This window comes from Carboxydocella thermautotrophica (genome assembly GCA_003054495.1).
GTDB lineage: Bacteria > Bacillota.
Map to the genome: position 1 here is coordinate 2,454,630 of CP028514.1, position 115,343 is coordinate 2,569,972.

Consider the following 115,343-nt stretch of genomic DNA (forward strand, 5'->3'; position numbering starts at 1 on the left):
AGCCCGATGGCTTCTCTCGCCATAGCAATTGGAGATAAACCTTTCACCCCGTCAAAGCCTAAACCCGGAATATGGAATATTTGTTCAGGCTTGTACTCAGTGGTTTTCATACCTTCTGTATGCCTGTAAACCAGCTGCTTGGTTTTCTCATCCCGGATGATCTTCCTCCTGAAAAAAGACATAAAAAAAGCACCGTCTAAGCGATGCTCTTACCAATCAAAATCTTATATTTGATAATCAGTTGTCTTCTTCCTCTTCAACATCCCCAAAAAGGATTCGCATAAAATCTCGTCTGCCTTTGGGCGAGATTTTAAGATTAACCATTCGTTACCCCCAGGGATGCTTCTAGTTCATCAATGGTTAGCCATCCATTTTCCTGCCCTGCCTTTTCACCTTTAGCAAGTTCAGTAAGCAATTTTAATTTTGCCTGCATTTTTTCATATTCCTGCATATCCATAACCACATAGCGGCCACGACCATTTTTTGTTAAAAAGACTGGTGAACCCTCCTCTATGCTGCACAACACTTCATTGTAATTCCTTAAATCGGAAATCGGCTTAATGTTAGGCATAATAAATCTCCTTTCCCTTTTGCTGTTATTATTATAGCAATATTCTTCGTAAAATATAACAGCAACGTTGAAGGGACTTAGAATATTTATACCTGAAGCTCTCAAAACGCAAAAAGACATGCCAAAATCCTGCTCTGCTGAATTTGTAACATCAGCCACTGTTTACAAATATGTTGGAAATGCTACTATGAGAGTTGTTCGAAAAATAGAGGAAATTAACAAATAAAAATTCTATAGCACAAGAATCCCTCTGTTGTCATACACAGACCCTCTTTTCTGATGCCTAACTGCTCTATCGAGAGCCATTATAAGCGCAACAGCACAATAAGCTGCGAAAATTGAGTTGATATTTAATCTGAAATGTATTATTATACAATTGTATAATTAGTTGATGAGTCAACCAAAATCAAAAGGGGACTGAGAACATGGCAGAACACCATGAAACTGTCTGGTCAAAGGATTTTACGCTGCTATGGATAGCAAACTTCCTGATGGCTGCGGGTTTTTATTTTCTACTTCCCACCATGCCTGTATATGCGATGAAAGTTATGGGAGCCAATGAAAGTCAGGTGGGTTTTGTCATTGGAGTATATACTTTGTCTGCTGTGGCGATAAGGCCTTTTGGTGGATATGCCCTGGACTCCGTGGGCCGGAGGAAGGTCTTCCTTTGGGCATTGGCATTATTCGCCCTCTTTATGGGAAGCTATTATTTTGCCACCAATCTGGTTTTTCTCCTCCTGCTACGCCTGCTGCACGGTTTTTGCTGGGGGGTGACTACCGTCGGCGGGAGCACCATCGCGGCTGATATCCTGCCACCGCAGCGTAGGGGCGAAGGGATCGGCTACTTCGGGCTGACCATGACCCTGGCCATGGCCTTAGGCCCGGTTATCGGGCTGCAGTTGATGGGGGAAACAAACCAATACGGCAGGCTGTTTTTTACAGCTATGGGCCTAGTGGTTTTGGCTTTTATTATAGCTAATTTTATCAGGTATCCCCAACTGCCTTTGACAAGACGCTCTATATCCTGGGATGCCTTTATAGAAAAGAAGGTTTTGCCGGTTTCGACGGTGATGTTTTTTTCGGCCCTGGTATACGGCGGGATAGTATCCTTTATCACTCTTTTCAGCAAGGAAATCGGCATCAAAAACGGCGGTACCTTCTTTCTCGCCTACGCCGCCGCTTTAAGTCTGGTCCGGCCTACATCCGGGAAGCTATTGGACCGCCGGGGACCAGCTCCTGTAATAACTGTCGGCTTCTTATGCACGGCTGCCGGGTTTATCCTTCTTTCCTTAAGTAGGGAATTAACCGGTTTTCTGGCAGCCGCTGTAATTATAGGGGCAGGCAACGGGATGGTCTGGCCCAGCATTCAGACTATGGTTATCAACATGGTCAAACCCCAGCGCCGGGGCGTGGCTAATTCGACTTATTTCTCGGCGTTGGACCTGGGTATCGGCTTAGGTTCCATCTTTTTGGGTTGGCTGGCTAACCGGACTTCCATCGGAACCATGTATTTTTTTAGCGCACTCATTCTTTTCGTGCCCCTGGCGTATTTTTCCCTCTATGCATTAAAAGACTATAATGCAAAAGTGGACCGGGGTGAAGTACATGATTGATTTGAATGATAACGTAGGCAAGTATGTATCATTTACCTGGCGCAACATGATTTCCTTTATGGCCAGGAAAATGGAGCCCCTGCACATCGGCGCCGGCCAGTATGCCTACCTTTTTTCTTTATACTTTAAGGACGGCCAGTCCCAGCAGGCTTTAAGCGACCGGTTGCTGGTGGATAAGGCAGCAACTGTCCGGGCTATTAAAAAGCTGGAAGCTGCCGGTTATGTGGAAAGAAGGCCGGATGAGCAGGACAAACGTTCATTCAGGATTTTTCTTACGAAGAAGGGGAAAGCTGTAAGACCAGAGCTGGAGGCTATTGTGAAAGAGGTGCAGGAAATTCTCCTGGAGGGCATGTCCCCGGAAGAAAAGGTGTTAATTAAAAGGCTAATGCAACAGATGGCCCACAATATTATCCAGGCCAACCGCGGCAGCCTATAGAAAGGGGGGAGATTATGAGTGCACTGCCGTTTATTGAAGCCATCAGGGCGAGAGACGAAAAATTTTATAAACTGATGAAGGACCTGCAGGAACTGGTGTACGGGGAAAGCAGCCTGGACGCAAAAACCAAGATGATGATTTCCCTGGCCGTCGACGCCGCTGTCGGAGCTAATGACGGGGTTAAGGCTATTGCCAATGTATTGAGACAAATGGGTGTGACAGATGAGCAAATCAACGAAGTTTTACGGATCACTTACTTCACCAAAGCGAATTCAACACTGGTCACTTCTTTGGCTGCTTTTGAAAAATAGGCCGCTCCATACTCTTCAGCCTCCCCATCTCTCAGGCGGATTTTGATAATGCCCGCCCAAATCGCAAAAGATTTTCAATTGGTGTTTTCTCCCATCGTCCGCGGGAACATACTCAATCCTCCTAAAAGCCCATAAAGCCTTGCTGTGCAAGGCTTTATGGGCTGTGTTTCCTTTTGAGCGATACTACGCACTCGATGTGTGCAGTATGAGGAAACATATCCACTGGTTGGACCCACTTCGGTTCATAACCCAGTTCCTGTAATCGGGCCAAATCCCGGGCCAGGGTAGCCACATCACAGGCTACATAAACAATTCTTTCCGGTTTCATACCCGCCATGGCTTGTAGAGCAGGAAGCTCCACCCCGGCTCGTGGGGGGTCCACCACAATCACCTGGGCCCGGTAACCTTCCCGCTCCCATTCCGGTAAAATCTTCTCTGCCAATCCCACTCTAAAACTGGCATTGGTTATCCTGTTAATGGTCGCATTCACCCGGGCGGCAGCAATGGCTTCAGCCACTACCTCTACTCCGCGAACCTCGGCAGCCTGCCGGGCCATTAGCAGAGCAATAGATCCCACACCGCAATAAGCATCAATAACTTTTTCTCCTCCGCTGAGAGCTGCTGCCCCGGCTGCCTGCTGATAAAGGACCTCTGTCTGCCGTGGGTTTACCTGCAGGAAAGCTGCCAGGGAAACCTGAAATTTTAAACCCAGTATCTCTTCCTCAATAAAGCCAGGTCCTGCCAGTGTTTGGTTTTCTCTGCCTAATATCTCGCGCGTTTTTTGCTGATTAATGTTCCAAACAACAGTAGTGACACCCTCCTCCCCTAGTAATTTGGAGGCCAGTTCCATTAATCTTCGCTTCAAGCTAACCTCAGGAACAGTTACCAGGCCCACCATAACCTGCCCTGTAACTGTTTGCCGTAAAATAATATGTCTCAGCTGCCCGGTATGGTTACGCCAATCATAAGGCAGGATATTAATCTCATTCAGGAGATGCTCTATTTTATTCTTAAGCTGATTTAGTCGGAGTGGTAATAGCAGACAGTAATCAATGGGAATTATTTGCTGGCCCCCGCGCTGGAAAAAACCCAGCCTTAACCTGCGATTTACTTTAGTTACATGCCAGACAACCTTATTGCGATACTGCCAGGGCTCTACCATGCCCAGTACTGACCTGACCTCAACTTTTCCCAGATCTAATTTACCAATCCGTTTCAGGGTATTCTGTACCAGTTCTCTTTTTACTGCCAGCTGAGCTGAATAAGCCAGTTGCTGCAACTGACAACCCCCGCACTGTTCAAAGTAAGGGCAATGGGGCTGGCAGCGTTCAGCCGATGGTACATGAAGATTTATTATGCGAGCCCGGGCCCAGCTCTTTTTTTCTTCTGTTACTTCAATTTCTACTTCCTCTCCTGGCAGGGCTCCTGGTACAAAATAAACCTTGCCTGCCAGGCGTCCTACTCCTTCGCCTTGATGGTTAATATCAGTAATAATCAGTTTCATTTTATCCTCCTGACTTAGACATGCCTTTAAAAATACCTCTATGCTCCCAAATTTTTTCTGCCAGGAAAAAGTCCAGGGCTGTATCAATGTCGATAGACTTCCAATCCTCCATTATGTATGCCCCTATCCGAACCGGACTTTTTCCTCGACGGATAAATTCACTGCGATAAATATAGATTGCTCCATTGGGACGAAAAGCCGGGGCTAAATCCTGACTGCGCAATGAGCCCTGGTAATCAAAAAAAGGCTTTACTTCCCCGGTAACAGCAATGGTTTTGTACCAGTAGGGATGGATATTTGAGGGACAGAGGCTTATTACCAGGTCCCATTGTCCTTTTCGCATTTCCTGTAATGCCAGGCTGATATCCTCTGATTCCCTTAAAGGGGAGGTTGGCTGCAATAAAACTATGTACTCGGGAAAAAAACGTTCCTGCTCAACGAACTCAAGCGCATGTTTAACCACTTCCAAAGAACTGGCTTCATCTGTTGCCAGCTGATGCGGCCTGATAAATGGCACCTCTGCCCCCCAGGCCCTCGCAACAGCAGCTATTTCTTCATCTTCCGTAGAAACAATTAACCGGCTAATTTCCTTACAAGCCAGGCCGGCACAAATAGTATGGGCTATCAATGGTTTATCGCCAAACTTTTTTATATTTTTCCCTGGTAAACGTTTAGAGCCTCCTCGCGCTGGAATTAATCCGAGAACAGTCAATTTTTTCACCTGCTTTTATAAAAAAATTGTTATAATAAAAGTAAAATCTCCCAAGGAGGGGATATGATGAAAAAACGGGTCGTCATTTTAGGTGGTGTAGCCGCTGGTATGAGCGCAGCGGCAAAAGCACGGCGTACCGATTCTGAAGCTATTATTGAAGTATACACCAGCGAAGAATTTATTTCATACGGTGCCTGTGGACTCCCTTACTTTCTCTCAGGGGTTATCCCTTCTTACGAAAAACTGATCGCCCGTACCCCGCCCTTCTTTGCCCAGCAAAATATCCAGGTTTTTTTGAACCATAAGGGCCTGGCGATAAACTCACAGGAACTAACCTTACAGGTTCTCGATCATGAATCTAACCTGGAAAAAAAAGTATCCTTCGATGCTCTCGTCATCGCTACCGGTGCCCGTCCTATTATCCCCCCGCTCCCTGGCATTAAAGCAGCCAATATTTTTACATTGAAAACTATCCCTGATGCTCTGCGCATCAAAGATTATATTCGGCGCTTTCAGCCCAGGAATGCAGTGATCGTCGGGGGAGGCTATATCGGGTTAGAGGTAGCAGAAGCCTTTATTCAGCTGGGGTTGAAAACCACCATCATTGAACTGGCTCCCCAGGTTGCTCCCAATCTGGATGCCGACCTGGCTCAACTAATCGAACAAGAGCTTTTACAACATGGTGTTGAAGTCAAAACCGGCCATAAGGTTCTAGCTTTCGAAGGAGAGGAAAGAGTAACCAGAGTAATTACCGACCAGGGCCCTCTACCCGCTGATTTGGTCCTCCTAGCCATTGGCGTGACCCCTAACTCAGAAATTGCCGAAACGGCCGGAATTAAGCTTGGCCCTAAGCAGGCTATCCTCACTGATAACCAGCAGCGTACTAATTTACCTTATATTTTTGCGGCCGGAGACTGTGCCACTGTTTATCATCGCCTCTATCAAGGACCAGCTTACATACCATTAGGTACTACCGCTAATAAACAGGGCCGGGTAGCTGGCAACAACGCGGCTGGCGGACAACTGCAATTCGACGGTGTACTGGGGACAGGCATTGCCAAAATCCTCAACCTGGAAGTAGCCCGTACCGGTCTTTCCACCCGCGAAGCTACTCAGCTCAACTTAAATTTTAACACAACTGTAATTAAATCGCGAACAAGGGCTGCCTACTACCCGGAATCAACCCCGATTACCATTAAATTGCTCTGGCAAGAGGAAAACAGGCGTCTTATAGGGGGACAAATTGTCGGAGGCCCTGGCTCAGGTAAAAGAATCGATGTTATTGCTACAGCTATCAGTGCCGGTATGTCCGTTGATGAATTCCGGCAGCTGGATTTAGCCTATGCCCCGCCTTTTGCCCCGGTCTGGGACCCCCTTTTAATCGCCGCTAATCAAGCTGATTAAGCGAGAGAGGCGATGAAGTAAACAATAACTTCATCGCCTGTTTTTTACATCAAGGCTTGTCTTAATTTTTTCCACCTTAGCTCATTTTCTGTTCTAATCAGTTCAACCAGAATGAGGTTTAAAACCGCCTCCATAAAAATCCCCCCTCATAGTCATTATACTACTGAACCTGGTTTCCTGTCAGGCTGAGCTAAACCCGATAAATCTTTATGTCTGAGCTTGTTCTCAAGTTTCTCCAGCTTAAGTCCCTGTCTAGCACAGATGCAAAGCAGAGCCCGAAAATTTTCATCCATCTGGATGATACTTTGCTGAACTTCGGTCATTTTATTAATGATATTCTCTTCAACAGTGTCCAGCTGTTCCTGTAAATCCATGCCCCGGTCTTCCAGGTCCATGATTCTTTCATCCAAATAATACAGGCGATCCTCCACATCATCTAGCCGTTCCTCCACCAGATCAAACCGGGTTTCCAACCGTTCCAGTCGTTTTGCCAGCATGGCTTCCAGCTCATTTATCCTGGATACCATCATAGCCTGTTCACTTTTTGGTTCTTCTGTAATTACCATAACCCTTCCCCCTTAGAGAAAATTTGTTTGCATAACCATCTTAACAGAACGTAAGTTCTGAAATCAACCAAAAACTTTCGTCAAATTGTTGTATAAAAAGACACAGACAGGGAAAGATAAAGCAAACTAATGGGAAAGGGTGACACAAATATGGCGAAAAGGGAAAAGAAAAAGCCGGCCAAAGAAAAACCCACTGCCGTAAATCAACGTCAGCGGGTAGAAAAAGCAGAAGCACAAGCTCATCGCCCTGAAATCTAAGTAATTACAATTCTCTTACCCGGGAAACTCCCTGTTGCATTTCCACCAGAAAAGCTTTATCTCCACTCTGAGCCAGATGCTGATTATGGGTGACCAGGATTACCTGCCGCCCAAAGTTCTGGCTCAATTGTTTTAAAAACGTAGCTACTTGCAGGCTATATTCTTCCGAAACATGCTTGCCCGGTTCATCCAGGAGCAAGGGCCCTTCCAGTCCACATGCTTCCAGCAAAGCAATGCGCAGAGCTAAAGATACTACGTCCACCACTCCTCCGCCCCGCGCCTCCTGGGGCCGGGTTTCCACCCGATAACCCCCTTCATAGGTAGAGGTCAGGTAAAATTCAGCGCTGGGCTGCTTGTGTTTTTCCTCGATCTCCACCCGGAACTGGGTATCCCCCCCGAAAATAAATTGCAGGGCATTGGTCACCAGGGATTCAATCTGCTGGCGGGCCTGTTCCCGGGCAAATTCCGCCACCTCCTGCAGCAAAAGGCGGGCTTGCGTGGCATCATCCAGAGCCACCACCGTTTGAGCCAGTTCTTCTTTAACTTCCTGAAGCTGGCGCTCCAGCATCCTGTATTCCGCCTGCCGGCTCTGGCAATAGCTCTCCCACTCCTTTAATCCTTGCCGCCAGTCGGACATTTTAACCCCGCCCTTTCAACAGCTCCCAGGGGATTTTGCTTTCAATTTCCCGGGTCAAAGCCGCAATTTCCTCCTGCAGTTCCGCTAAGCGCGCCGGAGCTGCTTCGGGAGTTAAACCCAGTTCCGCAAAGCGGGTTTTTAGCTCTTCCTGTCTTTTTTCCAGCTCGGCTTTGCGCCCCAGAGCCATTTGTCGTAAACTCTGACATTTATCAATGGCTTCCTTTAGTTTCTTTAAATCCTCCATTTAAATAACCTCCTTCTCCCAACTCAGTTCAGCGGCAATGCTTTCCATAACTGCCTCTGGCAAGGGCTGTAAACAGGTGGGGCAGCTGCCCAGTTTCTTTAGATTCGCAACATATTCTCCCACCAGACTCTGTATTTTTTCCTGTTGCTGTTTCAGCTCAGCCAGCAGGGTTTGTTCCTGTCGAACCAGCTCCTGCCAGTGGGTGAGTAATTCCTCCAGCAATCGGGCCCGCTCCTGTTTTTGTTGCAACTCTGACCATAGAGCCCGGGCCTCCTCTACCTGGCTGAGGGGACGCAATTCCCCTTCCAGGCGGCCCAGAGCTCCCTGCAGGCGTTGCCATTCCTCCCAGACCCGATGCAATTCCTGGTACTGACTTTGCAAGTTAATTCCCTGATCCCAGAGGGATAAGAGCTGACCGGTTTTAGCTGTTGACTGCAGGATCTTTTCCTGTCCGGCCAGTTCCTGCCGCAATCTTTCCCATTCCCGTTGCAAGAGACTTACTCGCTGGTATTCCTCCGCCTTCTTTTCTGCTTCTACCAGCAGAGGCTTAGCATCTATCCCGGCGCTAATCTGCTCAATATAGGTACGCCCGGTAGCCAGGCGCTGTTCTACATCCTGCCATTCTGTTATTAATTGTTCCAGATAGGTTCTGTCTTTTTCCATTTCATCCAAACGGGAAGCCTGAATCTGAGTCTCCTGCAACCGGGCCAGCAGGTCCGGTAAATGGGAGTAACTCTGTAATTGCTCTTCCAGCCGCTCTTTTTCCTCCCCCAGACGCCGTTCCGTTTGCTGCAGGCGGTTGACATCTGAAACCAGACTGCGCTGAGCCGCATCCAGCAAATGTACTCCGGAGAGCCGGCCAATGGCTTTGGCCCGCAACTGCCCTATGCCACTGCCTTCCAGCAGGAAGGGGCCTTCCAATTGCTGGCCCAGATGCAAATACAGGCAGGTATTTTCATCTATTTGCAGGGGCTCAACCCCGGACAATTGCCGCACTTCAACCGGAACCTCCTGCCCGAAGCCTTCCAGAATCACCGGCTCTTCTCCTGTTTTTTCGATAATATAGCGGTTGCGTCTCAGGCTACGTTCCCGGGTGACCCGGCTGCCATCTGACCAGATTAAGGTTACTCTGGCCTCCTGGGTCCCGACCCGGATAAAATCAGTGCCCCTGGGCTCATTAAACAATACCCAGCGGATAGCCCGCATAATAGCAGATTTTCCCTGGTCAGAAGGCCCAACGATAACATTCAGTTCCGGGCTGAGCTCCAGACGGGTATACTGGTGGGACTGAAAATTTTCGATCATCACTTCCCGTAAATATCTCATTCCACCGCCCCCAATCGCTCTTGTGCCTCCGCCAGTTTAGCCAGGGCCAAATGGCGTACTCTTTCCGGTATGCCATCCCGGCGGGCGATTTCCTCAACAATTTCCTGCAAGCCATAGGCCTTGACCTGGCCTGCCTGCCGCACTTCGCTGACAAAAGCGGCCAGTTTGGCTTCCCGTACCGCTTGGGCCTCTGCTTTGCTGCGGTCCAGCACCTCGCTACCGGGTCGGGCAGTCTGCAGGGGAATTTTGCGGTAAGTGGGAGCACCACCACTGAAATCCAGCAAAAGCACCTGAGGCTGGCGCTCCATTTCCCGGGGGTGATTGCTGAGACGGACCAGAGAGCCGGGATTGAGGAACCATTTGCCCTCCGCTTGCATATCCTTTATTCCCAGATGATTATGGCCACAGAGGGTGAAATCCGCTTCTGTGCTGGTGATCTGGTCCACCAGGGTATGGGCCATCCCTTCAATCCAGCGCTTCTCCAGCAACATACCATGGACCAGGTGCACAGCCACATCGCATTCTTCTTTAGTGACACAATAGTCCAGCCGGGGATCCCGCCGGTCCAGGTCCACGTGATAGCCGGTACCGGTCAGCTGTAAACGGATCCCCTTATCCTGCAAATAGACCCGTTCACCAGGGGCCAGCAGTCGCACCAGCCCCAGCCGGGCCGCCAGGCCCAGCATGGTTCGATCCAGGGTGGCCAGGTTGTGACCGAAAAGATCGTGATTGCCGGCAATGCCATAGAACGGGACCCGTAATTGCTGGAATACCGCCAGGAATTCCCCGGCTACCCCTAAGGCCGGACTGGGCAGGTCAAAGAGGTCCCCACCATGGAGGACCGCACTGACTCCCAGGTCATGGGCCAGTTCCACCACTTCCTTTAACTTGGCCAAAAGGGTCTGAGGAAAATTATCCAGGCGGTTAACGGGACTGGTGCCCCGGATATGGGTATCGGTTAAAAACAGCAGTTTCATGGCATCACCTCATATTTTTTGCCAAAAGGTGTTGAGATTTCCCGACAACGTCCCTGACAGGCCAGATCGGCCAGAGCCGCCTTCACTTCCTCGATTGTGACTGCTCTGCCCAGCCTTTGCCCGATTTCCGGCAAATAGGACAACAGGCTGGCTTCATTTAGTGGTAAAAGTCCCAGTAAAATCTCACTCATTTTATCTTCCTCACTGGCAAAGTCCCGGCTGAGCTCAGTAAATGGGTTATGGCTATGGGGACTGCAAGTTTTGGCTGCCCGAATGCGCACCAGCAGGGAGCGCCCGTAAATTGCCGATGAGACAAAACAGGTCCCAGACGGTAAATAGGGTAACCGGCGGGTTTCTTCCCGGGATAGGTCTGATTCCCGCTGAATCAGGTCAATATCCTGGGAGCGGGTAGTCCGGAATATGAATTTGGTATTGAGCTGGGCATTAATGGTTTCATCCAGCAACGCCGGCCGCTGGGTAGCCAGAATCAGAAACACTCCGTATTTCCGTCCCTCCTGGGCGATTTCCTTGAGAATGGAGCGAGCCGGGGCAGGAATCACCGGTGAAACCGGGGCAAAATTATGAGCCTCATCAGCCACGATAACAAAAGGCGGGAAAGGCTCTCCCGACCGCTCTCCCCGTTGCAGGGAATCCCTGTATTGCCGCCGTTTATCATAGAATTTTTTCAGCACATAAGCTGCAAAAATGTTCAGGGTAGTAACGGTGCCGCGGATTATTACCAGTTTGCGTTTGATAAGCTCCTCCTCTACCGGACGGATATCCCGGTGAAAGATACCGGTCTGTTCCAGACGGTTGAGCCGCCATTGAATACCGGCCAGAGTGCCCGGCCCGCTGATTCGGTCCTTGTATTCCTCCAGCAGCTCCTGAGCCTGGCGCACTTTCTCCGGGGTAAAGAGATCAGGGCTTTTCCTGAGTTTGCTCTCATTCTCCAGGGCCCAGCGCAGTTCTTCCAGGCGGGTTTTAAAGGTCTGAAGGCTATCCCGCCTCTGGTGCAAAGTGATGACGGCATTTTCCATAGCCTCACTTAAACTGCCTCCGGCGGCTGCCAGCAGATTGGCTACTTCAGCCCCATTCAATTCACTGAAATTAACCCCTACTTCCTGGCCGATGGCAAAGAGTACAGCACGACGAGTCCATTCCCGCTGTAATCCTGGTGGCCAGCCTGCTACCTGTTGTTCAAAACTCATTTCCCAGTGCGGGTCTAGCACGATGGTGGGAATCCCCTGCTGCATCAGCTCTTCCAGCACCACCCGGGTACCAAAGGACTTACCCGAACCAGAGCCCCCGAAAATCCCTAAATGGGGATACTGGTTCATGGCCTGGTAATTGAAAATAAAGGGCACCCCTTCCTGAGCCTGTAAACCCTCGCCATTCCACAGGGGCGCTATCTCTCGCAAACCCGCTGGCAGCTCCTGTCCCAGTTCCTCCGTTCCAGCGATTACCCCCAGGGTCAGCCCCGTATCCGGGCCGGTTTTTAACAACAGGGGTGCAACTTCCTCAAATCGGGGCAAGCGTACTGGTGCAGCAAAAGCCACCGGCCAGCGAGCCTCGGTAAGCAGCCGTACCCGGGCCAGATGCACTACTTCCCGGCGTGGATCCAGCCCAATGGTCAATAGATTGGACAACAGCTGCCGATCCAGCACCGCCCCTTCTCCTTTGCTTCCCGATAAGAGGGGATGGTGGGACTGGCACTCCACCACCTCACCGGTTAACAGACCCAGCTGTGGGTCCTCAATAATCAACAGCTCATTGGTGCGAAAAGGTCGGGTCTGATCCAGTACCCAGACCTCCTGAGGGGTAGTTGTTCCGATTACCTGCACCCTTTTACCTCCTCTCCCGCATGGAGCGCAAAAATTTTTCCCGAACCTGTAAATCCAGGACATAGTCCAGCAAAGCATCAGTTTGTTGTCGGGTTAATTTCACCTTTTGATCGATTAGATCCAGCAACCAGGGAATGCCCCGGCCACCAGCAGGACAAAGGGAAATTACGAGAGCCGCTGCCAGCTGGGCCTTATTTTTCTGTTCAGCCAGCAAATCCAGGGCAATGGCCTGCGGATAGGTACCCGGGCGCAAAAAAACCGTATAATAGCGGTCTTTTACAGCCAAGGGACGATAGGGCAACAGCAGTTCTCCTTCCTGCAGCAAGTCATAGAGAATCTCCCGGTCATAAGCCCTTTGCCAGAGAGGGGGGGCCTTTTCCCCCAGTTCCTGGGCAATGGCATTGGTCCCTACTTCCTCGATTACACCTATCAGTAAAATATTCTCCTCCAGACAAAAGGAATAGAGCTGCTGCCAGCCTTCTGCCCAGGCTTGCTCCAGCCGTAAAAAACCGCCATCCAGCATGATGGCTCGGGGTTTTTGATGAAAGATGAGTTCCAGCAAGGTTTCCAGCTCCAGTTGGGCCAGATGCCGGTCCCGCAGGCGACTAAATGCCAGTTCCTGGCTCAAACCTTTTTCCCTTACCAGCTGCCTGACTTCTTCTTCCCCCTCAGCCAGGAGGGGGGTTATTACCCGCTGTTTCAGTTGTTCCCCGCCCTGGCTGGCCAGAGCCAGAGCCTGTAATAAAGCCAGCTGGTAAGGATAGTTGGCCCCAATAGTTTGCTGGGAGCCATCTATCCCTACTACCTGCCAGCCCTGCCAGGGTTTGTCCTGGAAAACTGGAATGGGTTTGAATTCACCAAAGCTATCAGCCAGCAGCTGGCGGCCTGCGGCCCGGTCAGGTGTCTTTTGCATACGCCTGAGCAGCTCCTGATTGAGTTCCAGCAAGTCCTCCCACATAAATAAACCTCCAAATGCAAAAACCTCCACCTGTGTATCATTGTAACACAAGCAGAGGTTTTAAGAAATTACCTAATCCTGTTATTTCACCACTTCTCCCGGCCAGGCCATCATGCCTCCTGCCAGGTTTTTGACCCGGGTGAAGCCCTGTTCCACCAGATACTGGGCCACCTGGGCACTGCGGCTGCCAGAAGCGCAAACCACTACGATAGTCTGGTTTTTGTCCAGTTCCCCCAGTTTACCAGGGATTTCCCCCATGGGAATGAGGCGAGCCTCTTTAATATGCCCGGCTTCATACTCAAAGGGTTCCCGCACATCGATAACCGTTACCTTTTCGCCTTTAGCCAGCATGGCCTGCAATTCTTCACCACTGATGTCCTGATAAGTAGCCTGGGCCTGCTGCTGGGTTGCTGTTTCTCCCCCGGATTGGGTAGTTTCCTGTTTAGCACAGCCGGTAACGATCAGAAGACCACTCAGCAGAGTGATTAGCAACCATTTTTTCATCTTCCTTCTCCCCCTTTAGTTAAACCATCCCAGGAACCAGCCCCGTTTGGTGTAGATAAACATCGCCAGCACCAGAACAGTAGATGTCCAGAGTATAACCTGATTGCTTTTTTTGTGATTTTTGGTTCCCATCCAGTGGGCAAAGCCCAGCAGAACTATGGTAATACCGTAAAATATATTGCTATATTTCGATACCGAACCAACAGCGGCAAAGCCCAATCCCCCCAGACCGAGGGCGGCAAAAACTGCCGGACCCAGTCAGGCGATACAGGCCAGAAAGCCGGTGATAACTGCTCCAAGACTGGCCAGTTTCTCCCGCATGTTTTTGCACCTACTTTCTCTTGCATTCGCTACCAATTAGTATAGCATACTGCCCCCGGGTAAGCAACTGTTATTTTGTCGAGTCTTGTTGACGCAGCAGATGGGGACAGTTACAATCTTTATTAGTACAGTTAAAGGAGGCCCCGAGATGTTTAGTATAAAACCAAAAAATGATATTTTCTACCGCTTGTTAGGTGAGCTGGCCCAGTGCCTGGAAGAAGCTGCCCGTCATTTTCGCGCCATCATGCAAGAACAGCAACACTCTGAGCAGCTAATGCGGCAGCTGGATCAAGTTGAAGAAAAAAGCGATCAGATTGCCAAAGAATTAAAGAAAGAAATCAATCGTACTTTTATTACTCCCATCGACCGGGATGAGCTTTTCCGGCTCACCCAGGGGTTAGAGCACGTGGTCGATTACCTGCACGGCACCTGCGTAAAACTGGGACTCTATAAAGTGGAACAGACTACCCGGACCGGTCAGGAGCTGGCCGGGGTTGCCTTTGAAGCCAGTCTGGCTCTAGCCAAAGCCATAAAGCTCTTGCCGGAACTGACTTCCCGGCCGGAAGCAATCCAGAAGCTCTGTCAGACTATCAATGAGCTGGAAAGCCAGGGAGATAATATCTACCGCACCGGCCTGGCCCAGCTTTTTGCCCTGGATTGCAGTCCGTTGGAAATCATCAAGTGGAAAGACCTGTATGAATATATGGAAGAAATGCTGGACTTCTGTGATGATATGGCAGATTTATTAGAGGGAGTAGTGCTAAAATATGCTTAGTCTCACCGCTTTGGTCATTATCGTTGTTATCCTTGCTTTGTTGTTTGACTACTTAAATGGCTTCCATGATACCGCCAATGCTGTTGCCACTTCCATTGCCACCCGGGCCCTCAGCCCCCGGCAGGCAATTCTCCTGGCTGCCGCTTTTGATTTTCTAGGAGCGGTAACCCATACCGCTGTGGCAGCTACCATCGGAAAAGGAATTGTGGACCCAGCAGCCATAACCCAGACGGTTTTAATCGGCGCCCTCTCAGCTGCTATTTTCTGGAACCTGTTTACCTGGTACTATGGCATTCCCAGCAGTTCTTCCCATGCCCTCATCGGCGGCCTGGTAGGAGCTGCCGCTGCCCAGCACGGTTTTGCGCTCATCAAGTGGACAGGCCTGAGTAAAATCATCCTGTCCCTGATCTTATCCCCTATTCTGGGTCTGGTGGTGGGCTATCTGGTAATGGTGGGTTTTTTCTGGCTCTTCCGCTTTTCTCATCCCCATCAGACCAATAATGTTTTTCGTCGCTTACAGATCCTTTCAGCAGCGCTTACTGCCTATTCCCATGGCTCCAATGATGCCCAGAAGTCCATGGGCCTGATCACTATGGCTCTCGTCAGCGCCGGTATGATTGATACTTTTCATGTTCCCTTCTGGGTAGTAGTTGCCTGCGCCAGTGCCCTGGCCCTGGGTACCGCTACAGGGGGGAAAAAAATAATCCGCACCATGGGCGGGCGGATTTTTAAAATTGAACCCATAAATGGTTTTGCCTCGGATATTAGCTCTTCCCTGGTAATATTGCTGGCTTCCCGCTTTGGCCTACCCGTCAGCACTACTCATGTAGTCGCTTCCGCACTCATGGGAGTGGGCACAGCCAAAAACTTTCGCGGGGTAAAATGGGGGGTGGCCCGACAGATTATTACCGCCTGGTTTCTCACTTTGCCAGCTACCAGCCTGATCGGAGCCGGGGTCTATCTAGCCCTGGAATTATTGCTCTGATAGCTCCCTGGCTGCGGCCAGGACAGCTTCGGCATGGCCGGCTACCTTGACTTTGCGCCAGATCTGTCGGATAACACCATCGGCATCGATCAGGAAAGTGGATCTTTCAATCCCCATGCTTTTCTTGCCATACATATTCTTTTCTTTTAATACCTCATACAACTGACATACTTCCCCGTTACTATCACTGAGCAGAGGAAACTTCAGATCCAGTTTGGCCGCAAATTTCTCATGACTGGCTATGGAATCCCGGCTTACTCCGAGAATAACGGTATTGATGGCAGCAAACTGCTCCATCCGGTCATTAAAATCGACCGCTTCATTGGTTCAACCAGGAGTATTGTCTTTAGGATAAAAATAAAGAACAACCTTTTTGCCAGCTAATTGGGATAAAGTGATTTCCTGTCCCCCGGTAGCGGGCAGGGTAAAATCAGGGGCCTTGAAGCCGATCTCTACCATATTCTCAACCTCCTCTGCTACTTATTTTCCCCATTGGAGCAGGATTTCCTGTTTTGTTGTCGAAAAAAATTTTTTAGAAAAACTTCTTAGGTCCCCCCCAAAAATGATTGCCTGTTCGTATAATATAGCGAAAAGGAAAAAGGCAAAACCATCGAAAGGTGGTGACGCAAAGCTAAAGGGGCTACCGCAACTCCGTTGCCAGGCCAGCCAGCTGCCCGAGTGCGAGGCGATTTACCTCCTGCTCTGGCAGGAGGTAAAATTTTGAGCATTAAAAGGAGGTATGTCTTATGACTATCAAACACAAATTCCTGGCCACTTTTGTTGCCGCAATCCTGGCTCTTGGTCCTGTTTCCGCTGTTTTTGCTGAAGGGGAAACCACTACTACCACTGATGCTACAACCCAGACCACTGTTACTTCCGACACCTATGGCAATACCACTACTACTACCCAGGTCAATCCTTTTGAGCAGCAGGTTCTGCAGGTAAAAGCGGTGCTGGTTAAGCTGCTGGACAATCCGACCGATACAGCACTCAAGGCTGAGCTGAACAAGCTGATCACCAGCAAAAAAGATATCCGGGTTCTGGCCCAGGCTATCAATAGTCTGAAAAAAGATGCAGTGGCTGATTTCAAGAAAACTAAAGACAGTAAGACCTATGTGAAACGCATTCACCGGATCAATGAGCTGGCCAGGATGCTGAAAAAGGAAATTGTCAAACGGGAAAATGAAATTAAGAAAGAACAGAAAAAAGACAAGCGGGAACTGGCTCAATTAAAAGCCCAGGAAAAGAAACTGAAACAGGAACTGAAAGCCAAAGCCAAAGCGGAAAAAGCCAAACGTAAAATCGCTGAATTACAAGCTAAAATCAAAAAGTTGGAAGCTGAACTGGCTGCCGCTACCTCAGCTTTGAATCAAACTGCTCAGGCTACTACAACTGTTAATGCCTCCATTACCCAGTAAAAATCCAAGCCGCAGGCAAAGCCTGCGGCTTTGTTATTTAACCTCCACCGGGCAATGCGTTTTACTGTTTCAACCTGGGATCCAGGGCGTCCCGCAAACCGTCTCCCAGCAGATTAAAGCCCAGTACATTCAGCATAATGGCAATCCCGGGGAATATGGCCACCCAGGGCGCTTTAAGCAAGAGATCCCGGGTATCGGCCAGCATCGCCCCCCATTCCGGTGTAGGTGGCTGAGCCCCCAGGCCCAGAAAGCTGAGGCCGGCGGCATCGAGAATAGCTGTACCGATGCCCAGGGTAGCTGTTACAATAATGGGCGCAATGCAGTTGGGCAAAATATGGCGGAAAATAATGCGAGCATCCCTGGCCCCGATAGCTTTGGCCGCCTCGATATATTCAGTGGCTTTCACCGCCAGAACAGTAGACCGTACCACCCGGGCAAAGGTTGGCACATTCACCAGTCCGATGGCCACCATGGCATTTTCCAGACTGGGCCCCAGCACTGCCATGATAGCGATTGCCAGCAGGACACTGGGAAATGCCAGCATTATATCAACAATACGCATCAGGATGGAATCCAGCCAGCCGCCATAATAGCCGCCCAGAGCCCCCATCAGGGTGCCTACTATCAAAGCAATGCCTACAGAAATAACCCCCACTTCAACAGAGATGCGGGCACCATAAACAATCCTGCTAAAAATATCCCGGCCCAGCTTGTCCGTTCCCAGCCAGTGCTTGCTGCTGGGTGGTTGCAAGCGCTCCTTCAAACTCCCATCATGAACGGGGTCATAAGGAGCGATGAGCGGGGCAGCCAGAGCAGTAAACAGCAAGATAGCCACAATCAGCGCACCCAGCAGGGCAACTTTATTCCGCTTTAGCCGACGCCAGGCGTCAGCCCATAGTCCTCCTTTGTTCTGGCTCATGGCGCTCCTCCTTAACTGTAACGAATGCGGGGATCAATATAGGTATAAAGCAGGTCGACCAGAAGATTGATTAACACAAACAGCATGGCTATAAAAACAATACTGCTCTGCACCACCGGAAAATCCCTGGCCATTATGGCAGCATAGATATAGCGGCCAATTCCCGGCCAGGAGAAGATGGTTTCCGTCATTACAGCTCCACCCAGCAAGGAACCAAACTGCAAGCCGATTACCGTTAAAACCGGCAGGAAGGCATTGCGCAGGGCGTGCTTGAGCACAATCAGCCACTCCGCCAACCCTTTGGCCCGGGCGGTGCGAATATAATCCTGCCGCAACACTTCCAGCATGCTGGAGCGGGTCATGCGGGCAATGATAGCCATGGGGATAGTGCCCAGAGCCAGCGCCGGCAAGGCCAGGTGCCAGAGGGCATCCCTAAAAGCAGCCATATCCCCGCTGAGCAAGGCGTCCACAGTAATTAAGCCGGTAATCACTGGAACAGTATATTCAGTGCTCAGGCGTCCGGAAGGAGGGAACCAGCCTAAAGTCTGGGCAAAGAGGTAGATCAGCATCAGACCTAACCAGAAGATGGGCATAGAAACCCCGAACAAAGCTCCTACCATGGAGATATTATCAAAAAAAGAGTATTGTTTCACTGCCGCAATTATACCCGCAGTCAGACCGACGATCACCGCCACCAGCATGGCCGCCAGAGTCAGTTCCAGGGTGGCCGGGAAAAAAGTAGCCAGTTCCTTGCTTACCTGTTCATTGGTAACTATGGAACGGCCCAGATCTCCAGTCAGAATGTGGCTTAAAAAACGGCCGTATTGAATATATAAAGGGTCATTTAAACCCAATTGTTCTCGCAGTTCTTTTAGCGCCTCGGGTGTAGCCCGTTCGCCCAGCATGATCTGGGCCGGGTCCCCGGGAATAAAATGGATTAAGGAAAAAGCCAGCAGGGTTACACCAAAAAAGACGGGAATAATCTGGAGCAAGCGACGAACAATATATTGTGCCATGAATTTTCCTCCCTGAAAGAGAGAGCAAGAGGCCGGCCGCAACCGGCCTCTCCTCTGTCTTTACCAGCTTACTCTTTGTCAATGGTGTTAAAGCATTCACTACCAGTGGGATGAGGTACCCAGCCCTTGATATTTTTCCTGGCCGCAACCGGCGGGGTGGAATGAACCAGCGGTACCCAGGGAGCATCCGCTTTAATCAGCACCTGAGCCTGCTTGTACAGTTCAGCCCGCTTGTTCTGGTCGGATTCCTGCTGGGCTTTAATCAGCAGGTCATGAACCTTGTCATTCTTGTAGAAAGCAACATTTGAAGCAGAACCTTTGGTAGTGTTGTCCTTGTCCAGCAGAACATAGAGGAAGTTGTCGGGGTCACCATTATCCCCGGTCCAGCCCAGGAGATAGAGTTCGTGTTCCCCGTTTTCCCCTTTCTGGAGATAAGTACCCCAGTCAAAGGTTACGATTTCAGCCTGAATGCCCACAGCCGCCAGATCCTTCTGAATGGCTTCAGCAATTTGCTTGGGCTGCGGCATATAGGGCCGGGCGACCGGCATGGCCCAGAGCCTGGTCTTGAAGCCATTGGGGAAACCTGCTTCAGCCAGCAGAGCTTTGGCCTTAGCCGGATCATACTCATAGTCCTTCACTTCATCATTGTAACCCCAGAGAGAAGGCGGCAAGGGGTTCTTGGCCGGCTTGGCCAGACCAGCATAGAAGGCATCGATCAAAGCCTGCTTGTTGATGGCATGGTTAATAGCCTGGCGTACTTTTACGTTATCAAAAGGCTTTTTCTCGGTGTTCATGGCCAGATAGCCTACGTTCATAGAAGGACGCAGCAGTAACTGCAGATTGGGATCATTCTTGATTCCTTCTACATCATCGGGGTTTACCCCGATCATAGCATCAATAGTGCCAGCTTTCAGTTCCATCAGCCGGGCACTGTTATCAGGGATGGTGCGGAAGATAACCTTGTCAACTTTAGCTTTTTCGCCCCAGTATTCTTCATTCTTAACCAGGACTACTTTGTCATCCTTTTTCCATTCCACGAACTTAAAGGGACCGGTGCCCACCGGGTTTTTGAAGTAGTCCTGACCGTATTTCTTGATGGCTTCCGGGCTGGAAATACCGAAAGCAGCCATGGCCAGGTTGGCCAGGAAAGGAGCATTGGGTTTTTCCAGAATGAACTTGACGGTATACTCATCTACAGCTTTAACTTCCTTGATGATGCCGGGGAAACCGCCAAACATAGCGGCATAGTATTCGAAATCTCCCTGGTGATAGGGATTGTTCTTGTCGCGCCAGCGATCGAAATTGAATTTGACAGCTTCGGCATTGAAGGGCGTACCATCATGGAACTTAACTCCCTGACGCAGTTTGAAAGTCCATTCCAGCCCATCCTTGGAAGCTTCCCAGGACTCGGCCAGTGCCGGTTGGATCTCAGTGCTATCCTGCTTGTATTCTACCAGAGTGTCAAAAATTTGCTGGGTAACATAGATGGATTCACCATCGGTAACATTGATGGGGTCCAGACCGACGGGGTCACCGGACTTGGCGAAGATGAAGGTTTTTTCTTTCTTCTCTTCCCCTGCCGGTTTGCCGCCGTTGTCGGCGCTTTTGCCGCCACCGCAGCCGCTGAGCAGAGTACTTAAAGCCAGCACACCAGCCAGGGCCAGGGACCACAGTTTCCGCATTTTCACAACTCTCAACCTCCTCATATTGATATTTGCCTGACCTCAATGACTGCCCACTACTACCGGACAGGCAACCTGATGGCCCTGTCCCACTTCCTGCAAACGTGGTACCTCCTGCCGGCAGCTCTCTCTGGCCAGCGGGCAACGGGTATGGAAATTGCACCCCGCTGGCGGGTTGACCGGACTGGGCACGTCCCCTTGCAGGATAATGCGTTCCGCCTTGCGGCCCGGTTTAGGTAAGGGAATGGCGGAAAGCAGGGCCCGGGTGTAAGGATGCATTGGATTGCGGTATAGCTCCCCGGCTGAAGCTATTTCCACAATCCGGCCCAGATACATTACTGCCACCCGGTGACTGATGTGTTTCACCACACTCAGGTCATGGGCAATGAAGATATAGGTCAGGCCAAACTCTTTTTGCAATTGTTCCAGCAGGTTAACTACTTGAGCCTGCACGGATACATCCAGGGCTGATACCGGCTCATCGCAAACAACCAGTTTGGGCTTAACAGCCAGGGCCCGGGCGATACCGATACGCTGTCTCTGCCCGCCGGAAAACTCATGGGGGAAACGCTCGGCATGGTAATGGGGCAATCCCACGACATCCAGCAGCCTCTTGACTTCCCGGGCCGCCTCTCTACGATCGGCCAGCCCGTGAACCAGCAGGGGCTCAGCGATAATCTCCCCTACCGTCAGGCGCGGGTTCAAGCTTGCATATGGATCCTGGAAGATCAGCTGCATTTCCCGGCGTTTTTGCCGCATTTCTTGCCGGCTCAGTCCCAGCAGGTCCTGACCCTCAAACAACACTTTCCCGCCTGTGGGCTCTAATAACCGCAAAACACAACGCCCGGTAGTGGATTTGCCACAACCCGATTCCCCTACTAAACCCAGGGTTTCCCCTCTGGCCACACTGAAGGAAACACCATCTACCGCCTTCACCGCCCCCACCTGTTTCTGCCGGATAAAACCTTTAGTAATGGGAAAATGTTTTTGCAAATCGATTATTTCCAGTAATGGCTGGGTCATGGCTTAAACCTCCGTTTTTTCCTCGGCATAGAGATGACAGGCTACCAGGTGGCCCGGTGCCAGTTCCCTGTACTGCGGCCTTTTCTTCTCACAGAGGGAGCTTTTGTGCTTACAACGAGGAGCAAAAGCGCATCCTTCTGGCAGATTGCGCAAATCCGGCGGTCCGCCTTCAATGGGCTCCAGCGGCTTTTTCTCCTCGGCCTCCAGGTCTGGCAAAGAGCCCAGCAAGCCCCAGGTATAGGGATGTTTCGGTTCGGCAAACAGAACCTCAGCAGGGGCATATTCTACCGGCCGCCCGGCATACATCACCAGGACATCATCACACATCTCCGCCACCACCCCCAGGTCATGGGTGATAAGCAGGATAGAGGTATGGAAGTCCTCTTTCAGTTTTTGCATCAAGTCCAGAATCTGGGCCTGGATGGTTACATCCAGGGCCGTAGTAGGTTCATCAGCAATCAGCAGTTTAGGATTACAGCTAAGCGCCATGGCGATCATGGCCCGCTGCCGCATCCCGCCACTGAACTGGTGGGGATAACTCTGAGCCCGGCGTTCCGCTTCCGGGATACCCACCAGTTCCAGCATCTTCACTGTTTTCGCCCAGGCCTCCTTGCGACCCAGCCCTTGATGTAAACGAATAGCTTCTGCAATCTGTTCCCCTACCGTCAGCAGGGGATTGAGGCTGGTCATCGGGTCCTGGAAAATGAAAGCAATATCATTACCCCGAATGGCCCTGAGCTCTTTTTCCGATTTGGTGAGCAGGTTTTCGCCATTGAACCAGATCTCCCCGCCCTCGATTTTACCCGGCGGTTTGGGGATTAGCCCCAGGATCGACATAGCGGTAATGGATTTTCCGGAACCTGATTCTCCCACTACCCCCAGGGTCTCGCCCTTGTTGAGCCTGAGATTGACCCCGTCTACCGCCTTGACCACCCCTTCCGGAGTGTAGAAATATGTGCGCAAATCCTTGATTTCCAGCAAAATTTCCTCTGTCTTCATTTTCGCCGCTCCTGTATTCAATCTTTCTGCTCTATTACACCTTTGTTTCTTTGCTGCTATTATGGCATAAATATAAATACTTTGCTATTTTTTCTCATATTTATCTCAGAAAAGAAAAAAGCCTGAACTAATTGCCAGGCTTACTGAAATACTGAATAAAGGCATTAATTTGTTTTTTAGCTTCCTGGTATACTTCCGGTAACTCATTGACCAATGGTTCCATACGACTCCAGACCAGTTGAAAGCCATAAGTATGATGAATAATATGTCGGAAACTACGATATTCCGCCAGTTTCTCACCCAATTCTTTTGATATTAAAGCTGGCCGGGTTTCTGGAATGGCAAGACACATTTGTTCCGCCAGGTCCCTGTGCCAATTTCTGCCCTGAGGAAGGCTTTCATCGATATCTCTGAAAACGCTCATATACTTGATCAAGATTATCCAGTTCATCGGCAATTCTGGCCAAAGCAATGCGGTAACGCCCGGTCATATTTCCACCCCATTTCGCAGGTTTTTCTCCCAGCCGGGAGGCAGTTCCTCCGCTAATAAAAGATCTACACTGAAAGGATCTGCCAGTCTCAGGCAATCATCCAGGACCTTGAAATATCGTTGCTGATCTTTAAATCCACTAATTACCAGATCCAGATCCGAATTGACACCAAATCTCCCCTGAGCCAGTGAGCCGATCAACCAGACTTTTTCTACCTGCCATTGTTGTTTTAAATAATCGGCAATAATTCGTGCTTTCTGCCAGCCCAGTTGCTGCAACTCTTCGATTTTCTTCTGCTCTCTCGCTCTCAATTCATCCCAATTGGGCAAAAATACTCGCTCTGGCATAAAATCATCTCCAGAAGATGGCTGTACTAATATTATGCCATGTTTTAATCCTTTTGCCAAATATACTTGTTTTTGGGCCGTCCTACCCGACCGTAATCACAGCAAATGACCACTTTCCCTTCCTGCACCAGATACATGAGATAGCGATGGACAGTGGGATAGGCCAGCTCCACCCCGGCCTGAATCTCCTCAATGGTCAGAGGTTCGGTTTGCTGGCGCAGAAAAGCAGCAATGGATTCCAGGGTTTTGGCACTCATGCCTTTTGGTAAATCTGAAACCTGTTCCCGCCGCAGTTGACCATACTGCAAGTGAACCCGCAAACGGGCAATCAAGTCCGGGGCTTTAATAGGCTTTAAGGCAAAATCGCTGGCCCCTGCAGCCAGAAAGGCATCACAGATTTCCTGCCGTTCGTCCACTGTAAGGACAATAATCGGTGTATGGCTATCCAGTTCCCGCAAACGCTCAACGGTTTCCAGGCCATCTAAGGCCGGCATGTGGTAATCCACCAGCACCAGATCCGGATGATGGCGGGTGAACAGCTCCAGCCCGCGAGCCCCATTTTCCGCTTCTATCGCTTCCCAGCCGGCAAATTTGCAAATTTCCCCGACAGTATAGCGAATAGCGGCATCATCATCGATAATCAGGATTTTGGCCAAGCAAACTACCTCCTTCCCGCTCTTCCGGTAGCAATATTTTTATCCTTGTCCCCTGACCTCTTGTTGAGCTGATCTCAATTTTCCCCTGATGTTGAGTTATCACCTGTTTGACAAAAAACAACCCTAACCCCGATGGCTGTTTTTTGGTGGAAAACCCCCACTCCCAGATCTTTTCCAGCTGTTCCGGTTCCATGCCCGGACCGTTATCTTCGATAATAAATTCCACCCAACCGTCATGCCCTCTGGTGCTGAACTTAATCCGGGCATCCGGCTGATGGGCAGTGGCTTCAAAGGCATTTTCCAGGATATTGATCAAGGCCCGGGTGATGCGAATATGGTTAATCGCTAATTCCCGCTCTGCTCCCTGGATATCAAAAATCACCGTCTGCCCGGTATAACGGGGCAATACATGGGCCCTGATGTAATTGACCAGATCTCCGACGGAAATCCTGGTTCTTTTAGCCTCTGCCAGGATTTCCGAAACCATGGCACTGGCATTATCCACCGCCTGGGCGATTTTTTCACTGTACTCCCGGATTTGTTCCTGTACCGTTAGAAGACCCACCAGAGAATTCAGGCCAGCAATAGTAGTCAAGGGTGTCTTGAGGTCATGCACAAGAGTGTGCATTTCCTGTAAATTGCGCAATTCCAGCCAGCGTAAGCGTTCTTCCCCTGATTGAACAGCGGCCTTATAACTATGATAGTACATAGCCTGTAACTGGGTGGCCACTATGGTCAGCAATGCAGTCAATATGGCCAGACTCACCAGAATCAGGCTGATGGCTGTGGCATCACCCAGAAAACTGCTTACCTCGGCCAGGGCGTAGGCTAACTGCCCCTGCGGCCAGAGGGGCCAAAAGCGCAGCCATTCCATGGTAGCTAAACTTAACGGCATCAAAAATAATACCGTTAAAGGCGGTTTATAATCTGCCATAGTTATTACCATGACCAGTGCAAAACTCCAGAACCAGATGGCCAGGGTTAAAAACCAGGGTGGAGTCTCACCCCCTAAAAAATAAGCATAGCTTTCCGCCCCTATAAAGGCCAGGAACGCCACTATGGCCGCCACCTTTTTCCCCAGGGGCCAGCTTAATTTCCAGAGGGTAAAGGACAAGAGCATAGGTACCAGGTCCAGCAGAAAGTAATATAAAAAGCCATAAGCCAGCCCCAGTAGCACCATACCCTCTCCGCTTATCCCGGCCTTTTCATAATAGTTCACTGCCAGCTCTGCCAGAGGTTGAAACAGAGGCGGTCCTACCAGGGCAAGCATTAAAAAGCATATCACCAGAATCTTTTTCGCCATCAGTTTGCCTCCTTAGCGAAAAACTGCATTGAGAGGAATTTTGGCCTGTTCAAAACTGGATACCCGGCTTAAAAGTCCTTGATAGGTTTCCAGTTGCCAATCTTGCCCGGGTGTTATTTCAATAACCAGCAAATAATCAAGATAGGGCCAGATGGCGGTTAAATCCGGCCCCGGCTGGCACAAAACTCCAATTATCCTCATCCCCTGCCCTCTGGCCACCGCCACCAGATTCAAAACCCGCTGCCTCTCTTCCTGCCAGTCCGTATAAGCCGCCTTCATGCTGTGAACATTGTAATCAATAACAACGATCAGGGTTTTATAACCGGTTAAATCCCTGTATTCCGCTTTATATCGAAAGGTATGGTCAATATTCAAGACAGATGTAAGGCGGTTGATTATTACTCCGCCTGGCCCCTGTCCCAGGCCGGTTACCAGTACCGGTTCCCTGGCAATGGGCACCGGTAAATGGGGAATTTCTGTTGCTTCAGGCGCAGATATTCCTTTTTCCGACCAGAAAAACAAGCCAGCCAGGACATAAAAGCAAAGTAAAAAGAAAACTACCATCCACTTTTTCCAGTAAGTAACCTTTGCTGACATCTTAAAACCTCTTTCGACATTTTTAATGACATTATTATTCTTCTTTCGCTATCGACTGGTCTCTTCCTGCCCGGTTGTGAATAAAAACCTGTGGATAATGTGGATAAGTCAGTGGATAACTGTTATTTCAAACCTTTTTTCTGTGGAAAACTTTTAGGACAACTTTTTCGCTACAAAAATTCTGTCGAAAGAAAAAACCCGGAGCTAAAACTCCGGGTCGTTCTTCCCTTGTTATCCCGTTTATTGTAACAGCACAGGCGCTACTTACAGAGCAGCCCGCTTGGCAGAGTAGCAGTCACGGCAATAGACAGGACGATCTTCTCTGGGCATGAAGGGAACTTGAGTTTCGGCACCGCACTCAGCGCAAACAGCAGCATAGGTTTCCCGCTGAGGTCTTTCGGTCCGGTTGTTTTTGCGAGCGTTCCGGCAGGAACGGCAGCGCTGGGGTTCGTTTTCGAAACCCTTTTCGGCATAGAATTGTTGTTCACCAGCGGTGAAAACGAATTCCTGCCCACAGTCTTTACACACGAGAGTCTTGTCTTGGTACATGTAGAAATCCCTCTTTCCTGAATAGGTATTATTCCCTTCGCCCAGGTAATATGGCTATTACTCAAGCAAAGGTATAATCTTATTATAGCTGGTAATTGATGAAAGTGCAAGAGGAAAGAGGAATTATTTTTTGCGGTCAAAGAAAATGGCATCGGGAATGAAATTATTATCCGCTTCATAAGTCCAGACAGCTTTTCGGGCCTGTTGCTGAAATTTTATCTGACTGGCCAGTTCCTCTTTTGTCTTTAAAGCCAGCTCCAGCATCGCCTGATCTTTCTCTCTGATTGTGGTCATGAGATCGCTGTAAGCAGAAATATTATTTTCTTGGACATTTCCTAGCCATTGCAATAAATCTCCGCGCTCCGTCAATAAGCCTTCCAGTTTATCTATTTCTTTATTCAACAATAGAGTGATGATCTCTTCTGTTAAATCGAGGAGACGGATCAGCACCCGTTCTATCTCATTTTGCCACATTCAGGCCACCTCGGACCATGCTGTTATTGTTGTTTTTTGCAATCAGGGCAGCCTGGGCAAAAGCCTCTTTCAGTTCTTTGAAAAAACCAATAACCTCATTAATGATAGTTGCATCTTTTTTAATATTGGCTTCAATTAAACGACGATTCATATAATCGTAAAGAGCTGCTAAATTTTCCGCAATGGGATAACTCCTGTCCAGGGTTGCCAGTAGTTCCAGGACTATATTTTGGGCCTTTACCAGGTTGGTATGAGCTTCACTGATATCCTTCTGCTCTATTGCCTGAACAGCTTTTTGACAGAACCTGATCCCACCATCCAGAAGCATTAAAAGGAGTTTTTCCGGGGTTGCCGTGTTTATTTGGTTATCAAGATATTGTTGATACGGATTGGTTACTGTCATTACTTAATCCCCCGCTTTCTATTTTCCGCCACCAAACTGGGAAGCTAACCAGCTGCTTTGTGCGTTCATCATGTTAATAGCCCGCTCTAAAGCTGCAAATTGTCGATAGTAGCGGTCTTCTTTTTCTTTTAAACGATCTTCTGCTGCGCTAATTCTGTTATTAATTTCTTTAAGTTCTTTTCCAAGGGTGCTATTATCAACCAAACTATATGTGTAAATTGACCCCGCTTTAGCTGAAAATTTGTTAATTTGGTTGCTGATCTCATCATATAAACGTATGGCTATCCCTTTTTCCGCTATTACTGTACTATCCTTACGGAAAATGTTCATCACATCATCAGGGTTGGTATTCAGTTTTTCTCTTAATTTCGACTCGTTCAAATAAAGTTTGCCATTTTCCTGATATAAGCCAGTAGTAATACCAATCTGGGATAACTGGTTGAAACTACTGGGTAGGCCCTGGATAATACTGCTTAACACACTCCTCATCCCACCCAGCGCAGAACTTATTAAACTATCTCCTTTCAGCAAGCCGCTTCGGGCTTTTTCTTCCCATTTTTGTTGCATAGTTTCGGAGAGCTGTTGCCGCTGTTCGTCAGTCAAAGGCAGGTAATCCTTATAACGCTCTTCCGAAAACTTTTTGTTAAAAAGCTCAATAGTTTCATTGTATTTGTCAACAAAACTTTTTATTTTGGCTACTACCGAATCCACATCAGCATTAACACTAATATTAACCGGTGTAGCAGATTCGCTTTTTAAATCTAAGGTTATACCAGCGATTGTAACCTGATTGCTGCCAAAGGTTAAATTGGTTGCATCATTAAAATCAATTATCGCATTTTTCCCTATGACTTTCGTTGTATCATTATTTGCAGCATCAAGGGATACATTGAGTTTTAAAGTATTGGTTAAAAAATTGGCACCGTCACTGCCTGCTACTGTACCGGAAAAATCGATTTGTGCTGTCGCTCCAATAGCAGTAGTTACCAAATAAAGTCTGTCTGTTGTAGTGTCATAAGAAGCATTAACCCCTGCTCCCGCAGCATTAATTTTGCTCACAACTTGATTAATATTATCACCGGCATTAATTGTAATATCTTTACCATTTAATCGAAAAGTTAAATTAACCGCTGTCAGACTCTGACTGGGATTAGCCGCAACCCCCAGTGCCGCTGTTGATGATTTGCTTGCTCCCTGGGCCAAACTATGCACAGTCACTTTATAATTACCTACAACTGCTGCTGAACTGGCATAGGCTTGAACGACCTTTTCATCTGCAGATGTAGCTTTTTTGGCCCGAAAAGTCCCTTCCAGTTTCAGGTTAAAAACTTCATTACGTAATGCAGCCAGTGCCGAATTCAAACTGCGATAATCTTCTTTTTTCCATTCGATAATCTGTTTCTGCTGTTTTAATTTATCGACTGGTATTCGTTCTGCTTTCATTAAATCTTTGATGATTTGATCTGTATCCAGGCCTGTAGCCAGACCTCCAATCCGCAAGTTACCACTCATGGTATTCACCCACTTTCAAATCAGGCCTTTTTGTCTACAATAATTCCGGCTAGCTCCCAGAGTTTTGCGATGATGTCCAGTAATTTTTTGGGTGGAATCTCCCGGATAACTTCTTTTGTTTTATCATCAATCACCGAAATGACCACTTGATTAGTCGGTTTGTGTACTTCATATTCAAAATGTCTTTCTGATCCTTCCAAAACTTTATTTGCCTTTTCTATAACCAGTTGCAACATTTGCTCCTGGTTTTCAATCTTCATATCAGTCTGCTGTTGACTTTCTTCCGGCAACTTCGCTTCTTTATTAATCCTGGCTGGCTCAATATTATTAACATTATTAACCAGCACCCGATTATCAATCTTCATGATAATCCCTCCGCACAATTATCCTTAAATTTATTATCGTAAACAACCCAAAAAAAACAAATGCCATCTGGCTTAAATAACTCTTATTCTCATTATTTTTTAGCTGTTCTAATGGCTTTTTTTATAACATTGACTACATAATCGATTTCAGTTTCAGATAAATTATTATGAAAAGGTAGGGCTACAGTTTTGCTGGCTATTTTTTCACATACAGGAAAATCCCCTTTGCGGTATCCAAATGTCTCACAATAAAAAGGTTGTAAATGTATGGGTTCAAAATAAGCCCGGCAGGCAACCCCTTCAGCTTGCAATTCATGCATAAATAACTCCCGGTTAATATTTTCCGCTAATGTAATCACATAAACAAACCAGCTTATTTTATTTTCCGGTTTTACTTCAGGTATCTTGATTTCATCCAGCTCTTTTAATCGCATATTATATTCCTGTGCTACTTTTTCCCTCTTGGCCATAATCTCCTCAATCCGGCTCAACTGAGCTAAACCCAGGGCACAGCTCATCTCATCCATTCTGTAATTATAGCCCAATCGTTCATGTATCAGCCAGCGTCCCTCTTTACCCCGGCCCTGATTGCGCATAGAACGGCAAAGTTCGGCAATATCATCCCTGTCTGTTACGATAATCCCACCCTCACCGGTGGTCATCTGTTTGTTGGGATAGAAAGCAAATACCGCTGCTTCCCCAAAGCTTCCTGCTTTTCTGCCTTTATATTCGGCTCCTATTGCCTCACAGGCATCCTCAATAATCGTGAGATTGTATTTGGCAGCGATCTCTCGGATTCTATCCATTTCACAACACTGTCCAAAAACATGGACCGGTAAAATAGCCCTGGTTTTTTCAGTTATGGCAGCTTCAATCTTGTTTGGGTCCAGATTATATGTCTCAGGTTCAATATCCACAAACACAGGGCGAGCGCGCTCAAATAACAGGCAGTTGGCACTGGCAACAAAACTAAAAGGGGTAGTAATTACCTCATCCCCTTCCTGGATCCCCAATGCTCTAACTGCCAAATGCAAGCCACTAGTACCACTGTTAACAGCGATGGCGTGTTTTACGCCTGTATATTCTGCCATCCGGGTTTCAAATTCAATCATCCTGGGCCCTAAAGCTAATTGCCCTGAGCGTAAAACCTCCACAACCATGTCTATTTCCCTCTCCGTTATATCCGGAGCTGAAAGCGGTATCTTCATCTAGTTTACCTCCGTTTCTCAAGCTGTCTGGCCGGAACCCCCACTACCGTAGATCTGGGCAGAACATCGGAAATCACCACAGCACCAGCTCCTATCACCGCCTCTGCCCCAATTTTTATGTTTTGAATAACGGTAGCACCAATACCAACATGGGCACCCCGGCCAACCTGGACTTTACCAGCCAATCTAGCACCGGGCGAAATATGTACATTATCTTCAATTATATTATCATGTTCAACTATGGCTCCAGTGTTGATTATTACATTGGAACCAATTTGCACATCGGTGTTAACAATACTGCCAGCTGCAATTACATTATTGACCCCCATTCTGACAGTAACACTAATCAGGGCTGATGGGTGAATGGCATTGATGAATTTCAGTCCAGCTTTTTTTGCTTGTTCAGCCATTTGCGCCCGCGCCTGATTGTCTCCGATAGCAATTATACAGTCTGTATAGCCAGCCTCCTTTAATCCCGGCAATTTTTCGATATTACCTATGACAGGTATATTTTTTATTTTTTGCCCGAACAATTGCGGATTCTGGTCTACAAAAACAATATCCTCCCACTGGGATTGTGCTAAAACTATATCCAGCACCACCCGCCCATGCCCACCAGCTCCTACAATAATCAACTTAGCCATTTTAACCCCCACCATTAATAGGCTATCTGTTTATTTAATAAATCCCGATTTATCTCAATCCTGGCCAGTAAATCTGCAACTCTTGGGCCGGTTTTACCATCTCCATATGGATTATCATAAGTTCGACGCCCATCTTTAAGTGCTTTTATAATAGCAGCATAAATCATTTCCTCATTATAATCGACATCAATCACATTCGTTGCTCTCTCTCTACCAGCTTGACGAGATCCAATATTTATAACCGGTAAACCGCAGCTGGGGGCCTCAATAATTCCACTGCTGGAATTTCCTATCAACACAGCAGCAATCTGCATTAAACCCAGAAAATCGGCAGAAGGGATGCTGGGAAAGGTTTGCAGCCAGGCCCTATTTTGGTATTGCCTAATTATTTCCAGCATCCGCAGGTGCCCGGCATCGGAATTGGGATGGATGAGAATAGTTGGCAACTGTAGCCGTTCCAGCGCCCGCATTGTCTGTTCCATTTGCCAGCCTGCCTCAGTATATTCCCAGTTGACCGGATGCTGTAAAACCAGTAGCAAAGGCCTTTTCTCATCGATCCGATATTTTTGTACGAGAATTTCTCTGGCGGTATATTGTTTATTGATAATATAATCCAACCCGGCTGCTCCGACGACATAGATATTTTCCGGTTTTTCCCCCATTTTAATCAGTCTTTCTCTGCTGCTTTCAGTGGCAGGAAAGTGAATATGGGCCAGTTTGGTAATTGCATGACGGACCGACTCATCGATCGTTCCTGAAACTTCTCCACCATGTAAGTGGACAACAGGAATACCCAGGTGAGAAAAAACAATGGCTGCAGCCAGCATTTCCCCCCTGTCCCCCAGTACCAGTCCCAAATCAGGTTCAAGCTGACCTATTGCTTCTGTCAACCCCAGAATCGCCCGACCAATAGCCTTTGCCATCTCGTCTGGACCGTCCGTTTCAGAGAGAATGGGTACTTCCGCTGCTATGGCAAAACCATCTTGCCTGATTTGTTCAATAGTCCGCCCAAAACGGGTGTGCAAATGCATACCTGTTACTATTAACTGCAAACTTAATTCCTGGTGCTGGCTGATAGCTGTCAAAATCGGTTTATAAATACCATAATCGGCTCTGGTGCCGGTAATTACAGCAATTTTCCTCATAATTCACCTCAAAATCATTCGAGCATATCCCAGGTCAATGGCTGATCGGGTGCAATATCCACTTTTGCCTTTCTGCCAATGACCTTGCTATATAACCCTGGTTCAATCCCAGTACCCGGTCTCTTAATAGCAATCATATCTTCTCGAATAGTCACCCCGCTGGGAATAAACTGACTGGAAACGATACTCTTTCGTGCTACAAGTTTATTGGCCGTCTCTATTTCTGTACATTCCTTCCTTTTGTTGCCCAGTGCTTTTTCTACATTTCTGATTTGCCGTACCATTAAAGTTAATTCCTCGGGATTGAGGGAAGCCTGCTGGTCTGGGCCCGGCAGGTTTTTGTCCAGAGTAAAATGCTTTTCGATAACGATCGCTCCCAGGGCAACTGCAGCTACTGCTACTTCCGTCCCCAGTGTATGGTCGGAATATCCTACCATCGGCCCAAACTTTTCTTGTAGTAAGTTGATCGCTCGCAAATTTACTATTTCTACAGGAGTTGGATAAGCAGTTGTGCAATGCAATAAAACAAGAGGGCAGTTGGAAAGTATTTGAACCGCTTCGGTTATTTCTGATAAATTAGCCATCCCCGTAGATAAAATAACGGGTTTGCCAAGGGAGTTGATTTTATGCAAAAAAGGCTGGTTATTCAAATCTCCGGAACTGATCTTAAACAACTCTACCCCTAACGAATGTAGAAATAACAAACTCTCTTCATCAAAAGGTGTAGACATGAAACGGATTCCCTTAGCCTGACAGTAGGCAAACAGCTCATAATGGTCCTGTTCACTTAACTCAAGTTTTTTTAACATAGCAAACTGGGATTCCCTGGTTTCAGTAGATTTCTTCTGGTAATCTGCTTTTGGCGCATTTCTGGTCACCAGTTTCTCTGCTTTAAAAGTTTGAAATTTGATAGCATCAGCCCCTGCTGCAGCTGCCACATCTATCATTTTTTTCGCTAATTGCAGGTCTCCATTGTGATTAACCCCTGCTTCAGCAATGATAAAAACTGGCTGTTCGGGCCCAATTTGCCTATCCTTTAATACAATCATGCGCATTTCCTCCTGACTCTCAGTCAGTCGCCCGTTTGTACAGTAAACCTAATCGATATAACATTTCTTTAATCTCTGTTTTAGTCAGCAAGGGTCCGGCATCGGAACGATAGGCCTGATACTGACCTTCGGTATTATAACTGGCCGGATCGATACTGGGGTAAATAACAAACATACCGGGTAGTTCCACTGCCCGTGTAGCCTCATCAGCTGTCATCAATTCTTCATGGGGTTTTTCTCCAGCTCGCAAACCAATAACCTCGATTCTGATATCCCTGGCTGTATAATTATGTTTTGGCGCAACCTCTTCGATTATCACTTCCGCCAGATCTCCCAGCCTTAAAGCTGGCATTTTCAGAATAAAGGTCTCCCCGCCCCGAGCGATTTCTCCTGCTTTCAGGACCAGTGCCACTGCCTCGGGAATGGACATCATAAACCTGGTCATCTCCGGATCAGTTATAGTTAAAGGTCCACCCCGGGCAACCTGTTGGATAAACAAAGGAATGACTGACCCCCTGGACCCCATAACATTGCCAAAACGCACACAGGCAAAAACAGTTTTCCTGGCTCCTTTATAGTAATTGGCAGCAGCCATGAGTTTCTCTGCTAATAGTTTGGTTGCCCCCATGGTATTGGTAGGATTAGCTACCTTGTCTGTACTGATGGCAATTACCCGTTCCACTTCTTCATCAAGAGCACATTCAATAATATTCTGGGTACCAAGGACATTGGTCTTAACTGCCTCAAAGGGATTATACTCACAGGCAGGAACATGTTTCAGAGCCGCCGCATGAAAAACAACATCAATCCCTTCCATAGCCCGTTTGAGTCTTTCCTTGTCCCTGATATCCCCCAGTAAATAGCGGATATTGGTATGTGAACGAAACTCATGTTGTAGTTCAAACTGTTTCGATTCATCCCGACTATAAAGGCGAATAACTTCAGGCTGAAATTGCAAAAGCTGCCTGACCAGTTCACTGCCAATCGTGCCTGTTCCCCCGGTCACCAGGATGCGTTTTCCTTTATAAATCTCTTCCATCCTCTTGCCGCCTCCTTAAGGCAAAACGCCAGTAACTCGCCAGTGGTTCATGCCGCCAACCAGGAATATATGCTCCGCCTTCCGTACAGTTCCAGAGTAATTCCTTTCCAGGAAACATAAGGGCATAATTCTCAAACCATTTGAGGTAAGAAAACAAATTGAGGGAAGTAGGTACCTTGCCCCGCTGATCATAACCATCTACCCAGAGTAAGCTATGATCCGCGATTATCTGCCGTGCCGCCACCGTATCTGCTGCATGACTGTAACCGTCTGTATAAGCCAGGTCCTGTCCAACCAGGCCAACAGAGGATGCACCCAATTTCACCAGTAGATCCAGCAAACAGGTAGCTACTGAGCCACCGGTTAAAATAAGGGGTTGATTGCGTTTCTCTGCTTCCAGTTCCGCAGGTGCAAACCCTTTTTGCCAGACAATATACCTTGGCCCCTGATAACTGGCCACTACAGAATGATTTGCCGTTGAAAGATAAAACAAAGGTGGAAGTGGTAAATTAATTTCTACATTAAATTGTTCACTAATTTTTTCATTGGGGTCAGAAATCATTACCAGGTCCGGTATTATACCTGCCTTAACCAGGGGCTTCAGGGCTGTACCCACTGTCGCAATTTTAATAGAGCCTTCTGCAGCAATTTCTTTTAAAATCGAGAGTTGTTTGGTTAGAGACGGTCCTGCCGAGACCAGAAGAACAGGGCTGCCGTTGATGAATTTATTGCAAGCTGTAAGACCAGGATCGTTTAAAGTAAGATTGTGAGCAAAATTTTCTTCAAGTAACTTTTTCTGATTTTTATAAGCTCTCTGTTGTAAAAGATAACTTTCCAGGACTTTTTTAACTGGTGACAGAGCCTCAGACATCAGGGCCAGAGAATGATTGTGAATAAAAACCATATTTTCAGGAGCCAGAAGCAAAGGTAATAATATATTCTTTATTTCTTCTATATTTTCACTGCAATAGATTTTAACTCTCTCGGACAGTCTGAGCAGGTGTTGTTCTTTTATCCAATTATAGAAGTGCGGGTTAAATTCCCATACTGTTATAGGAAAATCGGGGTATTGTTCAGCCAGAATATGGACATGATAACCCAGCCCCAGCCCGATTACCACCAGGGCCTGAGGGTGACCGGTCATCATCTCTGTCCAGCCTTTAACCCACTGCTCGGCTTCACGTAAAGGGTCGTATTTACTGTGTAAATAGATTTCCTTATTTCCCTCTCTGATTTTTACCGTCGGCAAACCAGTTCTGCTTATAATTTTCTCCCAGGTAATGCTCATTAATTATCCAACCACTCTTCCAGGACTGGTACAATCTCATATTCCAGCAGATCGCCCAGCAGAATATAATCGCGGTTAGCGAGAGCTGACTCCAGTTCCGAAAAATGCATAGTTAATTTGCTTGGATCAATCTCTGTTAAAAGGCCAAATTTTTGCAATTCACTTACAGCAGTGATAACCCACTCTAATCCTTCAATGGCTGCCGGCAGTAATTGCATGGCACTGGCTTCATCAGCAGTATGAAATTGCTCGGCAATTTTTTGACAACCTGCAATCAATTTGGGCAGATATTCCGCCAAACTGGCCATGGTTTCATTTAGTAAATCTTCTTTATTCATCTGCATTATCCTCTCTTAGTTTTTCAATAATCTCAGTAACATAAATAACAGCCTTATTGATGGAACGGTAAAGAGCCTCTGATTTATCCAGAATTCTCTTAGTCCGTTCCACAGCCGTTTCCCTGGCTGGTTCCAGATAGAGATGATTGATGCGGAAAATTTCCGGCATAATGGCAAAATGTACTAAATTACTCTTTAACAACTTATTCAATTCCTCATCTATTTTATCCAATTTAGTCAGAATTTTGGCATTAACATGTTCAGTTTGCCGGGAAACCCCCTTTAATAAGTCAAGTGCCTTATGACATAATCGCTCTACTTGTTTTAGTTTAACCATTTCCTCCTCGTAACTTTTCTCAATCCTGTCCCTAACCTGTTCCGGTTCAATATCTTGCAAATAGAGACTGGCCAGGTGAGCACGGACATCCCGGTTACAATAGCGTTCGATAAACTCTCTAAAACTAATGTGTTCCATTCCTTCGATGTAAACTCCACCTTCAGTAGCATTATAAACAGGTCGCAGGTCCTCGTAGACTTTCCGCATGGTCAGCAGCTGGTCTTCAAATTGTTTCTTCATGTTGAGAAAAGGATAATCGGTAATAACTTCTTCTCCATAAAAACCTTTAGTACGCAAATATTTTTTCCCATCCACTTTTTCCGGTTCCAGCTGTATTTCTTTAAAATATTTGTTTCCTTCTGCATGGGATTTATTGCCTGTATAGGCCAGGTCCTGGCCAATAAAACAAATCGGCCCCGAACTAATCTGTCTGGCCAGGTCAAAACAAAAATTGGCTACTGAAGGACCGCCTCTGATATAGCCCAGAGGCTCTCCATAAACCTGGTCAGCCCATTCTGCCAGTTGCTGGTTATCGCTATTAAAAACCACTTTTATACCCCTGTGTTTTGCCGGAATCTCTTTATGCACAATCAAAGCATAATATAAGGGAATATCATCAATTTCTATCCCTTCAAAATGTTTCAGGTTAGCTGTGCTGCCATCAATGGTTACTACCAGATGGGGTTTAACTCCCCCGCTTAACAGAGGATTAATGGTTGACCCTGCAGCTATAATTAATGCTTGATCTTTAATTTTCTTTAATAATTCGAGCTGTTTATTTAAAGATGGCCCTGACGCAGCAATTACCACAGGGCAATCCAGTTTTCCTGCCAAACGCCGAAAAGGTATTGATTTCCAGGAAAAATAGAGATTAGACAAAAAATTATCCTGCCAGGTTTGGGCAAAATACTTGATAGTATTCAAATTTACCAGTTCCAGTTTGCTTACTTCCAAAACCAGTTTTTCCAGTTGATTTTTTTCCTCAGGCAAAAGTTTGTCATAATTGGGAGAACATAAAACTTCCACTCGACCTGCATATTGCAGATTAATTATAAAGCGCAAATGACGTTCAATTTCCATGCGTTCAAATCCAACCAAAATAAGTACGCGCTCATGCGCATAAAACTGGTGTAAATCAATAAATTTAGCTGCTTCTAGAAAGAGTTCAGCAACAGGTTCTATGATCAGCAAAAAATCATTTTCATCCAGGTGTCGCAAAAGTTCTTGAGCAAAATACCCTGCACCAAAACCGAATAAAATGTGTAAATGGTTTTTTTGGTAATGAACTTCTGCCCAACGTTGAGCCTCTTTAATTGGATCATAGCGGCTGTGCAAAAACAAGCCATTGACAATTACATAAGGTTGACCTTTTTTACTGTTCAGTATATTGATTTGAAACTCTTTAAATTGACTATTTTCTAGTTTGATTATTTCTCCCATTTCCATTTCTCCTTAAAACTAATACTAAAATAGGCAACCTGTAAAGGCTGCCTATTTTAGTATCAATCATAAACTTATTACCGGAGTAACTGCAGAACCCCTTGCGGCTGCTGGTTGGCCTGCGCCAGCATTGCCTGAGCAGCCTGAGTCAGGATGTTGTTCTTGGTGAATTCCATCATTTCCTTGGCCATATCTACATCACGGATCCGGGATTCAGCAGCTGTCAGGTTCTCAGCACTGGTATCCAGGTTGTTGATGGTGTGTTCCAGCCGGTTCTGATAGGCACCCAGCTTGGAACGTTCGGTAGATACTTTGGTAATGGCGTTATTTACTACTGTTACAAAGGAAGTAAAGTTACCGTAAGTAGACAAACCGCTGATTTTAGCCTGGGTTAAATTAGCATCCAACGCTGATGCATTCATTGCATTAATAACTAGCTTGATATTTTGTCCGGAATTGGCTCCTACCTGGAAGATATAAGAGTCATTCTTCTGGAGCAGTTTTTGGGTGTTAAATTCAGTATTAGCTGCAATACGATCAATTTCCTGCTTCAGTTGCAATAATTCATCCTTGATGGCGCTTCGGTCTGCTGTAACGTTGGTATCATTGGCCCCCTGTACTGCCAGTTCCCGCATCCGTTGCAAGATAGCATGGGTCTCGTTCAGAGCACCTTCAGCAGTCTGGATCAGGGAGATACCATCCTGGGCGTTCCGGGAAGCCTGTTGCAGACCCCGAATCTGACCCCGCATTTTTTCGGAGATGGAAAGACCAGCAGCATCATCCCCGGCTTTGTTAATGCGCAGACCGGAAGAAAGTTTGGCGATCGAGTTGGAAGCTGCAGCAGTATTAGCAGTCAACTGCCGATAGGTGTTTAGAGATGCAATGTTGTGATTAATTCTCATAATTTTTCATCCTCCTTGATATTATTTTTCGGCATCCATGCCGAAATTTTTCCCGCCGTCATCCGGCCGCTATGACGGTGGGTGATTTGCTCAATAATATTATCGTGAGATGATAATTTTTATTTACATCGTATTTCAGAAAATATATGCATTCTAGATTGTTTATAAAAAAATATCTCCTGATTACTCTGATTGACAACTTATTTTAAGATTCTTTGCATCTCCGCCAAACTTTCTAAATTTACCCCCTGAGCTTCCCGGTTGGTAACTACAATCGCTTCATAAACCTCCTTCCGCCAGACCCCAATTTCTCTGGGAGCAGAGATGGCCAGTTTCACTCTATCCCCCTTGATTTCCACCACTTTTACTTCAATCCCTTCCCCCAGAACTAGAGACTCACCTGCTTTCCGACTCAGTACCAACACGGGTTTCACCCCCTTGAACGGCTGGCAGCAAATAATGTCTTACCGAATATCGTTTATCTTCCAGAACGACCTGTTTGGCCAGTCCTTTACGAGCATTTATGAGCACAGGGGCCTTTAAATTAACACTGATATCCTTGATATTCTCCGGAATCCGGACAATCAACAAAATCCGCAAGTCTGCCTGGTCGTCAATTTCCAGCGATTCCAGTTCCTCTTGCGGAAAAACAGGCTGATAGTCTGCTAAAATCGTTCCAGGTTCTACTACCACAAAGGCCGGTTCTGGACTGTTTACCGCCTGCAGCCAGAAGAATGGACCAGGGTTGTTCTGGTCATGCAACACCACATATTGTTTGATATCTTCAAAACCCAGAATAGGGCCAATAAAATTAAGAATATCTTCCTCATTTATTTTAATGACGCCAAAAGCTTTGGTGGTAATTTCCATCCCAATTCCCCCTATTTGCGTATGTCTACAACGCTACCGATAAATTCTATTTGCAACTCTGGTTTCTGGGCCAGGTAGATTTCCACTTTGCCCGGTTGATAATCATGGATTACCTGTCCCGGCCGAAAACTAATTTCCACCTTTCCCGGTTCGATCAAAAGCTTTTTACCTCCACTAACAGTGATTTCCGGTCGTGACTGAGGAATGAAGGCAATGTTGAACTCTGCCGGCGGTGGATTAGCAACAGCCTCAGCCTGCTCGGCCAGGGGATTACCCTTATGTTCAATAGCGGCCAGTTCATCTCCTTCTTCTGCCCGCCTTCCAATGCCCTCTAATACCAGCTGTTTAGCCCGCTCCGCCTCATCTCGCGTAAGATCAAACACATTCTTCAATCCAGTTTCAGCAAAACAGGGATATTGATTGATTTCCACCCGAAAAGGCTCCCCTACCATTTCCGTTTTGGTAGGTTGAGTTGTAATCTCAATCCTAGCCGGTATCTGTTCCAGCCGTTGCTGTGCCGGAATGGCATTTATTTCAATTCGTGGCCATACATGAGTTATGCGGAATTGCATGGCTCACCACTCCTTTAAAAAAAGCCAGTGTTAACCACTGGCCTTAAAATTAGCGCAAAAAGTCCACTAATGTAGGCTGAATAATCCTGGCCCCGGCCGCCAGAGCTGACCGATAAACTTCTTCCTGCATTTTAAGCTCAGTTATTACTTTGGCAGTGTCTATATCCTCAGTCTTGGTTAAAAGCGTGCTGAAGTTTATATAACCATCTTCCAGTCGGCTTTGGGCTAGTTGAAAACGATTGGTCCGCGCTCCTACTTCAGCCCGAATCGACTGATTTTTGTTCAGCCACTGGTCAATAACCCCAATCTGGGCCGACACTCCGGCCGTGTCCCCTGCCAGCAGTTTGCTTTCCAAATCTGATAGCGCCTTAAACACACTGTCGGTATTATCTCCAAACACCTCGGCCCCGCTAACATTCACCGGCACCGTAACTCCCGGACCGATTTCATATTTCATCACCGCTGTATTGCCCTGCCAGGTCCCATTGTCATAGGGCTTAGTAGTAGTTTTGGTGCCGGCGAAGAGATAGCGGCCGGCTACCTCCGTATTGGCCACCGCCTCCAGGTGCTGGCGGATCTGAGCCACCTCCCTGGCAATGGCATCCAGGGACTCCTGGCTATGGGTTCCATTGGCCCCATAGACGGCGAGCTCGCGGGCCCGCTGTAAAGCCTGGCCGGCCTCATTCAAGGCGCTATCTGTATTTTCCAGCCAGGTCAGGCCGTCAGAAACATTCCTCTGATACTGGTCATTTTCCGTCAGATTGGTCCGCAGCCGCAGGGCATAGGTTAAACCTACCGGATCATCAGAAGGGCGGTTGATCTGGCGGCCACTGGACAGCTGTTCCTGCAGGCGGTCCATTTCCCGCATACTGCTGCTGAGATTTCTACGGAAGGTATTGATCATCATCTGGTTAGTTACGCGCACTGCCCTTCACCTCCTATCGGGTTACCCCCATGCCATTAATTATTTTATCCAGCATTTCGTCAATAACCGTCACCAGCCGGGCAGCAGCGTTATAGCCATGCTGGAAACGGATCAGGTTGGTCATCTCTTCATCGATGGACACTCCGACCAGGGACTGGCGCCGGTTTTCCAGCTGATCCACCAGCAATTGCTGGTTTTCCACCATACGGCTGGCTTCCTGGCTGTCTACCCCTATTTTCCCCAGCTGGGAGCGATAGAAATCATCCACAGTGCCAGTTACATTGGCATTGGCCCAGCCAAAGGTAGCAGCCCCCTGGAAATTGCGCTCCTCAATGGTGATTTGTTTATCCAGCCCCTTGCTTCCTGCCTTTACTTCCAGTACATACTGGCCAGAGGCAGGGGGTTTTTCCACCAGAGAAGCTGTCAGATCCATTCCTTGAGCCAGAGCCTCACTGTTGATTTTGGCCAGCAAATCATTGACTGTCACTATTCCAGCCGGAGTCAGGGCGTCTGCCCCGGCGCCGTCGGTGATACTGATAGTAAAGGATTTGTCACCCTGTTTAAAGACCAGGGCTGCATTGGGCTGGAAATCCGCTAAATTAAACAGTCCGCCCAGGATATTAGTTGTGCCGGAATAGGCGACTGTTGTGAGCCCATCGGCTCGGGTGGCGTAAGGCTTTTCTGTCTGCCAGGTGCTGAGCAGCCCGCTCTGACCTTTGGTCAAATCCATTAGCTGTTTATGTTTCAATTGAGCAATCTCCAGAGCATTTTCGCCATCCCCCGCTTCCGGAGTGTTGCCGGCCGCAATGGCATTGAGGCTGCCCAGAATGGCATCATCCACCTGCATAGCCTGGGCCAGGGAAATTCCACTGGGAGGATACACCCCTTCCACATAGGGTTTGAAGAAGTTGTTATTCTGATTTCCGGTCAGGTCATAACCGCCCCGGTGCAGCTTATTGGTCTCTTCCACAATGGTTTTAGCCATCATATCCAGTTCTTTCCGCAACTCGGGAATAATCCCCTTGAACTCACCTGTGGATGGATCGGAATAACCCCGGGCCTCCAGCAAGCCCTGAATTTCCCCGGCACTGAATCTGACCGGTTGCCGGTCATCAGCCCAGACCACATCCACAAAACCATTATTGGCCGGATTGGCTACCGCCTGCAGCAAGGAAACCTGACTGCCGGTTACGATCTCCCGTCCGCCAATAGATACATTTACCTGACCCAGTTTATTTTCACTGATGCGAATATCAGCGATTTTGGCCAGTTTGTCCAGCAGCAGATCCCGCTTGTCCCGCAGGTCATTGGCCCGGTCTCCCTGAGCCTCAATTGGCAAGATTTGAAGGTTAATTTCCGCAATCTGCTGGGCGATGGAGTTGATATCCTGTACCTTGACCTTGATATTATCATTCAGGTCAGACTGCAGCTCCCGGTAGAGCTGGTCCAGATGGTTAAAGGTTTCCGCCACCGCTATCCCCCGCTGGCGGACAACAGAACGCACCGCCAGGCTCTCCGGATTTTTGGACAGCTCCTGCCAGGCTTGCCAGAATTGATCCAGAACATTGCGCAAACTGGCATCAGAAGGTTCATTCAGTATGACCTCGATTTTTTGCAACGCATCCCGTTTAGCTTCCCAGTAGCCCAGGTTTTTATTCTCTGTGCGGATCTGGGCATCAATAAAGCCATCCCGCAAACGCCGGATCTCCTCTACTGCTACCCCGGTTCCTACCTGACCCGGTGAAGTGGGGCGATTCATCCCCGGTACCGTATAGGGCGCTTTCGCCCCCAGTACCGCTTCCTGGCGGGTATAGCCGGGGGAATTGGCATTGGCAATATTATGACCGGTTACATCCAGGGCCCGCTGCTGGGCCTGGATGGCTGAACGGGCTATCTCCAGTCCAAAAAATGTGCTCCGCATCTCCTCACACCTTCTTGTCAAATAATCGCGCCGGGGGCCGCTCTCCCGGGTTATTTCCCTCTTTGCCATGATAGACCGGCAAATCCTCCTGCCCGGCCAGCAGGTTAACGGTAAAGTCCAGGTACTTCAAGGACTGTTGCAACAGTTGTTTGTTTTGTTCATTCACTTTGCCCAGGTCCTCCAGGACATGGGTCAGCTCCGCTGCAATCCCCTGCAGGCGGGAAGTATCCCCAGCCCCCAGTTCCAGCAGTTTGGAAATAGTAAGCTGCCGGTCTTCCAGCCCCAGTTCAGTTGCCAGCGCTTCCACCAGTTGATTGCGGGCTTCCTCCAATTTTCCAACCTGAACCACTAGCTGTTCTTCCTGAGCCACGATTTGCTCAATAACCGGCAAATCCCCTCTCACCAGCGCTTCCTGTTTTTCTCTGGCCAATGACAAAAGCCGGCCGTAGACATCCCTCTGCCCGGCCAGCACCTGTGTCAATTCCTGCAGAACCCCGGCTGCTGTTGCCATGGGGCCACCACCTTTCCTAGACCAACTCGTCTACCAGTAACCGTCCCAGCATTTTATCGGCAATCTCTTGCGCTGACACGTTATAAGTACCGGAACGAACGGCTTCCCTCAATTCCGCCACTTTTTCCTCCCTGACCTCCGGTGCCTCTTTTACTGCCGCCAGGGCAGCTTGCAGCGCTTTCGCCTCCGGAGAAAGCTGGGCCTGGTCCCGCCCCTCCCCGGCTGCCGTTCCGCCAGTTTTAACTGTTCCCGGTTTATTGACAGGTTTTTGACCATAGGCTTTTAAAATATATTGAATTTGCTGGTTGGAGATTATCATATCCTTCACCGACCTTAAATGCAAAAATTGTCCTGTCAATTAATCGAAGAAAAAAGCCAAGACCTTAATTTGCATTCCTGGCCATAAAATTAAAATATTTCTTTCTTCCTCTCGTTTTCTTATTTTTTCTCTCTTCTCATGCTGGCAGTGTGCATTTTGGCTTTATGTCCCTTGATTGTCCTGTTCACATTCTGTTCCAGTTCTTTCGCACAACGCTGGCATATTCGCCCCATGTTGATAGGCGCCCCGCATCTCTGACAGGTTAGGCCTTTGATGGCCAGACGGCCTTCCCGTAAATAAGCCAGCACTTTTTCCGGTTTTACCCCCAGTTCTCTAACTACATCATCCACCGTTACTCCGGGATGTTCCCAAACATAATCCCGGATGCGGGAAAAAATTGCTTCCTCTCTGTCCAAACATTCCGGGCAACGCAAAGCCCCGGCGGACATAAACAGTTTGCCACACTCTTCACAGTTTTTTAGTTCCATTTTCATCCACCTCCCCCTGGCCAGTAGCCCAGGTGATGACATTGACCTCCCTGGCGCCTGCAGCAAGTAAAATACGACTGCATTCCTCTGCTGTCGCTCCCGTGGTTAAGACATCATCCACCAGGATTATCTTTCTCTCCCTTACCACATCAGGGTTGATGAGACTAAAAGCATCTCTCAGGTTATATAAACGGGCTACCCGCCCCAGTTTACTCTGCGGTCTGGTATCCCTGGTCCTCACTAGAACCTCCTCTACCGGTAAATGCAAAAACCAGGCCAGATGCTCCGCCAGAACAGCACTCTGGTTAAACTTGCGCTCCAGGATTTTTTGCGGTCCCACAGGTACCGGTACTACCAGCTGGCTGCCTTTAAAGCCAGGCTCCGCCAGTACCGTTTCTGCCAGCCAGTGGGCCATATGCCAGCCCAGAGAGCGACGGCCCTGGTACTTGAACTCATAGAGGACTTTTTGCCATATCCCCCCATAAGGGCCAGTACCTCTGGCGACCTGAAAATAGCCTTTGCTCTGGCAAGCCGGACACAATCCCTGATAGCCCAGGCGGCCGCAGCGGGGGCAGTGCTGTTGTTGCCGCATCAGTTTATACTGGCGGCGACAGGTAGGACAGGGATGCCATTTCATCCCTACTGTGCCGCAAAAAGGGCAGGGTAATTCCTCGGGAAACAGCCAGCGGCCTATTTCTTTAATAACAGGACGTAAAAGTCTACCCATTTCCTTCACCTTCCCTGCCTATTCGGTTCAAGTATCTAATACTCTCCAGGGCCTCCCGCATTGCCCCCGTTTGCTGTGCTGCCAGCCAGATTACCCGACCGCCGGGGCGGTCGGCAGTACGGCCCACCCGGCCACTGATCTGAATCAAGGCTGCCCGTTCAAAAATCCTTTCCCGGTCAGCTCGCCAGACTATTACATTTACGCCAGGAATGGTTATTCCCCTTTCCAGCAAGGTGGTAGTTACCAGGGCCTGCAATTGCCCTGTCTTCAGGGCGGCTATTTTCTCCTCCCGCGCCGGGTCCGCCGCCCATACCCCACTGGCGGCAATTCCCTGTTCCTTTAACCAGTTGCTTAACTCCCGGGCCTCGCGAACCGAAGCCACGAACACCAGCCAGGGCCCCGCCTGCTTCAGGCAGAGCAACAATTCCTCCCGGCTATCAGGGCGTACTTCCGGTTCCGGCAGCGGCTGCCCGTGATGGCGCAGGGGCAAATAAAAGAGGGTGCGCGCCTGCCGCCTTCTCTCCACGTCTTTAAGGTCAGGAGTAGCTGTCATGGTCAGCATTTTACCACCGGGCGACAAAGAACGCTCTACTCCTAGCGCCAGCCGTTCATCCTGACGGTAGGGAAAGGCATCTACTTCATCGACTATCACCAGGGCAAAGCAATGGCGAAAGCGCAACACCTGATGGGTGGTAGCAACCACCAGAGCCCCCGTTCTGGCCAGTTCCGGTTGTCCCCCATAATGAAAGGTGAGATCAACTGCCGGAAAGGCCTTTTTAATCCGTTCCTGCAGGTCCACCACAATTTCCCGCCGCGGTACTGCCAGTAAGGCCCGCTGACCACGGTTCAAAGTCAGGGCCAGGGCGGGGAATATTACTTCCGTTTTCCCCGCCCCGCAGGCGGCCCATAACAGGGCCTGTTTTTCCGGAGAAAACCGCAACCAGTCCAGGATTCCCGCCGCTGCCCGCTTCTGAAACGGAGTCAGGGTAAAATCCAGCTTTACCTTGAAAGCAGGTTGTGGTGGGGTTAGCTCCCCGGCGGGAAACAACCACAGGTCCGTGCAGGAAGTAATTAATCCCATATTTGCACAGGCCTCACACCAGCCATGGCTTGCCCGACAAAGAGGGCAGGAAGCAGGATCAGTCAACACTGCTCCGCAACGCTGACAGCGGCCCTGCTCATCTTCCCCCTTCAGTCTTACCGCTCCTAAAGCCTGGGCCTGCTGGGGTGTTAAACCGATTTTCTTCAGCTCCTGGGTTGTTAACAATCGTCCCGCCGGCTGGATTTCTCCCTTCATCCCCCTACCCCTTTACAAAAGCAGGCCGCCGCTGCTCCCGGCAGGGACAGCGTCCGGCCTTGCTCTTACTGTAATTTCTCATAAATACGGCTTAAATTTCGTCCATCTTCTTTAGCCCGATAAAGGGCCAGGTCAGCATGACTGATCAATTCCGACTTGTTCAAGCTATCGACCGGGAAACAGGAAATCCCGGCACTGACGGTGATACTGGTCTGCAACCCATCTGCTGTCGGCACCCTTAAAGCCGCGATAGCCTGGCGCAGCTTTTCCGCCACCTGGAAACCTTCTTCACTTCTGGTGGCTGGCAGGAGAACGGCAAATTCCTCCCCGCCATAGCGCACTACGGTGTCTATTTCCCGGACCAGGCTTTTAATGGTCCGGGCCACCTCGGCCAGCATCTTATCACCCATCATGTGCCCGTAGCGGTCATTATAGGTTTTGAAATCATCTATATCCAGCATAATCAAGGTTAAAGAAGAATGACGGTTGCGTTTCAATTCCTTATCCAGTGTCATCTGGAAATAACGATAGTTATATAAACCGGTCAACTCGTCGGTAATGGCCAGTTGCTCCATTTCCCGGTTCATTTTCTCAATAATATTAGTGTAACTCTGTAACTGGTCGTGGGAAGCCATCAGCTGACTATAGGCGATTTCCAGTTCCTCATTCATCTTCTGGTTACGGCGGAATTGTTCCCTTTGTACCTTCAAAAGATAACCAACAATGGCGGCAACCAGGAAAAAGAGCACAATCTGGGCCAGCATCCGCGTATCCTGCCACATAGTCACCTTCCAGCCTGTTGCCTGGCCTTTGGCATAAATAGATAAGCCACCGGCTACCAGTGCTGTTGCCATCGCGCCAAGGAAGTCGGCATACAAAGTAGCTGCTACAATCGGCAACAGGTAAAAGGCAGGATAAAAGATGCTTTCCACCCCACCGGTAAAATTAATCCAGAAATATGAAATCAGCAAATTACCCCCAATGGCCAGAGTGTAGCGCAACCAGTTACCTTCCCCCCGCATTAAGAAGAATGGCACAAATAAGCCGTTGAAAATACCGGCGACTGCCATCAGTATATATAAGTGGGGAAATACCACCTTATCCGGGTTGGCCAGAGCTAGAATAACGAAAGGAAAACTGGTCACCCCGGTAATAATCCACAGGTTGCGCTCAACCTTTCTCTGCATTGATTACTCCTCCTCGGCTTCCATGGGGTCATGTAAACGCAAATAATCCAGCAGGTAGGGGTTTAATACCTTGATGTATGTACCTTTCATACCAAGGGAGCGGGAATCAATAACCCGGGCGCTTTCCAGCTTGCGCAGGGCATTGACGATCACGGAACGGGTTAAATGGTATTTTTCCGCCAGTTTGCTGGCTACCACAAACCCTTCTTCCCCGGCCAGATCACGGAAAATAAAGCGTAATGCCTCAATTTCCGAATAGGACAAAACTTCCATAGCTGTCTGAATAGCCACCCGATCTCTGGTGTCTTTTTCCAGACGCTCATTTTTCAGGCGCATGATTTCAATTCCGGTAATAGTTGCAGCATATTCAGCCAGGATCAAATCATCATCAGTGAATTCCTGACCTTCCTTTTCACAGATCAGGGTCCCCAGTCGGTCACCACCACCGAAAACCGGGACAATTGCTCTAACCCAGCCTTCCTGGCCACCAGCGGTTATTTCGGTCCGGTTATAATTGAGGAATTGTTCATTTAAGGCATCCTGCAGATGGCCATCAGCTTCAATATATGCTTCCAGAGGGTTTACCCCACTCCCGGTAGCATCTGACCACCCCAGCAGCTTACCGCGCCGGCCAATAATCCAGAATCGCGTTTCCGTCAACCGGGCTAGCACGCGGGCCATCTCCCAGAAATCCACCGGCTGACCTGCTGTTTTTTGGATGAGACGATTCATCGCTCTGGTCTTTTGTAACAGACTTCCCACTTTAATCTACCTCCTCTGCTTCCTCAGCAGTACTAACCCTATTTCTCCCTGCCCCTTTGGCATGATAGAGGGCCCGGTCAGCAGCTTCAATCAGCTCCCCTGGTTCGTGGCCATGAACGGGCGCCTGTGCTACCCCAATACTGACAGTGACACTCACCAGCGGGCGGTTGCTGCCGATCTCCACCGGTTCTCCCTTAATTGCCAGTCGAATCCGGTTGGCCAGCCGCACGGCATTGGACAGTTCTGTGTTGGGCAGGAGCACAGCAAATTCTTCGCCCCCATATCGCGCTACCACATCCGACCTTCTGGTTTCCCGGGTCAGTACTTTTGCTACCCGCTGCAACACCTTGTCTCCGGCCTGATGCCCGTAAGTATCATTGAATTTCTTGAAATGATCCACATCCAGCAGCAACAGGGAAAAAGGATGATGATAGCGCTTGGCCCGTTGAAATTCTTCCTCCAGCCGGGTATAAAAATAACGGTGATTATATATGCAGGTTAAGCCATCGGTTATGGCCATATTTTCGATTTTTTCATAAAGCAGGGCCCTCTCCGTGGCCAGGGCTGCCTGCCCTGCCATGATGGTCAGCAATTGTTTCTGGTTTTCTTTAAAGCCAAAGGGCTCTCTCTTACCCAGTACCATCACACCTACCAGTTTATCATCAGCTACCATGGGTAAAATCAGGAGAGAGCGCATAATCTGGTAGATCCCCGGCATGCGCCGGATCAGCTTATCCCGTTTGCAATCATAAACAATTACCGTTTGCCGGGTACGCACAACCTGGCCAATTAGGCCATCCCCGGCTTCAACGGTATTATTTTCCAACCAGGCTTTGTAATTGGGATTATTGCTGATCACTACCTGGGGAACCAGTTGTTCCAGCTCCTCCCGCCAGAGATAAATAATTGCTGTATGATATTTTACCACCTTCAGTGCCTGATGTAAAATTTTATGCAATAGCTCCCCGGTTTTCAGAGTCAGCGAAGCCTGTAAGGCAATTTCATGCAATGCCTTTAACTCACGGTGAGCCAGTCCCAGTTCAAAATAAGTTTTCAACAGGGCATTGACCAGAATAATCAGCCCTAACAGCAAAAAAACACCAGCACTGCCGACTACCCGATAGAGCAATACTGTTAGTGCCCCCAGGCAGATGGAAAGAGCACAGGTAAACAGCTCCAGTTTGAATACATCCCGCCAGTAGGGATAAAGGGCCCGAGCCTGTTCTCTGGCCGCATAGATATTGACCAGCAGATGGTTGGTTACAAAATAGGTTACAACATACGCCGCCAGCGGTAACCAGTTGGAGGCCATCAACTTGTCCGCCTGAGGCGCTATCTGGCCGCCTGCCTGTTCATAGACAATCCCGGCCAGCAAAGCCGAAAGGGCATATTGAGCGCCATTAAACAAAACCGTTTTCATGGAATGGCCGTGATTGACAATCCCCCGGGCGAAAACCGTAGCCAGCGCTGAAATCCAAACTGTAGCGGGAGTGCCAAAGAGGATAAATGTCACAAACACCAGCACAAAACTCAGGGAAAAGTCCCCATTTGGTGTAGAAATCACAAACCACTCCAGAAACATGCCCATGGCCAGCAGAATAACATAGGACTGCCAGTCATCAGCTTTCAGCCCCGGTAGCATCAGCCCCAGAGCTGCTGCTCCCAGCAAAATCACCATCAGGCCGTACACGGCAAACCAGGGGCTCGTATGCCGCTTCATCCGGCCACCTCCCTTAATTCGCTCTAACTTCATTCGACATATAGCCATAAAATTCCTGCTAAATTGTAGATAATTTTAGATAATCCTTCCGAGTAAGCGCAACACATGTCCTTTTCTCAAGCCCAGCTGTTCAATGGTTCCTGCCGGCAACTCCACCACCGCTCTTGCTTCCCTGACTACCGGGCTAAAGCGCCAGGGCGGCATGCCGGTAATCAAATGCACAATCCGATTGGTATCATCCAGAAAAATTACATCAATAGGAAACCGCATGAAACAGGTATGCACACCCTGACAGGGCCTGATAACCAGGGCCTCCCCGGGTGCCATCTTCTCGCGATCCAGAAGGCCAACTAATCGCCTCCAGAAGGTATCAGCTATTTGCACCCGGCTGGCAATCTGGGTTTGATTGGTCACATTGATCAGTTCCATAAAGTCACCCCGCTTGTCAGTTGCCCATGGTCTTCATCATCTGCATTATTGCCGGACCCAGCAATACTACGAAAAGGGTAGGAAAGATAAAGAGAACCATCGGAATTAGCATTTTTACCGGGGCCTTCATTGCTTTTTCCTCCGCTCTTTGCTTGCGTTTCCCCCGCATTTCCGCTGACTGCAAACGCAGGACATTACCGATGGAAACCCCCAGCTGGTCAGCCTGGATAATAGCCCCTACCAGTGTTTGCAAGTCCTCGTTTCCTGACCTTAGCCCTAGATCTCGGAGAGCATCTCGCCGCGGCTTACCCATCTTAATTTCCTGCAGCAAACGGGAAAACTCGTCGGCCAGTACCCCTTTGCTTTTCTCCACCACTTTAACCAGAGCGGCATCAAACCCCAAACCCGCTTCTACACTAACGGTCAACAAATCCAGGATATCCGGCAGGGTATCCTGGATTTGTTCCTGACGCCGGGTAGCCAGTACCCCCAGGTAATAGTTGGGTAACAAATAACCCAGGATTGCGCCAAGCAACAGAGCCAGCACCAGCACCAGCGGGCTTGCCCCCGAGGGCAGGGCCAGGAAAAAGCAAACCAGAGCCAGCCCAATCATCATGGCATACTGCAGGGCCAGGTATTCCCCTGCTGTCAAATCCCAGGGATTCCCCGCCATCAACAATTTTTTCTGCAAATCCAGCTTTTGCTTGCTATCAGCAGCTCTTGTCCCTTTGGGCAGCTTTTCCGCCACCAGGTTTAACAGAGGGCGAATCACCCGCTCAAAAAAGGGCTGGGATAACTTCTCATCCAGGTACTTTTTTCGCCAGCTCAACAGGGAACCCACCTGTTGTAAACGGGACTGAACGGTAATCTTATCCCTGTAAAGGTGAAAAAGAAAAACATAACTCAGGAGGGTAAAGGAAAGACCACTTAATAGAGAAATCAATAACTCCATGCCCAACCCCCCTTACACTTTAATATTAATGATTTTTTTGATAATCAACATGCCAATACTCTGGGAAACCAGCCCGCCTATAATCAGGCTCCAACCTAAAGGACTGGTAAAAAGAGGCATCATGTATTCCGGGTTGATGAGGAAAATAAAACCTCCCACAGCCACCGGCAACAGGGAAATAATCATCCCGGAAATTCGCCCCTGGGCCGTCAGGGTCTTGATTTCGCCCTTGATCCGCACCCGTTCACGAATGGTGTTGGCTATGCTTTCCAGCACTTCCGAGAGATTACCCCCCACCTGGCGTTGAATCAAAACAGCAGTAACTACCAGATCCAGGTCCTCAGACTCAATACGCTGGGTCATCTTCTCCAGCGCCTCCTCGGTAGTGGTACCCAGGGACATCTCCCGCAAAGCCCGGGCAAATTCTTCGGAAATGGGGGCCGGCATTTCGCGGCTGACCATATCCATCGCCTGTAAAAAGGAAAACCCGGCCCGCAGGGAATTGGACATAACCAGCAGCGCATCCCCTAACTGGTTATCAAACATGTGCACGCGTTTGGCTTTGCGAGAATTGACCAGCAGGCGGGGCAGCAAAAAACCAAGCATAAGCAGGATAATGCCTCCGCTGATATTTCTGGCCAGCAACCAGCCCACCAGCCCCCCACCTACCGTAGTTAACAGATTAATAAAGACAAATTCTTCTCCCCGCAGGGGAATATTGGCCTTGATCATCTCCGCTTCCCATTTCTTTGCTATCTCCCGGGCTGCAAACAATTTGGCTCCCTGGTTAATAAATTCCTTCCAGCTCAGAGTCGGCCGTTCTTTTTTCTCCCGTCGCCCGTATATAGACTTACTGGTATAAACGGTCAGCCTTTCCGCCAGTGCCCGCTGCTCTCTGGTCAGCAAGAGGAAAAGGGCCCATACAAAGGCAGTCACACTGATAAAAGTCAGTAATAAAATCAAACTTGCCATAGCCCTCACCTCCTGCTAACGATTGATAAAGATATCCTCAGGCAAATGGATACCCGCTGCCTCCAGTTTACTCATAAACTTGGGCCTGATGCCGGTGGCCCGATGCCGCCCGATAATCTTGCCTTTATCATCTACACCCATTTGCTCATAGACAAAAATATCCTGCAGCACAATGGTATCCCCTTCCATACCCACTACTTCCGTAATGTGAGTGATTTTGCGGCTGCCATCCCTGAGCCGGCTTTGCTGAACAATAACATCAATAGCTGAGGCAATTTGTTCCCGGATCGCCCGTACTGGCAATTCCATCCCTGCCATCAAGACCATGGTCTCCAGCCGGGCCAGCATGTCCCGGGGAGAGTTGGCATGGCCTGTGGTCAGGGAGCCATCATGGCCGGTATTCATGGCCTGCAGCATATCCAGGGCCTCACCGCTGCGCACCTCCCCCACCACAATCCGGTCCGGACGCATCCGCAGGGAGTTACGGACCAGATCGCGCATGGTAATAGCTCCCTTACCTTCGATATTGGGGGGGCGGGTTTCCAGGGTAACTACATGCTCCTGCCTTAGTTGCAGCTCAGCTGCGTCTTCAATAGTTATAATCCGCTCATCATTGGGGATAAAGGAGGAGAGGACATTCAGGGTAGTGGTATTATGGGTAATAAACCCCCCACCCGTACCAGCTATAAAATTGTGCAAATCACTTACTGTAATATCATAAACATAAGGCTCAGTATTTTTAATTAATTCAACTTCAATAATTTTGTCCCAGAAAACCGGATAACTTGCAATCTGCCCTATTTTTTGATTTGAAACAATTGGACTTTGGGCCAAAAATGTTAAGTGTTGTAATTTTTTTTGGTTTTTTAAAGAAAAACATTCATAAAATCTTTTTATATTATCTAAACCGCTTATAATTGCATAATGATGTTCACTTTTACGTCGGTAGATAGAAATTATTCCATAATGAAGCAATGCCTGTCTAATAAATTCTATTAATTCAGGACTTTTACTGCTATATTCCAGAGCATTTTTCCCTATATATCCGTCGCCGTCCCAAAGCCCACTAATAAAACCGGATAAACTATCATTATCAAGCTTATACCACCATGGTAGAGGCTTAATTTTATCTGCTTTTTTGCCTCTTGGCACTCCCAAACACTCAAAAATTTCAACCAGGGCACTTGAATAAAATCTAATTCTCGGCGTTCTGTTTCTGGGAAATTCCAGTTGCCCATAGACTTCAAAATTTTCCTTAACAATCCTTTGTGCCTGTTCCAGTAAATCCGCATTATTTCCATGAATTTCAAGATACTTTTTTCCTAGATGACCATCAGCAAGAAGTAACCCAAGTAGCCAGAATATATCTGTATTAAACTTATCAAGCGAAATATTAATTGTTTCATTACTAGTTTTTGCTTTAACAATAACCCTATTTATCTCTTCCGTTTTATTAAAATGTTTTCTAATTAACCACCAAAATTTAATCGGAATATTATTTTCCTTAAACCATTCCCGGACAGTAGAATAGTTTTTATTTAGTTTTCTAGCTAATTTTTTTAGTTCTCCATGGGCTAAAATGGGTTTAATATCTGCAAAATCATCCTTTACATATAGTCCATTAGATTCCATTAATTGATCTAAAATATTTACTTTTTCAGGATGAATAGGAAGATAAGACGGCACAGCTATCATCAGTCCTGTAGATAAATCACTTGCTTTTATCTCCGTTATGTTTCCATTAACCAGAGTGAAAAATGGATGTTCTGGAGTAACCTCAATTTCTCTTCCAGTTGCCGTTTTGATCTTGTAAATCTGATCTGGTGCCCGATGACGCCATAATCTAACATTTTCCGCTAATTTATATTCACCCTTTGTCCAGTCAAAAGACAAGACTTTTAAATTTGTATCAACATATTCCCATCCATCTCCATCAGTATATGGAGGCTGTTTCAGCATGGCCTCGTCCACTTTTTTCCCGATAGAATTCCAGCCATCACTCCAGAGTACCGGTGTTCTACCAAGCATACACTTCCCCGAGCCCGTACCCCCGGAAACCACTATATTCAGTTTCCCTTTAACACAGGCATCCAGAAATTTGGCCATTTCCACTGTCAGAGTGCCAAACCGGATCAGGTCCTCAATTTTCAAGGGGTCTTTGGAAAACTTCCGGATAGTAATGGTCGGCCCCTTCAAGGCCAGGGGAGGTATAATGGCATTCACCCGGGATCCATCCGGCAAACGAGCATCCACCATGGGCATGGATTCATCGATCCGACGGCCAATAGGGGCTACAATTTTTTCGATAATATGCAAAACATGGTCATTATCCCTGAATTTAATATCCGTTAATTCCAGTTTCCCTTTACGCTCTACATAAACCTGATTGGGCCCATTGACCATGATCTCCGAAACAGTAGGATCATTAATCAAGGGGTTGATGGGACCAAACCCCAGCACCTCATCGATGATTTCCTGCACGATTTTCTGCCGGTCCTGCCGGGGAATGAAGGCTGCCTCCTTATCCAGGAAAGTCTGCACCACATCTTCAATTTGCTGGGCCAGTTTAGCTTCATCCAGGTCTTCCATTTTCCCGCCCTTGCTGATTTCTTCTTCCAGTTCATTGATAACTTCCTTATGAATGCGTACCTTCAAATCAGCATAGGGGTCCCGGGTAACTTTAGGAGCGGAAGCTCCACTAAACCCGCTGTGTTCCCGGCTTTTTTCCCCTTCACTGCCCTTTTCTTTTTCCAGACGCTTCAAGAGGGACATTCTGTCTCACCTTCCTTTAGCCAAACCATCTGGAAAAGACCCCTTTCTTCTCTTTTTTCTGCAAATCCTCCTGATACCCCTGATCACTGATTACCAGGTGGGCCAGGTCGCGTATGGCCTGAGAGATTTTGGTACGGGGATCAGAGACCACAAAGGGAATTCCCCGGTTAACCGCTGCCACCACCACCCGGCCATCACTGGGTATATGGGCGGCAATTAACATGCCCAGGCTTTTCTCCACATCCTGATAATTGATACCAATATCGCCAGAAGAGCGGTTGAGCACCAGTTTAACTTTGCCTTTGTGATGCAGGGAATCCAGCACTTCCAGACTGAGTTTGACATTTTTGATAGTCGGCAGGTCCAGGGCCAGGATAAGCAAAATCTGATTACACATATCCAGGGCCGTCAAGTTGGTCTCATGGAAAAAGGGCGGTGTATCGATGATAATGTAATCGTATTCTTCCTTCAACTGATTGATAATCTTCTCCACATGAGCAGCAATCACCAGCTCAGCATATTCCGGCCGGCTGGGTGCTGGCAAAACCTTGATCCCGGAGGGATGCTCGATCAAATAACTTTCCATGGTCTCCTTATCCAGGTGAGCAATTTCCTGCACCAGCTCGGTGATGGTCCGTCTGGGCACAATGTTCATCATTACCGCCACATCGCCAAATTGTAAATCCAGGTCCACCAGTACCACTTTGCCCCGGCTCTCCTGGGCCAGTGCTACTGCCAGGTTGGTGGCAATAGTAGTCTTGCCCACCCCACCTTTAGTACTGAAGACGACTACCACCTGGGGTTCCCGCTTTTTCGCCGTATCTTCAACATGTAAGTTGACCCGTCGCTTTTTCTCCAGGTCATACACCCGGCGAATGGTTTCTGTCAATTCATCACTGGAAAAAGGCTTGATCATATACTCGCGGGCCCCGGCCATCATGGCTTTTTTCAGATATTCCTGTTCCCCCTGTACTGACATGATGATGATAGCCGCCGTAGGTACCCGAAGGGAGATGGTTTCTGTAGCCTCAATCCCATCCATTACCGGCATATTGATGTCCATCAGGATAATATCCGGGCGCAGTTTTTCCGCTTTTTCTACCGCTTCTTTCCCGTCTCCTGCTTCCCCGACAATTTCCATATCGTCTTCAAAATATAAGAGCCGCTTAACATTTTCTCTGGTCTCGGCATAATCATCCACAATCATAATCCTGATCTTACCCATGGGATTTCCCCCTCACGCTATCTCAGCTTGTAATCAGTGGAAAGATACGGAGTCACATTGTTTTTATCCTGGTCCACAGGGGAACGCAGGGCTAACTGAATGACCCCGTTACGGTTAATCAGAGCCAGTTTGGCCGCTTCCTCCGGTGTCACCGCCAGGGTCACAGATTTTACCCCATCGGTTTTGCTTTTTTCCGCTTTTTGCTCCAGGGTATTTAGCTCAGATGTGAGCTGGCTGTCAACAGCCAGCACCTCCACATTTTCCAGATAAACTTTGGCGAGAGGCCGCTCTACCACCTGGTTGTTTTCCATAACCGGTACACTCATTACGGTAATCACATCCACCCGGTCTCCGGGTTTGAGCAGCCCATTCAATGCGGTAATGTTATTAACTCCAATAGTAAGGGCCCGTTTACCTTTAGGTACAGTGTAGGCTAGCCCTTCTTTGTAGGCATCTTTGCCTACCAGTTTTGGCCCCAAAACCTGTTCCCCGCTCACAATCCGATCCAGAGTAATCCGGCCTACTACCTTTTTCAGATCCCGTTCCGCCTGAGCATGAATATACTCTTTCGGTAACACCTTTTTTTCCACCATCTCCTGGGTGATCACAGTTTTGGCCGGTATTTCCGTCCTGGCAACCACTACTTCGCCGGTTACTACATTATTGATCTGTTTTTTCATGGTTTGCAAATAATAATTGGTGGCCAGAGCTGCCCCCAGCCCGCAGATTAAAGCCAGAACAAACAATTTCTTCGGTGTCATGCTCTTTCCCCCTACTCGCTCAGCCTGGTCCCATATAACCCGAAACCAGCACTAGTGTCATCCAGTTGCTCTGCTGGTACAATGACCCTGACAAAATAACCTTTTATTTGGCAATCATTGCCATTGCCGGGCAATTCATTTTTCAATAAAAATGCCGCAAACCCTACCACCCGGGCGGTAGAGCGACCGTTTTTGGGTATATCGTCAATTACCGGTACATATAAAAGCCGGGGGCTGTTGGGATCAATGTTATCCGGGGTACTGTTATCGGTCATAGTCCCCAGCCGGTACTGAATGCCCCGTCGGGTTGGCCCTGACATATTCCCCGGTTCCGTCTCGATTATATCTCCAATAGCGATAACTCCCTGGTAACCGTATTTTAAATTATCTTCATAAGTTGAAGCCCCGCGTCCACCTAAAGCAACAGCCCCATACCAGCCATTATCACCAGCACCGCCCCCGTTTTTGAGGATATATTCCTGGCCAAAAACAAAATTCTGTTGTTTTACTGCCAGCGGGGCCAGACCCTTCATGGCTTTAACAGGGGCTACCCGGGCTGTCGCCCGTCTGCTGACCTGCCCTTTTTCTACTCCCAGCACCGGAGCAAAAGCAAAATTCACTTCTTTGCTCAAATTCACAGTAATGGATTTGTTATCAGCTCCAATGGTAATCTCTTTCGTAAGTAACTCTGTACCACCATTGGCAGCCAGATATTGTTCTGCTACCGCCACAGCTGCATCCGGATGATCCGGCAATTCCTGCACCCCGGCCAAAGCCGCCGCATCGGCCATGGTCTGCAGGCGGTTTTCCCAGAGATAATACTGGCCAAAATCAGCTACCATCGCCACCATCCCCAGCAGCCCCGTCAGAGCCAGGGCCACCAGCACGATTGCCGTCCCTCTTTCTCCGCTCTCTTTGCTCTTCATCTTTCCTCCCCCCTATTCCATCCGCATCTGCACACTGCCACTTACTGTATAGGGGTTACCGATAATTTCACCGATAATGGGGGCAAAGATTTGTACCGGGTAGGAAACCTGCACCGTTACCGGTTGCCCCCGCAGGCGATTGCTATAGGCAGGAGCGATGGTGATTTGCAGTTTACTGCTATCCAGGCCCACAGCTGTATCTTTAATCCTGGCGATAATAGCTGTATCCTGGGCCCCCACCACTGCCAGACGCGCCCCCTCCCGGGCCCCATTGTTCACCGTCAGATAGGCATGGAAAATGCGACCGAATTCAATAATGCCAAAGAGCAACATTAATAAAAGAGGCAGAACAAGGGCCATTTCCACCAGTGCCTGTCCCCTTTCCCCTCTTTTTCTTCCCATCCCCATTTTCCTCACCTACCTAACCAGAGTGTCACCAGTAAATAGCCCAGGCTGAGAGGAATGGCATAGGGGATAGCCGTCGGATCTGTCTGGCTGGTTTCTTCCTTCCACCACTGGCCGGTAAAGAGACCAACAAACAGCCTGGCACCTGCTTTAGACCAGGTTTGTTTAAACCCGGCCCAGCCCTGTTGCCAGAGGAGTCGGCCACACAGCCAGAGCCCTCCTAGAATGGCCCCTGCCAGAAAAGTATATAACGCCACTTTTCCCCCTGCCCAGGCACCGATGGCCGCCAGGAATTTCACATCTCCTGCACCCATTCCACCTACCAGAAAGGGCAGGATTAGTAGACCCAGACCAACCAGCCAGCCCAGCAAAGAGCCTTTCAATTCCGGCCAACCGCCCTGGTAATAGTGCCAGCCCCAGATCAGAGGCAGGGTATACAGTACCAGCCAGTTGGGAATGCGCCGATAGCGCCAGTCATAATAAATGGCAAGTGTGATGATAACCCAGAACAAACTCATCCCTCCGCCCGGGAAAAATAGGGCCCTACACCGAGGCACTCGGCCTACCGCGTAGGGCCTTGGGTTTTTTTAGCTAGCACTAAAGCTTAGTCCTTCAAATACCGCCTTAATCTTATCCTTGAATGCTATTACCGTTACAACCAGAGCCGCCGCCACTAAAGCAATAATCAGACCATACTCGGTCATCGCCTGACCAGACTCCTCTTTCCACAATCTTTTGATGATGTTCATACCAAATCCCTCCTTGCTAAACTTCGCTCTTTTTCACCCTTGTGCATAAGACACAACACCTAAAAACCCCCTTTTACCGGCTGCCCGGCGAAAGGGGGTCACAAACCGACCTTCCACAATTCGGCAGCCTGGCAGTCATAGCGCTTATACGCCTTAGACCCATGGCTTTGCGCCCCCGGCTTTCACCGGGTTTGCCTTTATCGTTGTGTCTTATTGCCTTGTTCTGATTTTAGTATATACCCAATTAGGACAAATGTCTATGGGACCGCAGCTTTAATTTTTCTAGGACTTAGGTCCCAGACAAATGGTTTTTTTCGTACAAAGGTTTAATTTTATCTTTAAACAATATTAAAGATAATACTAGAGCTGCTGCAACCAGAGAGATAATCAGCGTGTACTCACTTAAAGCCTGCCCCTTCTCCTCCCGCCAAAACCGTTGAACTTTTCCCATACCGGTCCCTCCTCCGCTTCGCCTTTCAGGCTCCTACTTTTAGTATACATAAATGAAGGGGTATTAGTCTATGGATCTTAAGTCCCAAAAGCCTGCTCATTAAAAATTCGCAACAATGTCTGCAATTCCCGTTTCCCCTGTTGCCGCTGCCGCAAATCCAGAAAAACCACCCGCTGGTAGCGGGCTGCCAGATAGGCCAGACGGCGAGGCGATATGAGCGGAAACCACTTTTGCTCTACTACCAGCAGATTAAAATGTTCCCGCGCCAGTTTATCGGCAATGGCCAGAGTCTGATCCCAGGACCCCTGGTCAATGATGATAATCTGCAGCAACCAGTGATAACGATACTCGTATTGCAGCAGCCAGCGTACCACCCCTTCCAGATTAGTCACATTATTCCTGGTCAATAGCACCACGGAAATCCCATTCATTTGTGGTTGCCGTTGTTGACGGCGGCTGTAAAACAGTCCCCACAGCAGCAAGCCCACTAAGCCCAGCAAACAGAAAAAGGGCAGCCACCATGACATATAATCCACCCCACTCCGGGATTTTTGTCTATGCCATGATATGCTGCCTTCAGGAATTGGGTTCCTCGGTCAGTCCCATGCGCACAGCAAACAGCGCCGCCTGGGTCCGGTCTTCCACCCCGATTTTTTTAAAAAGATGGGTCAGATGATTTTTTACAGTCTTCTCACTGATGAACAACCTTTCCCCGATTTCCCGGTTGGTCAAACCCTGAGCCACCATGCCCAGAATATCCCTTTCCCGTCGGGTAAGCTGTTGCAAAAGCTGTTGTTCCTGCAGACGGGTCATCATGTGGCTGATTTTTTCCATTACCTCCGGGGCAATCACGGTTCCACCCCCGGTTACTGTGGCCACTGCCGCCAGCAAGTTATCAGCACTGATGTCCTTGAGCAGGTAGCCTGCTACCCCGGCCTTAATCACCTCCGGTGCCCGTTCATCCACCGCTACTGTTAGAGCGATGATCTTCACCCGGGGCATCAGCTGTTTCAACTGGCGGATAGCCTGAATACCATCAGTACGGGGCATGTTGATATCCATCAAAACAAGATCGGGAAGACATTCCCGGGCCTTCGCCACTGCCTCCGCCCCATCTCCCGCTTCCCCCACCACCTCCAGGTTGGGCTCTAGAGCCAGTACCTTGCGTAAGCCTTCCCGGATCAGAGGATGGTCATCTACCAGCAAAATCCTCACTATCCCCATAGCTAAACCTCCCTATCCTTCGTTGAGCGGTACTTTCAGCAGAATCTCCGTCCCCTGCCCTGGTCGACTGCGCAGGATGAAAGTGCCTCCTAACAGTTCCACCCTTTCCCGCATACTGGTCAAACCCAGGCTCTCCCGTTGCTTGTTGGCCAGGGCTTGTTCCACATCAAACCCCTGGCCATCATCCTTGATCAGGATGTTAACACTATCCCGGCCCATTTCCAGCCGCACTATAACTTTGCTGGCCCGGGCATGTTTCCAGACATTATTGAGGGCTTCCTGGACCACGCGAAACAGTCCTACTTCCACCGCATTATCCAGGCGCCTTTCATAACCAAAGAAGATAAATTCCGTGTTTAAATTATATTTGCTCTTATAATCCTCCAGATAGCGACGCAAAGCCGGAACCAGACCCAGGTCATCTAAAGCCATGGGCCTGAGGTCAAAAATGATTTTACGAATATCCTGCAGGGTATTGCGTACCAGCTCTTTCAGACTCTGCAGTTCCCCTTTAACTTTGTCTGGCTTCAGTTCGAGCAATTTCTCACAAAATTCCATGCGCAAAACAATATTGGCAATGGCCTGAGCCGGTCCGTCATGGATTTCCCGGGCCACCCGTTTTCTTTCTTCCTCCTGGGCCTTGATCACCCGGATACTCAGGTTTTGTTTTTGTGCCAGCCCTTCTAACTGATTGTTGACCTCATTCAGACTTCCCGAAAGGAAATCCATGACCACAGCCACCTGGGAAGCCAGATTCTCCGCCTTGGCTACCGTTTGCTGCATGTTTTTCAATGTCACCTGCAGCTGGTCCCGTTTGGAGCGCAGCTGGTTTTCCCGTTCCCGTAACAGCAGCAATTGGGTCTGAAGCTCACTGGCAGTATCATAGGCCCGTTTTACTTCCGCTTCTGAATATTTGCCCAGGCTGCTATCCACTTCTGCCAGCCGTAACCTGGCCTGCTTGACTTTCAATTCCAGTATATCTACCGCCTTAATTACATCATTGACCTGGTTTTCCAGCAGGACCAGTTCCCGTTCCAGCCGTACCACTTCCTTGCGGGCTGTTTCCGCAATATCGAAGATTTGTTGTTTGCTGTTTTCGATAGCTTGCAGGGTATTTTTTACAACTTTGTCCAGTGCCTCCAGGGATGGCATGGGCTATTCCCCCTGTTACTTCGTGTTAATCAATAGATTCGCTTAAAAAAAACGGATTCCTGCTACCAGTCCCAAAAAATTTAGGACCATAGTCCCAAAAGAAAACCCCGGGCCCTCACCCGGGGTAATTTCTTCTGCAATAACTAGAGTCCGGCATCAGCCCGCAGGACTTCCACCTTGTCCAGGCGCTCCCAGGGCAGATCCAGGTCATTGCGGCCAAAGTGCCCATAGGCAGCAGTCTGTTTGTAAATGGGCCGCCGCAGATCCAGAGTCTTGATAATACCCGCCGGCCGCAGGTCAAAGTGCTTGCGCACCAGTTCAATCAGCTTTTCTTCCGGCAATTTGCCCGTGCCAAAGGTTTCAATCATGATGGATACTGGCCTGGCCACACCAATCGCATAAGCCAGCTGCACTTCACACTTGTTCGCCAACCCGGCAGCTACGATGTTTTTGGCCACATAACGGGCAGCATAGGCACCAGAACGGTCAACCTTGGTGGGATCTTTACCGGAGAAGGCGCCACCACCATGCCTGGCCATACCGCCATAGGTGTCAACGATGATCTTACGGCCAGTCAGACCGGCATCCCCCTGCGGACCACCGATAACAAAACGGCCAGTGGGGTTAATGAAGTATTTGGTATTTTCATCCAGATATTCGGCCGGGATCACCGGTTTGATAACATGTTCAATCATATCCCGTTTGATGGTTTCCAGATCCACATCCGGGCTGTGCTGGGTGGAGATGACCACAGTATCCACCCGTACCGGCCGGTCATCTTCATATTCAACGGTAACCTGGCTTTTGCCATCGGGACGGAGGTAGGTCAAAAGCCCGCTCTTGCGCACTTCTGCCAGCCGCCGGGTCAGCTTGTGGGCCAGGCTGATGGGCAAAGGCATAAATTCAGGGGTTTCATTGGTAGCATAACCGAACATCATCCCCTGGTCGCCAGCTCCGATGGCTTCGATCTGCTCATCGGTCATTTCCCCGGTTTTAGCTTCTAAAGCCTTGTCCACACCCATGGCAATATCAGGGGACTGTTCATCAATGGCAGTGATTACAGCACAGGTATCGCAGTCAAAACCGAATTTGGCCCGGGTGTAGCCGATTTCCCGAATAGTTTCCCGGGCAATTTTGGGTATATCTACATAACAGCTGGTAGTGATTTCACCGGAAACCAGTACCAGACCGGTTGTAACCGAAGTCTCACAGGCCACCCGGGCATTGGGATCTTGAGCGAGAATGGCATCCAGCACCGCATCGGAAATCTGGTCGGCAATTTTATCCGGGTGTCCCTCAGTAACGGACTCAGAAGTAAACAAACGCTTGGCCACTGTGCATTCCTCCTTTTTCATTTCCAATAACTTATCATAACAAATGCTACCTCTTATGTCAAACTAAAAAATTTTTGTTTAAACCCCTTTTAAAGCGGCAATAATTTCATCAGAAAGTGAACATGAGGAGGAACTGAAAATGAAAAAAACCGCTGTCCTGAAAGAAGTAGAAAAAGAACTGAAGGCCTTAGAAAGCCTGCTCAGGAAGCATCCGCCCCGCCAAGCCAGGAACGGGGGACGAAAATAAAGGCAGCCTCCGCTTTGGCCTGGCCCAGTTTTCCCTTTACCATTTCATAAGCCCGGGCCATGACATAATAACTGGCGTCATGGGCATCTCCGGCTACCGCTACCGGCCAGTCCTGTTTCAAAACCCGCCAGGCAATTTTTTCCGCTTCTGTGCCAAAGGCCCCCAGCAGGCTGCCCGCGGTGATTTGAAAACCGGCTTCCAGCTCGGCCAGGCGCTGAATTTTGGACCAATCACAGGCCAGCGCTGGCGTCCGTTCCGGATGAGCAATAGCCAAACTGGCTCCAGCCAGCTGCAATTGATAGATCTGTTCCAGCCAGTTATGCCCTAAATAATCCCAGGGCAGTTCCAGCAACAGTCTCTCTCCTCCATTCAGCCCCGGCAGTTTTCCTTGCCGCCAGGCTGCTGGCAATTCCGGACTCAGCATAGCCTCACAACCGGGCTTGATTTCCAGGGGCCAGTCCAGCTGCTGTAGACGCTGATTCAATTCTGCCACCAGTTGATACATGCGCTGGCTGCCATGGCGTTTAACTTCCCGCCAGTGGGGAGTTGCCACTATTATTTTCACTCCGGCTCCAATGGCCAGTTGACACATTTCCAGAGTTTCCGTCCAATCCCGGGCGCCATCATCAAAGGCAGGGAGCAAATGACAGTGAAGATCAATCAATCTCTATCCCCCCTGAACTTATTCTATCACAGGAGGAAAAAATATGTACAGCCAAAAAACCTTACTCTGGCTTTTACTGCTTAGCTTTTTCCTCATACCGTGGATTTTCCTGTTTCAGCCAGATACTGCAGCAACTAACCCCGTTGGCCCACCCCAGCAGCTCTTGCGTTTGCACGTTATCGCCAATAGCGATCAGACTGCCGACCAGGCAGTTAAGCTGAAAGTCCGTGATGCCATCCTGGCCTATCTTACTCCTCGCCTGGTCAGGGCCACCAGCCTGGAGCAGGCTCAGGCCATCGTCATAGCAGCTGAGCCCGAAATTATCAGGATTGCCAATCAAACCCTGGCAGCGCAACAATTTCCTTATCAGGCCCGGGTGGAAATCGGCCGTTTCCCTTTTCCCAGCAAGAGCTACGGAACTTTCAATCTACCGGCCGGCCGCTATCTGGCTCTCCGGGTTTTGTTAGGACAGGCCCAGGGTAAAAACTGGTGGTGTGTGCTCTTCCCTCCTTTGTGTTTTGTTGATCTCAGTCATAGTATTGCCGAAAACCCCTCTCCTCCACCCCGTTTGCGTTCCCGCATCCTGGAATGGTGGCAGGAAAGGCAGAAAAATCATCCCCTGGCCCGCATGAGCTAGGGGATGATTTTCTTTACATACTCTTCCATTTGAGCCTGACTCTGGGCCCCCACTACTGAAGCAACTACCTGTTGCTGACTATTGATGAAGAAAAAGGCTGGAATAGCACTGACCCCAAACTGGGCTGCCAGCTGCTGCCCCTGCGGGTCATCCACATTGACAATCAGGAATTCCACCTGACCTGCATATTTGTTCTGCAGAGCCAAAACCACGGGCTCCATCTGTTTGCAAGCCGGTCACCAGTTGGCATGAAATTTGATCACCATCGGCCGTTTTTCCTTGTACCAGCGTTCATAGGTCTGCAGCGGATTAGAAGTTACCTGAAAGGCTGTCAGTTTCTGCTTTTCAACCGGCTTTTGCCCGCCGATACTAAACCAGTCTTCCAGGTAAGCAATACTGCCGATGATGGCTACCAGCACGATCACCAGGGCCAGCCAGCGTTCCTTGTTCATGCCTTGCCCTCCCTTCCTTGAACTAATTTCATTTTAACCTGAAACTGTTACGAAATTGTGTCCAGGGAGGGGTAATAGTCCAAAAATAGTCTACTTAATAGTCTACTTTTTTAAAGCTTCCGCAATGGCACGGCCCACTTCTCTGGTTCCGGCTCGCCCGCCCAGATCCGGGGTTTTAATGCCCTCCTGCAGGACCCGGGCTACTGCTGTTCTCACGCTCTGGGCAGCTTCCACTTCGCCAAGATGGCCCAGCAGCATGGCGCCACTTAAAATCAAAGCCAGGGGATTAGCCAGGTTCTGGCCAGCAATCTGAGGCGCACTGCCATGGACAGCTTCAAAAACAGCGGCCTTTACCCCCAGGTTAGCTCCGGGAGCCACTCCCAGACCGCCTACCAGACCAGCACAGAGGTCAGAAACGATATCCCCGTAAAGGTTGGGCATCACCATTACATCAAACTGCTCCGGCGCCTGCACCAGCTTCATACAGGCCGCATCCACAATCACATCTTCAAATTCAATCTCTGGATACTGGGCCGCCACCTGGCGGGCGCATTCCAGAAAGAGCCCATCACTCAATTTCATGATATTGGCCTTATGCACTGCCGTTACTTTTCGCCTGCCTTCCCGCCGGGCAAAGCTGAAAGCCGCCTCACAGATGCGGATACTGGCTTCCCGGGTGATGATTTTAATGCTTTCAGCTGCATCCTTGCCCACCCGGTGCTCCACGCCAGCATAAAGGTCCTCGGTATTCTCCCGGAAGATGACAATATCAACCCCGGTATAACGGCTGGGTACCCCCGGGAGATTCCGGGCCGGGCGTACATTGGCATAAAGGTCCAGTTCCTGCCTCAAGGTTACATTCACACTGCGAAACCCCGTTCCCACCGGGGTAGTAATTGGCCCTTTCAAGGCCAGACCAATTTCCTTAATCTGATTGATAACTCGCTGGGGCAAGGGGGTACCTTCGCGTTCAAGTACTGCCGCCCCTGCCTCCAGTTCAATCCACTCAAAATCCACCCCGGTAGCTTCCAGCACCTCCACTGCCGCTGCTGTTACTTCGGGACCTATCCCGTCTCCAGGTAACAAAACAACTTTATAACTCACCGCGCTCCCTCTTTTCCAGATATTCTTCATAGATGAAGATCAATTCCTTATCAAACAGGGACCGTTTCAGTTCCACCGCCGTGGCCCGTACCTTTTCCAGAATAGCAGCGGCATCTTCCTCTGACAGGTTAACCCCATATTCGGCAAATTTTTTCTTGATGGCAGCAGTACCGGAGTGTTTGCCTATCACAATCTGCCGTTCCAGACCCACATCTTCTGGCTTAAAGACTTCATAGGTCAGGGGGTTTTTCAATGCACCATCAGCGTGAATCCCCGATTCATGGGCAAACATGTTGGTACCGACAATAGCTTTCCAGGCCGGCAATTCCCGGTTGGAAGCCATGGCCACATACTCGGATAATTCACGGAAGCGCTCGGTTTTAAAATTAAGATCGATTCCATAGAGGATTTTCAAGGCCATAACCACTTCTTCCAGAGCGGCATTACCGGCTCTTTCGCCCAGTCCGTTTACCGTTACGCCCACGTAGTTGGCTCCCGCCTTCACCCCGGCCAGGGCATTGGCTGTGGCCATGCCAAAGTCATTGTGGGTATGCATTTCCACATCAATGCCTACAGAGTCGATCAGAGTTTTGACATTATTGTAAGTAGTAAAAGGATCCAGGATGCCGATAGTATCACAGTAACGCAGGCGGTTGGCCCCGGCTTCCTTGGCCAGTTTGGCGAACTGAATCAGGAAGTCCATGTCCGTCCGGGAGGCATCCTCAGCATTAACAGAAATATAGACTCCCTGACTTTTGGCATATTCCACGGCCTTGACCATGTTTTCCAGTACCCATTCCCGGGAGGTCTGTAACTTGTATTTGATATGAATATCCGAGGTGGAAATGGAAATAGCCACTGCATCCACACCGCAATCAATGGATTCCTGGATATCCCGCACTACCGCCCGGTTCCAGGCCATAACACTGCAGCGCAAACCCAGTCGGCAAATTTCCTTAATGGCTTCTTTTTCATCGCCACCCATAACCGGAATCCCGCATTCAATCTGGTCCACTCCGATTTCATCCAGCATGCGGGCAATCCGTACTTTTTCCTTGTTAGCAAATACTACTCCCGCCGTCTGCTCCCCGTCCCGCAATGTGGTATCCACAATGTAAATTTTTCTGTTTACCACCGTCATACCCTCCCTCGCCAGTAAAACTGTTGTATATCAAACATTATAATGGTAGCGAAGGAGAATATCAAGGGATTGGCCTATTTTTTTATAGTCCATTTTGTCGAAACATCGTTGTGTGCATTGGTGTATACAGTATTTTTCCTGGCGATTGTTCCCCTGTAATATGTTCCTTTTTCTGATGTCCAGCCTTTCTTGCTGGCAATCATCTGAATGGATTTTTTCTCCCCTGCGACCAGGCTGACAACTTGCTGGGCAGTTAGCCCTTCCTTGCGGGCCGTAACATTATATACCCCTGGTGCCAGCTTGCCGAGACTGAAATAACCTTTCTCATTGGTACGCAATCTGGTGGTGCCAACATAAACCACCGCCTCTTCCAGGGGCGCAAGGCTGGCTGACATCACCTGACCACTCAACTGGGCCCATTCCAGTACCGTAAACCCGCGGGCATTACTGATTACGCCGTTCTTCACCACTGTAAGCTGGTAACTCCCAGGGGGCAAGGACGGAATTGTGATCTGGATATTGTTCTCATTCCAGCTGGTGACCGCAGCCAGAGTGCTGCCAATCTGCACCTGACCCGGCCCGGTTCCAAAGCCAGCCCCACTGATTGTAACTGTATCGCCAGCGTAACTCTGTTCAGGTTCTATTTGTAGCACTACCGGTGTAGCATTTGGTGCAATCGCCTCAGCCAGGGATGAAGCCAGACCCCCAGCATGGCATTTGCCACAATCCGCCGCCAGCTTATGTCCGACCTGGCCATGCAACAATTCTGACCGATGACAGGCCTGACAGCGCCGGATGGCCCATTTATCCTTGATTTCGTGGCAAAGGTTGCAGTTTTCCAGACCAGTACCATGGTGGTTTTGCCCTGGCCCGGGATAAGGATGGCATTGTTCACAACTGCGTAAACCCGGTATCATGGCCGTATTCTCCACAATGGTCCCATTACTGTTAATATCCCAGTCCTGCACCAGTGCCGGCAAGTGGCAGGCTGTACACTGACCGCTCAAAGCTTCATTTCTCCGGTGATGGGGACTGCTGGCATGACACTGCTGGCACTTCCTTACCACTTCTACCTGTCCCGGTGCCGTCAGCAAATGACAGGCAGAACAATCCCGCTGATCAGCTGCTGCCGCCAGATGATGACGGTCCGCAGTGGAGGTACCATGACAGTTCCGGCACTCTTCTTCCCCTACTTCTTCATAAGTTTTATCCGGCATCCCATGTATTTCCGGCCGGGTTGCTACCGCAGGCGCAAGGATAGTAATATTGAGCTGATTGCTGCTGCCATTGCTGTTAACTACTGTTACCGGATAATTGCCGGCATTGAGATCAGGCAGGCGGATTTGCAAATAGTTATTCGACCACTGTAAGAGTTCTGCCTTTAGTGGCCCTATTTGTACCCAGCCTGAACCACCAAAACCGGTTCCATTCAGGCTTAGAATTGCTCCAGGACTGGCTTCGGTAGCGCTTATTTGCACCAAAACCGGCCGGGGCTGGGGCAATTCCGGGTCCGGCAGCGATGTGCCACTACCATGACACTGGTTGCATTCCCCACCGTGCAGGAGATGCAGCTTGCTGGACTGATGGCAGGAAAGACAGCGACTTACTGATATGCCCCCGGAATTGCTGCTGTGGCACCAGGAACACTGCTGTAATCCCTCCTCATGGTGTAAAGAAGTCAACCCTTCTGTATGACACAGCCGGCATTTATTGATATCCGCATCAGTGACTGCTGTTGTTGCTAACCCATAGTCATCTACCACATCCCCGTAATGACAGGCAGTGCATTGACCCAACTGGGCTTCCTGAGTCAGATGGTGACTGTCTTTCACATGGCAGATTTTGCAATCACTGACTGCGGTTATTTTCCCCTCCTGAGACTGGTGACAGTAATCACAGGTAACTACCAGTGCTTTCAAGCTCAAATGATGCCGGTTCTGCGTAGTACTGCCGTGACAACTGCGGCAGTCCATTTCTGTGAGTGCACCATAGGTACGATCCGGAAAGCCCAGCTGCTGGGTAGTTTGGGCCCAGGCTTGTCCGGTTAGAAGAAATAAAATTAAGGTACATAAAAATAAAATTGCTCTTTTCATTTAAATCCCTGCCTTCCTGACTAGCTAAGGGGAAAAGCCGCACTTCACAGAGGAAGTGCGGCTGAAATATTTAGTAAACCTTGAAAGTCTTTTCTGCGGTTACGCCACCAAAAGTTTTAATTTTTACTTTGTGATATCCTACTGTAAGCCCAGCGGGTACCTTGAACTGAATTTTTGTAGAACTCCAGAAGGTAGCCGGTACAGGCACCCCGTCAACCAGGATCTGGCTGGCACCCTGTTGCGCCCCAAAATTGTAACCAATAGCGGATATTGTCCAACCGACTTTAGCGGTAGTAGGACTGATCGAACCCAGATAAGGCACACCCCAGACATTCAATATATTGGTACCACCTATAGCCCCGGAAGCTTCTCCGGCCGGGCTGGATACCCTCACACTGTAGGAACCAGGACTCAAGGTAGTCGGTACAGTGAACTTGATGGTGTTATTGTCCACTACCGTAAATTCTACCGGTATCTGAGTAGCACCATAGCTCAGCTTGACACTGTCCACTGCCGGAACCAGGAAGTTCTTACCGGTGATAGTCACCTCACCACCGGCTTTGTACACTACATCTGCTGGAGCGATGTTATTGATTTGCGGACGGGCCCAAACAGTAAAGACCCGATACTGCGGACTTTCACCTTTCATGTTTACCAGACGCACATTATACTTGCCTGAGTTAACCATGGGCACAGTAAAGACTACCTGGTTATCAGTCCAGTAGTCAATCGGAGCCTCAGCATTTCCAAACATTACTTTGGAATAACCTTTAATAAATTCACCAAAGTTGGTACCGGTTACAGTTACCTTGGCCAGTATCGGTCCTTCATAAATATCAAAACTGTCGATAGTAGGCACAGCAACTGGCTGGGGCGGAGCCATTTCGGCAATCAAATTGGAATGGCACCCCTGACATCTTTCCACCAGCATGTTACCAGTTTCATCAACAGTGTGGCCTTTAATGGTGTGCAAAGTGCCGATATCATGGCACTGCTCACAATCCCGCACGGGGGCGCTGACATTGCCGAAATGACACTTGGCACAATCTATACCCGCATTAGCTACATAATGGTGAGTACTATTTTCACTCGGGTCATCTACCGGGCCAGGCTTGAAGATCGGTTTGGGTAAATCAGCCGAAGCATTGGTAGCATGGCAATTCCGGCAATCAGCAATGGCCGGAGTGATTAAGGATGCATCATAAGTAGGCAGTGGTTTGGAACCAAAGTCACTAACTACATTAGGATCGTGACAAGCAGTACACCGGCCCTCAATCGCATCTACGGTCTTGTGGTGAGGGCTTTCGGTGTGACAGGTTGTACATTCCCGGGGCACCGGCTGGATGGTGCCATTTTCAAACCCGTGACAGCGATAACAATTACCTTCGATTTTAACGAAGTCAATACTATGGTGGCGATCGGCCAGGTTGGAGCCGTGACACTGTTCACAATCAGGACGGCTCAAAAACTCCCAGGTGGTATCATACAAACCTTCATTCTGCGGCACATAAGGCATAGTAAAGGCCGCAGCCAAGGCCGTGCCACTGCCAATGACCAGCAGCAATGCGGTCATCAGCAAAAGAATCCACCCTTTTCTCATCCGCGCTCCTCCTTTCAAAACTTTAAAACTCCGGTTTATGCAATCAATCACTTCCCTCTATTCACCTCCTTCCCATAAGGAATTATACCTTACGGGGCTGATTTTCTTTGTCGAAGTTGGTATGAGATGACATTTTTTCTTGCGACATTTTTCACCATCATTGCCTTTGCTCTCCCAACCTATACCGAATAATAAGGGACAGGTTGTCGATATACTGTCGAAACCTGTCCCTTAACTCTCAATATGTCAATCTGCTCTTAATTCCTTCCAGTATACTGCCCTTAATCACCACCTTTATCACCGTGCGGGCCGAAAGGTTACCATCATCGCCAGCACCAGCAGCGATAATGGTAACCGGATAAAGTCCATCCGGTAAATAGGGATCAGTGAAATGGATGCGAGCTCTGTTTTTCGACCGGGGATTAACAGGCAACTGCCAGGTGTTAGCCGGTGTCCCGGCCGGATTTGTCGGTTCCAGCAGCACCTGCTGTCCATCAGGAAAGCGGACCTGTACATATTTTGCTCCCGGACAGGGCCGACTTCGTCTAACTTTCTTTTCTACAACACTGCCATCAGGCTGCTGTTCATAAACAGTTTCTTCCCAGGTATAAGGGGTGGTGGCCGTTTCCACCACCAGGGCAAATACCTGTCCGGCTTTGATCTGGGCCGGTTCCGCCCTGCCGCTGACGGTCAGCTGGCCCTGTTCTTCCCTCACTTCCTGACGAACCTGGATGGCCTTGCTCAAACTGTTGTCCTGATAGTTTTTCTCCTTAATCTGACGATCAGGATTAATCCATGCAGTTAGGTTAAAGGAACCGGTAGTGTCCGGTGCCTTGATGGCAAAGCTGACTGCCTTCTTTTCCTTCGCTACCAGGGTTACAGGCAATAATGCTACCTGACGCTGGTTAAGGGTCAGTTTCAGTGTTGTCGATAACGGGCGGCTACCCTGATTCTCTACCTGTACTGTCCCCTGGTAGCTCTGTCCGGGACTGATGGGAGACGGGTAAGATAAGCTGAGCATTCTAAGGTTAACCAGGGAACCATTGAGCTTTAAGCTGGTGGTATTATCGGCATAGGTGGTTTCTACAAAAGGCTGGTTCTGGTTGAGCCAGTGGGCCTGACGGTCCCCGTTGACGATGGCGGTCAGGGTGTAGCTATCCTTTTCCGGCAGATTAGCCGGGACCTGCCAGTGGATTTCCACCTCCACGGTCCGACCCCGTTCCTGCCAGGGCCTGCCATCACCGGGGCTTATGGTCAGGTTCTGGCTGGCCACCGTCTGACCGTCCAGCTTTAGTTCCAGTTTTGTTATCAGCGGCCGGCTAACATCGCGGGCACTGACCAGCAGCCGGGTCTGATTGGTCTTGCCTTTCTCTATCTCCTGGCTGCTGCTGGTTAAACCGGAGACCATCAGGTTTTGCAGGCCCTGGTTACCGAAAGCGTGTAACTTGCCATCCAGGGTGGCTACCAGCAAATATCCCCCTGCTAAAGCCATTTCCCCTGTAACCGGAGCTCCCAGGTTAACCCGGCTGACGGTCTTGCCCTGTTGTCGGTCATAATACCAGGGCCGCTCCTGGCCGGTTGTGAGATCCAGGCCATAGACAGTACCGCTATCATCTGCTACCAGCAGCAAATTGGCAGCTGACCAGATGATAGGCGAAACCCAGCTATCCGCCGCCAGGTCCCGCTGAAGCCAGCCGGCAAGGGGAAGGCCATTGGTGCTGTTGAGACAAACTACTCTGGCTTTTTGGCCGTTGTACTGGTTAATAACGAAATAGAGGCGGTTTTGATAAAGGGCAGGGGAGTTGTTGATGAAATTGGCCGGTTTAAAGAAACTTTCATTCATCCACTGCCTTCTGCCGGTACGAGCATTTAAGGCATAGAAGCGGCCTTTTTTATCGAAAAAGTAAAGATAATTGCCATCGGTAGCAATAGAGGCTGGTACCCCGGTTTTGGTGCTATAGGACCAGAGCCTGTTCCCCTGCAGGTCATAGGCCTGGACGGAGCCATTCAGAGCCGTTCCATCCACACCGATAGCAAAAGCATTGCCAAACAGGCAGGGGGAAGAGGTGATTTCCCCTTGCTGGGGAATAGGGGAATTGCCAGCCTGGGTACCCTGATGCTGGTCCAGGATATAGGTGTGCTGGTCGGTGGCCCCGAGGATGACCAGGTTGTCCACCAGCAGGGGTGAGGAGGAAACTTTGCTCTCCAGGGGCAGATGCCAGATGGTCTGGGCCAGATTGCTGCTAAGGGCATAGATGCCATTAGCTCTGGTGCCAAAGAAAAGGCGGCCCTGCCTGTAGGTGGGTGAGGAGATGGAAGGAAAGGTGGCTGTGGTTTCAATCTGCTTGCGCTGGAGGAGCTGGCCACTGTTAAGGTCTAAGGCCAGGATTTCCTGGCCGGCTTTGATGTAGATATTTTGTTCCTGGCTGAGAATAACCGGCTGGCCCAGGATAGGTGGTTCCCCTGGTTTACCCGCTGGCGCCAGCTGCACCTGCCACTGGGTGGTAATGGGCGGAAAGGTGGGGTCATAAAATATTCGTTTTCTATTTTCTTTATTACCGAACATAATAGAATCTTCGTGATCTATATTGAGATTCGCACTAGCTGCATTAAAAAATATGAAAATGAACAAAAAATGGTAAATAAATCTTTTTCTCATTGACTATATCCTCCAGGTTCGAAATCTGTATCAACATAAATAATTACGGCCATTGCATTTCCGTCCCAGTAAATTTTATGGCCAAATGCCTCACTGATAAACCTGACCGGAACCATCGTTCTTTTGTTCAGAATATATGGCGCTACATCCATCGTTTTCTCTTCCCCATTAATAATCATCTTGTTGGAACCAATCTTAACTATTATCGTCGTATTATCCCTCTGCAGTGTAATTTTTTGCTCCCGGCCATCCCATTCCAGGTTAGCCCGGAAAGCCTCTGCCAGCCTTCTTAAAGGTACCATCACCCTGTTCTTGTACATCACCGGCTTTTGATCCAGAAAAAACAATACATGTCCGTTGGAAAAACTAACTTCTATCGGTATACTCGGATCCCTCGGCGTAGTATCAATAGGGTCGGGCTTTTTCACCTTCGGATTGATTTTTCCCCCGTACTTCTTCCATGCTGTTTTGCTGATGGGCACTCCATCAATAGCCAGGATCTCCTCGACATTGCTAGCCTCATAGTAAAGAAACTTCAGCATTTGCTCCAGGGTATAGCCGGGAATGGTATGGGTGGTATCCACCTCCCCATCATAGGTACGCCCCAGGATGATATGGTCCTCCCAGGCCCAGACCATCGTCGCTGGCAATAAAAACACCACAAATAAAAAAGAGATAAGGACTTTTTTCACAAACAACTCCCCCTTGCTGGTTTTTTATGACATATTCCCCTCCTCTCCCTGATTTCCTGCTGCCAAATCCTGTATACAAGGCGACAAATTGTATGATTTATTAAATCCAATCTGTAATAGCAAAAATCGTAATTGTTCATTATTGGAAGCAGGAATATGTAAGTTTATGTCGAAATATGTAAATATAAGTAATTTTGGCAGACAAATTATTCATTGGGCAGCGAAGACAAGACCTACGGTAATATGTCAAGACCATAAGGTCAAAATTTTCTAGTTCATTTTTTAAAAAAGACAACAAAAAACCACCCTGTTTCCCCGGGCTAACCCCCTAATTTTGGACACATACTTTTAAATTCTCAAGTTTTCTTTGGTTTTTCTCTCAACCGAATTCCTATTTTAGCCAATTCCTCAATTCCGTCAAGGGTAAAGGCTTCGCCCTCGCTACGCTCGCCCTTGACTCCATTTCCGAATTGGCTATTCAATAGTTGCGGTTGAGAGGTTTAGACCTTAATTTCTTTGCCTATTCTTTGCTTCCTGCCTAGCTCGATAAATTCAGCTGGCGATAAATAGTTGAGTCCTGAATGGATACGTTCTTCGTTATAAAATTTTATAAAATCACTTACTACTTTGTAGGCTTCGGCATATGTTTGGAACTCATACAAGCTTAAGCATTCTGCTTCTAGAATGCTATGAAATGCCTCTATGTGTGCATTCATGTTCGGTGTTCTATTGGGAATACGTTCATGTTCGATTTTCAGACTCTGACATTTTTCCTGGAAAATACGAGATTTGAATTGTGGACCAATATCTGTTCTGATCACAGGTTTAATTTCTTCCTCAAGTAGTTTTCGCTTCCATAATGCCTGTTCCAGTGTTCTGGCAGCGTCTACACCTTCGCATTAAAGACCAATATGGTAACCGACGATCGACCTATCATATACATCAATTACATGACAGAATAAAGAGAAAAATCTTTTTTCACCCGCTATATAGCCATATTTCAAATCTGTTTCCCATAACTGGTTTGAATTATTTATAGTACGGTTCCTAGCCAGTTTTTTGGGATGATTGGGTTTTATTTTCCTTTGCGGACGTAGATTGCCCAGTTGCTTACATAAACGATAAACCTTCTTTTTATTGATGATCAGTCCGAGAGTTTTCCGTAATGCCATGGTCAATTTGATATAACCATAGGCAAAGCCCTCATTTTCTATAAACTGTAATAGCCATTTTTTTATTTCTTCATCACTTATCTTAGTCTTTTGTTCATCACAAGAATACCCAGGCACGGGACGTCCCCCACTTGCTCTCCTCTGGGCATATTCTCTCTTTAGCTGATAATAGTAAGTTGACCTGGATACCCCAACGATACGCAATACTTTGACTGCTGGGTACCCTAGATTAATCCATATTCAATCTTGTCAGCAAGTGAGGGTTTTTCTTTTTTACTAAATCACGAAGAATAGCTATTTCCAGGTCTTTTTCACCAAGAAGTTTCTTTAGCTGCTCATTTTCCTTAGTAAGCTGCTTGTAATCAGGATAAATTTCATTAATAGTTGAATGTTCCACAGGTAAAGATTGATGTTTGCCCTGTTTGTATTCTCTTACCCAGCGGCTGACCATATTAGGATTCAGCTCGTGCCTTCTTGCTACTATGGCATTATTTCCTGTTTCCAGCGCTTCCTTAATGACTTGATTCTTAAATTCAGCGGTTTACTTTCTGCGTATCATAAAATCGCCCCCTAACATTATTTTAACTCTTAAGAGTTCTAGTGTCCAAATGAGTTAGGGGGCTAAAAAAGTTTTGAATTCAACAGGGAGCCTGCTTTGAAGAGTTTCCCATAGTCGCTCTACTCTACCTTTGGCCTGGGGTGAACGTGCTGGAATAAGGGTTATACCTAGTTCTTTCATAGCTCTGCCAAACTGGGTGTCGTTAACAACTTTGCCTTGCAATTGATCCTCAATCGTAAGCTTTGAAGCGTTTTGGGAAAGAAAAATTGAGTGTCTGTCTGCATAGATACTTGCTGGAATACCGTGCTTGTTAATGATTTGCCAGGTTACCTCAAAATATCCTTGCAAGCATTCATTCTTGGCCAGGTAGAGTCCTACTATTTTCCCGGTAGCATCGTCAATTGCACCATGGAAGGCAAACTTTTCATTAGTGCCAAACCATTCAAAAGGAGTGGCATTCATTTGTATAAGGAGGCCTTGGAGTGACGATAAAAGTGCAGTCGCAAAACACCCTCAAATACGATAAAATAGACGTACGTGAACTGAGGAGGATGCGACAATGGGAACATATGATAAGCAGTTTAAAAATGAAGCCGTTCGACTGTCGGACGAGGTTGGTGTAAAAAAAAGCGGCTCAGCAGCTAGGGATACCATACTATACTTTAGCTGATTGGCGGAGCAAGCGAAAACAATATGGAGATCAGGCTTACGTCGGCAGTGGTCACTCATATCCAAGTGAAGGAAAAAGGCAACGTGAAATAGAGCTTGAGCGTGAGAATGCTGAACTACGCAGGGCAAATGAGATACTAAAGGATGCATTGTGTTTTTTCGCAAAAGACCGGAAGAAGTAAAACCGTGCCAGCTTTATAGATATATCAGCATTAGACGGAAATGTTGGAACGTTAAGGAAATGTGCCGAGTACTAGGGGTCAGCGAATCAGGATATTATCGCAGCCTGAGAGCTTCGGACAAACCGAAACGTCGAGAGCTTCTTCTGGTCAGGATAAAAGAAATCATTAGACAAAATGAGGATAACGATAATTATGGCGCCCGGCGAATCCATTTGGCACTTATTCAGGAAGGTGTAAAGGCCAGCTATAGCTCTGTATACCGAGCAATGAAGCAAAACGGGCTAATAAAGAAGCCTAAGCTACATCCAAATGGTATTACCCGTGAGGATGCAGAAGCCCATAAGAGCGAAAACCTGATTCAGCGCAACTTTACTGCGGAAACACCGAAACAAAAGTGGCCGGCGGACATTACTGAAGTACCATGTTCAGACGGCAAGTTATATGTAGCAGCAGTCTTGGACTGTTTTAATGGTGAAATCGTTGGGTTGGCAATGGATGATAATATGAGGAAGGAGCTCTGTATACAAGCTTTTGAGAGTGCTTGCAAATCGAGAAACGCTCGTGGCATGATATTTCACAGCGACAGGGGCAGTCAATTTACAAGCTGTCAATAACTTGTGAAAATGTCACCCCCTGCTAAGAACCTAACCTGGCTTTGGCAATTGTAGTTATTATGTTCGGTTAAGTCAAGGGTAAAGTGAACGGGCTTCGCCCGCCCTTGACTTAACCTCACTTCATAACTTTTGGCAAATCAAGCCCGGTTAAGGTTTCCTTAAAATTAGATCCAGGCAAAGCTAAGCATACTTTCGGAGAAATATCTCTTCAAGCATTTTTAAAATATCCCTGTCACTGTCTTCGTAGGTAAGTCTTTTAACCAGATTGTGTCCATACTTAAAGTAATGCGTATCTGGAGGTATATAGGGCTTTCTCTCAGTAGCTTCAGTTTTTGGTTTTTGAGTCTTTTGCGGCTTAACATAGGGGAGCGTTTCAAATACAGTGTTTTTGTATTGCACTTTTACGCCAAAAACCGGACTTAATAGATAACCTTAAAATGCCTGTTATAAAAAGAAAATACACCCCCATTATCGATAGTTCTTTTTTGTTTAACACATAGTATATGGCCAATATCAATGTTTTGGTCAAGCGCCCTATAAGCAGTTTCGGGCTCTAAAGCTTTCACCGCAAACTGACTGTTAAATTTCTCTATATATTGAGATAGGAACTCATTAGCTTCATCAATAGTGGTAATACCGGCTATTTTGAATTCAACGGGGAGCCTGCTTTGAAGAGTTTCCCATAGTCGCTCTACTCTACCTTTGGCCTGGGGTGAACGTGCTGGAATAAGGGTTATACCTAGTTCTTTCATAGCTCTGCCAAACTGGGTGTCGTTAACAACTTTGCCTTGCAATTGATCCTCAATCGTAAGCTTTGAAGCGTTTTGGGAGAGAAAAATTGAGTGTCTGTCTGCATAGATACTTGCTGGAATACCGTGCTTGTTAACGATTTGCCAGATTACCTCAAAATATCCTTGCAAGCATTCATTCTTGGCCAGGTAGAGTCCTACTATTTTCCCGGTAGCATCGTCAATTGCACCATGGAGAGCAAACTTTTCATTAGTGCCAAACCATTAAAAAGGAGTGGCATTCATTTGTATAAGGAGGCCTTCCTGAGGCTTTCTCTTTCTGCGGCGATGAGGTTTAAATCTCCTTCGTTTCTTAGGACTGTTAATGCCTGCTTTGGTCAAAATAGTGTGGAGACAGGAATAACTTATGGCTATTCCCTCGTGCTCCTCCAGAAGCTCCATAAAGTGCTTGAAATTGGCGTTCTTGTACTTATCGGATTGTTTCAATGAGATAATCTTGCTTTTAAGCTCGTCAGTGAGTGCATGCTGCGGCTTACGACCTGTATTTTTATGGATAAGGAACGCCGGCCCTTGTTCCATCACTCCTTTTTTAAGGCGCTTAATCTGGCGTTCACTTAGACCTAAGCTCATAGCTGCTTCACTGATTGATAGTTTCCCATCAATTAAGGAAGAAATTACCTTGTACCTATTTAATTGTTCTTGTGTCATTAGATAACGCACCTCGTTTTTCATAGTGACATTTATCAAAATATTCTACAAGTTGACATTATCACAAGATAATCACAATAATATATTATGATTTAAAGCCCCTTGTTTACTTCTCAGTAAACAAAGGGCTTCTCTCTTACTTATTCAAATACTCCACCAGCAATTTGTTCACCAGCTGGGGATTGGCCTTGCCTCTGGTTTCCTTCATCACCTGACCGACCAGGAAGCCGATAGCTCTTTCTTTCCCGGCCTTGTAGTCCGCTACCGACTGGGGATTGGCCTCAACTACTTTAGCCACAATGGCCGCCAGGGCCCCCTCGTCACTGATTTGCACCAGCCCTTTCTCCTTGATGATTTCCTCCGGTTCCCGGCCAGTAGCAAACATTTCTTCAAACACCGTCTTGGCAATCTTGACACTGATAGTACCGTTCTCCTGCAGCTTCAAAAGCTGGGCCAGCTGCTGTGGCTTAATCCTGGACTGCTGGATTTCCATCCCCTCCGCATTCAGCAGGCGGGAGAATTCCCCCATCAGCCAGTTGCTGATGGCCTTGGCATCGTGATGGTACTGCAGACAGGCCTCAAAATAGTCGGCCATCGCTTTGGAAGCGGTGATCACGCCGGCATCATAAGCGGGCAGGCCCAGTTCCTGAATATAACGCTGCTGCCGGGCGTCCGGCAGTTCCGGCAAGGAACGGCGTATTTCCTCCACCCAGGCCCGGTCGATTACAAGCGGAACCAGGTCCGGCTCCGGGAAGTAGCGGTAATCATGGGCTTCTTCCTTGGAGCGCATGCTCAGGGTTACCCCCCGGTTTTCATCCCAGGTCCGGGTTTCCTGAACGATTCTGCCCCCTTCATCCAGGATGGCAGCCTGGCGTTCCACTTCATACTCCAGGGCCCGTTGCAGGGCCTTAAAGGAGTTCATATTCTTCAGCTCCGTTTTGGTGCCAAATTCCTTGCTGCCAATAGGCCGTAAGGAAACGTTGGCATCACAGCGCAAAGAGCCCTCTTCCATCTTGCAATCGGAAATCTCGGTATACTGGATAATCGCCTTCAGTTTTTCCAGATACAGGCGCGCCTCTTCCGGTGAGCGCAAATCCGGTTCGGAGACGATCTCAATCAGCGGCACTCCCGTCCGGTTATAATCCACCAGAGAATAATCAGCCCCGCTGATATTGGCAGCACCCTGGTGCACCAGCTTGCCGGCATCCTCTTCCATGTGGATACGGGTGATACCGATTCGTTTGGTTTCACCATTTACTTCGATTTCCAGATAGCCGTTTTTGGCTATGGGCAAATCGTACTGGGAAATCTGATAGGCCTTGGGCAAGTCAGGATAAAAATAGTTTTTGCGGTCGAACTTGCTGAATTCAGCGATTTCGCAGTTCAAGGCCAAACCAGCCTTAATGGCATATTCCACTACTCGCCGGTTCAGGACAGGCAAAACCCCTGGCAAACCCAGGCAAACAGGGCAGACATGCGTATTCTGGCTCCCGCCGAATTCGGTAGGGCAGCTGCAAAAGATCTTGGATTTAGTTTTCAGTTCAACGTGAACCTCCAGACCGATGACGATCTCGTAATCCTTTAATGGCATCTTCCACACCTCCGCAATTACAGTTGGGGATACAATGGGGCCGGCAACAAGGCCTGTTCCACTGCATAGCTGACCCGGAACAGGGTGGCTTCGTCAAAGGCCTTGCCCATAAATTGTACCCCCACTGGCAAGCCATCTGTCAGCCCTACCGGGATGCTGATAGCCGGAATCCCTGCCAGGTTGGAGGACATGGTAAAGATATCGGACAGATACATGGAGATGGGATCGGCAGCCTTTTCCCCGAATTTGAAAGCTACCGTCGGAGTGGTAGGTGAAAGCAATACATCAAACCGGGCAAACGCCTGGTCAAAATCCTGTTTAATTAAGGTCCGTACCTTTAAAGCTTTGAGATAATAGGCATCATAGTAGCCGGAACTCAATGCATAAGTCCCCAGCATGATGCGACGCTTGACTTCCGGGCCAAATCCCTGACTGCGGGTCTTTTTGTACATCTCCACGATGTCTTCCCCTTCAACCCTGAGGCCGTATTGCACGCCATCATAACGGGCCAGGTTGGAGCTGGCTTCCGCCGGGGCAATCAGGTAATAGGTTGCCAGAGCATACCTGGTATGGGGCAAAGAACATTCCCCTACCTCTGCCCCCAAATCTTCAAGAGCCTTGATGGTCTTCTCCACTGCGGCCCGAATTTCCGGCTGAATACCTTCTACCTGGTAATATTCCCTCGGTACCCCTACTTTCAGCCCTTTGACCCCGCCTTCTAAAGCCTGCAGATAGTCAGGCACAGGCAAGCCTGCCGAAGTGGAGTCTTTGGGGTCATGGCCGGCAATGGTCTGGGTAATCAGGGCACAATCCCGCACCGTACGGGCAAAAGGACCGATCTGATCCAGACTGGAAGCAAACGCGATCAGGCCATAGCGGGAAACCAGGCCATAAGTGGGCTTTAATCCTACCAGACCGCAAAAAGCCGCCGGCTGGCGAATAGAGCCCCCGGTATCGGAACCCAGGGAAAACAGAGCCTCCCCGGCTGCCACTGCTGCAGCCGAGCCCCCGGAAGACCCTCCGGGCACCCGCTCCAGGTCATAGGGGTTATGGGTAGGGAAAAAGCCTGAATTCTCCGTGGATGAACCCATAGCGAACTCATCCAGGTTGGTTTTGCCCACCAGAACCGCCCCGGCTGCCTGCAGCTTGTCCCAGACTGTGGCATTGTAGGGGGGAATGAAATTATGTAATATTTTAGACGAGCAGGTAGTGCGAATCCCTCTGGTACACATATTGTCCTTGAGAGCAAAGGGAATCCCGGCCAGCGGTCCCAGTTCTTCCCCCTGTTGCCGTCTGCGGTCAATTTCCTCCGCCTGGGCCAGAGCCTGTTCCCTGGTAACAGTGACAAAAGCCTGGACCTGGTTGTCCACCTGCTCAATCCTGTCCAGGATGGCCCGGGTAAGTTCCACACTGCTGATTTCTCCCTGAGCCAGCATTTTACTGGCCTGTTCCACCGTCAATGTATGTAAACTCAATGCCTGTCCCTCCTTAGACTATTTTCGGCACTTTAAAGAAGCCATCTTCTGCTTCCGGCGCAGCAGCCACAGCCTCCTCATTGCTTAAACCGGGCTTGACCTCATCATCCCGGAAGACATTTTGCATGGGAATAGCGTGGGCAGTGGGAGGAATCTCACTGGTATCCAGTTGCTTCAACTGGTCAGCATATTCTAAAATAGCATTGAGCTGCTGGGTAAACATCTCTTTTTCTTCTTCAGTCAGCTCCAAACGGGCCAGCATGGCGACGTGTTCGACATCCTGTTTGGTGATCATGGTTTCACCTTCCTTATTGGCATTTTCTCGGCAATTCATAAATTTCATTATAGCAAAATTCGGGAAAATGGGCAAATCAACAGGGATTGGAGGCCAGCAATGAAAGTTGAAATTTTTCCAGCAGAAATCAAAGGCAACCAGGGCTATGACCTGCGCATCCTGGACCCTTCTGCCACGATAGCAGACTATTTACAGGCGATTAATGAATTCATCGAAAATGGTCCGTCCCGGCGGACCAGAGCCCCTGTGCGGCAATGTAAAGGCTGTGACCTCTGTTGTTATGAGCGAATCCCGCTAACCTATATTGACGTTCTTGTATTATACCGCCATCTCCATGGCCAGTACCCTGCTCCTGCCCAGCTGCTCTCTTTTCTCAACAGCCATGCTTACATTTATGTCCAGGGCAGGGCGGTGGATATCAGTCTGGCTAGAGACGAACAGGGCGCCTGTATCTTTCTGGATCAAACTACCGGCACCTGCCGGGTTTATCAGGCCCGGCCGCTGGTTTGTCAAACCTATCTCTGTTCCCCGGCGGGCAAAAACTTTACCAGGCTGCGCAATACTATCGTCAATCTGGGAGAAGATGAACTGGTCCGACAGTGGCTGCTGGCTACACAAGCCTGCGGAGCCGAACTTTACTTTCACGAAGGCTGGCAGCCCCGGGTCAGGCTGTCTGACTGGGATCCGGGGCCTTTTGCTGAGAAAAAGGATTATGGCGAAGTGATTTTAAGTCAGTTTCTAGAAAGGAGATAACCATGAAGAAAACAGCTATTATTACCGGTGGCGCCCATGGTATTGGTAAAGCTATTGCCCTTAAACTACTTCAGCAACAAATTCAGGTCGCTATCTGGGATATCGCTGAACAGGCCGGAAAGGAAACAGAAGCGGAACTGCAGCATCATGGCAAAATTAAATTCTTCCTGGTCGATATCGCCTCAGAACCCCAGGTAAGGGAAGCAATACAGGCTACCGTCGCTTATTTTGGGGGCATAGATTATCTGGTCAATAATGCAGCCATATCATGTAACAAGCCATTGGCTGAATTGACTTTAGCTGAATGGGAACGGGTCATAACCGTTAACCTGACAGGAACTTTCCTGTGCACTAAATATGCTGCCCCCCACCTCAGAGAACGGCAGGGGGCAATTGTCAACCTCTGCTCTACCCGGGCCTTCATGTCCGAACCCAATACAGAAGCCTATTCTGCCTCCAAAGGGGGCATCTATGCCTTAACCCACGCCCTGGCCATGAGCCTGGGCCCGGAAGTGAGGGTTAACTGCATCAGCCCTGGCTGGATTGAAGTAAATAATCCAGAAGCTCTAACCAGCAGTGACCATCAGCAACATCCAGTCGGCCGGGTGGGCAAAGCTGAAGATGTAGCTGCCCTGGCCTGGTTTTTGCTTTCCGACGAAAGCGGGTTTATTACCGGGCAAAACTTCATTATCGATGGTGGTATGACCAGAAAAATGATTTATCTTTAAAGTAAAAACTCCTGCCCTCCCAACCAGGGCAGGAGCTTTTTTACCGGGGTTTCCGTCCTTCCACTACCGCTACCACGCCGCCGGTCAAATCATGGTAGCGACAATCCACCAGACCGGCAGCAGCAAAGCGCCGGGCCAGCTCAGCCTGATGGGGGAAAACCCTGGCCGAGTCATGCAGATAGCTGTAGGCACTGGCCCTTCCGGCCCAGAATTTTCCCATCAGCGGGACCAGTTTCTCGAAATAAAACCAGTAGAGTTCCTTAAAAACCGGAGCACTGGGTTTAGCCATATCCAGGCTGACCACCATGCCCCCGGGCTTTACCACCCGGGTCATTTCCCGCAAGACCTGGTCCAGGTCAGGTACATTCCTCAGGCCCCAGCCCACAGTTACACAATCAAAGCTATTGTCGGCAAAGGGCAGGGCCATGGCATTGCCCTGAATCAAGGTGATATTCTCCTGCAGGGGAAAATGGCGCAGGTTTTCCCGGGCTACAGCCAGCATATTTTCCGAAAAATCCAGACCAACCACCCTGCCTGTAGGACCACCGGCTTCTGCCAGGGCCATGGCCAGCATGCCGGTACCACAGCAAATATCCAGAGCCTGTTTTCCAGGTCCCATACCGGAACGGGCTACGGCAAAGCGGCGCCAGCGCCGGTCCAGCCCAAAGGTCATCAGGGTATTCATCAAATCATAGCGGCGGGCAATAGCATTGAACATTTCCCGTACATAGCTTTCTTTCTGTTCCTTACTGGGTAAAGACATCGTTTTCTTTTCCTCCTATAAACCCAGCCAGCAAAGCAGCTGGGATTTCAGCTCCGTCTTGCCAGCCTGCCAGTTATGGCGCACCTCTTTTTCCTTAAGGCCAGCCAAACCGGGATGGAGGGGCAGGCCGCTAATGCGGCTGAGCATATTCAGCTGTTCAAATTCATCCAGCCCCTCTCTGTCCCCGGCGCTGACCAGAGCGGACAGCACACTGCTGACAAATTTAAAGGGACTGGCAGTAGCGGCAATTACCGCAGGCCGCTTATCACCACTGGCCTGAAGAAAATCCTGGTAAACTTTGTAGGCAACGGCCGTATGGGTATCCAGGGTATAGTGATAACGGTCAAACACTTCAGCAATGGTCTTCAGTGTATCTTCCTGGTCACACCAGCCGGCCCAGAGTACTTCCGCTATGGCCTGGCGGGTCTGCTCATCCACCGTATAATGCCCCGTTTCTGCCAGCTGATTAAACCAGAGGGTGATTTTCTCCCCATCCCCTCCAGTTAAGTCATAGAGAAAACGTTCCAGGTTACTGGAAATAAGGATATCCATCGAAGGGCTGTTGGTCAGTTTGAACTGGCGGCGCCGGTCATAGGTACCGTTTCGGAAAAAATCAGTCAGTACATTATTTTCATTGGAGGCGCAGATCAGCTTGCCCAGCGGCAGCCCCATCCTTCTGGCATACCAGGCCGCCAGGATATTGCCGAAGTTTCCGGTGGGTACCACCACATTGACCTCGTCGCCCAGCACAATTCGGCCCCGTCGCACCAGCTGCAGGTAGGCACTGAAATAATAGATAATCTGCGGTACCAGGCGCCCCCAGTTGATGGAATTGGCTGATGAAAGCTCAAAGCCCCTGTCAGCCAGATAGTTCCGCAAATCTGCGTCAGCAAAAATGGCCTTGACCCCATTCTGGCAATCATCAAAATTGCCAGTTACAGCAACTACGCGGGTATTCTGTCCACCGGTGGTGAGCATCTGCCGTTCCTGGACCTGACTTACTCCCCCCTGAGGATAGAAGACCATAATGCGAATACCGGGAACATCCTTGAACCCTTCCAGAGCGGCTTTGCCGGTATCTCCGGAAGTGGCCACCAGAATTACCAGTTCCCTGGACGCTCCCAGTTTGTGTCTGGCTGTCACCAGCAAATAGGGCAGCAGCTGCAGGGCCATATCCTTGAAGGCTGCCGTGGGCCCATGCCAGAGTTCCAGGATGTGGATGTCTTCCGCCAGTGAAACCACCGGGGCCATTTCCGGATGAGCGAAACTGCCGGCATTATAGGCCCGTTGTAAACAAGTGCGAATTTCTTCCCGACTATAATCGGTCAAATAGCGCTCCAGGATGGCTGCTCCCAGCTCCTGGTACGAACTTTCCACCAGTTCCGTCAACTCTTCCCTGCTGAATTGCGGAAAACTTTCCGGCACAAACAAGCCTCCAGCAGGCACCATGCCCAGATTGATGGCTTCTGCAGCGCTGATCGGCCGGAAATTATTCCTGGTGCTGATATACTGCATAAACCTTCCCCTTTCCCTACTTTACCTTAACGGCATAATCTTATACTATTCGCCCTCATCATCAGTTTTCCTGCCTGATGAGGAAAAAAGCAGGGCGAACCCTGCTCTCTTACCAGCCTAACTTGCGGTGCAAAACATGGACCGCTTCTTTCAATTGACTTTCCGGTACCAGGAAGGAAATAGTGATATCCGAGTCCGAAGTTTGCAGGATATCTATTCCGGCACTATAGAGGGTTTCCATGATTTCCGCCATTACCCCTGGAACCCCTTGCATCCCGGCACCGATAACCGATACCTTGGCACAGTTTTCCACCAGTTCACAGGCGAATCCTGCTTCATGCAGGTATTGACAGGCTTTAAAACCATCGGCCTGAGACACCGTAAAGTATACCCCATCGGGCAGAACAGAGATTACATCCACACTGATGCCCTTTTCCGCCAGCACCCGGAACAGCTTGACTCGCACCAGCTGCCAGTTTTGCTGACCATCCCGGCTGGAAAGAACCCGGACCTGGCTGAGCCCGGTCAGGTGGGCAATCCCGGTAATGACCCTTTCAGCAGCAGACTGGGAAATGAGGGTACCTTTGGCATCAGAAAAGGTATTTTTAATGCGAATGGGTACCTGGCGGCTCATGGCCACTTCAACGGCCCGCGGATGAATAACTTTCGCCCCCTGATAGGCCATTTCGCAGACTTCCCGGTAAGAGATTTCCTCCAGAATCTTGGCTTCCGGCTCCACCCGGGGATCAACGGTCATTACCCCATCCACGTCGGTATAGATTTCCACCACTTCAGCCTGTAAGGCTGCCCCCAGTGCGGTAGCGGTAGTGTCACTGCCGCCCCGGCCCAGGGTTGTTATGCTGCCATCAGGAGCTATCCCCTGAAAGCCCGCAACCACCACAATTTTATCATCCATTACCTGGCGCAGGATGGGCATGGGGTCAACCTCTAAAATCTGGGCATTGCCAAAATTGGCATCAGTCTTGATCCCGGCCTGGCCGCCAGTTAAAGCAATGGCCGGGTGGCCCATGCTATTGAGGGTATGAGCCATAACTACTGTAGAGATAATCTCTCCGCAGGAAATGAGCAAATCCAGCTCCCGGGGATTAACCTCTGGATTAATTTCTTTCACCAGGCTAATCAAGGTGTCAGTAGCATAGGGAGCCCCCTTGCGCCCCATAGCTGAAACCACTACCACCGGCTGATAGCCTTCTGCTTTGGCGGCCAGAATGCGCTCAATAGCCCGGGCCCTGCCTTCCCCATCTGCTACCGATGTACCGCCGAATTTCTGCACAATGATTTTCACCATACTCCCTCCCCGCAAGCTCTATTGTCTACTGGCCGCCAGCCATTTTTCCACTTGCTGCAATGCGATCCGGACAGCTGCCGGCGCCGGTCCTCCCGGTACCTGCCGGGCCTGGACACAGTAATCAATACTGATAGCCTCATAAAGGTCTTCTGCAAACACCGGTGACATTTGCCGGTATTCTTCCAGTGTTACTTCCTCCAGGGCCTTGCCCTGCTCTACACAATAAAGCACTGCTTTACCCACAATTTCATGGGCTTCCCGGAAAGGCACCCCTTTTTTGGCCAGATAATCTGCCAGATCGGTGGCATTGGTGAAGCCACCCTGAGCAGCCTTGCGCATATTATCTTCCTGTACCTTCATTGTTGCCAGCATGGGAGTAAAGACCAGCAAACAACCCTTAACCGTATCGATGGCATCAAAGAGAGCTTCCTTATCCTCTTGCATATCCTTGTTATAGGCCAGAGGCAACCCCTTCATCACTGTCAGCAAGGCCATCAAGTCACCATAAACCCGACCGGTCTTGCCCCGCACCAGTTCTGCTACATCAGGATTTTTCTTTTGCGGCATAATGGAACTGCCGGTACTGAAAGCATCATCCAGTTCAATAAAGGCAAACTCACTGCTGGACCAGAGGATGATTTCCTCACTGAAACGGCTGAGATGCATCATCAGCAGGGAAGCAGCAGCACAGAATTCAATGGCAAAATCCCGGTCACTGACGGCATCCAGAGAGTTCATGGTAATGGCCGGAAAATCCAGTAACTCAGCTACCCTTTCCCGGTTCAGGGGAAAAGTGGTGCCGGCCAGCGCCCCCGATCCCAGGGGACAGACATTTACCCGCTTCAGGACATCCTGCAGCCTTTCCACATCCCGCTGGAACATGGCAATATAGGCCAGCAAGTGATGGGCCAGGGTAATAGGCTGAGCCCGTTGTAAATGGGTATAGCCGGGCATCACCGTCTCCGTATGTTGCTGGGCCAGTTCCAGCAAGGTTTCAATCAATTCCAGCAACAGGTGTTTGACTTGTCCGATCTCCTCCCGCAGATACAGGCGAATATCCAGGGCCACCTGGTCATTGCGGCTGCGGGCGGTGTGGAGCTTTTTCCCCACTGCTCCGATTTTTTCAGTCAGCAGCTTTTCTATATTCATATGGATATCTTCCGCAGCTACGTCAAATTGGACTTTCCCGGCCTCAATCTCCGCCAGCAGCTCTTTCAGGCCAGCTATAATCTGGTCCGCCTCAGCCGGAGTGATAATCCCCTGTTCGCCCAGCATGGTGGCATGAGCAATACTGCCCAGGATATCCTGGCGATAGAGGCGCTGATCAAAATGAATGGAAGAGTGAAAATCCTCCACCAGTTTATCTGTGGTTTTGGCAAAGCGGCCACCCCAGAGTTTACCCACCTCTGTCTCCTCCTTCGTTAATTAGCTGGATAGTACGAAGCCAGGCCTGGCCCGATGGCCAGAGCCTGGCGGCTGCTTGCGCTATTTGCGATTTTTTTCCTCCATCATCGCCCGTACCAGCAGGGGTAGGCCGAAGAGATTGATAAAGCCTTCCGCATCCTTCTGGTTGTAGATTTCGTCCCGACCAAAGGTGGACAGCTCCTGGTGATAGAGGGAATAGGGCGACTTGGCTCCTGCCGGTGTGCAACTGCCTTTGTACAGCTTTAACCGTACGGTACCGGTCACCGTCTTCTGAGTCACATTGACAAAAGCATCAATGGCTTCCCGCAGGGGATGATACCAGACCCCATCGTATACCAGTTCAGCATAGCGCTGGGCTACCAGGTCCTTATAATGCAAAGTGGCCCGGTCCAGGCAGAGCAGTTCTAATTCCCGGTGGGCAGCATAGAGGACAGTGCCGGCCGGAGTCTCATAAACTCCCCGGGATTTCATCCCCACCAGGCGATTTTCCACCATGTCTACCACACCCACACCATTGGCACCGGCGATTTCATTCAGTTTCTCAATCAGGCTGACCCCATCCAGAGCTTCACCGTTCAGCTTCACCGGAATGCCCTGTTCAAATTCCAGCTCCACATAGGTCGGCTGGTCCGGAGCTTCTTCCGGCGGGGTAATCAGCATCAATACATCCTTTTGCGGTTCATTCCAGGGATCCTCCAGATCAGCCCCTTCATGGCTCAAATGCCAGAGGTTACGGTCCATGGAATAGGGCCGGGCCTTGGTCACCGGTACGGGAATACCCCGGGCCTGGGCATAATCAATGGCATCTTCCCGGGAGCGGATATCCCACAGGCGCCAGGGAGCAATGATCTTCAAATCAGGGGCCAGGGCTTTTACGGCCAGTTCAAACCGTACCTGGTCATTGCCTTTGCCGGTAGCTCCGTGAGCCACCGCTTCCGCCCCTTCCTGACGGGCAATTTCCACCAGCCGTTTGGCAATCAAGGGGCGGGCAAAGGAAGTGCCCAGCAAATACTTACCTTCATAAATGGCCCCTGCTTTCAGGGTAGGCCAGATAAAGTCCTCGACAAATTCCTGTTTCAGGTCTTCAATATAAATCTTGCTGGCTCCGGATTTGATGGCTTTTTCCCGCAGGGGAGCCAGTTCTTCCCCTTGTCCCAAATCGGCGACCATAGCAATTACTTCATATCCGTAATTTTCTTTTAGCCAGGGAATGATAATGGAGGTATCCAATCCCCCCGAATATGCCAGCACTACTTTTTTCATGCCAATCGTCTCCTTTTATAAAAACTCAGGAAATATTATACCCTTTTCTGTATTTTAATTCAACCCGGTAATTTGCCAGCGCCCGTTAATTATCTTATAAGTCAACCTGGCAGCAAATTTACGCCCGTTTTTTAAAGTTATAGTATCCTCTATATTTGCCTCTACAAATTGGTTCTTTCCTGAATGTTGTACCTCATTAAACTTATATCCAATTCCCACCGGTTCCCCAGCTGGAATTTTACCTTTTCGGACTGCCTCTATTACCGCCGGTGCGGCAAAACGCTCTAGAGCAGACCAGTTTCGCCGGCAAGCAGCTAAATAAAACCCATTTCTAATCTCCGTTAATGCTACCCAGCCATTTAGCTCCTGGTTAAGCAACTGCTGTCCGGCCGCTGACAGGCGGTAAACCTGATTACCGCTTTTGACCAGGCCGCGGCGGTCATAATAAAAGCCGGTAAGCCGCGTCTTATCCCCTTTTTCTTCCACATAACCGATGCGTACAGCAAACTCGGGCCGGAAATCTGCATCCTCAGCGGGTTCAAGTTGTAGTAGTTCTCTGGCCAGAATCCTGACGGTTTCAGTCCCAGATGGCCACAGGGAAAGCAGGTTAGCCTGGCCAAAGCCGATGGTGTAGATATTGGTATAATCCAGGGTATTGGCCTGTTCCAGTGCCTTTTTATCCAGGCCTGATCGGGCATATTGCTCCACCTGTTTCAGCAGGGCAGATCCGCTATAATAATTGGGGTCCCTTGTCGGAAAGAATAAACTATAGGCTGAAATCAGCATAACTACCAGTAAAGCTGCGTTAACTATCCTGTTCCACCAGATCAGTTTAGGACTTCTATTTTTCACCATCCTCCCCCCTTGTCCCCATTATATCATTTGGGCAGGGTGAGAGGAAGCCTGTTCTACAACAACAGGGCCAGCAGAGCCTTTTGGGCATGCAGCCGGTTTTCCGCCTCATCAAACACCACTGAATTGGGACCATCGATTACACCGGCGGTTACTTCCTCCCCGCGGTGGGCCGGCAGACAGTGCAGAAAGAGATAATCTGCCCTGGCTTTGGCTACCAGTTCCTCATTGACCTGATAGGGTTGGAAGATCCGGGCCCGCTCCTCGGCTTCTGCTTCCTGCCCCATGGAAGCCCAGACATCAGTATAGACCACATCGGCATCCGTTACCGCTTCCACCGGATCAGTAGTAACCAGAATTTCCCCACCGCTTTCAGCGGCAAAGGCCTGAGCTTTAGCCACAATTTCCGCCTGAGGCAGATAGCCTTCCGGGCTGGCCACCGCTACCTTCATCCCCATCTTGGCCCCACCAATCAGCAGTGAATGGGCCATATTGTTGCCATCCCCCACATAGGCCAGCTTCAGTCCAGCCAGCTTGCCTTTGTATTCCTGGATGGTCATCAGGTCAGCCAGCACCTGGCAGGGATGCAGCAGATCGGTCAAGCCGTTGATTACCGGCACATCGGCAAACTGAGCCAGCTCCTCCACCTCGGCCTGGGCAAAGGTACGGATCATAATGCCATCCACCATGCGGGACAGCACCCGCGCAGTATCAGCAATCGGTTCCCCCCGTCCCAGCTGAATATCATTGCTGCTCAAAAAGAGGGGATAGCCTCCTAACTGATACATGCCCACTTCAAAGGACACCCTGGTCCGGGTCGAAGATTTGCGGAAAATCATGGCCAGGGTTTTGCCCTGTAAAATGGGGTGGGATACCCCCATTTTCTGTTCTTTTTTCAGGTGCAGAGCCAGAGCAATCATTTCCTTCAGCTCTTCTCTGGTATAGTCAGACATGCAGAGAAAATCCCGCCCCTGCATGGCTTTTTGAATTTCATTTAATGCTAATGCCATTGTTTATGCCTCCTTAACCTGTATATACCGCCAGTTCCAGGGGTTCAGCCGTGCCGCCGGCAGCCAGGTACTCCAGCACCTGCAATACCGCATTGGCCGTATCCAGAGAAGTTAAGCACGGAATTCTATATTCCGCTGCCGTGCGGCGCAGCTGGAAGCCCCGCCGCCCCGGATTTTTCCCCTGGGTAGGTGTATTGATTACCAGCTGAATGCGACCAGTTCTGATCGCTGTCAGGTCTTCTTCAAGTTCCGTTACCTGTAATCCCCGTTCCGCGAAATAGCGCCAGGTATCTCCTGCAGCTGCCAGCTGGAAGCCATAAGCGGCAAAGCGAGCAGCCAGCCGGGCCGCTTCCTCCTTGTCCCAATCCGCTACCGACCAGAACACCGTTCCGCCCGCAGGCAACTTGATATTGGCGGCCTGCATGGCTTTCAGCAAGGCAGCAGGATACTCCGCCGCTGTGCCCATTACCTCACCGGTGGACTTCATTTCCGGGCCCAGGGAGATTTCCACCCCGCCCAGTTTCTCGAAGGAAAAAACAGGGGCTTTGACAGTAATCCAGGGAGAGGGGGGCTTGAGGCCATGATAATACCCCTGTTTGGTCAGGCTCTCTCCCAGCATGGCTTTGGTAGCTACCGCCACCATGGGCACTGCCGTCACTTTACTCAACACCGGCACCGTCCGGGACGCCCGTGGGTTGACTTCCAGCACATAAACCTGACCGTTGCTGATCACATACTGAATATTGATAAGACCACATACCTGCAAGGCCCGACCGATCCGCAAGGTATAATCCACCAGCAGTTCTTCCTCTTCCCGGCTTAAACCCTGAGCCGGATAAACCGCCATGGAGTCCCCGGAATGCACCCCCGCCCTCTCCACATGGGCCATAATGCCAGGAATAAATATATCCTTACCATCACCGATGGCATCTACCTCGACTTCCCGCCCCAGCAGATAGCGGTCAATCAGCACCGGATGTTCGGGGGTGATTTCCACTGCTGTGGTTAAATAGTGGACCAGCTCCTCTTCTTTTTGGACAATCTCCATATTGCGGCCGCCCAGAACATAGGAAGGACGCACTACCAGGGGATAACCCAGCTGCCGGGCCCATTCCACCCCTTCTGTAACCGAGAAGACCGCCTTGCCTTCCGTCTGGGGAATTCCCAGTTTAGCTAACAGGGCAGCGAATTTTTCCCGGTCTTCTGCCAGGTCAATGGACTGCACGGACGTACCCAGGATTTTCACTCCGGCCGCCTCCAGTTTGGCTGCCAGATTAATGGCAGTTTGGCCGCCGAATTGTACAATCACTCCCAGAGGCTGTTCTTTTTCAATTACATGCAGAACATCTTCCACTGTCAGAGGTTCAAAATATAATTTATCCGCCGTATCAAAATCCGTACTCACTGTTTCGGGGTTATTATTGATAATAATGGTTTCATAACCCAGTTCCTGCAAACCCCAGACAGAATGGACTGAACAATAATCAAACTCAATCCCCTGACCGATGCGGATCGGCCCCGAGCCCAGCACCACCACTTTCGGTCTGGTACTGACTTCTACTTCATCCTCCTGCTCATAAGAAGAATAATAGTAGGGAGTAGCTGCTTCAAACTCAGCAGCACAGGTATCCACCAGCTTATAAACCGGGCGAATGCCCCACTCTGCCCGCCGATCCCGCACTTCACGTTCTTCTACTCCCCACCAGCGAGCCAGGGCCCGATCACTGAAACCTTTGCTTTTGACCAACTGTAAAAATTCCGAAGTTACCTGACCCCAGGGCGTTTTTTTGATTTGCCTTTCCAGTTCCACCAGACCGCGAATCTTTTCCAGGAACCAGGGATCGATTTTCGTAAGCTGATAAACCTCTTTCACGGTAAAATGGCGGCGAAAAGCCTCTGCCACCACAAACAGCCTTTCATCATCGGCTTCTTGCAGCCGGTGTTCGATGGCCATATCGGAAAGAGCACCCAGTTTGGGCAATTGCAAACTGTCCAAACCGATTTCCAGACTGCGGATTGCCTTTTGTAAAGCGGCCTCAAAGCTGCGTTCAATGGCCATCACTTCCCCGGTAGCCTTCATCTGAGTTCCCAGTCGCCGGTCAGCCGTGGGAAATTTATCGAACGGCCAGCGGGGAATCTTGACTACACAGTAGTCCAGGGCCGGTTCAAAGCAGGCACTGGTTTTACCAGTAACCGGGTTAGTCAACTCAGCCAGGGTCAGGCCAATGGCAATTTTGGCCGCCATCTTGGCAATGGGATAACCAGTCGCTTTTGACGCCAGGGCCGAGCTGCGGCTCACCCGGGGATTAACCTCGATTACTATATATTCAAAACTGTGAGGATTTAAGGCGAATTGGACATTACATCCACCCTCAATTTTTAAGGCCCTGATTATCTTCAGTGCGGCAGTGCGTAGCATCTGATACTCGCGGTCACTTAAAGTCTGGGAAGGCGCGATAACAATGGAATCCCCGGTATGAATTCCCACCGGGTCGATGTTTTCCATATTACAAATGGTAATGCAGTTATCGGCACTATCCCGCATTACCTCATACTCGATTTCCTTCCAGCCGGCCACGCTTTTTTCCAGCAGAATCTGCCCGATAGCACTGTACTTCAAGCCCTTATCAGCGATTTGCGCCAGTTCCCTGGCATTATGGGCAATTCCGCCCCCGGATCCTCCCAGGGTATAAGCGGGACGGACGATCACCGGATAGCCAATCTCCTCGGCAAAGGCCAGGGCAGCATCTACTGTTTCTACGATGGTACTGGGAGGAATAGGTTCACCGATCTCCAGCATTAAGGCCCGGAATAATTCCCTATCCTCAGCCCGCTTGATCGCCTCCAGGGGAGTTCCCAGCAGGGCGACACCATATTGCTGCAAAATCCCTTTCTCCGCCAGTTCAACAGCTATATTCAGGCCAGTCTGTCCACCCAGGGTAGGTAACAGTCCATCAGGCCGTTCTTTTTCTATGATTTGAGCCACCGTCTGCCACTGTAATGGCTCGATATAAATTTTATCCGCCATATTGGCATCGGTCATAATGGTCGCCGGGTTGGAATTGACCAGCACTACCTCCAGCCCTTCTTCTTTCAAAGCCTTGCAAGCCTGGGTACCGGCATAATCGAATTCCGCCGCCTGGCCGATGATAATGGGCCCGGAACCGATTACCAGCACTTTTTTAATATCCTGTCTTTTGGGCATGCTCCTCCCCCTTTGTTTCCTGGTTTAAAGTAACTGCAAAAACTGCTGGAACAGATATTCATTATCTTCCGGTCCCGGTGCAGCTTCCGGATGGTATTGCACCGAGAAAACCGGCAATTCCTTATGCCTTAACCCTTCCACTGTACCATCATTGAGGTTGAGATGGGTGATTTCCACCGGCAGCTGCTGCAGTGAATCGGCTGCCAGGGCAAACCCGTGATTCTGGGAGGTGATATATACTCGCCCGCTGTGTAAATCCTGCACGGGATGGTTGGCGCCCCGGTGTCCGAATTTTAGCTTATAAGTGCTGCCGCCTAAAGCCAGGCCGATGATCTGATGGCCGAGACAAATCCCGAAAATGGGCAGTTCGCCCAGGAGTTGGCGCACTGTATTGATGGCCAGGGGCACATCCGTTGGATCCCCCGGTCCGTTGGACAGCATCAACCCGGCCGGCCGGTAAGCCATAATTTCATCGGCCGTGGCATGCGCCGGGACCACTACCAGTTCCAGCCCCAGTTTATTCAGGCTGCGCAGAATATTGGCTTTGGCGCCAAAATCCATGACCACTACCCTGGGGCCGGGCCCGGGGATGGTATAAGGCTCGGGTGTAGTCACCGTCTGCACCAGCTGGGGCCCAAACACCGGCGGCGCCTGCTTGATTTTGGCCACCATCTCTGCCACTGTCCCCGGCAAAGTGGTGATCAGCCCCTGCATCACCCCATGCTGCCGCAATTTTTTGGTCAGCGCCCTGGTATCTATGCCTGCCAGACCAATAATACGATGGCGATACAGATAGGCATCCAGCGTCTCCTTAGCCCGCCAGTTGCTGGGGTAGGTGCAGGTTTCCCGCACGATAAACCCCCGGACATAACTGCGGGAGGCCTCGAAGTCATCCTGATTGATGCCATAGTTACCGATCAATGGATAGGTCATGGTCACTATCTGCCCGCAATAGGACGGGTCAGTCAATATCTCCTGATAACCCGTCATGCCTGTATTGAAAACCACCTCGCCGATAGCCTCCCCTACGGCACCAAAGGCGGTGCCTTCGTAGACTGTACCATCGGCCAGGACTAAATATCCTTTCACTGCTAATCCCCCTCACCAGCTAATTCGTTTATAATTATACAATATTTCTGCATAATAATGCAATGGTTAATAGGGGATTTTTGTCTGATTTCATCCCTCAAATACCCCGCTTCAAAGTAAAACAAGACACGTGATGGTTTCACGTGTCTTGTTATGAGGCATCTCTCTATACAGTCAGGTCCTCATAGGACGCATACTTACTACCATGGGGCCACTGAACCTTCCTGCAGGTTTGCAGGGTATATTGGTAATATACATGGGTACATTCCTGCCTTCTTCAATATGACGGACCGGAATCCCCCCTTGAAGCAATCCACTCTCAAAGGTAAAACTGCAACCTAAAAGAAAAGCAACAAGATCTTCTCGCCAATAATTTAAAATATCACTAGTCTCATCAACTAGTTGGCCATACTTATAAATACGGTATTTGGGTATATCCGTGCGCAAATCAGCACCCGGGGCTGTTAAAACAGGCTCAAAAGAGCCCACCTCTGTAACATCCAGGACCGGACAGGGTTTAGGATTTCTTTGACAAAAGAGCAAAAATTCAAAGGCTAAATCTTTCGGTAAAACAGCAAGGTTAGCTTGAGCGTACCCTGCACACATCCCCGCTGTCGGTCTGTTTATTTCCCCTTTGCGGATGGCTCCCCTGACCTCCTCAGGTTTAGCATGAAATAATTCCAGCATTTTTCTCCTCCTCTCATAATCTTTCTATTTCGACTATATATTCCGTACCATTTACCCATATACGCATAGTTCTCTTTAACCCTTTCTTACTTGTGAAGGGCTCTTTTTGAGCAAAAATAAATTTATCCTTGACGTTGCGAATTTTTTCTTCATAGGCCCGGTAAATCTCATGGGCTTCCTCAATAGAAACAGCCTGAAACCTGATTGCATCTCCCGGCTTAGCCTGGGCTATTTTGTTTAAATCTGCGGTAATGACGGTGGCGATTTTCGTGTAACCCCCGGTAGTTTGTCGGTCAGCCATCATAATAATAGGCAAACCATGCCCGGGGACCTGGATAGAACCCATGACAATACCATCAGAGATAATATCCGGACTTGTCTTATGCTGGATTTTGGGACCATCCAGGCGATACCCCATACGGTCAGCTTCGTTAGTTACCTGGTATTGCCCTTCCAAAAAGGTTCTAATTCCGTCCTCGGTAAAGGCATCATCCTGGGGACCCAGCACAACCCGTACCAGGATGGGATTGGTAAATTCATACCGGTACTCCCTGGGTACCGTTCGATTGATCAATCTCCTTAAATCTACCCGAGGAACCCTTATGCCAATTTCATCTCCCTTACGTAAACTCCTCCCTGCAAAACCGCCTATCTGTCCACGTACATATGTAGACTTACTGCCCATCACTACCGGAACTTCAAACCCTCCGGCTACCGCTAAATAGGCACGACATCCTGCCTTCACACCCGTAAATTCCAGTTTGTCGCCTTTTTGGACTTGTAAAGCCTGCCAGAGAGGAAGATCCTGGCCATTTAACCTGGCTCCCAGATCAGCCCCTGTCAGGGCAATTACGCCTTCAGCCTGGAATTCCAGGGTGGGTCCCAGGAGTGTAATTTCCAAACATGCCTCACCTTCCGGATTACCTACCAAAAGATTGGCTATACGCAAAGCGTATTCATCCATGGCTCCGGCCACAGGAATACCCCACTGTTGATAACCGAACCGTCCACGGTCCTGTATCGTTGTCAGGAGGCCTGGTTTTATAACCCTGATAAAACTCATGTCAAACCTCCTTCTCACCATAATTCTCGGATTTGACAATGTACTGGCCCTTCTCAACCAGTTGGGCTATTTCCTGGTATTCTTCGGGAGTTATTTGATAAAAACGCACATAATTTCCTGCTTGTAAGAGAACGGGTTTTTCCCTGGCAGGGTCGAAAAGTTTGACAGGAGTACGGCCAATTATTTGCCAGCCGCCTGGACTTTCGATAGGATAAACCCCTGTTTGGCTTCCTGCGATACCTACAGAACCAGCAGGAATTTTTGTGCGAGGTGTCTGAAGCCGCGGTGTAGCTATGCGTTCATCCATGCCACCCAGGTATGGAAATCCGGGAGTAAATCCAAGCATATAAATTAAATAATCTGTCCCCGTGTGAATTTTAATAACCTCTTCCGGAGTCAATTTCGCATGTTCAGAGACAAAGTTTAAATCAGGTCCATATTCCCCGCCATATACCACAGGCAATAAAATAACCTGGGGCTCGGGAAGTTTTAATGCACCTAGATTGGCTTCGATTTTTTCAAGTTGAAGGATTAAATCACCATATTTCCAGGCCAAGGGTTCATAAAGCACCAGTAAAGAGCGGTAGGTAGGTATGAGTTCCATTATGCCCGGTAATTCAGCCTGTTCTATAGCTAACATCAAGCTGCGAATTTTTTTGTTGATTTCCTTACTGATAGAATTGCCAAACTCTACCACCACCCCTTTATCCCCAGCAGGGAGAAACCTGGCCTTATCATACATGAAATCACCCCCGCTAATGGTGATTAAGAAGGGGAGGCAAAGCCTCCCTTCTCAGCTTTTATTTAAATAAATCTGTGATGCCTTTTAGAGAAAGAACTCCTGCATATATAGCTACAATAACAACAAGAATTCCGAAAAGCATCAACCAGGTAGGCTGTTTGTATTCCCCTACAATATCTTTCCGTTTGGAAGCGATGAGCATGGTTCCCAAAGTAATGGGAAGAATGAGACCGTTTAAAGCCCCGGCCAGAATCAAGAGCTTAACTGGCTTACCAATGGTTACAAAAATTACCGTGGAAGCTACAATAAAGGCGATAATCCACCACTTGTAATTATTCTCAAAGGTGCTAGCCAGAGAGCGAAGGAAAGATACGGAAGTATAAGCCGCACCCACCACAGAGGTGATAGCTGCAGACCAGAAAACAATACCAAACAATTTATAGCCGATATTTCCTGCAGCTAACTGAAAAGCTGATGCAGGCGGATTGGCCGGATCCAGCTTGTGCCCTGCAGCAACTACCCCCAAAACAGCAAGGAAAAGAACCACCCGCATGACAGATGCAATAATGATACCTGTCACAGAACCCCTGGTAACTTCACGCAAATTTTCAATACCGGTAATACCTGCATCAATAAGGCGATGACCACCGGCAAAAGTAATGTATCCACCCACTGTGCCACCCAATAAGGTGATAATGGGTAAGAGAGGCACTTCAGTTGGAACAAAAGTACGAAGCAAGGCTTCACCTACAGGTGGCCTGGTTATAATGGCTACATAAATGGTTAAAAGAATCATTAGACCGCCTAAAACCTTGGCAAATGTATCCATGGCCTTGCCCATTTCTTTGGATAAAAAGATAAAAATAGCGATCATTGCGGAAATAATGGCCCCCATAGCAGGAGTAATGCCAAACATTACATTCATCCCCATACCGGCGCCTGCAATATTACCGATATTGAAAGCCAACCCACCTAAAGCCACCAGGAAAGCAACAAAATAACCCAAACCCGGCAGTACCTTATTGGCTACATCCTGGCCGCGCATACCCGATATAGCGATTACGCGCCAAACATTCATCTGGGCTCCAATATCCAGAATAACTGAAGCTAAGATAATGAAAGCAAAATTAGCCATGTACTGCTGGGTAAATACAGCCGTCTGGGTCACAAATCCAGGTCCGATGGCTGAAGTAGCCATCAGGAAGGCCGCACCCATGAGCGCCCCTAAACCAGCCTTCCCTGCTGTTCCTGTTTTAGTCTTGATTTCGAAATCTGCCATCAAACTTTCCCCTTTCTTATCTCTATTAGATTATGAAATTAGCCAAGGGGTCAACGGAAACACCGGCTTCTTCCAGTGCTTTCCGAATTTCTTTCACGAAAGCAAGGGCTTCCGGATTATCCCCGTGAACACAAATGCTGTCAGCTTTGATGTCAATATCTTCGCCATTGATAGCTGTGACTTTGCCTTCCGTGACCATCCGAACCACCCTGGGAATAGCCACGGCTTTTTCGTGAATCATGGCTCCAGGCGTACCTCTGGCAACCAAAGTGCCATCGGGGTTATAAGCCCGGTCAGCAAAAACTTCTTCAGCTACTTTCAAGCCTATGTCTTTAGCTGCTCTAACCATCTCCGAATTAGCCAGTGCCAGTAAAATTAGATCCGGGTTTACAGCTTTCACAGCTTCGGCTATGGCTAAAGCCAGCTTGTAATCCCTGGCAGCCATATTATACAAAGCGCCATGGACCTTAACATGCTGCAGGGTCGTACCCATAGTCCGGGCAAAAGCTTCCAGAGCCCCTATCTGATAAATAACATAGTCTTTCACTTCCTCCGGACTCATGGCAAGGTTGCGCCTGCCAAACCCCTGTAAATCAGGATATCCGGGATGCGCTCCAATAGCAGTCCCGTTCTGGACAGCCATTTTTACAGTAGCGGACATAACCCGGGGATCTCCGGCGTGCATACCGCAGGCTATGTTGGCAGAAGTAATGATTTCCAGCAACTCCTTATCCATACCCAGTTTATACACACCAAAACTTTCTCCCAGATCACTGTTTAAATCTACCCTGTACTTCATTTACCCTCCCCCTAAAGACTTTGGCCTTGTGATTAGACCACTAGTCCATTTTGAAAAAAATATATTCTATGTTGAATTATTAAATTCCTTTCCCCAGAAGCAGTTTGGCGATCAGGAGTTTGCTCCCTTTGCCCAATCCCTTGCCGAATATTTACTGCAAGCCGGTGCCGCCTCCGGACTGGTTCGGGCTACAGAAAAAAAGCAGGCCAACATCAGTGATCTGGCCTGGGGGTATAGCTTATTTACTTCATACAATCCCTCAAAATGCGGACAGCTTCCTGTATTTCCGCTTCGTTGACAATCAACGGCGGTACAAACCGGAGCACATTCCCGGCAGTACAGTTTATCAACAGCCCCCGTTCCTGGCATCGGGCCACTACTTCCGCCCCTGGTCCCGGCAACTCCAGACCCAGCATCAGCCCTTTGCCCCGTACCGGGCCCATCTCAGCCAGCAAGGAGCGCAGATACTCTCCTTTGGCCTGAACCTGGGCCAAAAAACCTTCCTCCAGGATGATGTTCAAGGTCGCCAAGGCCGCAGCGCAGACCAGGGGGTTGCCGCCAAAGGTAGAAGCATGATCCCCGGGCTGAAAAGCCGCTGCCACTTCTTCTTTGGCCACAATGGCCCCGATGGGCACCCCGCCCCCCAGCCCTTTGGCTAATGTAAAGATATCTGGCTCGATGCCGAAATGCTCATAGGCAAAAAGTTTACCGGTGCGTCCAATGCCGGTTTGTACCTCATCCAGAATCAGCAGCAGACCATGTTCCCGGCAAAGTTGCGCTACCCCGGACAAATAAGCGGGATCAGGAGTTACTACGCCTCCTTCCCCTTGAATGGGCTCCAGCATGATGGCACAGGTTTGCGGACCAATAGCCTCTGTCAGTGCCTGCAGGTCATTATAAGGAACATGCTTGAAACCAGGCACTAGCGGCTCAAAACCCTTCTGGTATTTGGGCTGGCCGGTGGCTGTTATCGCCGCCAGGGTCCGGCCGTGGAAAGAATTAATAGCTGTGATGATTTCATATTTTTCCGGCCCATAATGCAGTTTGGCATATTTACGGGCCAGCTTGATCGCCCCTTCATTGGCTTCGGCCCCGGAATTGCAGAAAAAGACCTTATCCCCGCAGGAGTTTTCCACCAGGAGCTGGGCCAGCCGAATCTGGGGCTCAATCCAGTAAAGATTGGAGCAGTGGATCAGCTTTTCTGCCTGTTTCTTGAGGGCCTCCACTACTGCCGGGTGACTGTGCCCCAGGGCATTAACGGCAATTCCCGCTAGAAAGTCCAGGTATTCCTTGCCCTCTAGATCCCAAACCCTGGCTCCCTGCCCCTGGGCCAGTACCAGATTGAGCCTTCCATAGGTGTTCATCACATATTGTTTGCCTAAAGCTATCAGCTCGTCGGTTTTGTTCATCTCTCTCCCCCCTCAAGCCGACACCATCGTGCCGATTCCTCCATCTGTGAAGATTTCCAGTAATATGCCGTGCGGGATACGTCCATCGATAATATGGGCCCGTTCCACTCCGGCCCGGATGGCAGCGGCGCAGCATTCCACCTTGGGCAGCATGCCACCCTTGATAATCCCTTCTGCTTGCAGTTCCTCCACCTGGCTCAGGGTTACTTCTGACAGCAAACTGGAACGGTCATTGACATTCCGCAATATGCCGGGCACATCGGTGAGCAAAATAAACTTATCTGCCCGCAGGGCCCCGGCCAGCTGCCCGGCCACATAGTCGGCATTGACGTTATAGCTTTTGCCATCACTATCCACAGCAATAGGGGCGATTACCGGAATATAGCCCTGGCTGATCAAATTCAGCACCAGTTCTGGCTGCACCTGGACCACTTCTCCCACCCGGCCCAGATCTTCGCCCTGAGGCCCTTTTCTGGGTACAGCCCGCAACAGGTTAGCATCCTGGCCCGTTAGGCCCACAGCTTTGCCCCCGTTTTTATTGATCAGGGCCACCAGTTCCTTGTTCAGCTTGCCACCCAGCACCATTTCCACTACTTCCATGGTCTGATCATCAGTAACCCGTTGCCCTCCCACAAACCGGGATTCAACTCCCAGCCTTTGCAACATGGTGGTTATATCCGGTCCGCCCCCGTGAACCAGGACGGGATGCATGCCCACCAGTTTCATCAAAATAATATCCTTGATCAGCGCCTCTTTCAGCTCCTGGTTAACCATGGCATGGCCTCCGTATTTGATAACCAGGATTTTGCCATGGAACTTCTGGATATAAGGCAAGGCTTCCACCAGCACAGCTGCTTTATCGATAATATTGAACATCCCGCTCCCCCCTTAGGTCCGATAATCAGCATTGATCCTGACATAATCATAGGTTAAGTCACAGCCCCAGGCGGTGGCCCTTTCTCTCCCCTGCGCCAGATCTACTGCGATGGTCACTTCTTTTTCTGCCAGCAGAGCCCGGGCTTCCTCTTCCGCAAAAGGCACCGGTGCACCTTCCTGGAATACCAGTAAACTCTTTTCCCCGGCCCGGAAACTAATGGAAACTGCCTGGGGGTCAAATTCCGCACCGGAATAACCCAGAGCGGCCATAATCCGTCCCCAGTTGGCATCAGCGCCGAAGATAGCGCTTTTCACCAGACTGGAACCGGCAATCGTTCTGGCCGCCAGCCGGGCTGCCGCCAGGGAAATTGCCCCTGTTACCTCAACAGTCAGCAATCTGGTAGCCCCTTCCCCATCGCGGGCAATAGCGATGGCCAGGCGGCGACAAACTTCCGTTACTGCCAGAGTCAGCTCTTCCCAGCCCGGCTGCCCCGGGGCCAGGGCCGACTCAGGCCCGGCCAGGCCATTGGCCAGGGCAACTACCATGTCATTGGTACTGGTATCGCCATCGACGGTAACCATATTGAAGGTCTGGTCCACCGCTTCCTTGAGCAAAGCTTGCCAGGCTGCCCCATCCACCCGGGCATCAGTGGTGATAAAGGCCAGCATGGTTGCCATATTGGGATGAATCATCCCCGACCCTTTGGCAATCCCCCCTACACGCACCGGTTGACCGGCAATTTCTATTTCCACTGCCGTTTCCTTGGCAAAGGTATCAGTGGTCATAATAGCTGCAGCAGCGTCACCACTGCCCTCCGGGTTGAGTTGAGCCCAGGCCCGGGTGATCCCGCTTTCAACTACATCCATGGGTAAAGGCACCCCGATTACTCCAGTAGAGGCTACAATCACCTCTTCAGCAGTTATTTCCCCACCACTCAGAGCCGCTACCTGAGTTGCCATCGCTCTAGCATCCGCCAGGCCCTGTTCCCCGGTACAGGCATTGGCATTACCGCTGTTGGCCACAATGGCCCGCGCCTGGCCACGGTTAACCACTTCCTTTGACCACAGGACAGGTGCCGCCTGCACTTTATTGGTGGTGAACACCCCGGCTACTATAGCCGGGGCCTGACTGATGATCACTGCCACATCTTTTTTGTCACTATCCCGCTTTTTTATCCCTGCCGCTACCCCGGCCGCCTGATAGCCCCGGGGCGCGCATACTCCTCCTGGACAATCCCGCATTTTCCTTTCCCCTTTCTATGGCCACAACCCTGTTTCTTCTAAGCCCATGGTTTCCGGCAAACCAAACAGGATATTCATATTTTGCACTGCCTGCCCGCTGGCCCCTTTGACCAGATTGTCAATGGCAGAGACCAGAATTAAACGACCGGTGCGGGCATCTTTTTTCAAACCAATAAAGGTCCGATTGCTTCCCGCACACCACTTGGTCTGGGGATACTGACCTGCCTCCAGTACCTTAACAAAAGGTTCTCCCCGGTAAAAGTCCCGGTAGATAGCCCTGATCTCTTCTTCCTCCAGATTCTGTCGTAACTTAGCATAGACAGTGCTCAAAATCCCCCGTGTCATGGGTACTAGATGGGGAGTAAAAGTGATGGTCAGGGGTTTTCCCGCCAGGACCGCCAGTTCCTGCTCGATTTCCGCCGTATGCCGGTGCTGCCCGACATTATAGGCTTTAAAGTTTTCGTTAACTTCACTGAAGTGCACTCCCAGGCTCACACCCCGGCCAGCCCCGGATACGCCGGACTTGCTATCGGCGATTATGGTATCGAGATGGAGCAGACCATGTTTCAGTGCCGGTGCCAGGGCCAGCAAAATGCTGGTGGGATAACAGCCGGGATTGGCCACCAGCCGGGCAGCCGCTATCTGCTCCCGTTTCAGTTCCGGCAAGCCATAGACTGCTTCAGCCAGCAACTGCGGGTATGAATGTTCCAGCCCATACCAGGTTTGATAGGCCACGGCATCTTTTAAGCGAAAGTCTGCACCTAAATCAATCACCTTCACCCCGGCTGACAGCAAACGGGCGGCAATGGGCATGGAAACCCCATGGGGCAGGGCCAAAAAAGCCACGTCCACCTCAGTTAGTTTGTCCTGTCCCTGCTCGATCAGTACCGGTAGCTCTAAGGGTGAAAGCTGAGGAAACACCTGGGCAATTTCCTGACCTGCATAACTTTGACTGGTTAAAACCTCTATTTTTACCTCCGGGTGACCCTGAAGGATTCTGATCAGTTCTGCGCCAGTATAACCGGTGGCACCAACAATACCAACTTTTATCACACCGATCCCCCCTGTATAACATGTTATAATTATACATCATTTCTGCATAATAATGCAAGAAAAAAAGACTCCGGTTATTGCCGGAGCCATTTCCGCAATAATGCTATACCATCTTTTGCCTGCTGGCAAAAACTGTCCAGGCAATCCCCAGCAATAACAAGCCCAGCCATATCCCCTGTTCAAGGGAAGGAACCTCATGTAAAAACAGAGCCGCTAACAGAGTAGCTCCCACCGGTTCACTCAGGGCGGTAAGGGAAATCAGTCCTGCTGGCAAAAATTTTAGCGCCCACATCAAAAGGCTATGTCCTAGCAGGGTAGGAAAAAGAGCCAGCGCCAGGAACGCCAGCCAGTCCTGCCCGGAATAGCCGGTAAAGGAATAAGGGGAAAAGAGAATGGCCAGAGCCAGAAACAGGGCACAGGCACTATAAACTAAAAAGCTGTAATTCAGTGCTGTCAGGTACTGGCGACATTTCCTCCCGATCAAAAAATAAGCTGATACCATAACCGCTGAAAACAAAGCCAGCATTTCCCCCCGTAAATCCCCGCCAGTTCCTTGCATCTGCTGCCAGCTCAAACCGGCAGTAGCCAGAATAGCCAAAAAGATGCCAGACCAGCTCCCGGACGGTAATCTCTCCCCCAGCCAGAGTCGACTCCCCAGGAGAACAAAAATCGGATGGGTAGCCACCAGTACCGTAGCCATTGCCACCGAGGTATATTTAAATGATTGCAACCAGGTACTCCAGTGCAGGGCTAAAAAAATTCCGGCCAGTACCGGCCAAAACCAAAACTTTGGTTTTATCTCTCCGTTATGCTCCCGCCAGTGCCTTACCATCAGCGGCAGATAAAGTATTACAGCAAAAAAGACCCGATAAAAAGCGATAACCAGGCCATGGGCCGTTGCCAATTTAGCCCAGAGCCCGGCTGACGATATAGCCAGAGTAGCGATAATCAAACCTGCTAACGCCATAACTCCTCCCCATTTCTTATCTCTTTCTCAGTATCTAGCAACTGACTCAAAGTAACAAAGCGATAGCCCTGGGCCCGCAGTCTGGTGATAATGAGCGGCAAAGCCTGCACCGTTTTGATTCGGTTCAGACGGCCATCATGCCCCAGGATAATCGCCCCGGGATAAACTTTAGCCACTACCCGGTCTGCCATTGCCTCAGGTGTTCTGGTCGTGTGATTTTCAATGCCCACTGTCCAGAGAACAATCCTCAGTCCTCTGAGCTCACAGGCTTCGATCAGCCGCCAGTCAAAGCGGCCCCGGGGCGGCCGAAAGTAGTCCGGCACTTTACCGGTGATACGCTCCAGCAGAGAATTGGTCATATCTATTTCCAGAGCAATTTGTTGCTCATTCATCGCCACCATATCCTGATGGCTAAAAGTATGGTTGGCTATCTCATGTCCTTCAGCTATTTCCCGTTCCAGCAGGTCCCGGTGATCCTGTGCCGCCTGACCAATGACAAAAAAAGTAGCAGGAACGCGATATTGCTGAAGGATGTCCAGTATTTGCGGAGTAAAACGGGGATCAGGACCATCATCAAAGGTCAGAGCAACCAGCTTCTCCCCCTGGGTATGGGCAGAAATCACTATCCTTCCCAGCAGATGGGCACTGGCCATAGCCTGCATCAGCTGGGGTTGCAAGACCCGCCAGACCAGGTAAACCAGCAAAAAAGTTAAAACCATCCAGTAGTGTCTTTTCATGGCTATCTCCGCCCTTCTGGTTATCCGTCTATATTAATTATAGCCTTGCTAGTACTGGCTGGCCATTGTTTTTTGCTGGAATGTCGAATTACCTGGTTTTACGGGTGTCTTCAAAGTATGGCAGGGGAATGTACTGTACAGAAGGACGACGCTGAGGCGGTTGAGGATAGTACTCCATCAGTTCATAAATTTCCCGGGGCATGGCCGTGGAAACTGGTAACCCCAGTTCCCGTAACTGTTCATAAGAAATAGGATAATCATGAGTCCAGCGACCTTCACTGAAAATTTTCGCTAGTTCCGCTGCCCGCTCAGGCTGAAACTTATCGGCCAGAATTTCCTTGAGCTTGGTCTCCACCTGATTCATTGCCTTTCTGGCAATATCGGCCAGAATTAGGGTCTCGTCTTTACAATGTTCCTTCCCTTTTTCCTCTACTACCTTAATAACAGAGGCAGCCGGGTACTGACCGATCTGGGGATCCACCGGGCCCAGGACCGCATTTTCATCCATCACGATTTCGTCTGCCGATAATGCCAGCATCGTCCCCCCTGACATGGCATAATGGGGTATAAATACTGTTACTTTGGCTTTGTGCCTGCTTAAAGCTGAAGCAATTTGCTCTGAGGCCAGTACTAAGCCCCCTGGTGTGTGCAGAACCAGGTCTATGGGCATATCTTCGGGTGTAAGCCGGATCGCCCGCAAAACTTGCTCTGAGTCCTCAATATTGATAAAACGTGAAATCGGTATGCCCAGCAGGTTAATGGATTCCTGACGATGAATAAGGGTGATCAAACGAGAACCCCTTTTTAACTCAATTTCCCGCATTAAACGCACACGCTGCAACTCCAGGCGCCGCTGATTGAACATGGGCACCAGTGCCATAATCATAAAAACCAGCCAGAGCAAATTAAGGATAGTAGCCATCTTTTCCCTCCTCTGCAGTAGAAAAGGGGGCGCACCCCTAGCGAACCGCCCGGAGCCGCTGCACCCCCAGGGCCTGTGCAGCCAGTTGAGGCCGCCGCTGGGCATGAACCAGCCGCATTTGCGACCGCCGCTGCCGCGCCTCATATTCTGCCACCAGCGCCCGCTGACCAAGTTCAATCAGCCGTTTAACCATGGTACCGCCGATTTTCCCTACCTGTCTGGTAGTCAGGTCCCCGTTATCCTCCTCATTCAGAGGAATTCCCAACTCCTGAGCCACTTCAAACTTCAATTGTTTGAGGGCCGCTTCGGTAACCGGGTCCTTGCGCTTTCGGCGTGCCATTTAACCAGCCTCCTTTCGGAACTTGGTCAATTTTATTATGAGCAGGAACCCCGGTTTTCAAACTCACTACGAATCTGTTTTTGCAAGGCAGGCTTGTTTAAGATTTCCAGTGCTGTTAAAGCCATTGCCTGTGCGCCCAGCAGCAATCCATTTAAGCCCCCCGGTCCACCCGCCGCCTGAGCAAATTCCTGGGTATGAGCTGTTAGCCCCAGTGACCCTATGGCTACATAGGGATGAATAGCCGGTACTACCTGGCTGACATTGCCCATATCCAGGGAACCCATGCCTTCCCGTCCTGAACGTATCTGTTCCACTCCCAGATAGCGTAACTTTTGCTCAAAAATACGGGCCATGGTCTGATTAGTACACATCTCATCATAGGATAATTCAAAATTATGCCATTCCACCTTGCAGCCAGTAGCCAGGGCTGCTCCCCGGGCGCAGTTATGTACCTTCTCCACCAGGGTATTGAGGTAGTTTCTCTGTTTGGCTCGAATATAAAACCGCGCCACTGCCCGTTCCGGAACAATATTGGGAGCTATGCCCCCTTCTGTGATAATGCCATTGATCCTTACCCCATCGGGTAAATAGGGACGCAGTGCATTAATATTATTGAATAGTTGAATAACCCCTTCCAGGGCACTGATTCCTTCCTGGGGACTGGCCGCAGCATGGGCTGGTTTGCCGTAAAAAACATACTCAATCGCATCCATCGCCGTTGATGTAACCTGGGCACAAAAATGGTCAGCCGGATGAATCATCATAGCAAAATCCACGGCCTGAAAATAACCCTTCTGTACCAGAATCACCTTTCCGCCCCCGGTTTCTTCCGCCGGTGTACCTATTACTGCGATCCGTCCCGACCACTCTGACCGAAAGCGGGCCAGAGCAAGACCTGCTGCTACTGCTGCTACCCCGATTATATTATGGCCACAGGCATGGCCCAGTTCCGGCAAAGCATCATATTCCGCCAGCAAAGCCAGGGTTGGCCCGGTCCCCTTGCCCTGGCATTCGGCCCAAAAGGCGGTTTCCATCTCACCTATGCCTTTTTGTACGGTAAAGCCACCAGCAGCCAATGCCTCAGTTAACAATTTACAGGCAAAGTACTCCTGGTAGCCCAGTTCTGGATGGCGGTGAATAGCCAGGCTTAAATCCTGCCAGGTACTAAGATTTTCCTGCAACCATGTACAAATTCTTTCCCCGGTATCCTTTAGCAATTATTTTTCACTCCTCGCAAAGCTACTAACAAAGTTAAGGGCCCAACGGCAGTAGTTAGCTGCACCACCAGATAGGTTAAGCCCACCAAATTGATTTTGGCCTGTTCTCCTACCAGCACGACAGGGGTACTGATATCAGTAGTATAACCTGCCCTTTCCAGTTCCCGGGTGGCTATGCCGGAAATCACATTTCCCATTTCTGCCACCGCACTATACACTATTTCATTAAATTCACCTATAGGCTCCCCCAGCATCAGGCTGGCCAGCTGGCAAGCCTGATGCTGGTCCAGACCATAAAAAATCAGGCCTTCTACATCTCCGGTCATGGCAATATTGACCTTAACTTCCCTGCTTGTTAAGAGATGATTGTCCAGACTAAGCTGGCCTATCTGTACATCACTGCCTATTTCCTGTTGCAAAACCTCTCTGGCAGCTATAATAAAAGGATTAATCAACTCCGCTTGCAAGTCTCTCCCGTCCTTTCAGGCAAACTACTGGCTATTTCGACACTGCCGCCCCTCTTTCCTGCTGCTCAGGGCAAGTTACCTAAATAAACATATTTTAAATAGCGCGAGGCGATAGCTTGCGCCTCATACATTCTCTCCAACGGAGTGGGTGGTGCTGTTAAACTGCGCCGGGGAAAATAGCGGGATAGATGAAGTGGGATTTTAGAAGATAGATCTGCCAGCCTTCTTGCCAGCGCCTCGATCTGCTCCGGGCTGTCGTTTTCATCAGTAACCAAAAGACAGGTTATTTCCACATGAACCCCCGCCTCTACCGCCAGTTCTACTGCACGCCACACCGGTTCCGGGCGGGCTTTACACAGCTTACGGTAGAACTCTTTCTCTCCTTTAATATCAATGTTAGCTGCATCCAGCCAGGGCAACAGCTCCCGCCAGGGAGCTTCATTGATATAGCCATTGCTGACCAGCACATTTGCCAATCCTTTCCCCCGGGCCAATTTGGCCGTAGCCAGGACAAACTCAAACCACATCAAGGGCTCGGAATAGGTATAAGCCAGACCAATATTCCCGACTGGCCGGTAGTTTTCTGCCAGGGCCACCAGTTCTTCCGGACTGATTTCCTCCCTGCCTCCCCTGCCGCTTACCAGTTCCCAGTTCTGGCAAAAGGCGCAATCCAGGTTACAGCCCGTTGTTCCTACTGACAAAATCATGCTACCCGGTTTAAAGCGAAAAAGGGGTTTTTTCTCGACAGGGTCCAGGGCCAGGGCCCCAATTTGTCCATAATTGAGGGCATAAAGCTTGCCTCCTCTGTTCTCTCTCACTCCGCATCTACCTTTTTGTCCATCTGCCACAAGACAGTAATGAGGACATAACTGGCAGCGGATTTTTTCCCCTTCCCTCTGCCAGTACTGAGCCTCTTTCATACTATATCCCTCCACTACAGGTAGCGGGTTACAGTAAAGCGCCAGATCTCTACATCCTGATCCATCGGGTTAATGCCTGCTTTTTGCTTGGCAATCCGCAGCTGTTCTTCTACTGTGTCCACCCCTGGCAAATCAGGCAAAAGCAGGCCGCTACTTCGGCCTTTGCGAACTATCACACCATACTGGCGGGGATCCAGATCGGCCAGGGAATTAACCCGTTCTGCCGGGTTAAGAATATCTACGGAATATAGCAATTGACTCAATTCCTCTTCCTCTACCGGCCAGAACCGGGGGTCCCTGGTTCCTGCCGCAATGGCATTATGAATAATCTCCTCGGCAATAGTAGGCTGGGTAGGCTCGGTTGTGCCAATGCAGCCACGCAGCTGTCCATGTTTCTTTATGGAAACAAACACACCAGCAGCCTTTTCCAGTTCTGGAGGCAAATCTTTGGGTTTGTCCAGAATCTCTCCATTTCTCAGATAGTATTCCAGAGAACGGCGAGCCAGCTTTACCGGATAGCTTTCCCGGGCCCGACGGGCAGCAATTTCCTCTTCCCTGCGGTCAATCAATTTTTCCTGCAGTTCCCGCTCCGGATTGGGTCCCTGAGGCTTAAAACCACAGACTAGATATCCTACTCCAAAGGGGCCTTCATAGCTGAAAATCTCACACTGAGCATCCAGGCCATCCAGCGCTCCCAAAGCCATAATTAAGGGCCGCAAGCCACACTCCCCTGCCTTTTCCACCAGCTCTTCAGGCAAACGCAGAATTTCCTCAATTTGTAATAACTCCAGATTCTCTTTAATGCGCCGGTCAAATTCTTTGCCCTCAGGGGCAAAGCCAGAAGGAGCATCTGGTGTCAGTCGATGGGATAAATCCCCACTGGCAATTACCGCAACCCTGCGGCCCAGCAATCCTGCTGCCCGTTGCACCGCCAGCCCAAAGGCGTACAGTTCCTCTACCGCCAGTAGACCCATGTTAACTGAAACCAGAGCGCAGTCCAGCCCCGCTTCCTGCAAGTACCACAGAGGAACGATTGCACCGTGGTCCAGTTCCCATTTAGCACCTAGCCGCTGCATTTCCTCCCGGTCCAGAGAAACGACATTCACCTGCTCCCGGTATGCCATCAGGCCAATAGCCTCCAGTAAATTCAAATCTACCGGCCAGTCTGCCTTGACTTGCGGAGCACCAAAATCCGCCAGATTTCCCTGTACTCTTTCCCCCTTGCGGATAGTAATAGCATCACTGAAAACTGTCCCATGGGGGGAAATGAGTACAATCGCATCCGGTTCAGCCCTACGCACCTCATCAGCCCATTTTTTCATACCTGTTACGGTAGCCTCTACTTTAGTCAGCTCTTCCTTACCTATGGCCGGAATGATAATAGGGGGATGAGGGCTGAGCCCAACATAAACAATATTGTTCAACTTTATTCACCTCTGTACCTCAGTCTGGTTAATTTTAGTATAATATTGCAAAATGCCACAGTAAATAGCCCAGGCTACTTTATTCTGGTAATCCGGGTCCATCATTAGTTTTTCCTCTTGCGGATTGGATATAAAGCCAATTTCCACGGTAACTGATGGCATTGATGACACCCGGTTGGTGAAAATATCAGCAGTTTTTGCCACCCGTCGGGTACCGGTTATTCGTTGCAGTTCACTCTGAATTGCTTCTGCCAGCTGTTTGCTCCTGGCATCCCCCCCTTGATAGAAGGTCTGGGCCCCATACCATTTTTCTGAAGGAAAGGCATTAACATGAATACTGAGGAGCAGATCTGCTTTTGCGGATTCAGCAATTTCGACCCTTTTCTTTAAATCCAGCTGTTTTCTCAAGCTGAGAGAATCCACATCCTCAGGGGCCAGGTCATAATCACCGTTTCTGGTCATCAGGACTCCTGCCCCGGACTGAGCCAGCGCCAGTGCCAGTCGCTGACTCACCGCCAGGGTTATCTCCTTTTCAACCCCGCCATTTTTCCCTTTGGCTCCGGGGTCATACCCGCCATGGCCTGGGTCCAGTATTATCATTTTTCCAGCCAGTAATGGCGCCATAACCAGTATTTCCTCTTGCCTATTTTTCTCCCCTAGATACAGCCCCATACCAGTGGCTATCAACAGAAGTGCCAGTACACTCACCAGTGAACGCCAGCGAAAATAGATTACCCGCATTTGTTCCCACCTCCCCCTCAAACATTATGCCCGTGGAAGAAAAAATAAAACCGCTCAGCTGGCTGAGCTGAGCGAAGTACTTTTAAACTATTATTGCTTAAATTATTTTTTTAAGTGCACACCAGGATCCCGAAAAAAAAAATAACTTCACATATTTTTTTCTCTTTTACTGGAATAAACTCTTTATGATCTGCCGTTACCACAGGAGCATTTATGCGTTTTGCTAACGCAATTGCGAAGCAATCAGGAATAGAGATTTTTTTTATATTTATTTTTACATCCGCAGCAGTCTTCCATAGTTGCGTTTCCATATTTTCGATAACCTCTACTACAGATTTAATATCCTCAATTGCATTACTTGCAATTTCTTCTTTACCTGTAACTCGTAGAAAGTCTCGTGATATACTTCATAAGCATTAATCGCATGTAAATAGCAGCAATCTTCATTTTTAATAATCTCACTAATCATGTCTGCACCAGGTTCGTCACGTAGCCAGGCAATAATGGCACAAGCATCAAAAACAACCGCCATCCGTATCCCCTTCTTTTTCTATTTCCTCCCACTTACTTCTGATAAATTCCTCGCTACTAGTCGGTACAAAAGCATATTTTCCTTGAATTGCTTTTATCTTTGCACAGCGAAGTTCTCTCCATGTTTGAACTTCATAAGGAAGTTGCACCGATCGTGATGCAGATGTTTTTTTTATTATACCATCTTTTACAAACTTATGAACACAATTAAATTTATTATATTCAATGCTAGAATGGCTAGTTGTCAAAATAATTGACGTAGCAATTGCGGCCGCCCCACACACAAACGCATTAGACATACTCTTTCTCACTCCCTAAATTGCGCAAGAACACTATTTAGCTCTGTGAAACCTCGTTCGATAATTTCATTAAGTATTGATTTATCGGAAAAATAATTTTCAATTTCATTGAATGCATACCTGTCATTAAAATCACAAATTACTTCAATACCACGCTTCAGCGCACCTTTATTCGAAAGGCGTATAACTTCCTGATGGTCATTGTGTTCCCATGTGCGAAAATTACGTACAATTATGTTACTATAAAAGCGATTATCTACTATTTTGGTATTTTTAACTTCTATATCGCTTGTATTATCAGATAACTCTTTCAAAAAAGTATTTGCTATCTGTTTTAAAACAACCTTATCACTTATAGTGTCTATGTTAATTTGGGCTCTATTCGTAATACCGCAAAAATAAGGTTTAATATCTCCAATTAAGTCAAGTAAGTTAAAAATTAAAGAACTGCGTTCCATAAAATATTTTTTACCTAATTCCATATTTTCTTGCCAGTCCGGGGAATAGAATGCAGTCAGTTGAATGTTTACCTGCGAAACAATCAATTGGCTATAACCATGATGCGAGCTGAATATTATTCGTGGCATTTCCGGGTCAATTTCATCAGGAACTGGTAAGATCTCAGGTTGCAAATATAAATTTTTTAGTCTATCCTCTAATTCGTACGCTTTTCTA

At 49.1% G+C, this 115,343-nt stretch carries 123 protein-coding genes, 4 pseudogenes and 2 riboswitches (2 of these 129 cut by a window edge); of the genes and pseudogenes, 11 read left to right on the forward strand and 116 right to left on the reverse strand.

Going from position 1 to position 115,343, the window contains the following annotated elements; translation table 11 throughout:
- Positions 1-137: pseudogene (locus CTH_RS12450) on the reverse strand (phage portal protein); its annotated part reaches 412 nt to the left of the window's first position; the annotation flags it as partial.
- A 179-nt stretch (positions 138-316) separates the two neighbouring features.
- The gene (locus CTH_RS12455; protein ID WP_078666673.1) at positions 317-571 is read right to left on the reverse strand and encodes a type II toxin-antitoxin system prevent-host-death family antitoxin; all 255 of its coding nucleotides are present in this window, start codon (positions 569-571) and stop codon (positions 317-319) included.
- 425 nt (positions 572-996) lie between these two features.
- Between CTH_RS12455 and CTH_RS12460 the strand changes: the two genes are divergently transcribed.
- Genes CTH_RS12460 through CTH_RS12470 form a run of 3 tightly spaced genes read left to right on the forward strand, consistent with a single transcriptional unit; the run spans position 997 to position 2,931 of the window.
- On the forward strand, positions 997-2,184 hold the full coding sequence (locus CTH_RS12460) for an MFS transporter (protein ID WP_078666674.1): 1,188 nt from the start codon (positions 997-999) through the stop codon (positions 2,182-2,184).
- A complete protein-coding gene (locus CTH_RS12465) occupies positions 2,177-2,620 on the forward strand; it encodes a MarR family winged helix-turn-helix transcriptional regulator (protein WP_159071962.1) in 444 nt (147 codons plus the stop codon). The genes CTH_RS12460 and CTH_RS12465 overlap by 8 nt, the downstream gene beginning before the upstream one ends.
- Before the next feature lie 14 nt (positions 2,621-2,634).
- On the forward strand, positions 2,635-2,931 hold the full coding sequence (locus CTH_RS12470) for a carboxymuconolactone decarboxylase family protein (protein WP_079907227.1): 297 nt from the start codon (positions 2,635-2,637) through the stop codon (positions 2,929-2,931).
- A 154-nt stretch (positions 2,932-3,085) separates the two neighbouring features.
- Here CTH_RS12470 and rlmD read toward each other — a convergent pair whose 3' ends face one another.
- Together rlmD and CTH_RS12480 are read right to left on the reverse strand one after the other, a co-directional pair.
- A complete protein-coding gene (gene rlmD / locus CTH_RS12475; protein WP_107754118.1) occupies positions 3,086-4,435 on the reverse strand; it encodes a 23S rRNA (uracil(1939)-C(5))-methyltransferase RlmD in 1,350 nt (449 codons plus the stop codon).
- Between the two features lies 1 nt (position 4,436).
- Entirely contained in the window at positions 4,437-5,147 is a 711-nt protein-coding gene (locus tag CTH_RS12480) for an acylneuraminate cytidylyltransferase family protein (protein ID WP_159073893.1), read from the reverse strand.
- Between the two features lie 66 nt (positions 5,148-5,213).
- On the opposite strand from CTH_RS12480, the gene CTH_RS12485 reads away from it, so the two are divergent.
- Positions 5,214-6,551 carry a CoA-disulfide reductase gene (locus CTH_RS12485; protein ID WP_107754122.1) on the forward strand — a complete coding sequence of 446 codons (1,338 nt, stop codon included), beginning with the start codon at positions 5,214-5,216 and terminating at the stop codon, positions 6,549-6,551.
- Positions 6,552-6,706: 155 nt separating this feature from the next.
- On the opposite strand, the gene CTH_RS12490 is transcribed toward CTH_RS12485, so the two are convergent.
- The 9 genes from CTH_RS12490 to CTH_RS12530 all read right to left on the reverse strand — a co-directional run bounded on the left by CTH_RS12490 (position 6,707) and on the right by CTH_RS12530 (position 14,081).
- Complete coding sequence (locus tag CTH_RS12490) at positions 6,707-7,117, reverse strand: hypothetical protein (protein ID WP_078665841.1); 411 nt, start codon at positions 7,115-7,117, stop codon at positions 6,707-6,709.
- Positions 7,118-7,379: 262 nt separating this feature from the next.
- Entirely contained in the window at positions 7,380-8,012 is a 633-nt protein-coding gene (locus CTH_RS12495) for a DNA repair protein RecN (RefSeq protein WP_078665842.1), read from the reverse strand.
- Between the two features lies 1 nt (position 8,013).
- A complete protein-coding gene (locus tag CTH_RS12500) occupies positions 8,014-8,256 on the reverse strand; it encodes a hypothetical protein (RefSeq protein ID WP_078665843.1) in 243 nt (80 codons plus the stop codon).
- Positions 8,257-9,582 carry an AAA family ATPase gene (locus CTH_RS12505; RefSeq protein WP_107754124.1) on the reverse strand — a complete coding sequence of 442 codons (1,326 nt, stop codon included), beginning with the start codon at positions 9,580-9,582 and terminating at the stop codon, positions 8,257-8,259.
- Positions 9,579-10,559, reverse strand: coding sequence for a metallophosphoesterase family protein (locus tag CTH_RS12510; protein ID WP_078665845.1), 981 nt, complete (start codon positions 10,557-10,559; stop codon positions 9,579-9,581). The genes CTH_RS12505 and CTH_RS12510 overlap by 4 nt, the downstream gene beginning before the upstream one ends.
- Positions 10,556-12,400 (reverse strand): ATP-binding protein, encoded by a 1,845-nt coding sequence (locus CTH_RS12515; RefSeq protein WP_159071971.1) that lies wholly within the window; start codon positions 12,398-12,400, stop codon positions 10,556-10,558. Before CTH_RS12515 ends, CTH_RS12510 begins: the two co-directional genes overlap by 4 nt.
- A gap of 4 nt (positions 12,401-12,404) precedes the next feature.
- The gene (locus tag CTH_RS12520; RefSeq protein ID WP_078665847.1) at positions 12,405-13,358 is read right to left on the reverse strand and encodes a DNA double-strand break repair nuclease NurA; all 954 of its coding nucleotides are present in this window, start codon (positions 13,356-13,358) and stop codon (positions 12,405-12,407) included.
- Positions 13,359-13,439: 81 nt separating this feature from the next.
- Positions 13,440-13,862: a rhodanese-like domain-containing protein gene (locus CTH_RS14305; protein WP_107754126.1), complete on the reverse strand. Its 423-nt coding sequence runs from the start codon at positions 13,860-13,862 to the stop codon at positions 13,440-13,442.
- 15 nt (positions 13,863-13,877) lie between these two features.
- Positions 13,878-14,081, reverse strand: coding sequence for a hypothetical protein (locus CTH_RS12530; RefSeq protein WP_079907208.1), 204 nt, complete (start codon positions 14,079-14,081; stop codon positions 13,878-13,880).
- Positions 14,082-14,331: 250 nt separating this feature from the next.
- Here CTH_RS12530 and CTH_RS12535 point away from each other — a divergent pair, with 250 nt between their 5' ends.
- Positions 14,332-14,958, forward strand: a complete 627-nt coding sequence (locus CTH_RS12535) for a DUF47 domain-containing protein (RefSeq protein ID WP_159071972.1) — start codon at positions 14,332-14,334, stop codon at positions 14,956-14,958.
- A complete protein-coding gene (locus tag CTH_RS12540; RefSeq protein WP_078665851.1) occupies positions 14,951-15,943 on the forward strand; it encodes an inorganic phosphate transporter in 993 nt (330 codons plus the stop codon). Before CTH_RS12535 ends, CTH_RS12540 begins: the two co-directional genes overlap by 8 nt.
- On the opposite strand, the gene CTH_RS12545 is transcribed toward CTH_RS12540, so the two are convergent.
- Positions 15,932-16,402 (reverse strand): peroxiredoxin family protein, encoded by a 471-nt coding sequence (locus CTH_RS12545; RefSeq protein WP_107754128.1) that lies wholly within the window; start codon positions 16,400-16,402, stop codon positions 15,932-15,934. The genes CTH_RS12540 and CTH_RS12545 overlap by 12 nt on opposite strands.
- A 131-nt stretch (positions 16,403-16,533) precedes the next feature.
- Positions 16,534-16,621, forward strand: a riboswitch (cyclic di-GMP riboswitch).
- Positions 16,622-16,689: 68 nt separating this feature from the next.
- On the opposite strand from CTH_RS12545, the gene CTH_RS12550 reads away from it, so the two are divergent.
- Entirely contained in the window at positions 16,690-17,361 is a 672-nt protein-coding gene (locus CTH_RS12550) for a hypothetical protein (protein ID WP_078665853.1), read from the forward strand.
- 61 nt (positions 17,362-17,422) lie between these two features.
- On the opposite strand, the gene nikC is transcribed toward CTH_RS12550, so the two are convergent.
- The 54 genes and pseudogenes from nikC to CTH_RS12815 form a co-directional block, all read right to left on the reverse strand.
- Positions 17,423-18,280, reverse strand: coding sequence for a nickel transporter permease (gene nikC / locus CTH_RS12555; RefSeq protein ID WP_078665854.1), 858 nt, complete (start codon positions 18,278-18,280; stop codon positions 17,423-17,425).
- A gap of 11 nt (positions 18,281-18,291) precedes the next feature.
- Positions 18,292-19,296 carry an ABC transporter permease gene (locus CTH_RS12560; protein WP_078665855.1) on the reverse strand — a complete coding sequence of 335 codons (1,005 nt, stop codon included), beginning with the start codon at positions 19,294-19,296 and terminating at the stop codon, positions 18,292-18,294.
- 68 nt (positions 19,297-19,364) lie between these two features.
- Positions 19,365-20,978, reverse strand: a complete 1,614-nt coding sequence (locus CTH_RS12565) for an ABC transporter substrate-binding protein (protein ID WP_107754345.1) — start codon at positions 20,976-20,978, stop codon at positions 19,365-19,367.
- A 42-nt stretch (positions 20,979-21,020) separates the two neighbouring features.
- Positions 21,021-22,001, reverse strand: a complete 981-nt coding sequence (locus CTH_RS12570) for an ABC transporter ATP-binding protein (RefSeq protein WP_107754130.1) — start codon at positions 21,999-22,001, stop codon at positions 21,021-21,023.
- Between the two features lie 3 nt (positions 22,002-22,004).
- The gene (locus CTH_RS12575) at positions 22,005-23,000 is read right to left on the reverse strand and encodes an ABC transporter ATP-binding protein (protein ID WP_079932796.1); all 996 of its coding nucleotides are present in this window, start codon (positions 22,998-23,000) and stop codon (positions 22,005-22,007) included.
- Positions 23,001-23,127: 127 nt separating this feature from the next.
- On the reverse strand, positions 23,128-23,451 hold the full coding sequence (locus tag CTH_RS12580; RefSeq protein WP_143311841.1) for a ribonuclease toxin HepT-like protein: 324 nt from the start codon (positions 23,449-23,451) through the stop codon (positions 23,128-23,130).
- A gap of 36 nt (positions 23,452-23,487) precedes the next feature.
- A complete protein-coding gene (locus CTH_RS12585) occupies positions 23,488-23,838 on the reverse strand; it encodes a nucleotidyltransferase family protein (RefSeq protein ID WP_078665859.1) in 351 nt (116 codons plus the stop codon).
- A 44-nt stretch (positions 23,839-23,882) separates the two neighbouring features.
- Complete coding sequence (locus CTH_RS12590) at positions 23,883-24,494, reverse strand: response regulator (RefSeq protein ID WP_078665860.1); 612 nt, start codon at positions 24,492-24,494, stop codon at positions 23,883-23,885.
- A complete protein-coding gene (locus CTH_RS12595) occupies positions 24,469-25,797 on the reverse strand; it encodes a sensor histidine kinase (protein ID WP_079907194.1) in 1,329 nt (442 codons plus the stop codon). Before CTH_RS12595 ends, CTH_RS12590 begins: the two co-directional genes overlap by 26 nt.
- 12 nt (positions 25,798-25,809) lie before the next feature.
- Positions 25,810-26,394, reverse strand: coding sequence for a DUF6305 family protein (locus CTH_RS12600; protein ID WP_078665862.1), 585 nt, complete (start codon positions 26,392-26,394; stop codon positions 25,810-25,812).
- 264 nt (positions 26,395-26,658) lie between these two features.
- Entirely contained in the window at positions 26,659-26,943 is a 285-nt protein-coding gene (locus CTH_RS12605; protein ID WP_078665863.1) for a zinc-ribbon domain containing protein, read from the reverse strand.
- Between the two features lie 123 nt (positions 26,944-27,066).
- Positions 27,067-27,417 carry a flagellar protein FliT gene (gene fliT, locus CTH_RS12610; protein WP_078665864.1) on the reverse strand — a complete coding sequence of 117 codons (351 nt, stop codon included), beginning with the start codon at positions 27,415-27,417 and terminating at the stop codon, positions 27,067-27,069.
- Positions 27,404-27,820, reverse strand: coding sequence for a flagellar export chaperone FliS (gene fliS / locus CTH_RS12615; protein ID WP_078665865.1), 417 nt, complete (start codon positions 27,818-27,820; stop codon positions 27,404-27,406). Before fliS ends, fliT begins: the two co-directional genes overlap by 14 nt.
- 18 nt (positions 27,821-27,838) lie before the next feature.
- Positions 27,839-29,332, reverse strand: coding sequence for a flagellar filament capping protein FliD (gene fliD, locus CTH_RS12620; protein ID WP_107754132.1), 1,494 nt, complete (start codon positions 29,330-29,332; stop codon positions 27,839-27,841).
- 20 nt (positions 29,333-29,352) lie between these two features.
- Complete coding sequence (locus CTH_RS12625; RefSeq protein ID WP_078665867.1) at positions 29,353-29,697, reverse strand: flagellar protein FlaG; 345 nt, start codon at positions 29,695-29,697, stop codon at positions 29,353-29,355.
- 92 nt (positions 29,698-29,789) lie between these two features.
- Positions 29,790-30,905 (reverse strand): DegT/DnrJ/EryC1/StrS family aminotransferase, encoded by a 1,116-nt coding sequence (locus tag CTH_RS12630; protein ID WP_078665868.1) that lies wholly within the window; start codon positions 30,903-30,905, stop codon positions 29,790-29,792.
- A gap of 5 nt (positions 30,906-30,910) precedes the next feature.
- Positions 30,911-31,549 (reverse strand): acetyltransferase, encoded by a 639-nt coding sequence (locus CTH_RS12635; protein WP_159071973.1) that lies wholly within the window; start codon positions 31,547-31,549, stop codon positions 30,911-30,913.
- 14 nt (positions 31,550-31,563) lie between these two features.
- Positions 31,564-32,694, reverse strand: coding sequence for a UDP-N-acetylglucosamine 2-epimerase (gene neuC / locus CTH_RS12640; RefSeq protein WP_242946635.1), 1,131 nt, complete (start codon positions 32,692-32,694; stop codon positions 31,564-31,566).
- 14 nt (positions 32,695-32,708) lie between these two features.
- Complete coding sequence (neuB, locus tag CTH_RS12645; RefSeq protein ID WP_174183027.1) at positions 32,709-33,743, reverse strand: N-acetylneuraminate synthase; 1,035 nt, start codon at positions 33,741-33,743, stop codon at positions 32,709-32,711.
- A gap of 19 nt (positions 33,744-33,762) precedes the next feature.
- Positions 33,763-34,782 (reverse strand): UDP-N-acetylglucosamine 4,6-dehydratase family protein, encoded by a 1,020-nt coding sequence (locus CTH_RS12650; RefSeq protein WP_174183003.1) that lies wholly within the window; start codon positions 34,780-34,782, stop codon positions 33,763-33,765.
- The gene (locus CTH_RS12655) at positions 34,766-36,070 is read right to left on the reverse strand and encodes a motility associated factor glycosyltransferase family protein (RefSeq protein WP_078665872.1); all 1,305 of its coding nucleotides are present in this window, start codon (positions 36,068-36,070) and stop codon (positions 34,766-34,768) included. Before CTH_RS12655 ends, CTH_RS12650 begins: the two co-directional genes overlap by 17 nt.
- A complete protein-coding gene (locus CTH_RS12660) occupies positions 36,070-36,408 on the reverse strand; it encodes a DUF8042 domain-containing protein (protein WP_078665873.1) in 339 nt (112 codons plus the stop codon). The genes CTH_RS12655 and CTH_RS12660 overlap by 1 nt, the downstream gene beginning before the upstream one ends.
- Complete coding sequence (locus tag CTH_RS12665) at positions 36,401-38,185, reverse strand: motility associated factor glycosyltransferase family protein (RefSeq protein WP_159073894.1); 1,785 nt, start codon at positions 38,183-38,185, stop codon at positions 36,401-36,403. The genes CTH_RS12660 and CTH_RS12665 overlap by 8 nt, the downstream gene beginning before the upstream one ends.
- Positions 38,186-38,262: 77 nt before the next feature.
- Entirely contained in the window at positions 38,263-39,087 is an 825-nt protein-coding gene (hag, locus tag CTH_RS12670) for a flagellin Hag (RefSeq protein WP_079932771.1), read from the reverse strand.
- A gap of 200 nt (positions 39,088-39,287) precedes the next feature.
- Positions 39,288-39,512 carry a carbon storage regulator CsrA gene (gene csrA / locus CTH_RS12675; protein WP_107754138.1) on the reverse strand — a complete coding sequence of 75 codons (225 nt, stop codon included), beginning with the start codon at positions 39,510-39,512 and terminating at the stop codon, positions 39,288-39,290.
- Complete coding sequence (gene fliW, locus CTH_RS12680) at positions 39,484-39,957, reverse strand: flagellar assembly protein FliW (protein ID WP_107754141.1); 474 nt, start codon at positions 39,955-39,957, stop codon at positions 39,484-39,486. The genes csrA and fliW overlap by 29 nt, the downstream gene beginning before the upstream one ends.
- Before the next feature lie 11 nt (positions 39,958-39,968).
- Positions 39,969-40,529 carry a DUF6470 family protein gene (locus tag CTH_RS12685; protein ID WP_078665878.1) on the reverse strand — a complete coding sequence of 187 codons (561 nt, stop codon included), beginning with the start codon at positions 40,527-40,529 and terminating at the stop codon, positions 39,969-39,971.
- A 49-nt stretch (positions 40,530-40,578) separates the two neighbouring features.
- Positions 40,579-41,454 carry a flagellar hook-associated protein FlgL gene (gene flgL / locus CTH_RS12690; RefSeq protein WP_078666080.1) on the reverse strand — a complete coding sequence of 292 codons (876 nt, stop codon included), beginning with the start codon at positions 41,452-41,454 and terminating at the stop codon, positions 40,579-40,581.
- A 13-nt stretch (positions 41,455-41,467) separates the two neighbouring features.
- Positions 41,468-43,375: a flagellar hook-associated protein FlgK gene (gene flgK, locus CTH_RS14215; RefSeq protein WP_159071975.1), complete on the reverse strand. Its 1,908-nt coding sequence runs from the start codon at positions 43,373-43,375 to the stop codon at positions 41,468-41,470.
- Positions 43,376-43,379: 4 nt separating this feature from the next.
- Positions 43,380-43,886: a flagellar protein FlgN gene (locus tag CTH_RS12700; protein WP_078666082.1), complete on the reverse strand. Its 507-nt coding sequence runs from the start codon at positions 43,884-43,886 to the stop codon at positions 43,380-43,382.
- A 16-nt stretch (positions 43,887-43,902) separates the two neighbouring features.
- Complete coding sequence (gene flgM / locus CTH_RS12705) at positions 43,903-44,205, reverse strand: flagellar biosynthesis anti-sigma factor FlgM (RefSeq protein ID WP_078666083.1); 303 nt, start codon at positions 44,203-44,205, stop codon at positions 43,903-43,905.
- 119 nt (positions 44,206-44,324) lie between these two features.
- A complete protein-coding gene (locus CTH_RS12710; RefSeq protein ID WP_078666084.1) occupies positions 44,325-44,699 on the reverse strand; it encodes a hypothetical protein in 375 nt (124 codons plus the stop codon).
- Entirely contained in the window at positions 44,674-45,420 is a 747-nt protein-coding gene (locus tag CTH_RS12715; protein WP_078666085.1) for a ComF family protein, read from the reverse strand. The genes CTH_RS12710 and CTH_RS12715 overlap by 26 nt, the downstream gene beginning before the upstream one ends.
- The gene (locus tag CTH_RS12720; RefSeq protein ID WP_078666086.1) at positions 45,413-46,717 is read right to left on the reverse strand and encodes a DEAD/DEAH box helicase; all 1,305 of its coding nucleotides are present in this window, start codon (positions 46,715-46,717) and stop codon (positions 45,413-45,415) included. The genes CTH_RS12715 and CTH_RS12720 overlap by 8 nt, the downstream gene beginning before the upstream one ends.
- A 65-nt stretch (positions 46,718-46,782) precedes the next feature.
- Positions 46,783-47,904 carry a GGDEF domain-containing protein gene (locus CTH_RS12725; RefSeq protein WP_078666087.1) on the reverse strand — a complete coding sequence of 374 codons (1,122 nt, stop codon included), beginning with the start codon at positions 47,902-47,904 and terminating at the stop codon, positions 46,783-46,785.
- A 3-nt stretch (positions 47,905-47,907) separates the two neighbouring features.
- Complete coding sequence (codY, locus tag CTH_RS12730) at positions 47,908-48,666, reverse strand: GTP-sensing pleiotropic transcriptional regulator CodY (protein WP_078666088.1); 759 nt, start codon at positions 48,664-48,666, stop codon at positions 47,908-47,910.
- A 1-nt stretch (position 48,667) separates the two neighbouring features.
- Entirely contained in the window at positions 48,668-50,386 is a 1,719-nt protein-coding gene (locus CTH_RS12735) for a diguanylate cyclase (RefSeq protein WP_159073895.1), read from the reverse strand.
- Between the two features lie 75 nt (positions 50,387-50,461).
- A complete protein-coding gene (locus CTH_RS12740; RefSeq protein ID WP_078666090.1) occupies positions 50,462-50,815 on the reverse strand; it encodes a DUF192 domain-containing protein in 354 nt (117 codons plus the stop codon).
- A 16-nt stretch (positions 50,816-50,831) separates the two neighbouring features.
- Positions 50,832-51,767: a type II secretion system F family protein gene (locus tag CTH_RS12745; protein ID WP_079932754.1), complete on the reverse strand. Its 936-nt coding sequence runs from the start codon at positions 51,765-51,767 to the stop codon at positions 50,832-50,834.
- 12 nt (positions 51,768-51,779) lie between these two features.
- The gene (locus tag CTH_RS12750; RefSeq protein WP_079907171.1) at positions 51,780-52,739 is read right to left on the reverse strand and encodes a type II secretion system F family protein; all 960 of its coding nucleotides are present in this window, start codon (positions 52,737-52,739) and stop codon (positions 51,780-51,782) included.
- A 15-nt stretch (positions 52,740-52,754) separates the two neighbouring features.
- Positions 52,755-54,767, reverse strand: coding sequence for an ATPase, T2SS/T4P/T4SS family (locus CTH_RS14440; RefSeq protein WP_477021187.1), 2,013 nt, complete (start codon positions 54,765-54,767; stop codon positions 52,755-52,757).
- A 3-nt stretch (positions 54,768-54,770) separates the two neighbouring features.
- Positions 54,771-55,511, reverse strand: a pseudogene (locus CTH_RS14445) (CpaF family protein); the annotation flags it as partial.
- A 16-nt stretch (positions 55,512-55,527) separates the two neighbouring features.
- Positions 55,528-56,736 carry a CpaE/TadZ family protein gene (locus tag CTH_RS12760; RefSeq protein WP_078666094.1) on the reverse strand — a complete coding sequence of 403 codons (1,209 nt, stop codon included), beginning with the start codon at positions 56,734-56,736 and terminating at the stop codon, positions 55,528-55,530.
- A 17-nt stretch (positions 56,737-56,753) separates the two neighbouring features.
- Complete coding sequence (cpaB, locus tag CTH_RS12765) at positions 56,754-57,497, reverse strand: Flp pilus assembly protein CpaB (RefSeq protein ID WP_078666095.1); 744 nt, start codon at positions 57,495-57,497, stop codon at positions 56,754-56,756.
- Positions 57,498-57,508: 11 nt separating this feature from the next.
- On the reverse strand, positions 57,509-58,423 hold the full coding sequence (locus CTH_RS12770; protein WP_078666096.1) for a pilus assembly protein TadG-related protein: 915 nt from the start codon (positions 58,421-58,423) through the stop codon (positions 57,509-57,511).
- A gap of 12 nt (positions 58,424-58,435) precedes the next feature.
- Positions 58,436-58,825 (reverse strand): TadE/TadG family type IV pilus assembly protein, encoded by a 390-nt coding sequence (locus CTH_RS12775; protein ID WP_200803498.1) that lies wholly within the window; start codon positions 58,823-58,825, stop codon positions 58,436-58,438.
- Positions 58,826-58,836: 11 nt separating this feature from the next.
- Complete coding sequence (locus CTH_RS12780) at positions 58,837-59,340, reverse strand: A24 family peptidase (protein WP_159071977.1); 504 nt, start codon at positions 59,338-59,340, stop codon at positions 58,837-58,839.
- Between the two features lie 75 nt (positions 59,341-59,415).
- Positions 59,416-59,577: a Flp family type IVb pilin gene (locus tag CTH_RS12785; RefSeq protein WP_078666099.1), complete on the reverse strand. Its 162-nt coding sequence runs from the start codon at positions 59,575-59,577 to the stop codon at positions 59,416-59,418.
- Positions 59,578-59,696: 119 nt separating this feature from the next.
- Positions 59,697-59,783: riboswitch (cyclic di-GMP riboswitch) on the reverse strand.
- Between the two features lie 83 nt (positions 59,784-59,866).
- On the reverse strand, positions 59,867-60,028 hold the full coding sequence (locus tag CTH_RS12790; RefSeq protein ID WP_107754147.1) for a Flp family type IVb pilin: 162 nt from the start codon (positions 60,026-60,028) through the stop codon (positions 59,867-59,869).
- Positions 60,029-60,105: 77 nt separating this feature from the next.
- Positions 60,106-60,555 (reverse strand): glycosyltransferase family A protein, encoded by a 450-nt coding sequence (locus CTH_RS12795; protein ID WP_079907167.1) that lies wholly within the window; start codon positions 60,553-60,555, stop codon positions 60,106-60,108.
- A gap of 49 nt (positions 60,556-60,604) precedes the next feature.
- Positions 60,605-61,252: a response regulator gene (locus CTH_RS12800; protein ID WP_078666101.1), complete on the reverse strand. Its 648-nt coding sequence runs from the start codon at positions 61,250-61,252 to the stop codon at positions 60,605-60,607.
- A gap of 12 nt (positions 61,253-61,264) precedes the next feature.
- Positions 61,265-62,404, reverse strand: coding sequence for a sensor histidine kinase (locus CTH_RS12805; protein WP_078666102.1), 1,140 nt, complete (start codon positions 62,402-62,404; stop codon positions 61,265-61,267).
- 143 nt (positions 62,405-62,547) lie between these two features.
- Complete coding sequence (gene metK, locus CTH_RS12810; RefSeq protein ID WP_078666103.1) at positions 62,548-63,738, reverse strand: methionine adenosyltransferase; 1,191 nt, start codon at positions 63,736-63,738, stop codon at positions 62,548-62,550.
- A gap of 200 nt (positions 63,739-63,938) precedes the next feature.
- Positions 63,939-64,649 carry a tyrosine-protein phosphatase gene (locus CTH_RS12815; RefSeq protein WP_078666104.1) on the reverse strand — a complete coding sequence of 237 codons (711 nt, stop codon included), beginning with the start codon at positions 64,647-64,649 and terminating at the stop codon, positions 63,939-63,941.
- 43 nt (positions 64,650-64,692) lie between these two features.
- On the opposite strand from CTH_RS12815, the gene spoIIR reads away from it, so the two are divergent.
- Entirely contained in the window at positions 64,693-65,286 is a 594-nt protein-coding gene (spoIIR, locus tag CTH_RS12820; protein ID WP_078666105.1) for a stage II sporulation protein R, read from the forward strand.
- On the opposite strand, the gene CTH_RS12825 is transcribed toward spoIIR, so the two are convergent.
- The 12 genes and pseudogenes from CTH_RS12825 to CTH_RS12880 all read right to left on the reverse strand — a co-directional run.
- Positions 65,283-65,492 (reverse strand): thioredoxin family protein, encoded by a 210-nt coding sequence (locus CTH_RS12825; protein ID WP_159071978.1) that lies wholly within the window; start codon positions 65,490-65,492, stop codon positions 65,283-65,285. The two genes, spoIIR and CTH_RS12825, sit on opposite strands and share 4 nt — an antisense overlap.
- Before the next feature lie 30 nt (positions 65,493-65,522).
- The gene (locus CTH_RS12830) at positions 65,523-65,738 is read right to left on the reverse strand and encodes a hypothetical protein (RefSeq protein ID WP_078666107.1); all 216 of its coding nucleotides are present in this window, start codon (positions 65,736-65,738) and stop codon (positions 65,523-65,525) included.
- 102 nt (positions 65,739-65,840) lie between these two features.
- Complete coding sequence (locus tag CTH_RS12835) at positions 65,841-66,842, reverse strand: isocitrate/isopropylmalate dehydrogenase family protein (protein WP_078666108.1); 1,002 nt, start codon at positions 66,840-66,842, stop codon at positions 65,841-65,843.
- Positions 66,832-67,977 (reverse strand): homocitrate synthase, encoded by a 1,146-nt coding sequence (nifV, locus tag CTH_RS12840; RefSeq protein ID WP_107754149.1) that lies wholly within the window; start codon positions 67,975-67,977, stop codon positions 66,832-66,834. Before nifV ends, CTH_RS12835 begins: the two co-directional genes overlap by 11 nt.
- Positions 67,978-68,057: 80 nt before the next feature.
- A complete protein-coding gene (locus CTH_RS12845; protein ID WP_079907163.1) occupies positions 68,058-70,076 on the reverse strand; it encodes an IPT/TIG domain-containing protein in 2,019 nt (672 codons plus the stop codon).
- A gap of 70 nt (positions 70,077-70,146) precedes the next feature.
- On the reverse strand, positions 70,147-71,676 hold the full coding sequence (locus tag CTH_RS12850; protein WP_078666111.1) for an IPT/TIG domain-containing protein: 1,530 nt from the start codon (positions 71,674-71,676) through the stop codon (positions 70,147-70,149).
- Positions 71,677-71,914: 238 nt separating this feature from the next.
- On the reverse strand, positions 71,915-74,242 hold the full coding sequence (locus CTH_RS12855) for an outer membrane protein assembly factor BamB family protein (protein ID WP_159073896.1): 2,328 nt from the start codon (positions 74,240-74,242) through the stop codon (positions 71,915-71,917).
- Positions 74,243-74,331: 89 nt separating this feature from the next.
- The gene (locus CTH_RS12860; protein ID WP_078666696.1) at positions 74,332-75,027 is read right to left on the reverse strand and encodes a copper amine oxidase N-terminal domain-containing protein; all 696 of its coding nucleotides are present in this window, start codon (positions 75,025-75,027) and stop codon (positions 74,332-74,334) included.
- A 500-nt stretch (positions 75,028-75,527) separates the two neighbouring features.
- The gene (locus CTH_RS12865; RefSeq protein ID WP_242952081.1) at positions 75,528-75,848 is read right to left on the reverse strand and encodes an integrase core domain-containing protein; all 321 of its coding nucleotides are present in this window, start codon (positions 75,846-75,848) and stop codon (positions 75,528-75,530) included.
- Positions 75,849-75,926: 78 nt separating this feature from the next.
- Positions 75,927-76,316: an IS3 family transposase gene (locus CTH_RS12870; protein ID WP_159073897.1), complete on the reverse strand. Its 390-nt coding sequence runs from the start codon at positions 76,314-76,316 to the stop codon at positions 75,927-75,929.
- Positions 76,317-76,428: 112 nt separating this feature from the next.
- Positions 76,429-76,716 carry a transposase gene (locus CTH_RS12875; protein ID WP_318262829.1) on the reverse strand — a complete coding sequence of 96 codons (288 nt, stop codon included), beginning with the start codon at positions 76,714-76,716 and terminating at the stop codon, positions 76,429-76,431.
- Positions 76,717-76,830: 114 nt separating this feature from the next.
- Positions 76,831-77,238, reverse strand: a pseudogene (locus tag CTH_RS12880) (ISNCY family transposase); the annotation flags it as partial.
- A gap of 340 nt (positions 77,239-77,578) precedes the next feature.
- On the opposite strand from CTH_RS12880, the gene CTH_RS12890 reads away from it, so the two are divergent.
- Positions 77,579-78,223, forward strand: coding sequence for an IS3 family transposase (locus CTH_RS12890; protein ID WP_159073898.1), 645 nt, complete (start codon positions 77,579-77,581; stop codon positions 78,221-78,223).
- Between the two features lie 419 nt (positions 78,224-78,642).
- On the opposite strand, the gene CTH_RS14450 is transcribed toward CTH_RS12890, so the two are convergent.
- From CTH_RS14450 to gatC, 5 genes are all read right to left on the reverse strand, one after another.
- The gene (locus CTH_RS14450) at positions 78,643-79,197 is read right to left on the reverse strand and encodes a hypothetical protein (RefSeq protein WP_318262830.1); all 555 of its coding nucleotides are present in this window, start codon (positions 79,195-79,197) and stop codon (positions 78,643-78,645) included.
- Positions 79,198-79,236: 39 nt separating this feature from the next.
- Positions 79,237-79,680: a helix-turn-helix domain-containing protein gene (locus tag CTH_RS14455; protein WP_318262694.1), complete on the reverse strand. Its 444-nt coding sequence runs from the start codon at positions 79,678-79,680 to the stop codon at positions 79,237-79,239.
- 136 nt (positions 79,681-79,816) lie between these two features.
- Complete coding sequence (gene gatB / locus CTH_RS12900; RefSeq protein WP_078665955.1) at positions 79,817-81,271, reverse strand: Asp-tRNA(Asn)/Glu-tRNA(Gln) amidotransferase subunit GatB; 1,455 nt, start codon at positions 81,269-81,271, stop codon at positions 79,817-79,819.
- A 17-nt stretch (positions 81,272-81,288) separates the two neighbouring features.
- Positions 81,289-82,746: an Asp-tRNA(Asn)/Glu-tRNA(Gln) amidotransferase subunit GatA gene (gene gatA / locus CTH_RS12905; protein ID WP_107754155.1), complete on the reverse strand. Its 1,458-nt coding sequence runs from the start codon at positions 82,744-82,746 to the stop codon at positions 81,289-81,291.
- A gap of 13 nt (positions 82,747-82,759) precedes the next feature.
- Positions 82,760-83,041 (reverse strand): Asp-tRNA(Asn)/Glu-tRNA(Gln) amidotransferase subunit GatC, encoded by a 282-nt coding sequence (gene gatC, locus CTH_RS12910; RefSeq protein ID WP_078665953.1) that lies wholly within the window; start codon positions 83,039-83,041, stop codon positions 82,760-82,762.
- Positions 83,042-83,140: 99 nt separating this feature from the next.
- Here gatC and CTH_RS12915 point away from each other — a divergent pair, with 99 nt between their 5' ends.
- The gene (locus tag CTH_RS12915) at positions 83,141-83,794 is read left to right on the forward strand and encodes a YkgJ family cysteine cluster protein (RefSeq protein ID WP_078665952.1); all 654 of its coding nucleotides are present in this window, start codon (positions 83,141-83,143) and stop codon (positions 83,792-83,794) included.
- Positions 83,795-83,796: 2 nt separating this feature from the next.
- A complete protein-coding gene (locus tag CTH_RS12920) occupies positions 83,797-84,522 on the forward strand; it encodes an SDR family oxidoreductase (RefSeq protein ID WP_078665951.1) in 726 nt (241 codons plus the stop codon).
- 40 nt (positions 84,523-84,562) lie between these two features.
- Here the strand turns inward: CTH_RS12920 and CTH_RS12925 are convergent, their stop codons facing one another.
- The 31 genes and pseudogenes from CTH_RS12925 to CTH_RS13075 all read right to left on the reverse strand — a co-directional run.
- Positions 84,563-85,285 carry a demethylmenaquinone methyltransferase gene (locus CTH_RS12925; RefSeq protein ID WP_078665950.1) on the reverse strand — a complete coding sequence of 241 codons (723 nt, stop codon included), beginning with the start codon at positions 85,283-85,285 and terminating at the stop codon, positions 84,563-84,565.
- A gap of 15 nt (positions 85,286-85,300) precedes the next feature.
- Positions 85,301-86,800, reverse strand: coding sequence for a threonine synthase (gene thrC / locus CTH_RS12930; RefSeq protein WP_107754157.1), 1,500 nt, complete (start codon positions 86,798-86,800; stop codon positions 85,301-85,303).
- Between the two features lie 109 nt (positions 86,801-86,909).
- Positions 86,910-88,106, reverse strand: a complete 1,197-nt coding sequence (gene dapG / locus CTH_RS12935) for an aspartate kinase (RefSeq protein ID WP_107754159.1) — start codon at positions 88,104-88,106, stop codon at positions 86,910-86,912.
- 21 nt (positions 88,107-88,127) lie between these two features.
- Entirely contained in the window at positions 88,128-89,513 is a 1,386-nt protein-coding gene (gene argH, locus CTH_RS12940; RefSeq protein WP_107754161.1) for an argininosuccinate lyase, read from the reverse strand.
- A gap of 81 nt (positions 89,514-89,594) precedes the next feature.
- Positions 89,595-90,797, reverse strand: a complete 1,203-nt coding sequence (locus tag CTH_RS12945; RefSeq protein ID WP_078665946.1) for an argininosuccinate synthase — start codon at positions 90,795-90,797, stop codon at positions 89,595-89,597.
- A 54-nt stretch (positions 90,798-90,851) separates the two neighbouring features.
- On the reverse strand, positions 90,852-91,649 hold the full coding sequence (locus CTH_RS12950; RefSeq protein WP_078665945.1) for a hypothetical protein: 798 nt from the start codon (positions 91,647-91,649) through the stop codon (positions 90,852-90,854).
- Positions 91,650-91,705: 56 nt separating this feature from the next.
- Positions 91,706-92,659 carry an ornithine carbamoyltransferase gene (gene argF / locus CTH_RS12955; RefSeq protein WP_078665944.1) on the reverse strand — a complete coding sequence of 318 codons (954 nt, stop codon included), beginning with the start codon at positions 92,657-92,659 and terminating at the stop codon, positions 91,706-91,708.
- A gap of 13 nt (positions 92,660-92,672) precedes the next feature.
- Complete coding sequence (gene carB / locus CTH_RS12960) at positions 92,673-95,864, reverse strand: carbamoyl-phosphate synthase large subunit (protein WP_078665943.1); 3,192 nt, start codon at positions 95,862-95,864, stop codon at positions 92,673-92,675.
- Between the two features lie 24 nt (positions 95,865-95,888).
- Positions 95,889-96,953, reverse strand: coding sequence for a glutamine-hydrolyzing carbamoyl-phosphate synthase small subunit (carA, locus tag CTH_RS12965; RefSeq protein WP_078665942.1), 1,065 nt, complete (start codon positions 96,951-96,953; stop codon positions 95,889-95,891).
- A 183-nt stretch (positions 96,954-97,136) separates the two neighbouring features.
- Positions 97,137-97,637 (reverse strand): annotated as a pseudogene (locus CTH_RS12970) (D-glutamate cyclase family protein); the annotation flags it as partial.
- A 16-nt stretch (positions 97,638-97,653) separates the two neighbouring features.
- Positions 97,654-98,703: a 5-oxoprolinase subunit C family protein gene (locus tag CTH_RS12975; protein ID WP_079907143.1), complete on the reverse strand. Its 1,050-nt coding sequence runs from the start codon at positions 98,701-98,703 to the stop codon at positions 97,654-97,656.
- Position 98,704: 1 nt separating this feature from the next.
- A complete protein-coding gene (gene pxpB / locus CTH_RS12980) occupies positions 98,705-99,445 on the reverse strand; it encodes a 5-oxoprolinase subunit PxpB (protein WP_078665939.1) in 741 nt (246 codons plus the stop codon).
- 58 nt (positions 99,446-99,503) lie between these two features.
- Positions 99,504-100,724, reverse strand: a complete 1,221-nt coding sequence (locus tag CTH_RS12985; protein ID WP_107754165.1) for an NRAMP family divalent metal transporter — start codon at positions 100,722-100,724, stop codon at positions 99,504-99,506.
- A 25-nt stretch (positions 100,725-100,749) separates the two neighbouring features.
- On the reverse strand, positions 100,750-101,523 hold the full coding sequence (locus CTH_RS12990; RefSeq protein ID WP_107754167.1) for a LamB/YcsF family protein: 774 nt from the start codon (positions 101,521-101,523) through the stop codon (positions 100,750-100,752).
- Positions 101,524-101,765: 242 nt separating this feature from the next.
- Positions 101,766-102,932, reverse strand: coding sequence for an acetylornithine transaminase (locus CTH_RS12995; protein WP_107754168.1), 1,167 nt, complete (start codon positions 102,930-102,932; stop codon positions 101,766-101,768).
- A gap of 12 nt (positions 102,933-102,944) precedes the next feature.
- Complete coding sequence (argB, locus tag CTH_RS13000) at positions 102,945-103,808, reverse strand: acetylglutamate kinase (RefSeq protein ID WP_078665935.1); 864 nt, start codon at positions 103,806-103,808, stop codon at positions 102,945-102,947.
- 12 nt (positions 103,809-103,820) lie between these two features.
- Positions 103,821-105,050: a bifunctional glutamate N-acetyltransferase/amino-acid acetyltransferase ArgJ gene (gene argJ / locus CTH_RS13005; protein ID WP_107754170.1), complete on the reverse strand. Its 1,230-nt coding sequence runs from the start codon at positions 105,048-105,050 to the stop codon at positions 103,821-103,823.
- 15 nt (positions 105,051-105,065) lie between these two features.
- Positions 105,066-106,100, reverse strand: coding sequence for an N-acetyl-gamma-glutamyl-phosphate reductase (gene argC, locus CTH_RS13010; protein ID WP_107754350.1), 1,035 nt, complete (start codon positions 106,098-106,100; stop codon positions 105,066-105,068).
- A gap of 106 nt (positions 106,101-106,206) precedes the next feature.
- Positions 106,207-107,070 carry a DMT family transporter gene (locus CTH_RS13015; protein WP_078665932.1) on the reverse strand — a complete coding sequence of 288 codons (864 nt, stop codon included), beginning with the start codon at positions 107,068-107,070 and terminating at the stop codon, positions 106,207-106,209.
- Positions 107,061-107,807 (reverse strand): polysaccharide deacetylase family protein, encoded by a 747-nt coding sequence (locus CTH_RS13020; RefSeq protein WP_107754172.1) that lies wholly within the window; start codon positions 107,805-107,807, stop codon positions 107,061-107,063. The genes CTH_RS13015 and CTH_RS13020 overlap by 10 nt, the downstream gene beginning before the upstream one ends.
- Before the next feature lie 88 nt (positions 107,808-107,895).
- Positions 107,896-108,729, reverse strand: coding sequence for an SDH family Clp fold serine proteinase (locus CTH_RS13025; RefSeq protein ID WP_078665930.1), 834 nt, complete (start codon positions 108,727-108,729; stop codon positions 107,896-107,898).
- Between the two features lie 37 nt (positions 108,730-108,766).
- Positions 108,767-109,069 (reverse strand): alpha/beta-type small acid-soluble spore protein, encoded by a 303-nt coding sequence (locus CTH_RS13030; protein WP_078665929.1) that lies wholly within the window; start codon positions 109,067-109,069, stop codon positions 108,767-108,769.
- A 35-nt stretch (positions 109,070-109,104) separates the two neighbouring features.
- On the reverse strand, positions 109,105-110,286 hold the full coding sequence (locus CTH_RS13035) for a M20 family metallopeptidase (RefSeq protein WP_200803493.1): 1,182 nt from the start codon (positions 110,284-110,286) through the stop codon (positions 109,105-109,107).
- Positions 110,280-110,753 (reverse strand): chemotaxis protein CheX, encoded by a 474-nt coding sequence (locus CTH_RS13040; protein ID WP_078665928.1) that lies wholly within the window; start codon positions 110,751-110,753, stop codon positions 110,280-110,282. The genes CTH_RS13035 and CTH_RS13040 overlap by 7 nt, the downstream gene beginning before the upstream one ends.
- 65 nt (positions 110,754-110,818) lie before the next feature.
- On the reverse strand, positions 110,819-111,673 hold the full coding sequence (gene amrS / locus CTH_RS13045) for an AmmeMemoRadiSam system radical SAM enzyme (RefSeq protein ID WP_078665927.1): 855 nt from the start codon (positions 111,671-111,673) through the stop codon (positions 110,819-110,821).
- 14 nt (positions 111,674-111,687) lie between these two features.
- Positions 111,688-113,097 carry an AmmeMemoRadiSam system protein A gene (gene amrA, locus CTH_RS13050; protein WP_078665926.1) on the reverse strand — a complete coding sequence of 470 codons (1,410 nt, stop codon included), beginning with the start codon at positions 113,095-113,097 and terminating at the stop codon, positions 111,688-111,690.
- Between the two features lie 6 nt (positions 113,098-113,103).
- Positions 113,104-113,838: an N-acetylmuramoyl-L-alanine amidase CwlD gene (gene cwlD / locus CTH_RS13055; protein WP_078665925.1), complete on the reverse strand. Its 735-nt coding sequence runs from the start codon at positions 113,836-113,838 to the stop codon at positions 113,104-113,106.
- 110 nt (positions 113,839-113,948) lie between these two features.
- The gene (locus tag CTH_RS13060; RefSeq protein ID WP_078665924.1) at positions 113,949-114,149 is read right to left on the reverse strand and encodes a PIN domain-containing protein; all 201 of its coding nucleotides are present in this window, start codon (positions 114,147-114,149) and stop codon (positions 113,949-113,951) included.
- A gap of 17 nt (positions 114,150-114,166) precedes the next feature.
- Entirely contained in the window at positions 114,167-114,370 is a 204-nt protein-coding gene (locus CTH_RS13065) for a PIN domain-containing protein (protein ID WP_078665923.1), read from the reverse strand.
- On the reverse strand, positions 114,354-114,668 hold the full coding sequence (locus tag CTH_RS13070) for a hypothetical protein (RefSeq protein ID WP_078665922.1): 315 nt from the start codon (positions 114,666-114,668) through the stop codon (positions 114,354-114,356). Before CTH_RS13070 ends, CTH_RS13065 begins: the two co-directional genes overlap by 17 nt.
- An 8-nt stretch (positions 114,669-114,676) precedes the next feature.
- Positions 114,677-115,343, reverse strand: the 3' portion of a protein-coding gene (locus CTH_RS13075; RefSeq protein WP_079906482.1) for a hypothetical protein. Its footprint extends 62 nt past the window's final position; 667 of the gene's 729 nt are visible here — the last part of the coding sequence; its start codon lies off the right edge, out of view — the gene reads right to left on this strand; its stop codon occupies positions 114,677-114,679.

Bases quoted from the DNA above. Each gene is read 5' to 3' on its own strand.
- CTH_RS12540 (WP_078665851.1), top strand. From the start codon at position 14,951: ATGCTTAGTCTCACCGCTTTGGTCATTATCGTTGTTATCCTTGCTTTG.
- CTH_RS12685 (WP_078665878.1), bottom strand. From the start codon at position 40,529: ATGCAATTCCGCATAACTCATGTATGGCCACGAATTGAAATAAATGCC.
- CTH_RS12485 (WP_107754122.1), top strand. From the start codon at position 5,214: ATGAAAAAACGGGTCGTCATTTTAGGTGGTGTAGCCGCTGGTATGAGC.
- flgK (WP_159071975.1), bottom strand. From the start codon at position 43,375: ATGCGGAGCACATTTTTTGGACTGGAGATAGCCCGTTCAGCCATCCAG.
- CTH_RS14455 (WP_318262694.1), bottom strand. From the start codon at position 79,680: ATGACACAAGAACAATTAAATAGGTACAAGGTAATTTCTTCCTTAATT.
- CTH_RS12520 (WP_078665847.1), bottom strand. From the start codon at position 13,358: ATGTGGGAGGACTTGCTGGAACTCAATCAGGAGCTGCTCAGGCGTATG.
- CTH_RS12945 (WP_078665946.1), bottom strand. From the start codon at position 90,797: ATGAAAAAAGTAGTGCTGGCATATTCGGGGGGATTGGATACCTCCATT.
- CTH_RS12990 (WP_107754167.1), bottom strand. From the start codon at position 101,523: ATGAAGTACAGGGTAGATTTAAACAGTGATCTGGGAGAAAGTTTTGGT.
- flgM (WP_078666083.1), bottom strand. From the start codon at position 44,205: ATGATAATCTCCAACCAGCAAATTCAATATATTTTAAAAGCCTATGGT.
- CTH_RS12770 (WP_078666096.1), bottom strand. From the start codon at position 58,423: ATGAAGAGCAAAGAGAGCGGAGAAAGAGGGACGGCAATCGTGCTGGTG.
- CTH_RS12470 (WP_079907227.1), top strand. From the start codon at position 2,635: ATGAGTGCACTGCCGTTTATTGAAGCCATCAGGGCGAGAGACGAAAAA.
- CTH_RS12800 (WP_078666101.1), bottom strand. From the start codon at position 61,252: ATGGGGATAGTGAGGATTTTGCTGGTAGATGACCATCCTCTGATCCGG.
- CTH_RS12855 (WP_159073896.1), bottom strand. From the start codon at position 74,242: ATGTTCGGTAATAAAGAAAATAGAAAACGAATATTTTATGACCCCACC.
- pxpB (WP_078665939.1), bottom strand. From the start codon at position 99,445: ATGTATGATAAGGCCAGGTTTCTCCCTGCTGGGGATAAAGGGGTGGTG.
- CTH_RS12720 (WP_078666086.1), bottom strand. From the start codon at position 46,717: ATGAAGGGAGAAATCCAGCCGGCGGGACGATTGTTAACAACCCAGGAG.
- CTH_RS12660 (WP_078665873.1), bottom strand. From the start codon at position 36,408: ATGAATAAAGAAGATTTACTAAATGAAACCATGGCCAGTTTGGCGGAA.
- CTH_RS13015 (WP_078665932.1), bottom strand. From the start codon at position 107,070: ATGGCGTTAGCAGGTTTGATTATCGCTACTCTGGCTATATCGTCAGCC.
- CTH_RS12985 (WP_107754165.1), bottom strand. From the start codon at position 100,724: ATGGCAGATTTCGAAATCAAGACTAAAACAGGAACAGCAGGGAAGGCT.
- CTH_RS12700 (WP_078666082.1), bottom strand. From the start codon at position 43,886: ATGGCAACAGCAGCCGGGGTTCTGCAGGAATTGACACAGGTGCTGGCC.
- CTH_RS12915 (WP_078665952.1), top strand. From the start codon at position 83,141: ATGAAAGTTGAAATTTTTCCAGCAGAAATCAAAGGCAACCAGGGCTAT.
- fliD (WP_107754132.1), bottom strand. From the start codon at position 29,332: ATGAGTGGTAACTTGCGGATTGGAGGTCTGGCTACAGGCCTGGATACA.
- CTH_RS12775 (WP_200803498.1), bottom strand. From the start codon at position 58,825: ATGGGAAGAAAAAGAGGGGAAAGGGGACAGGCACTGGTGGAAATGGCC.
- CTH_RS12715 (WP_078666085.1), bottom strand. From the start codon at position 45,420: ATGGGTAGACTTTTACGTCCTGTTATTAAAGAAATAGGCCGCTGGCTG.
- CTH_RS12460 (WP_078666674.1), top strand. From the start codon at position 997: ATGGCAGAACACCATGAAACTGTCTGGTCAAAGGATTTTACGCTGCTA.
- CTH_RS12830 (WP_078666107.1), bottom strand. From the start codon at position 65,738: ATGAACAAGGAACGCTGGCTGGCCCTGGTGATCGTGCTGGTAGCCATC.
- CTH_RS12735 (WP_159073895.1), bottom strand. From the start codon at position 50,386: ATGAAGCGGCATACGAGCCCCTGGTTTGCCGTGTACGGCCTGATGGTG.
- CTH_RS12790 (WP_107754147.1), bottom strand. From the start codon at position 60,028: ATGGGAAAAGTTCAACGGTTTTGGCGGGAGGAGAAGGGGCAGGCTTTA.
- CTH_RS12465 (WP_159071962.1), top strand. From the start codon at position 2,177: ATGATTGATTTGAATGATAACGTAGGCAAGTATGTATCATTTACCTGG.
- thrC (WP_107754157.1), bottom strand. From the start codon at position 86,800: ATGCAGTATATCAGCACCAGGAATAATTTCCGGCCGATCAGCGCTGCA.
- CTH_RS12665 (WP_159073894.1), bottom strand. From the start codon at position 38,185: ATGGGAGAAATAATCAAACTAGAAAATAGTCAATTTAAAGAGTTTCAA.
- CTH_RS12750 (WP_079907171.1), bottom strand. From the start codon at position 52,739: ATGGCAAGTTTGATTTTATTACTGACTTTTATCAGTGTGACTGCCTTT.
- rlmD (WP_107754118.1), bottom strand. From the start codon at position 4,435: ATGAAACTGATTATTACTGATATTAACCATCAAGGCGAAGGAGTAGGA.
- CTH_RS13065 (WP_078665923.1), bottom strand. From the start codon at position 114,370: ATGGCGGTTGTTTTTGATGCTTGTGCCATTATTGCCTGGCTACGTGAC.
- argJ (WP_107754170.1), bottom strand. From the start codon at position 105,050: ATGCGGGATTGTCCAGGAGGAGTATGCGCGCCCCGGGGCTATCAGGCG.
- CTH_RS12630 (WP_078665868.1), bottom strand. From the start codon at position 30,905: ATGAAGATACCGCTTTCAGCTCCGGATATAACGGAGAGGGAAATAGAC.
- argB (WP_078665935.1), bottom strand. From the start codon at position 103,808: ATGTTCAATATTATCGATAAAGCAGCTGTGCTGGTGGAAGCCTTGCCT.
- gatC (WP_078665953.1), bottom strand. From the start codon at position 83,041: ATGATCACCAAACAGGATGTCGAACACGTCGCCATGCTGGCCCGTTTG.
- CTH_RS12600 (WP_078665862.1), bottom strand. From the start codon at position 26,394: ATGTCAGCAAAGGTTACTTACTGGAAAAAGTGGATGGTAGTTTTCTTT.
- CTH_RS12565 (WP_107754345.1), bottom strand. From the start codon at position 20,978: ATGCGGAAACTGTGGTCCCTGGCCCTGGCTGGTGTGCTGGCTTTAAGT.
- CTH_RS12625 (WP_078665867.1), bottom strand. From the start codon at position 29,697: ATGAAGATTGATAATCGGGTGCTGGTTAATAATGTTAATAATATTGAG.
- CTH_RS12975 (WP_079907143.1), bottom strand. From the start codon at position 98,703: ATGAGTTTTATCAGGGTTATAAAACCAGGCCTCCTGACAACGATACAG.
- CTH_RS12710 (WP_078666084.1), bottom strand. From the start codon at position 44,699: ATGAAAATGGAACTAAAAAACTGTGAAGAGTGTGGCAAACTGTTTATG.
- CTH_RS12995 (WP_107754168.1), bottom strand. From the start codon at position 102,932: ATGAACAAAACCGACGAGCTGATAGCTTTAGGCAAACAATATGTGATG.
- CTH_RS13025 (WP_078665930.1), bottom strand. From the start codon at position 108,729: ATGGCTACTATCCTTAATTTGCTCTGGCTGGTTTTTATGATTATGGCA.
- argF (WP_078665944.1), bottom strand. From the start codon at position 92,659: ATGGCATTAGCATTAAATGAAATTCAAAAAGCCATGCAGGGGCGGGAT.
- CTH_RS12500 (WP_078665843.1), bottom strand. From the start codon at position 8,256: ATGGAGGATTTAAAGAAACTAAAGGAAGCCATTGATAAATGTCAGAGT.
- CTH_RS12845 (WP_079907163.1), bottom strand. From the start codon at position 70,076: ATGAAAAGAGCAATTTTATTTTTATGTACCTTAATTTTATTTCTTCTA.
- spoIIR (WP_078666105.1), top strand. From the start codon at position 64,693: ATGTACAGCCAAAAAACCTTACTCTGGCTTTTACTGCTTAGCTTTTTC.
- neuB (WP_174183027.1), bottom strand. From the start codon at position 33,743: ATGATTGTATTAAAGGATAGGCAAATTGGGCCCGAACAGCCAGTTTTT.
- CTH_RS12805 (WP_078666102.1), bottom strand. From the start codon at position 62,404: ATGCCATCCCTGGAGGCACTGGACAAAGTTGTAAAAAATACCCTGCAA.
- CTH_RS13070 (WP_078665922.1), bottom strand. From the start codon at position 114,668: ATGTCTAATGCGTTTGTGTGTGGGGCGGCCGCAATTGCTACGTCAATT.
- CTH_RS12850 (WP_078666111.1), bottom strand. From the start codon at position 71,676: ATGAGAAAAGGGTGGATTCTTTTGCTGATGACCGCATTGCTGCTGGTC.
- CTH_RS12570 (WP_107754130.1), bottom strand. From the start codon at position 22,001: ATGACCCAGCCATTACTGGAAATAATCGATTTGCAAAAACATTTTCCC.
- CTH_RS12650 (WP_174183003.1), bottom strand. From the start codon at position 34,782: ATGGAAGAGATTTATAAAGGAAAACGCATCCTGGTGACCGGGGGAACA.
- CTH_RS12585 (WP_078665859.1), bottom strand. From the start codon at position 23,838: ATGCCAGAGCGAGTATTTTTGCCCAATTGGGATGAATTGAGAGCGAGA.
- carB (WP_078665943.1), bottom strand. From the start codon at position 95,864: ATGCCCAAAAGACAGGATATTAAAAAAGTGCTGGTAATCGGTTCCGGG.
- neuC (WP_242946635.1), bottom strand. From the start codon at position 32,694: ATGAGGAAAATTGCTGTAATTACCGGCACCAGAGCCGATTATGGTATT.
- cpaB (WP_078666095.1), bottom strand. From the start codon at position 57,497: ATGACACCGAAGAAATTGTTTGTTCTGGCTTTAATCTGCGGGCTGGGG.
- hag (WP_079932771.1), bottom strand. From the start codon at position 39,087: ATGAGAATTAATCACAACATTGCATCTCTAAACACCTATCGGCAGTTG.
- CTH_RS13020 (WP_107754172.1), bottom strand. From the start codon at position 107,807: ATGAAAAGACACTACTGGATGGTTTTAACTTTTTTGCTGGTTTACCTG.
- CTH_RS14440 (WP_477021187.1), bottom strand. From the start codon at position 54,767: ATGCTTGGTAGAACACCGGTACTCTGGAGTGATGGCTGGAATTCTATC.
- CTH_RS14305 (WP_107754126.1), bottom strand. From the start codon at position 13,862: ATGAAAAAATGGTTGCTAATCACTCTGCTGAGTGGTCTTCTGATCGTT.
- gatB (WP_078665955.1), bottom strand. From the start codon at position 81,271: ATGCCATTAAAGGATTACGAGATCGTCATCGGTCTGGAGGTTCACGTT.
- CTH_RS12490 (WP_078665841.1), bottom strand. From the start codon at position 7,117: ATGGTAATTACAGAAGAACCAAAAAGTGAACAGGCTATGATGGTATCC.
- CTH_RS12510 (WP_078665845.1), bottom strand. From the start codon at position 10,559: ATGAAACTGCTGTTTTTAACCGATACCCATATCCGGGGCACCAGTCCC.
- CTH_RS12580 (WP_143311841.1), bottom strand. From the start codon at position 23,451: ATGAACTGGATAATCTTGATCAAGTATATGAGCGTTTTCAGAGATATC.
- CTH_RS12560 (WP_078665855.1), bottom strand. From the start codon at position 19,296: ATGGCACAATATATTGTTCGTCGCTTGCTCCAGATTATTCCCGTCTTT.
- CTH_RS12495 (WP_078665842.1), bottom strand. From the start codon at position 8,012: ATGTCCGACTGGCGGCAAGGATTAAAGGAGTGGGAGAGCTATTGCCAG.
- CTH_RS12535 (WP_159071972.1), top strand. From the start codon at position 14,332: ATGTTTAGTATAAAACCAAAAAATGATATTTTCTACCGCTTGTTAGGT.
- CTH_RS12575 (WP_079932796.1), bottom strand. From the start codon at position 23,000: ATGAAGACAGAGGAAATTTTGCTGGAAATCAAGGATTTGCGCACATAT.
- CTH_RS13030 (WP_078665929.1), bottom strand. From the start codon at position 109,069: ATGGCACGCCGAAAGCGCAAGGACCCGGTTACCGAAGCGGCCCTCAAA.
- fliT (WP_078665864.1), bottom strand. From the start codon at position 27,417: ATGTGGCAAAATGAGATAGAACGGGTGCTGATCCGTCTCCTCGATTTA.
- fliS (WP_078665865.1), bottom strand. From the start codon at position 27,820: ATGACAGTAACCAATCCGTATCAACAATATCTTGATAACCAAATAAAC.
- CTH_RS12925 (WP_078665950.1), bottom strand. From the start codon at position 85,285: ATGTCTTTACCCAGTAAGGAACAGAAAGAAAGCTATGTACGGGAAATG.
- CTH_RS12920 (WP_078665951.1), top strand. From the start codon at position 83,797: ATGAAGAAAACAGCTATTATTACCGGTGGCGCCCATGGTATTGGTAAA.
- cwlD (WP_078665925.1), bottom strand. From the start codon at position 113,838: ATGCGGGTAATCTATTTTCGCTGGCGTTCACTGGTGAGTGTACTGGCA.
- CTH_RS12745 (WP_079932754.1), bottom strand. From the start codon at position 51,767: ATGGAGTTATTGATTTCTCTATTAAGTGGTCTTTCCTTTACCCTCCTG.
- fliW (WP_107754141.1), bottom strand. From the start codon at position 39,957: ATGGAAATTACCACCAAAGCTTTTGGCGTCATTAAAATAAATGAGGAA.
- nikC (WP_078665854.1), bottom strand. From the start codon at position 18,280: ATGAGCCAGAACAAAGGAGGACTATGGGCTGACGCCTGGCGTCGGCTA.
- CTH_RS12655 (WP_078665872.1), bottom strand. From the start codon at position 36,070: ATGAGCATTACCTGGGAGAAAATTATAAGCAGAACTGGTTTGCCGACG.
- amrS (WP_078665927.1), bottom strand. From the start codon at position 111,673: ATGAAAGAGGCTCAGTACTGGCAGAGGGAAGGGGAAAAAATCCGCTGC.
- CTH_RS12550 (WP_078665853.1), top strand. From the start codon at position 16,690: ATGACTATCAAACACAAATTCCTGGCCACTTTTGTTGCCGCAATCCTG.
- CTH_RS12740 (WP_078666090.1), bottom strand. From the start codon at position 50,815: ATGGAACTGATCAATGTGACCAATCAAACCCAGATTGCCAGCCGGGTG.
- CTH_RS12785 (WP_078666099.1), bottom strand. From the start codon at position 59,577: ATGAACATCATCAAAAGATTGTGGAAAGAGGAGTCTGGTCAGGCGATG.
- CTH_RS12725 (WP_078666087.1), bottom strand. From the start codon at position 47,904: ATGCAGAGAAAGGTTGAGCGCAACCTGTGGATTATTACCGGGGTGACC.
- CTH_RS12760 (WP_078666094.1), bottom strand. From the start codon at position 56,736: ATGGGTAAGATCAGGATTATGATTGTGGATGATTATGCCGAGACCAGA.
- CTH_RS12455 (WP_078666673.1), bottom strand. From the start codon at position 571: ATGCCTAACATTAAGCCGATTTCCGATTTAAGGAATTACAATGAAGTG.
- CTH_RS12595 (WP_079907194.1), bottom strand. From the start codon at position 25,797: ATGGCGAAAAAGATTCTGGTGATATGCTTTTTAATGCTTGCCCTGGTA.
- CTH_RS12505 (WP_107754124.1), bottom strand. From the start codon at position 9,582: ATGAGATATTTACGGGAAGTGATGATCGAAAATTTTCAGTCCCACCAG.
- CTH_RS12605 (WP_078665863.1), bottom strand. From the start codon at position 26,943: ATGTACCAAGACAAGACTCTCGTGTGTAAAGACTGTGGGCAGGAATTC.
- CTH_RS13060 (WP_078665924.1), bottom strand. From the start codon at position 114,149: ATGGAAACGCAACTATGGAAGACTGCTGCGGATGTAAAAATAAATATA.
- CTH_RS12635 (WP_159071973.1), bottom strand. From the start codon at position 31,549: ATGGCTAAGTTGATTATTGTAGGAGCTGGTGGGCATGGGCGGGTGGTG.
- CTH_RS12795 (WP_079907167.1), bottom strand. From the start codon at position 60,555: ATGTCATGGTGGCTGCCCTTTTTCTGTTTGCTGGGCTTAGTGGGCTTG.